At 47.6% G+C, this 115,343-nt stretch carries 107 protein-coding genes, 2 tRNA genes and 1 pseudogene (2 of these 110 cut by a window edge); 76 read left to right on the top strand and 34 right to left on the bottom strand.

Going from position 1 to position 115,343, the window contains the following annotated elements; translation table 11 throughout:
* Window positions 1-577, bottom strand: partial view of a hypothetical protein gene (locus F463_RS0110925; protein ID WP_018987129.1) — the 5' portion only. 296 nt of this gene lie to the left of the window's left edge; 577 of the gene's 873 nt are visible here — the first part of the coding sequence; it begins with the start codon at window positions 575-577; its stop codon lies beyond the left edge, outside the window.
* A gap of 56 nt (window positions 578-633) precedes the next feature.
* Window positions 634-1,674, bottom strand: a complete 1,041-nt coding sequence (gene queA, locus F463_RS0110920) for a tRNA preQ1(34) S-adenosylmethionine ribosyltransferase-isomerase QueA (protein WP_018987128.1) — start codon at window positions 1,672-1,674, stop codon at window positions 634-636.
* A 54-nt stretch (window positions 1,675-1,728) separates the two neighbouring features.
* Between queA and F463_RS0110915 the strand changes: the two genes are divergently transcribed.
* Window positions 1,729-1,813: transfer RNA gene (locus F463_RS0110915), tRNA-Leu, on the top strand.
* A gap of 762 nt (window positions 1,814-2,575) precedes the next feature.
* Here F463_RS0110915 and F463_RS0110905 read toward each other — a convergent pair.
* A complete protein-coding gene (locus F463_RS0110905; RefSeq protein ID WP_245545214.1) occupies window positions 2,576-3,394 on the bottom strand; it encodes a DUF2189 domain-containing protein in 819 nt (272 codons plus the stop codon).
* A 531-nt stretch (window positions 3,395-3,925) separates the two neighbouring features.
* On the opposite strand from F463_RS0110905, the gene F463_RS0110895 reads away from it, so the two are divergent.
* The 5 genes from F463_RS0110895 to F463_RS0110875 all read left to right on the top strand — a co-directional run bounded on the left by F463_RS0110895 (window position 3,926) and on the right by F463_RS0110875 (window position 8,889).
* Window positions 3,926-4,387: a DUF2244 domain-containing protein gene (locus F463_RS0110895; RefSeq protein ID WP_018987124.1), complete on the top strand. Its 462-nt coding sequence runs from the start codon at window positions 3,926-3,928 to the stop codon at window positions 4,385-4,387.
* Window positions 4,388-4,407: 20 nt separating this feature from the next.
* On the top strand, window positions 4,408-5,574 hold the full coding sequence (gene coxB / locus F463_RS0110890) for a cytochrome c oxidase subunit II (RefSeq protein WP_018987123.1): 1,167 nt from the start codon (window positions 4,408-4,410) through the stop codon (window positions 5,572-5,574).
* A 27-nt stretch (window positions 5,575-5,601) separates the two neighbouring features.
* Window positions 5,602-7,194, top strand: coding sequence for a cytochrome c oxidase subunit I (gene ctaD, locus F463_RS0110885; RefSeq protein WP_018987122.1), 1,593 nt, complete (start codon window positions 5,602-5,604; stop codon window positions 7,192-7,194).
* A gap of 183 nt (window positions 7,195-7,377) precedes the next feature.
* Entirely contained in the window at window positions 7,378-7,917 is a 540-nt protein-coding gene (locus tag F463_RS0110880) for a cytochrome c oxidase assembly protein (protein ID WP_018987121.1), read from the top strand.
* 39 nt (window positions 7,918-7,956) lie between these two features.
* Window positions 7,957-8,889 carry a cytochrome c oxidase subunit 3 gene (locus F463_RS0110875; RefSeq protein WP_018987120.1) on the top strand — a complete coding sequence of 311 codons (933 nt, stop codon included), beginning with the start codon at window positions 7,957-7,959 and terminating at the stop codon, window positions 8,887-8,889.
* Between the two features lie 43 nt (window positions 8,890-8,932).
* Here the strand turns inward: F463_RS0110875 and F463_RS0110870 are convergent, their stop codons facing one another.
* Window positions 8,933-9,133 carry a twin transmembrane helix small protein gene (locus F463_RS0110870; protein WP_018987119.1) on the bottom strand — a complete coding sequence of 67 codons (201 nt, stop codon included), beginning with the start codon at window positions 9,131-9,133 and terminating at the stop codon, window positions 8,933-8,935.
* Window positions 9,134-9,181: 48 nt separating this feature from the next.
* Between F463_RS0110870 and F463_RS0110865 the strand changes: the two genes are divergently transcribed.
* From F463_RS0110865 to cyoE, 4 genes are read left to right on the top strand one after another with little or no spacing between them, the layout of a single operon-like run.
* On the top strand, window positions 9,182-9,907 hold the full coding sequence (locus F463_RS0110865) for an SURF1 family protein (protein WP_026295525.1): 726 nt from the start codon (window positions 9,182-9,184) through the stop codon (window positions 9,905-9,907).
* Window positions 9,907-10,530, top strand: coding sequence for a hypothetical protein (locus tag F463_RS0110860; RefSeq protein WP_018987117.1), 624 nt, complete (start codon window positions 9,907-9,909; stop codon window positions 10,528-10,530). Before F463_RS0110865 ends, F463_RS0110860 begins: the two co-directional genes overlap by 1 nt.
* Before the next feature lie 3 nt (window positions 10,531-10,533).
* Window positions 10,534-11,508, top strand: coding sequence for a COX15/CtaA family protein (locus tag F463_RS0110855; protein WP_018987116.1), 975 nt, complete (start codon window positions 10,534-10,536; stop codon window positions 11,506-11,508).
* Between the two features lie 18 nt (window positions 11,509-11,526).
* The gene (gene cyoE / locus F463_RS0110850; RefSeq protein WP_018987115.1) at window positions 11,527-12,423 is read left to right on the top strand and encodes a heme o synthase; all 897 of its coding nucleotides are present in this window, start codon (window positions 11,527-11,529) and stop codon (window positions 12,421-12,423) included.
* Window positions 12,424-12,453: 30 nt separating this feature from the next.
* On the opposite strand, the gene F463_RS0110845 is transcribed toward cyoE, so the two are convergent.
* From F463_RS0110845 to F463_RS0110835, 3 genes are all read right to left on the bottom strand, one after another.
* On the bottom strand, window positions 12,454-14,031 hold the full coding sequence (locus F463_RS0110845) for a putative bifunctional diguanylate cyclase/phosphodiesterase (RefSeq protein WP_018987114.1): 1,578 nt from the start codon (window positions 14,029-14,031) through the stop codon (window positions 12,454-12,456).
* Window positions 14,032-14,230: 199 nt separating this feature from the next.
* On the bottom strand, window positions 14,231-14,518 hold the full coding sequence (locus F463_RS0110840) for a PsiF family protein (RefSeq protein ID WP_018987113.1): 288 nt from the start codon (window positions 14,516-14,518) through the stop codon (window positions 14,231-14,233).
* A 137-nt stretch (window positions 14,519-14,655) separates the two neighbouring features.
* Window positions 14,656-16,590, bottom strand: a complete 1,935-nt coding sequence (locus F463_RS0110835; protein WP_018987112.1) for an SMP-30/gluconolactonase/LRE family protein — start codon at window positions 16,588-16,590, stop codon at window positions 14,656-14,658.
* A 185-nt stretch (window positions 16,591-16,775) separates the two neighbouring features.
* On the opposite strand from F463_RS0110835, the gene F463_RS0110830 reads away from it, so the two are divergent.
* From F463_RS0110830 to F463_RS0110805, 6 genes are all read left to right on the top strand, one after another.
* Window positions 16,776-17,729 (top strand): AraC family transcriptional regulator, encoded by a 954-nt coding sequence (locus F463_RS0110830; protein WP_018987111.1) that lies wholly within the window; start codon window positions 16,776-16,778, stop codon window positions 17,727-17,729.
* A gap of 145 nt (window positions 17,730-17,874) precedes the next feature.
* Entirely contained in the window at window positions 17,875-18,924 is a 1,050-nt protein-coding gene (locus tag F463_RS0110825; protein ID WP_018987110.1) for an NAD(P)-dependent alcohol dehydrogenase, read from the top strand.
* A gap of 136 nt (window positions 18,925-19,060) precedes the next feature.
* Window positions 19,061-19,222, top strand: coding sequence for a hypothetical protein (locus F463_RS14815; protein ID WP_018987109.1), 162 nt, complete (start codon window positions 19,061-19,063; stop codon window positions 19,220-19,222).
* A gap of 110 nt (window positions 19,223-19,332) precedes the next feature.
* On the top strand, window positions 19,333-20,292 hold the full coding sequence (locus F463_RS0110815) for a DedA family protein/thiosulfate sulfurtransferase GlpE (protein ID WP_018987108.1): 960 nt from the start codon (window positions 19,333-19,335) through the stop codon (window positions 20,290-20,292).
* Window positions 20,285-23,455 carry an efflux RND transporter permease subunit gene (locus F463_RS0110810; RefSeq protein WP_018987107.1) on the top strand — a complete coding sequence of 1,057 codons (3,171 nt, stop codon included), beginning with the start codon at window positions 20,285-20,287 and terminating at the stop codon, window positions 23,453-23,455. Before F463_RS0110815 ends, F463_RS0110810 begins: the two co-directional genes overlap by 8 nt.
* A complete protein-coding gene (locus tag F463_RS0110805) occupies window positions 23,448-24,611 on the top strand; it encodes an efflux RND transporter periplasmic adaptor subunit (RefSeq protein WP_018987106.1) in 1,164 nt (387 codons plus the stop codon). Before F463_RS0110810 ends, F463_RS0110805 begins: the two co-directional genes overlap by 8 nt.
* Before the next feature lie 45 nt (window positions 24,612-24,656).
* Here F463_RS0110805 and F463_RS0110800 read toward each other — a convergent pair whose 3' ends face one another.
* From F463_RS0110800 to F463_RS14810, 3 genes are all read right to left on the bottom strand, one after another.
* Window positions 24,657-25,028, bottom strand: coding sequence for a YidH family protein (locus F463_RS0110800; protein WP_018987105.1), 372 nt, complete (start codon window positions 25,026-25,028; stop codon window positions 24,657-24,659).
* A 34-nt stretch (window positions 25,029-25,062) separates the two neighbouring features.
* Entirely contained in the window at window positions 25,063-27,297 is a 2,235-nt protein-coding gene (locus F463_RS0110795) for a RelA/SpoT family protein (protein WP_018987104.1), read from the bottom strand.
* Window positions 27,298-27,555: 258 nt separating this feature from the next.
* Entirely contained in the window at window positions 27,556-27,729 is a 174-nt protein-coding gene (locus F463_RS14810; protein ID WP_018987103.1) for a DUF1328 domain-containing protein, read from the bottom strand.
* A 319-nt stretch (window positions 27,730-28,048) separates the two neighbouring features.
* Here F463_RS14810 and F463_RS0110785 point away from each other — a divergent pair, with 319 nt between their 5' ends.
* Window positions 28,049-28,540 carry a hypothetical protein gene (locus F463_RS0110785; RefSeq protein WP_018987102.1) on the top strand — a complete coding sequence of 164 codons (492 nt, stop codon included), beginning with the start codon at window positions 28,049-28,051 and terminating at the stop codon, window positions 28,538-28,540.
* Between the two features lie 362 nt (window positions 28,541-28,902).
* The gene (locus tag F463_RS14510; RefSeq protein WP_018987101.1) at window positions 28,903-29,346 is read left to right on the top strand and encodes a DUF6232 family protein; all 444 of its coding nucleotides are present in this window, start codon (window positions 28,903-28,905) and stop codon (window positions 29,344-29,346) included.
* Window positions 29,347-29,414: 68 nt separating this feature from the next.
* Here F463_RS14510 and F463_RS0110775 read toward each other — a convergent pair whose 3' ends face one another.
* Window positions 29,415-29,804, bottom strand: a complete 390-nt coding sequence (locus tag F463_RS0110775; protein WP_018987100.1) for a hypothetical protein — start codon at window positions 29,802-29,804, stop codon at window positions 29,415-29,417.
* 370 nt (window positions 29,805-30,174) lie between these two features.
* On the opposite strand from F463_RS0110775, the gene F463_RS14350 reads away from it, so the two are divergent.
* The 3 genes from F463_RS14350 (at window position 30,175) to F463_RS0110750 (ending at window position 33,460) form a co-directional block, all read left to right on the top strand.
* The gene (locus F463_RS14350; RefSeq protein WP_018987098.1) at window positions 30,175-30,618 is read left to right on the top strand and encodes a DUF6232 family protein; all 444 of its coding nucleotides are present in this window, start codon (window positions 30,175-30,177) and stop codon (window positions 30,616-30,618) included.
* 282 nt (window positions 30,619-30,900) lie between these two features.
* Window positions 30,901-32,721 carry an alpha-amylase family glycosyl hydrolase gene (locus F463_RS0110755; protein WP_018987096.1) on the top strand — a complete coding sequence of 607 codons (1,821 nt, stop codon included), beginning with the start codon at window positions 30,901-30,903 and terminating at the stop codon, window positions 32,719-32,721.
* Between the two features lie 115 nt (window positions 32,722-32,836).
* Window positions 32,837-33,460, top strand: a complete 624-nt coding sequence (locus F463_RS0110750) for a hypothetical protein (protein WP_018987095.1) — start codon at window positions 32,837-32,839, stop codon at window positions 33,458-33,460.
* 110 nt (window positions 33,461-33,570) lie between these two features.
* Here the strand turns inward: F463_RS0110750 and F463_RS0110745 are convergent, their stop codons facing one another.
* Window positions 33,571-34,206: a pyridoxamine 5'-phosphate oxidase family protein gene (locus F463_RS0110745; protein WP_018987094.1), complete on the bottom strand. Its 636-nt coding sequence runs from the start codon at window positions 34,204-34,206 to the stop codon at window positions 33,571-33,573.
* A gap of 121 nt (window positions 34,207-34,327) precedes the next feature.
* Here F463_RS0110745 and F463_RS0110740 point away from each other — a divergent pair, with 121 nt between their 5' ends.
* The 3 genes from F463_RS0110740 to F463_RS0110730 all read left to right on the top strand — a co-directional run bounded on the left by F463_RS0110740 (window position 34,328) and on the right by F463_RS0110730 (window position 36,220).
* A complete protein-coding gene (locus F463_RS0110740) occupies window positions 34,328-35,215 on the top strand; it encodes a LysR family transcriptional regulator (RefSeq protein WP_018987093.1) in 888 nt (295 codons plus the stop codon).
* A 198-nt stretch (window positions 35,216-35,413) separates the two neighbouring features.
* Window positions 35,414-35,773 (top strand): hypothetical protein, encoded by a 360-nt coding sequence (locus tag F463_RS0110735; protein WP_018987092.1) that lies wholly within the window; start codon window positions 35,414-35,416, stop codon window positions 35,771-35,773.
* Between the two features lie 168 nt (window positions 35,774-35,941).
* Window positions 35,942-36,220 (top strand): hypothetical protein, encoded by a 279-nt coding sequence (locus F463_RS0110730; RefSeq protein WP_018987091.1) that lies wholly within the window; start codon window positions 35,942-35,944, stop codon window positions 36,218-36,220.
* 134 nt (window positions 36,221-36,354) lie between these two features.
* On the opposite strand, the gene rnk is transcribed toward F463_RS0110730, so the two are convergent.
* Window positions 36,355-36,705, bottom strand: a complete 351-nt coding sequence (gene rnk / locus F463_RS0110725) for a nucleoside diphosphate kinase regulator (RefSeq protein WP_018987090.1) — start codon at window positions 36,703-36,705, stop codon at window positions 36,355-36,357.
* A gap of 131 nt (window positions 36,706-36,836) precedes the next feature.
* Window positions 36,837-37,742, bottom strand: coding sequence for a LysR family transcriptional regulator (locus F463_RS0110720; RefSeq protein ID WP_018987089.1), 906 nt, complete (start codon window positions 37,740-37,742; stop codon window positions 36,837-36,839).
* A 120-nt stretch (window positions 37,743-37,862) separates the two neighbouring features.
* On the opposite strand from F463_RS0110720, the gene F463_RS0110715 reads away from it, so the two are divergent.
* A complete protein-coding gene (locus F463_RS0110715) occupies window positions 37,863-38,201 on the top strand; it encodes a hypothetical protein (RefSeq protein ID WP_018987088.1) in 339 nt (112 codons plus the stop codon).
* Window positions 38,202-38,439: 238 nt separating this feature from the next.
* Here the strand turns inward: F463_RS0110715 and F463_RS0110710 are convergent, their stop codons facing one another.
* From F463_RS0110710 to crcB, 4 genes are all read right to left on the bottom strand, one after another.
* Window positions 38,440-39,003, bottom strand: a complete 564-nt coding sequence (locus F463_RS0110710; RefSeq protein WP_018987087.1) for an MOSC domain-containing protein — start codon at window positions 39,001-39,003, stop codon at window positions 38,440-38,442.
* A gap of 37 nt (window positions 39,004-39,040) precedes the next feature.
* Complete coding sequence (locus F463_RS0110705; protein ID WP_018987086.1) at window positions 39,041-40,264, bottom strand: chromate transporter; 1,224 nt, start codon at window positions 40,262-40,264, stop codon at window positions 39,041-39,043.
* A 165-nt stretch (window positions 40,265-40,429) separates the two neighbouring features.
* The gene (locus F463_RS14505; RefSeq protein WP_018987085.1) at window positions 40,430-40,669 is read right to left on the bottom strand and encodes a DUF190 domain-containing protein; all 240 of its coding nucleotides are present in this window, start codon (window positions 40,667-40,669) and stop codon (window positions 40,430-40,432) included.
* Window positions 40,670-40,774: 105 nt separating this feature from the next.
* Entirely contained in the window at window positions 40,775-41,155 is a 381-nt protein-coding gene (gene crcB, locus F463_RS0110695) for a fluoride efflux transporter CrcB (RefSeq protein WP_018987084.1), read from the bottom strand.
* A gap of 163 nt (window positions 41,156-41,318) precedes the next feature.
* On the opposite strand from crcB, the gene F463_RS0110690 reads away from it, so the two are divergent.
* From F463_RS0110690 to F463_RS0110585, 21 genes are all read left to right on the top strand, one after another.
* Complete coding sequence (locus F463_RS0110690) at window positions 41,319-43,445, top strand: molybdopterin-containing oxidoreductase family protein (RefSeq protein WP_018987083.1); 2,127 nt, start codon at window positions 41,319-41,321, stop codon at window positions 43,443-43,445.
* Window positions 43,446-43,525: 80 nt separating this feature from the next.
* Complete coding sequence (locus tag F463_RS14340) at window positions 43,526-44,539, top strand: diacylglycerol/lipid kinase family protein (RefSeq protein ID WP_018987082.1); 1,014 nt, start codon at window positions 43,526-43,528, stop codon at window positions 44,537-44,539.
* Window positions 44,536-45,342, top strand: a complete 807-nt coding sequence (locus tag F463_RS0110680) for a metallophosphoesterase family protein (protein ID WP_018987081.1) — start codon at window positions 44,536-44,538, stop codon at window positions 45,340-45,342. The genes F463_RS14340 and F463_RS0110680 overlap by 4 nt, the downstream gene beginning before the upstream one ends.
* A gap of 19 nt (window positions 45,343-45,361) precedes the next feature.
* Window positions 45,362-46,171, top strand: a complete 810-nt coding sequence (locus F463_RS14335) for a phosphatase PAP2 family protein (RefSeq protein ID WP_018987080.1) — start codon at window positions 45,362-45,364, stop codon at window positions 46,169-46,171.
* Between the two features lie 244 nt (window positions 46,172-46,415).
* A complete protein-coding gene (locus tag F463_RS0110670; protein WP_018987079.1) occupies window positions 46,416-47,111 on the top strand; it encodes a CerR family C-terminal domain-containing protein in 696 nt (231 codons plus the stop codon).
* Window positions 47,112-47,349: 238 nt separating this feature from the next.
* Window positions 47,350-47,625, top strand: a complete 276-nt coding sequence (locus F463_RS0110665; protein WP_018987078.1) for a hypothetical protein — start codon at window positions 47,350-47,352, stop codon at window positions 47,623-47,625.
* A 257-nt stretch (window positions 47,626-47,882) separates the two neighbouring features.
* Window positions 47,883-50,360, top strand: a complete 2,478-nt coding sequence (locus F463_RS14330; RefSeq protein ID WP_018987077.1) for an EAL domain-containing protein — start codon at window positions 47,883-47,885, stop codon at window positions 50,358-50,360.
* A gap of 83 nt (window positions 50,361-50,443) precedes the next feature.
* Window positions 50,444-52,879, top strand: a complete 2,436-nt coding sequence (locus F463_RS14325) for a sensor domain-containing protein (protein ID WP_018987076.1) — start codon at window positions 50,444-50,446, stop codon at window positions 52,877-52,879.
* A 1,306-nt stretch (window positions 52,880-54,185) separates the two neighbouring features.
* A complete protein-coding gene (gene tatA / locus F463_RS0110645; RefSeq protein ID WP_018987074.1) occupies window positions 54,186-54,359 on the top strand; it encodes a Sec-independent protein translocase subunit TatA in 174 nt (57 codons plus the stop codon).
* Window positions 54,352-54,699: a Sec-independent protein translocase protein TatB gene (gene tatB / locus F463_RS0110640; protein WP_018987073.1), complete on the top strand. Its 348-nt coding sequence runs from the start codon at window positions 54,352-54,354 to the stop codon at window positions 54,697-54,699. Before tatA ends, tatB begins: the two co-directional genes overlap by 8 nt.
* 4 nt (window positions 54,700-54,703) lie before the next feature.
* Complete coding sequence (gene tatC, locus F463_RS0110635; protein ID WP_018987072.1) at window positions 54,704-55,450, top strand: twin-arginine translocase subunit TatC; 747 nt, start codon at window positions 54,704-54,706, stop codon at window positions 55,448-55,450.
* 483 nt (window positions 55,451-55,933) lie between these two features.
* Window positions 55,934-56,791, top strand: coding sequence for a methylamine utilization protein MauF (locus F463_RS0110630; protein WP_018987071.1), 858 nt, complete (start codon window positions 55,934-55,936; stop codon window positions 56,789-56,791).
* Between the two features lie 54 nt (window positions 56,792-56,845).
* Complete coding sequence (gene mauB, locus F463_RS0110625; protein ID WP_026295520.1) at window positions 56,846-58,063, top strand: methylamine dehydrogenase (amicyanin) large subunit; 1,218 nt, start codon at window positions 56,846-56,848, stop codon at window positions 58,061-58,063.
* A 7-nt stretch (window positions 58,064-58,070) separates the two neighbouring features.
* The gene (locus F463_RS0110620; RefSeq protein WP_026295519.1) at window positions 58,071-58,643 is read left to right on the top strand and encodes a MauE/DoxX family redox-associated membrane protein; all 573 of its coding nucleotides are present in this window, start codon (window positions 58,071-58,073) and stop codon (window positions 58,641-58,643) included.
* On the top strand, window positions 58,636-59,271 hold the full coding sequence (mauD, locus tag F463_RS0110615; protein ID WP_018987068.1) for a methylamine dehydrogenase accessory protein MauD: 636 nt from the start codon (window positions 58,636-58,638) through the stop codon (window positions 59,269-59,271). The genes F463_RS0110620 and mauD overlap by 8 nt, the downstream gene beginning before the upstream one ends.
* A 38-nt stretch (window positions 59,272-59,309) precedes the next feature.
* Complete coding sequence (gene mauA / locus F463_RS0110610; protein WP_018987067.1) at window positions 59,310-59,873, top strand: methylamine dehydrogenase (amicyanin) small subunit; 564 nt, start codon at window positions 59,310-59,312, stop codon at window positions 59,871-59,873.
* Window positions 59,874-59,932: 59 nt separating this feature from the next.
* Window positions 59,933-60,916, top strand: coding sequence for a tryptophan tryptophylquinone biosynthesis enzyme MauG (gene mauG, locus F463_RS0110605; protein ID WP_018987066.1), 984 nt, complete (start codon window positions 59,933-59,935; stop codon window positions 60,914-60,916).
* A gap of 15 nt (window positions 60,917-60,931) precedes the next feature.
* Window positions 60,932-61,471 carry a methylamine utilization protein gene (locus F463_RS14805; RefSeq protein WP_081620822.1) on the top strand — a complete coding sequence of 180 codons (540 nt, stop codon included), beginning with the start codon at window positions 60,932-60,934 and terminating at the stop codon, window positions 61,469-61,471.
* A complete protein-coding gene (gene napG / locus F463_RS0110595) occupies window positions 61,428-62,108 on the top strand; it encodes a ferredoxin-type protein NapG (RefSeq protein WP_018987064.1) in 681 nt (226 codons plus the stop codon). Before F463_RS14805 ends, napG begins: the two co-directional genes overlap by 44 nt.
* Before the next feature lie 4 nt (window positions 62,109-62,112).
* Window positions 62,113-62,961: a quinol dehydrogenase ferredoxin subunit NapH gene (napH, locus tag F463_RS0110590; protein WP_018987063.1), complete on the top strand. Its 849-nt coding sequence runs from the start codon at window positions 62,113-62,115 to the stop codon at window positions 62,959-62,961.
* Window positions 62,962-63,070: 109 nt separating this feature from the next.
* On the top strand, window positions 63,071-63,415 hold the full coding sequence (locus F463_RS0110585; protein WP_018987062.1) for a c-type cytochrome: 345 nt from the start codon (window positions 63,071-63,073) through the stop codon (window positions 63,413-63,415).
* A gap of 144 nt (window positions 63,416-63,559) precedes the next feature.
* Here the strand turns inward: F463_RS0110585 and F463_RS0110580 are convergent, their stop codons facing one another.
* On the bottom strand, window positions 63,560-64,570 hold the full coding sequence (locus F463_RS0110580) for a helix-turn-helix domain-containing protein (RefSeq protein ID WP_018987061.1): 1,011 nt from the start codon (window positions 64,568-64,570) through the stop codon (window positions 63,560-63,562).
* 723 nt (window positions 64,571-65,293) lie between these two features.
* Here F463_RS0110580 and F463_RS14500 point away from each other — a divergent pair.
* The 14 genes from F463_RS14500 to F463_RS0110505 all read left to right on the top strand — a co-directional run bounded on the left by F463_RS14500 (window position 65,294) and on the right by F463_RS0110505 (window position 81,833).
* Window positions 65,294-65,920: a TorF family putative porin gene (locus tag F463_RS14500; protein WP_245545218.1), complete on the top strand. Its 627-nt coding sequence runs from the start codon at window positions 65,294-65,296 to the stop codon at window positions 65,918-65,920.
* 308 nt (window positions 65,921-66,228) lie between these two features.
* Window positions 66,229-66,579: a cupin domain-containing protein gene (locus tag F463_RS0110570; RefSeq protein ID WP_018987058.1), complete on the top strand. Its 351-nt coding sequence runs from the start codon at window positions 66,229-66,231 to the stop codon at window positions 66,577-66,579.
* Between the two features lie 322 nt (window positions 66,580-66,901).
* Window positions 66,902-67,699, top strand: a complete 798-nt coding sequence (folE2, locus tag F463_RS0110565; RefSeq protein ID WP_018987057.1) for a GTP cyclohydrolase FolE2 — start codon at window positions 66,902-66,904, stop codon at window positions 67,697-67,699.
* A 10-nt stretch (window positions 67,700-67,709) separates the two neighbouring features.
* Window positions 67,710-68,879, top strand: a complete 1,170-nt coding sequence (ribBA, locus tag F463_RS0110560) for a bifunctional 3,4-dihydroxy-2-butanone-4-phosphate synthase/GTP cyclohydrolase II (RefSeq protein WP_018987056.1) — start codon at window positions 67,710-67,712, stop codon at window positions 68,877-68,879.
* A gap of 110 nt (window positions 68,880-68,989) precedes the next feature.
* Window positions 68,990-70,681: an APC family permease gene (locus tag F463_RS0110555; protein ID WP_026295517.1), complete on the top strand. Its 1,692-nt coding sequence runs from the start codon at window positions 68,990-68,992 to the stop codon at window positions 70,679-70,681.
* Between the two features lie 172 nt (window positions 70,682-70,853).
* On the top strand, window positions 70,854-73,046 hold the full coding sequence (locus tag F463_RS0110550; protein ID WP_018987054.1) for an oxidoreductase: 2,193 nt from the start codon (window positions 70,854-70,856) through the stop codon (window positions 73,044-73,046).
* A gap of 127 nt (window positions 73,047-73,173) precedes the next feature.
* The gene (locus tag F463_RS0110545; protein ID WP_018987053.1) at window positions 73,174-75,318 is read left to right on the top strand and encodes a heterodisulfide reductase-related iron-sulfur binding cluster; all 2,145 of its coding nucleotides are present in this window, start codon (window positions 73,174-73,176) and stop codon (window positions 75,316-75,318) included.
* Between the two features lie 3 nt (window positions 75,319-75,321).
* Entirely contained in the window at window positions 75,322-76,734 is a 1,413-nt protein-coding gene (locus F463_RS0110540; RefSeq protein ID WP_018987052.1) for a HEAT repeat domain-containing protein, read from the top strand.
* A gap of 16 nt (window positions 76,735-76,750) precedes the next feature.
* Entirely contained in the window at window positions 76,751-77,545 is a 795-nt protein-coding gene (locus F463_RS0110535; protein ID WP_018987051.1) for an electron transfer flavoprotein subunit beta/FixA family protein, read from the top strand.
* A 2-nt stretch (window positions 77,546-77,547) separates the two neighbouring features.
* Window positions 77,548-78,513: an electron transfer flavoprotein subunit alpha/FixB family protein gene (locus F463_RS0110530; protein ID WP_018987050.1), complete on the top strand. Its 966-nt coding sequence runs from the start codon at window positions 77,548-77,550 to the stop codon at window positions 78,511-78,513.
* Between the two features lie 383 nt (window positions 78,514-78,896).
* Window positions 78,897-79,499, top strand: a complete 603-nt coding sequence (locus tag F463_RS0110520) for a dimethylamine monooxygenase subunit DmmA family protein (protein ID WP_018987049.1) — start codon at window positions 78,897-78,899, stop codon at window positions 79,497-79,499.
* On the top strand, window positions 79,496-80,449 hold the full coding sequence (locus tag F463_RS0110515; RefSeq protein ID WP_018987048.1) for a PDR/VanB family oxidoreductase: 954 nt from the start codon (window positions 79,496-79,498) through the stop codon (window positions 80,447-80,449). The genes F463_RS0110520 and F463_RS0110515 overlap by 4 nt, the downstream gene beginning before the upstream one ends.
* A 47-nt stretch (window positions 80,450-80,496) precedes the next feature.
* Window positions 80,497-81,537, top strand: a complete 1,041-nt coding sequence (locus F463_RS0110510; protein WP_018987047.1) for a heme-dependent oxidative N-demethylase family protein — start codon at window positions 80,497-80,499, stop codon at window positions 81,535-81,537.
* 35 nt (window positions 81,538-81,572) lie between these two features.
* A complete protein-coding gene (locus F463_RS0110505; protein WP_154650050.1) occupies window positions 81,573-81,833 on the top strand; it encodes a hypothetical protein in 261 nt (86 codons plus the stop codon).
* A gap of 548 nt (window positions 81,834-82,381) precedes the next feature.
* On the opposite strand, the gene F463_RS0110500 is transcribed toward F463_RS0110505, so the two are convergent.
* Window positions 82,382-83,740, bottom strand: coding sequence for a PAS domain-containing protein (locus tag F463_RS0110500; RefSeq protein WP_018987045.1), 1,359 nt, complete (start codon window positions 83,738-83,740; stop codon window positions 82,382-82,384).
* A gap of 53 nt (window positions 83,741-83,793) precedes the next feature.
* Here F463_RS0110500 and F463_RS0110495 point away from each other — a divergent pair, with 53 nt between their 5' ends.
* Window positions 83,794-85,641 carry a histidine kinase gene (locus tag F463_RS0110495; protein ID WP_018987044.1) on the top strand — a complete coding sequence of 616 codons (1,848 nt, stop codon included), beginning with the start codon at window positions 83,794-83,796 and terminating at the stop codon, window positions 85,639-85,641.
* A 15-nt stretch (window positions 85,642-85,656) separates the two neighbouring features.
* Window positions 85,657-86,295, top strand: a complete 639-nt coding sequence (gene narL, locus F463_RS0110490) for a two-component system response regulator NarL (protein WP_018987043.1) — start codon at window positions 85,657-85,659, stop codon at window positions 86,293-86,295.
* Window positions 86,296-86,388: 93 nt separating this feature from the next.
* Here the strand turns inward: narL and F463_RS0110485 are convergent, their stop codons facing one another.
* Together F463_RS0110485 and ribH are read right to left on the bottom strand one after the other, a co-directional pair.
* Window positions 86,389-86,718, bottom strand: a complete 330-nt coding sequence (locus F463_RS0110485) for a DMT family transporter (RefSeq protein WP_026295514.1) — start codon at window positions 86,716-86,718, stop codon at window positions 86,389-86,391.
* 60 nt (window positions 86,719-86,778) lie between these two features.
* The gene (gene ribH, locus F463_RS0110480) at window positions 86,779-87,243 is read right to left on the bottom strand and encodes a 6,7-dimethyl-8-ribityllumazine synthase (RefSeq protein ID WP_018987041.1); all 465 of its coding nucleotides are present in this window, start codon (window positions 87,241-87,243) and stop codon (window positions 86,779-86,781) included.
* 321 nt (window positions 87,244-87,564) lie between these two features.
* Between ribH and F463_RS0110475 the strand changes: the two genes are divergently transcribed.
* Entirely contained in the window at window positions 87,565-89,262 is a 1,698-nt protein-coding gene (locus F463_RS0110475) for an APC family permease (RefSeq protein WP_018987040.1), read from the top strand.
* A 229-nt stretch (window positions 89,263-89,491) separates the two neighbouring features.
* On the top strand, window positions 89,492-90,637 hold the full coding sequence (locus F463_RS0110470; protein WP_018987039.1) for a methyl-accepting chemotaxis protein: 1,146 nt from the start codon (window positions 89,492-89,494) through the stop codon (window positions 90,635-90,637).
* Between the two features lie 302 nt (window positions 90,638-90,939).
* On the opposite strand, the gene F463_RS0110465 is transcribed toward F463_RS0110470, so the two are convergent.
* On the bottom strand, window positions 90,940-91,368 hold the full coding sequence (locus F463_RS0110465) for a ProQ/FinO family protein (protein WP_018987038.1): 429 nt from the start codon (window positions 91,366-91,368) through the stop codon (window positions 90,940-90,942).
* Window positions 91,369-91,952: 584 nt separating this feature from the next.
* Between F463_RS0110465 and yjjJ the strand changes: the two genes are divergently transcribed.
* Together yjjJ and F463_RS0110455 are read left to right on the top strand one after the other, a co-directional pair.
* The gene (gene yjjJ / locus F463_RS0110460) at window positions 91,953-93,317 is read left to right on the top strand and encodes a type II toxin-antitoxin system HipA family toxin YjjJ (RefSeq protein WP_018987037.1); all 1,365 of its coding nucleotides are present in this window, start codon (window positions 91,953-91,955) and stop codon (window positions 93,315-93,317) included.
* Window positions 93,318-93,461: 144 nt separating this feature from the next.
* Window positions 93,462-94,578 (top strand): annotated as a pseudogene (locus F463_RS0110455) (IS3 family transposase).
* A gap of 272 nt (window positions 94,579-94,850) precedes the next feature.
* Here F463_RS0110455 and F463_RS0110450 read toward each other — a convergent pair.
* Window positions 94,851-94,927 (bottom strand) — tRNA-Arg (locus F463_RS0110450).
* Between the two features lie 157 nt (window positions 94,928-95,084).
* Here F463_RS0110450 and F463_RS0110445 point away from each other — a divergent pair.
* The 5 genes from F463_RS0110445 to F463_RS0110425 all read left to right on the top strand — a co-directional run bounded on the left by F463_RS0110445 (window position 95,085) and on the right by F463_RS0110425 (window position 100,197).
* A complete protein-coding gene (locus tag F463_RS0110445; protein ID WP_018987035.1) occupies window positions 95,085-96,224 on the top strand; it encodes a nucleotidyltransferase family protein in 1,140 nt (379 codons plus the stop codon).
* A 147-nt stretch (window positions 96,225-96,371) separates the two neighbouring features.
* Entirely contained in the window at window positions 96,372-97,856 is a 1,485-nt protein-coding gene (locus F463_RS0110440; protein ID WP_026295511.1) for a choice-of-anchor I family protein, read from the top strand.
* 147 nt (window positions 97,857-98,003) lie between these two features.
* Entirely contained in the window at window positions 98,004-98,507 is a 504-nt protein-coding gene (locus F463_RS0110435) for a c-type cytochrome (protein ID WP_026295510.1), read from the top strand.
* Window positions 98,508-98,583: 76 nt separating this feature from the next.
* On the top strand, window positions 98,584-99,423 hold the full coding sequence (locus F463_RS0110430) for a symmetrical bis(5'-nucleosyl)-tetraphosphatase (RefSeq protein ID WP_018987032.1): 840 nt from the start codon (window positions 98,584-98,586) through the stop codon (window positions 99,421-99,423).
* Between the two features lie 15 nt (window positions 99,424-99,438).
* On the top strand, window positions 99,439-100,197 hold the full coding sequence (locus F463_RS0110425; protein ID WP_018987031.1) for a sulfite exporter TauE/SafE family protein: 759 nt from the start codon (window positions 99,439-99,441) through the stop codon (window positions 100,195-100,197).
* Window positions 100,198-100,229: 32 nt separating this feature from the next.
* Here the strand turns inward: F463_RS0110425 and F463_RS14315 are convergent, their stop codons facing one another.
* The 5 genes from F463_RS14315 to F463_RS0110400 form a co-directional block, all read right to left on the bottom strand.
* Window positions 100,230-101,030: a lysophospholipid acyltransferase family protein gene (locus tag F463_RS14315; RefSeq protein WP_033413410.1), complete on the bottom strand. Its 801-nt coding sequence runs from the start codon at window positions 101,028-101,030 to the stop codon at window positions 100,230-100,232.
* A gap of 1 nt (window position 101,031) precedes the next feature.
* The gene (locus F463_RS0110415) at window positions 101,032-101,817 is read right to left on the bottom strand and encodes a GNAT family N-acetyltransferase (RefSeq protein ID WP_018987029.1); all 786 of its coding nucleotides are present in this window, start codon (window positions 101,815-101,817) and stop codon (window positions 101,032-101,034) included.
* A gap of 147 nt (window positions 101,818-101,964) precedes the next feature.
* On the bottom strand, window positions 101,965-102,423 hold the full coding sequence (locus F463_RS0110410) for an outer membrane lipoprotein (RefSeq protein WP_018987028.1): 459 nt from the start codon (window positions 102,421-102,423) through the stop codon (window positions 101,965-101,967).
* Window positions 102,424-102,439: 16 nt separating this feature from the next.
* Window positions 102,440-103,408, bottom strand: a complete 969-nt coding sequence (locus F463_RS0110405) for a carbohydrate kinase family protein (protein ID WP_026295509.1) — start codon at window positions 103,406-103,408, stop codon at window positions 102,440-102,442.
* 84 nt (window positions 103,409-103,492) lie between these two features.
* Window positions 103,493-104,059 carry a TetR/AcrR family transcriptional regulator gene (locus tag F463_RS0110400; RefSeq protein WP_018987026.1) on the bottom strand — a complete coding sequence of 189 codons (567 nt, stop codon included), beginning with the start codon at window positions 104,057-104,059 and terminating at the stop codon, window positions 103,493-103,495.
* A 153-nt stretch (window positions 104,060-104,212) separates the two neighbouring features.
* Here F463_RS0110400 and F463_RS0110395 point away from each other — a divergent pair, with 153 nt between their 5' ends.
* A complete protein-coding gene (locus tag F463_RS0110395; RefSeq protein WP_018987025.1) occupies window positions 104,213-104,710 on the top strand; it encodes an SRPBCC family protein in 498 nt (165 codons plus the stop codon).
* A 43-nt stretch (window positions 104,711-104,753) separates the two neighbouring features.
* Here F463_RS0110395 and F463_RS0110390 read toward each other — a convergent pair whose 3' ends face one another.
* The 3 genes from F463_RS0110390 to F463_RS0110380 are packed head-to-tail and all read right to left on the bottom strand — an operon-like array spanning window position 104,754 to window position 106,430.
* Window positions 104,754-105,509, bottom strand: a complete 756-nt coding sequence (locus F463_RS0110390; RefSeq protein WP_018987024.1) for a hypothetical protein — start codon at window positions 105,507-105,509, stop codon at window positions 104,754-104,756.
* Between the two features lie 4 nt (window positions 105,510-105,513).
* On the bottom strand, window positions 105,514-105,924 hold the full coding sequence (locus tag F463_RS0110385; RefSeq protein WP_018987023.1) for a CopD family protein: 411 nt from the start codon (window positions 105,922-105,924) through the stop codon (window positions 105,514-105,516).
* The gene (locus F463_RS0110380; protein WP_018987022.1) at window positions 105,924-106,430 is read right to left on the bottom strand and encodes a TlpA disulfide reductase family protein; all 507 of its coding nucleotides are present in this window, start codon (window positions 106,428-106,430) and stop codon (window positions 105,924-105,926) included. The genes F463_RS0110385 and F463_RS0110380 overlap by 1 nt, the downstream gene beginning before the upstream one ends.
* 95 nt (window positions 106,431-106,525) lie before the next feature.
* Between F463_RS0110380 and F463_RS0110375 the strand changes: the two genes are divergently transcribed.
* On the top strand, window positions 106,526-110,395 hold the full coding sequence (locus F463_RS0110375) for a DUF3683 domain-containing protein (protein WP_026295508.1): 3,870 nt from the start codon (window positions 106,526-106,528) through the stop codon (window positions 110,393-110,395).
* Between the two features lie 49 nt (window positions 110,396-110,444).
* On the opposite strand, the gene F463_RS14800 is transcribed toward F463_RS0110375, so the two are convergent.
* On the bottom strand, window positions 110,445-110,570 hold the full coding sequence (locus tag F463_RS14800) for a DUF3149 domain-containing protein (RefSeq protein ID WP_018987020.1): 126 nt from the start codon (window positions 110,568-110,570) through the stop codon (window positions 110,445-110,447).
* Between the two features lie 154 nt (window positions 110,571-110,724).
* Between F463_RS14800 and F463_RS0110365 the strand changes: the two genes are divergently transcribed.
* From F463_RS0110365 to F463_RS14310, 3 genes are read left to right on the top strand one after another with little or no spacing between them, the layout of a single operon-like run.
* Window positions 110,725-111,741 (top strand): quinone-dependent dihydroorotate dehydrogenase, encoded by a 1,017-nt coding sequence (locus F463_RS0110365; RefSeq protein WP_018987019.1) that lies wholly within the window; start codon window positions 110,725-110,727, stop codon window positions 111,739-111,741.
* Window positions 111,741-112,367, top strand: a complete 627-nt coding sequence (locus F463_RS0110360; protein WP_018987018.1) for a glutathione S-transferase — start codon at window positions 111,741-111,743, stop codon at window positions 112,365-112,367. The genes F463_RS0110365 and F463_RS0110360 overlap by 1 nt, the downstream gene beginning before the upstream one ends.
* A gap of 57 nt (window positions 112,368-112,424) precedes the next feature.
* Window positions 112,425-114,788 carry a bifunctional diguanylate cyclase/phosphodiesterase gene (locus F463_RS14310; protein WP_018987017.1) on the top strand — a complete coding sequence of 788 codons (2,364 nt, stop codon included), beginning with the start codon at window positions 112,425-112,427 and terminating at the stop codon, window positions 114,786-114,788.
* Window positions 114,789-114,825: 37 nt separating this feature from the next.
* Here the strand turns inward: F463_RS14310 and F463_RS0110350 are convergent, their stop codons facing one another.
* Window positions 114,826-115,343, bottom strand: the 3' portion of a protein-coding gene (locus F463_RS0110350) for a PhoH family protein (protein WP_018987016.1). It continues 433 nt past the right edge of the window; the window shows 518 of its 951 coding nt (coding positions 434-951); its start codon lies beyond the right edge, outside the window; it ends in the stop codon at window positions 114,826-114,828.

Here is a 115,343-nt window from a genome sequence, read left to right as displayed (position 1 = left end):
CCTGCAGTTTTTCGCGCTGTTTGGCATCGACGACAAAGACGATATTGCCCCTGTCCTGCTTGGCATAGTAATGCTTGCTCACTGGATCATAACTGGGCATGGTGCCAGCATCGCCAAAGGCCGGGTTGAACTGCGCGACATCGCCCGAAGTCGTGAGCACCTCACCCTTGTCTCCTACGTCCAGGCTGTAAATGCCAGTGTTGGGTGAGAAACCCACCGCGCTGGAGATGTTATAGGTAATCGTTTCCAGCTTGTTTGTGTTGGGATTAAAATAAATAGAACGGTTATCAAAGCCTGGTTTTGCTGAGTTGACATATTGACCATCGCTAGTGAAAGCGTGTACTTCCGATTTGGAAATCGGCGCTTCAAACTCACTACCCATGGGGGCCAGGCCGCCATCAGCAATATAGTAATGCTGGTTGCTGGGCAAATAAGCAACCCCCATCGGGCGTGTGGTTGGCTTTTTGGCCAGCGGGATTTTGATGCCAATTTCTGCCTCAGGCAGAATCTCTGCCTGGGTGGTGAGCGTCAGGCATAGCAGTGCCAGGCCGCTCAAAGTGTTTGGGATGAATTGCATATCTCCGTATCCTAGTTTTTATCAGTGTTCAGTAGACTCTATTTTAGTCTGCAAGTTTAACGTTTGGCGGATTGATTGCGCGTAATCAGCATGGCATCACCATAGCTAAAAAAGCGGTAAGACTGGGCAATCGCGTGGGCATAGGCTTCTCGCATCAAGTCATAGCCGCCAAATGCCGATACCAGCATCATCAGGGTGCTTTTAGGCAGGTGAAAATTAGTGATCAGCCTATCCACCAGCTTGAACTCAAATCCTGGCGTGATAAAAATATCCGTGTCACCATGATGCGCAAACAACTTGCCCGCATGCGCTGCACTTTCCAATGTCCGCAATGACGTGGTGCCGACGGCAGTCACGCGCTTGCCCTCGGCCTGTGCTGCTAAAATCGTAGAGATGGTCTCTTCCGGCAAATGGTAAACCTCGCTATGCATATGGTGCTCGGCGATATTATCCACCTTCACCGGTTGAAACGTCCCTGCGCCTACATGCAACGTCACATAACGCACATTCACACCTTTATCTACCAGTGATTGCAGCAACGCCTCGTCAAAATGCAAACCTGCGGTGGGTGCAGCCACGGCGCCCGCATGTTTGGCAAACACCGTCTGGTAGCGGCTATCATCGGTCTCGTCCGCGGTATGCTCAATATACGGCGGCAAAGGTAATTGACCATATTGCTCCAAAAAGTCATACCAGGACTGCTCGCCCAGCAAGCGGATATGAAACATATCTGCCACCCGGCCCAGCACCTCAGCCTGCATATCGCCCGCCAAATGCAGCAAGCCGCCCGTTTTAGGTGAGCGCGACGATTTGATCTGCGCATAGGCTTCTTGCGTTGAAAGCACACGGTCTATCATCACCTCAATCTGGCCACCCGTGGCCTTTTGGCCGAAGAGCCTGGCCTTAATGACTTTGGTGTCATTGAGGACCAATACATCCCCTGCTTCAAAGTGGTCGGCAATCTGGCGGAAATAATTATCCTGAATGGTGTTGGTTGCTGCGTTGACTTCCAGCAAGCGGCTTTCTGAACGGTTGGGTAATGGATGTTGTGCAATCAGGTGTTGCGGCAGATAAAAATCGAAATCTAGAGTTCTCATAAATCAAAATTATGGTTATAATAACGGTCTTTGATGTCCTACATTATATCCCATGCTGGGATGGCGGAACTGGTAGACGCACTGGACTCAAAATCCAGCGCCGCAAGGCGTGCCGGTTCGATTCCGGCTCCCGGCACCATGAAGTACTTTCAAGCAGTACCAAAAAGACTCAAAACAGTATGAATTTCAAAGGCTTAGGTGAAAATATAGGCCTTTTTTCATATTATTCCGTTGCTTGACATGCCCTTATTTAAAAAGAGTAACTTATCTCTATCTCTATCTCTATCTCTATCTCTAGATAGTCATTAAAGTCCAAAATGAACTCTAATTGCCCCAGAAATAAAATCGAAAAATAATGAAACAAGTAGCAATCACCGAGTTGGACACGAAGAACACCATACAAATACCTCCTCCATTTCTGAAATGGGCAGGGGGGAATAAAAGGTGGCGTGCAAGGCGTATTGTCGAACTAAGTTCACCTTTATCAGGGAAATACATAGAACCAATTTTTGGAAATGGGGCCGTGTTTTTGCGTCGCGTCCGAATGTAGCTTTGCTTTCTGATCTTAACCCGATAATTAAAATACTTATCTGGCGATCAAAAACGACCAGAACAAGATCACCGATTTACTAAAAGATCACAAAAAAATACTCCAAGGAGTATTGCTACCAGATCAGAATGAATGACGATGATTTTAATACTGATAATTTCAACCTGGAACCAGTGGAGAAAGCACTCTATTTGGAACATTTATAGGTTATATGGGTATAGATGGGCAAAGAACGCTTATTAAGTTTTTTAAGCCTTAACTTTAGATACCCAGATAAAATCTGACCAAATTCTTTTACAAAGTTAAGACTCTCTCGTAGCAGTTAAAGGCTTGGATGCACTGAGCTTTTTGTCAATTTCTTACTTCAACCAAATCCCGATATACATGCCAGCTAGCATGACCCACCACTGGCATGGTCAGTATCAGTCCAAGAAAGTTGGTCGCCAGGCCAAAGCCCACCAGCACCACAATGCAAAACGCCCACAATGCCATGGTGACAGGATTTCGGGCGCATGTGCGCAGGCTGGTGATGGCGGCAGTCCATGCGCTTGCGTTACGGTCTAGCATTAGCGGCATGGCAATGACGCTGATGCTGAAGATGAATGCCGCAAAAATGGCACCAGCAGAAAAGTAGACGAATAGAAATGTGGGTTGTTTAAATGTAAATACATTGATGACTACATCGGCAAAAGTGGGCAGTGCGCCATTGAAGTAATGGGCAAAGATCGTCATCGAAAGCCTGGTCCAGGCAAAAAATACAAGAATCAACAACATGGTGAACAAGGTAATGTTGATAAGGTTGGGTAACCATGCATAGAGCGTTGGAGCGAGGACTGGTGCTTCGCCTGCTTCCATGCGGCGGCTCAAGTCATAAAGTCCCATCGCCAAAAATGGCCCCAGCAGGAAAAAACCAGTCGTTGTGCCCGCCAATAACCAGTAATTTTCAGCAAAAATGCTGTGAATAATGACACCCACTGCCGCAAAAATAATGCCATAGAACAAGCTGGCGCGGCCGCCAAGGTGGATGTCAGTCACCCCTGCGTGTAACCAGTCTGGAATAACCTGGGGTGTGACTTGGCGGATGAAAATGTCGTCGTCAGCGTTTATTTTGTTGGCTGAAATATGTTGTATGCCCATGTGTTTGGCCCCCGATAAAATGATGGATATCATTCATTGCTGTTTGCAGTTGGGCCGCTTTGACACTAAAAATACGCTTTTGTGGATGGCGGTCACACTGCTGCATTTCTAATCAATCAACACAAAAAACCGCTGCTTTTACACCGGAGCGGAATGGTATTCGCATTTTCGCCGCGGGGAATTATGGGTTTTTCTACTCGATTAGCTTAATCATGAAACGCTCATTAGGCAACCACAAAAATGTGACAACATGGAACATTAAATTTACATAATTAGGATATTTCTGTTCATTTTTGAATGGCTTATTCCTCATTTTTCCCACTAGGCAATTAACCACTAACTCCAGGTTTTTCAAGTATTGGCGGGTTTATTTCCAATTAAAAAAGGCTAAGCATTTGAGGTGTTTTTATTAACTTTTACCAGTCATAAATTTACATTTATGACAGTTTTAACCTGATTTTTTTGTCTTGTCACTCTGGGCGTCTTGTGCTAATTTACAACGTGTAACAAATTTGTAACTAAACGTAATTTGGTTGCTACAAGCTAAATTCTGGGTTGGCAAACATGTTATCTATTTGCGAAACACAATGTATCACCAAACCGAATGCATCAGCTTCCACAGAAAGTGTGCTCAAGCTGTTGCTAAGTCTGGTGGTCCTTTCAGGGCTGATAGCGATAGGGTTTTTTCATATCGGTGCCTGGATGGTGTTGCCATTTGCTGGCTTGGAATTGGTGTTGGTGGTTCTGGCGTTTGTCGTTGTTCTGCGTCACAGGGGTGATTACGAAAAAATCACTTTCGTCGAGAACCATGTTGAAATCGAGCAAAGTGTGTTGGGGGAAATAAAGCTTGCTCGCTTTCAATGCTATTGGACCCGGGTAACGCTCAGGGAAGGTGAGGGCGGTAAAACGTCACTGTGGATTGGGTCCCATAATGAAGAAGTTGAGTTTGGTCGAGATACCATGGACAACGTGCAGCGTGAGCAAGTGGCATCTCATCTCAAGCGAATGCTTTTAAAAACTAAATAACTGGATTTTGGAGTGATTAGATGCAAGGGATGAAGAAACTCGGGGTTGGTGCGTTCGCATTGTTCTTGTCTTTAAGCGCACGTGCTGACTTCACCTGGAATTTTCCAGAGCCTGTGACACCTATGGCTTTGGATACCCTCCACGTACACAACAAGTTTATGCTGATTACTGCCGTGATTTTTGTGGTGGTTTTGGCAATCATGATTTACTCAATTGTGACCCACCGTCACAGCAAAGGTTACAAGCCAGTCGCCGATAAAGCGCCTTCAACGGCCATTGAAATTTTCTGGACCTTGATCCCCTTTGCCATTCTGTTGCTGATCGACTTTGTCATCATGGGCATTCCTGCTTACCACAGCGTGGTCATGATGGAAGACACGCGCGACCAGTCGACCATGGTCATCAAGATCACCGGCTCACAATGGCGCTGGCAGTATGAATATCTTGATGGCGATGCCAAAGGTATTAAATTTGTCAGCAATCTGGCTACTACCGATGGCCAAATGCATAATGCCGAAGACAAGGGCGAGAATTACCTGCTTGAAGTCGATAATCCGCTGGTGCTGCCAGTGGGTGAGAAGGTGCGTATTTTGATGACTGCTTCGGATGTGCTGCATAACTGGTGGGTGCCTCAGTTTGGCTCTTCCCGTGTGGCGGTGCCTGGTTTTATTCGCGAAACCTGGGTGCAAGTGGAGAAGCCCGGCGTTTATCGCGGCCAGTGTAAAGAGCTTTGTGGCAAGGGTCACGGATATATGCCTGTGGTTGTAAATGCGGTTTCCAAAGAAGAGTTTGCACAGTGGGCGAATAAAAAACAGGATGAGCAAAAAGCGGCCAGCGATGTCAAGGAAATGACTAAGGATGAATTGATCGCCCAGGGTAAAACCGTTTACGAGAAAAACTGTGCTGTTTGCCACCAGGTGAGCGGTGCAGGGTTGCCTCCGGCATTCCCTGCCCTGACAGGTAGCAAGGTTGCTACCGGCCCGATTTTTGGCGCAGATGGTAAATACCAGAAAGACAGTCACATGGATCGTGTGCTGAATGGTAAAGGCGTGATGCCAGCCTGGAAAGCGACACTAAACGACACGGAAATTGCCGCAGTGATTACCTACGAGCGTAATGCGCTTGGTAATACCGCCACAGTGGATGCAGTGGTGCAGCCCGCACAAGTCAAAGCTGCACGCGAATAAATATTTAAGCGATTTTAGGAGAGCACTATGAGTACTACAACCGTAGCACATCATGATGAGCATCACGATCACCCAACCGGGATTATGCGTTGGTTAACCACCACCAACCATAAAGATATCGGGACCATGTATCTGACATTCTCACTGATCATGTTTTTGGTCGGTGGCTCCATGATTCTGGGCATTCGTGCCGAATTATTCAAACCGGGTTTGCAATTAATGAACCCGGAATTTTTTAACCAGCTGATTGGTGTGCATGCGCTGATCATGATTTTTGCGGCACTGATGCCAGCAGCTACCGGGTTTGCTAACTGGATGCTGCCATTGCAGATTGGTGCGCCTGACATGGCGTTGCCACGGTTGAATAACTGGGGGTTCTGGATTTTGCCACCTTCCGCTATTCTGCTGACGTTGCCATTCACCCTGGCTTTGTTTGGAGTGGGTGATGGTGCACTGGCAACCGGCTGGACATTCTATCCACCACTGTCGGTGCAAGGCGGCATTGGCGTCGATTTCGCTATTTTTGCGGTGCACTTGCTGGGGATTTCGTCTGTACTGGGTTCGATTAACATCATTGTGACCATTTACAACATGCGCGCGCCAGGCATGACTTTGATGAAAATGCCGATGTTTGCCTGGGGTTGGCTGATCACGGCTTTCCTGCTGATTGCCACGATTCCGGTGTTGGCAGGGGCTGTGACCATGTTGCTGACAGACCGTCACTTTGGTACACACTTCTTTGACGCTGCCGGTGGTGGCGACCCTATCATGTTCCAGCATCTGTTCTGGTTCTTCGGTCACCCGGAAGTGTATATCCTGCTGTTGCCGGTCTGGGGCTTTATCCCACAAATCCTGCAAACATTCAGCCGCAAACCCATGTATGGCTACAAGGCACAAGTGTATTCCTTGTGGGCGATTGGCGCGCTGGCTGTCGTAGTATGGGCGCACCACTTCTTTACTGCCGGTATGCCAGTGCCTGCCTTGCTCTACTTTATGTATAGTACCATGGCTATTTCACTGCCCTTGGCTGTGTTGTTTTACTGCTGGATCCGCACTATGTGGAAAGGCTCCATGAGCTTTGAAACACCCATGCTGTTTACGGTTGGCTGGATTATCCTGTTCGGTGTTGGTGGCCTGACTGGTTTGGTACTGGCTGATGTGGCTGCGGATGCGCAATACCACAATAGCTACTTTGTGGTAGCGCACTTCCACTATACCCTGTTTGCTGGTGGGATCATGGGTATTATGGCGGGAGTCTATTACTGGCTGCCAAAAATGACAGGTCACATGTACAACGAGAAGCTGGGTAAATTGCACTTCTGGTTAACAGCCATTTCATTCAATGTGACTTTTATCCCACAGTTCTTTGTCGGGTTGGCTGGTATGCCTCGCCGTATTCCAGACTATGCATTGCAGTTCGCAGAATTCAATATGATTTCTTCTATAGGTGCATTCGTACTTGGCCTGTCACAACTGCTGTTCGTTTACATTATCATCAGCTGTGTGAAAGGTGGCCAGAAAGCCACAGACAAGGTTTGGGAAGGCGCCGAGGGGTTGGAGTGGACATTGCCTTCTCCACCGCCTTACCATAGCTTTACCGAACAGCCGGTGGTTAAGTAAATATTAAAAAAGCCAGTCAATCCAGTATCTGTGGTTGATTGGCTTTGTTTTGAGGTGGAAGTATCTTGAGTAATAAGCAGTCCAACAACAGGAAAATTGCATGGCTGTTAGCAGCGGTGGCAATTCTCTGGTACCTGATTTCCATGTTTACCATTTGGAAGTAAACCGGTTGCTAACAGTGCTATGGCATTAAAACAGGATCAGGTAGCCGCCAATAAAAAATTGGCGTTGAAGTTGGTGTGGATTATCGTCGGCGCGTTGTTATTTGCCTTTGCCCTGGTGCCATTGTATGACGTGATTTGTTCAGTGACCGGGCTGAATGGCAAAACAAAAAACAGTGCCGAGAGTGCTGCGAAAGCTGTTGTGGATTTGAAACGTGAAGTCACGGTGCAGTTTGTGTCTTCAGTGATGCCTGGTCTTGGATGGAATTTCTACCCCAAACAAAGCAGTGTGGTAGTGCATCCAGGCCAGGTCACGACAGTGATGTTTGAGGCCAAGAATATTACGAATGTGGAATTGGCGGGGCAGGCGATTCCAAGTGTGACACCCGGCAAGGCATCAGCACATTTGAAAAAAATTGAGTGTTTCTGCTTTGTCAGGCAGTCACTTAAACCTGGGGAAGTGAAGGCGTTGCCACTGCGATTCTTTGTCAGTGCCGAATTGCCTGAAGATGTACAAGAAATGACATTGTCGTATTCGTTTTTTCCGGCAAGTCAGCAATAAATTAATGAGCAACACAATTAAAGGATAGGGAGTTAATGCATGGCTAGTCATTCAGGAAATCACTATTTTGTCCCACATGGCAGCATTTACCCGGCGCTGATTTCCGTCGGTTTGCTGTCTATGGCCAGTGGTTTTGTTTTCAATGTCACGGGGGCTGATACACGCATGGATGGTTCTATCAAGAACCCGGCGCTGTCTTACCTGGCCACACCAGGCAAATACATGATGTATATAGGCTTGGCGATCATATTGGTCATGATGTTCAAGTGGTTGAGCGCTGTGGTCACTGAGAGTGTCACTGGCCAGTACAAAAAATGGGAAGACAAGTCTTTCCGTATTGGCATGATTGTATTCATCTGTTCAGAGGTGGCTTTTTTTGCAGCTTTCTTTGGCGCCTTATTTTATATGCGTGTGTTGTCAGTCCCTGATCTGGCTTCTTACGCACCGGATATCACGCCTTACAAAGACTTCCTGAGTACCTGGCCATCACAAGGCCCTGGAGGGACGGTGCTTGGTGAGTCCTATAAGCCCAACCCGTCATTTCATCCAATGACCTGGAGTGGTTTGCCACTGATCAACACTTTGCTGTTGCTGAGTTCGGGTGCGACGATTACCTGGGCGCACTGGGGGCTGATCAAAAACAATCGCAAGCAGTTGGTGATTGGGCTTTTCCTGACGATTGCGTTGGGTATCACGTTTCTGTGCTGTCAAGCTGCTGAGTACCATCATGCCTACACAGAAATGGGCTTGACGCTGAAGTCTGGTGCGTATGGCGCCACATTCTTCATGCTGACAGGTTTCCACGGCTTTCACGTCACCATTGGGACTTTGATGCTGATTGTGATTTGGTTGCGTAGTATCAAGGGTCACTTTACACCCGAGCATCATTTTGGCTTCGAAGGAGTGGCTTGGTACTGGCACTTTGTCGATGTGGTTTGGTTAGGCCTGTATATTTTTGTCTACATGCTCTAATTAAAAAGGGCGCAATCAGCGCCCTTTTTAATAAATCTGACAGCTAGAGCGTATGGCCAATATAGCCAAAATGGGCTGCGATGATCAATGCGATAAACAGGAAAATGGATAAACCGATACGCATGGTCAGTGCCTTGACGGTGCGATCTGAACCACGTTTATCTTTTAGCAGAAAAAGCAGGGCGGAGAACAAGCTGCCAATGATGACAATTAGTATCAAAATGGTGGCAATTTTAATGAACATGGTGTGATCTCCTGTAAGTTGATGACATTATGGGCTGTAAGCAGGAAAATGCAAATACCCTTAGGAAATTATGTTGTTCGTGTGCGCTGGATGGTGGTGTGTGTAATGGTACTGGCTATTTGGAGTTGTGTAAGGCTAGGTTTATGGCAATGGCATAAAGCCGAGCAGAAGCAGGAGATCACACACGCGTTGACCCGTCATGCGGGTGCGATTGCGGTACAGGCACAAGATCTGAGAGATGTGGCAAAGCTGGAAGCCTTGCATTTGCAGACAGCCGAGTTCAAGGGGCACTATCTGCCTCAATTCAGTTTTTTTCTGGATAACCAAGTGGAGCAAGGGCAGGCAGGTTTTCATGTCATCACGCCTTTATTGCTCAATGATAAACAGCATGTCGTGTGGGTAGACCGTGGCTGGATCGCAGGTTATGACGATCACCAGAAAGTCCCCTCTATTAGCACAACCCAAAGCGAACAAACCGTTAAGGGTCTCTTCTGGCAGCAAACTAAAAAAGGCTTTCGCCTTGATAAGCCCGGCAAGGCATGGCAGGCGGTCCAGCCGGTGATTGACTTTGCTTATCTGCGCGAACATGTGCCATACCATTTCCCTGATGTGATTCTCAAGTTGGATCCCGCGATGCCTGAGGGCTACCAGCGGCATTGGGATGTCCCTAGCGGTCAGGTCGAGAAGCACCTTGGTTACGCTTACCAGTGGTTTGGTTTTGCTGTGGCGAGTTTGCTGATCGGCGTGTATCAAATGATAGAAAAGCGGGCTTGATGATGACTAACGACGAAGCACAGACACACCAAACCCTTGATCCGGTTCAGCAGCGTAAAGGGCGCATGATATTTCTGTTGTTGGCGATCTTTTTTACTGTGCCGCTGCTGGTAGTAGTGGCTATGATCAAGTTTGAATGGCGGCCAAGCGGCAAGAGTTACGGTCAGCTGATTCAACCTCCAGTTTCCATTGCACATGCCAGGAACTGGGTAAACGACAATCAACAATCTTTGCCTATGTTCTGGCAGGATAAGTGGAATATGGTCCTGATTGCACGCGAGTGTGATGCTGGCTGCATGCAGCGCCTATATGATCTCCGGCAGATTTATGTCTCCATGTACAAGGATATGGTGCGTGTACAGCGGGTGCTGATTACACAGCAAGCTGACACATCACCGATCCGGGCTCGCTATCCTGATTTGCTGATCATCAATGGGCAATCAGAGCAGGTCGCAGAGTTAGGGAGAATGTTGAGCGGTGGCGGGCAAAATACACTGGATGCCCATCGTGTGTATTTCATTGATCCACTTGGCAACATCATGATGCAGTATGGACCTGACATGGAAGCCAAGTGGATACGCAAGGACTTGCTGAAATTATTAAAGGCTTCTTGGGCAGGCTAGCGCATGTTTAGAACGTTAAGTGCAGTGGCCGCAGTGGTGGCGTTTTGTGTGGTAGTACTGGGTTCGTATGTGCGGTTATCAGACGCCGGTCTTGGTTGCCCTGATTGGCCTGGCTGTTATGGTACGCTGACAGTGCCGCAGAGTGAGGCAGCCATCCAGTCTGCGCAGCAGGCTTACCCGGATAAGCCGGTTGAACATGCCAAAGCCTGGAAGGAAATGGCTCACCGCTATCTGGCAGGCAGTTTGGGGTTGTTGGTGGTGGCATTGGCGGTGCTGGCTTTCCGTCAACGGCAGGTGATCAGGACGTCCTGGCAGCTTTCGTCCGCCTTGGTGGTATTGATTGTGTTACAGGCGTTGCTGGGGATGTGGACGGTCACTTTATTGCTGAAGCCTGTCATTGTCACCCTGCACTTGCTGGGAGGAATGACCACACTGGCCGTGCTTAGCTGGATCGCTTTCCGCCATGTCATCACGCCGGATATTGCCTTGCCTAAGGGCTCACAATATTGGTTACGTTTGGCCTTGCTAGTATGGATACTGCAAGTGTTGCTGGGCGGATGGACGAGCAGTAATTATGCAGCCCTGGCCTGCACCGATTTTCCAACCTGTCACGGGATGTGGTGGCCGCATATGGATATTCGCGACGCCTTCCATCTCACGCGTGCATTGGGCGAAAGCCGTGATGGGGGGCAGTTGCATCTGGATGCGTTAACGGCAATCCAGTGGGTGCACAGGCTGGGTGCACTGGTAGTGCTGATCTGGATGAGTGTGGCAGCCAGGATGCTGATGCAACGTGAAAACGCAAAAATGTTGGGCTGGACTTTAATGGCAATTGTCTTTTGCCAAATCGCTGTGGGGATAGGCAATCTGCTATTGCAACTGCCATTGGTATTAGCCGTATTACATAATGCAGGGGCCGCTTTGTTGGGCGTTTGTCTGGTGGCGATCAATGCCAGACTGATGAATACATCATATTAAAAAAGTAAGGGGAAGAAGATGCAGACAACCTGGATGACACAATTGTCGATGGCCAAAATGAGCCTGCGACACTTTTGTGCCTTATGCAAACCACGTGTAACGGCGTTGATTGTCTTTACGGCCATTATCGGCATGCTGATGGCCACACCGGGCATGGTGCCAGTCTCGATATTGCTGGCTGCAACGGTGGGCATTGCTTTTGCTTCAGGCGCGGCTGCAGCGTTTAACTGCCTGATCGAGCATAAGATTGATGCCATGATGGCGCGCACACGGGCACGTCCTTTACCTACCGGGCAATTGTCACAGATGGAAACTTTGCTGTTCGCCAGTGTGCTGGGTGGTGTCGGTTTAAGTATCCTGTATTACTGGGTGAATCCACTGACCATGTGGCTCACTCTAGGTACATTTGTCGGTTATGCAGTGATTTACACTGTGTTCCTCAAACCGGCCACACCGATGAATATTGTAATTGGCGGTGCTTCTGGTGCCATGCCACCTATCCTCGGTTGGGCAGCGGTCAATAATACGGTGTCGCCTGAGTCCCTGGTGATGTTCCTGATTATTTTTGCCTGGACGCCCCCCCATTTCTGGGCACTGGCCTTATACCGCCGTGAAGAGTATGCCAAAGTCGGCATGCCCATGCTGCCAGTGACCCATGGCGAAAGATTCACGCTGTTACATATCCTGTTGTATACCATTATCCTCGTCGTGGTATCCCTGATGCCTTATGGACTGGGCATGAGTGGCTGGCTCTATCTCGCTTCTGCAGCCGTTCTGAACATGATCTTTATGTATTATGTGGTGTGCCTATATCGTAGCTATTCAGATATCTTGGCCAAAACAACATTCAAGTATTCGATTATTTACCTGAGCCTGATATTTGCGGCCTTGTTGCTGGATCATTACCTGGTTTAATTAGGCTGTGCATCTGTGTTACTTGATGTTTTAATGTCTGGTCTCACTATTGACTAACTGATGAATGCGGTTGTGTTTACCTTGCTGATAGACTTGATCTAGCAACGAGCTAAACATGACCGGTTTACCATGTAAGAATCCCTGGATAAAATCACAGTTCATTCCCTTGAGGATGTTCTCCTGACTTACATTCTCTACGCCCTCTGCAATGAGCTTGATATTCAGTTCGTGCGCCATTTGGATGATGGAGCGGCAGAGAACAAAGTCATAATTATCCACTTCCAGATTTTTGATAAATGACTTGTCAATTTTGACAAAATCAATCTGGTATTTTTTGAGATAACCCAGCGCAGAATAACCGGTACCAAAATCGTCGATTGAGAGTTTGATGCCTGCTTGCCTTACTGTTTTCAAGGTATCCTGTATTGCTTTGGAAGGTTCAAGTAACAAGCCTTCAGTAATTTCGAAGCAGAAGCGTTCACAGGGGATGTTGGTACGTTGCAGTCGCTTGATAAATGCCAGCAGGTGTTGTGGATGTGAAAACTGCAAAGGGGAAATATTCAGGCTGATTTGTGTCCCGCGCAGGCGTAGCAGATCAATCGCTGAAAAATCACGTAATACTTCGTCGAAAATCCATTTGCCGATCTCAATAATGAGCCCGGATTCTTCAGCCAGAGGAATGAACACATCAGGCGGAATATTGCCCCGTGTCGGGTGTTGCCAGCGAATCAGTGCCTCTGCTTTAATCAACCATAAGTCTTGCAGGCGGAAGATGGGCTGATAGACTAAGTGTAACTCACCATTTGCGACCGCTGAACGCAGGTCATGCGTTAACAAAATACGTTCGCGGATTTCGCGCTGCATCAGCTGCGTAAAAAATTGATACTGGTTTTTGCCTGCACGTTTTGCTGCATACAAGGCTTGGTCAGCAAACATCATCAGCTCTTCGCCAGAATTACTATGGTCTGGAAAGGTGGCAATACCAATACTTGCGGTGACAAAATACTGGTTATCTTCGATATGAAATGGCGAACGTATAGTATCTAAGATTTTTGACCCTATTTGATGCAGCTCCTTGAGGTTGCGTAATTTTGGAACAACCACCACAAACTCGTCTCCCCCCAACTTGGCAGTCGTGTCGCCATTGCGTGCGCAAGACTGAATACGCAATGCGGCATTTTGTAATAAACGATCACCAATCGCATGGCCGGCAACATCGTTCACATCTTTGAAACCATCGAGGTCGATCAGCAATAATCCCAATTGCTGACCGGATTGGGAGCACTCCAGAATGGCTTCTTCCAGGCAACTCTGTAGCAGGTAACGGTTGGGGAGTTGTGTCAGGTAGTCATAATTCGCCTGACGCCAGATCTGCTGACGGATTTCAGCTTCACGACTTTTTGCTCGTTGATAAAAACGCCAGAACTGGTAGAGCAGCAATATGCAAAGCAGTGAAATGACCGTGATGCCGGTTTCAATTACAACAGGGTTAACGCCGAAACCACTGCGAACTGGCACCTGATTGGGGATAGCAGAAGCGCTCTGGTGCCCCAGCGCTATTAGGGCCAGGACAAGTTTGCCTGCAACTATTTTAATGTGAGTATTCATACTATTCTGTCTTAATGTGAGACATATGGTTTTCAGCGATAGCACCCATTATCAATGGGATAAAAAAAGGTGGTTGCAGAAATAGATAACTGGATTAACGGCAGAATAAAAAAGAACTTTAGGTGAAAGTTGAAAAAAAATAATAAAAAAGCCTGTTGCAGGGCAACAGGCTTTTAAGGTCTGAGTTTTATCGAGAAACTTATTTGCCAGACAGGCAGGTTTTCATAAAGGCTTTGCGTTCATCACCGGCCAAGGCTTTGGTTTTAGCATCTGCATTACAGGTTTTCATTCTTTCCTGCTGCGCGGTCAGGCCAGATTTCGCACCGTCGGCAGACAAACATTGTTTCATAAAGGCTTTGCGTTCATCACCGGCCAAAGCTTTGGCTTTCGCGTCTGCGTTACAGGTTTTCATTTTTTCCTGTTGTGTCCCGGCATAAGCAGATACACAGGCACAGGACAGCAACAATGACATCAGCAATTTAGTCATGAAAGTCTCCAAACAAAAAAGTAAATATTATTCGAGTTTAAGGCCGCCTGCAGGCAGGCCTGTGCTGTCATTGTGACATAGAGCCGCCTGCTTTTGGGAATAAAAAAGCCCGGTTAATCCCAGGCTTGTTGAACAGACTATTTAATTGGAAAACGATGCAGTGTGCCGGCTTTCATATCAGGAATCAGCAGTGATTTTCCATCTGCTGAAAGGCTGATATCCGCCGCCGACTGATAGCCCTGGATGATGCGTTGTGGCGTCGCTTTAGGTTCTACCAGTTGCCAGACATTGCCACCAGCCCAGTCGCTTACGTAGAGCAAACCATTTGCGTCGCGGATCAGGCCATCGGCGCCACTAAAGCCCTGATTAAGCAAGGTGACCGTGGTTTTTTTGCTGCCAACCTGAATGCTGAACAGTTTGCCTGTACCAAAATCGGCGACCAGCAAACGGTCAGGGCCATCCATGAGTAAGCCGTTCGGGCGCTGGATGCCTGCTTTGGCTTTCAGTACCTGTGTCACTTTGCCTGTTGAGGAAATTTTGAAGATGCCTGCGCCATTGCCATGGTCATCACCACTGTCAGAGACATAGACGTTGCCCAGGCCGTCGATTTCAATGTCATTGAGGAACACCGGTTTTTGCGGAAAAGCACTGGTTGCCGCGAACACGGTTTGCGTCCCGCTTTGGGTATCAATGCGGACTACGCGATCTATATCCGCCACATAGAGCTGGCCATCAAACACATCCAGGCCTTTAGGGTCATTCAGGCCATCAGCCAACGGTGAGCGTGTCCCATCAGCGGCAATGCGTGTGATTTTACCATCGCCCAGCTTGCCAAACTCACCGATTTCAGAGACATAGGTCACTCCATCAGGCGTTTCAAATACGGATTCCGGCATTACCAAACCGCTTAAGGTATTGGCTTCGGTGGGGCTTGTCTTTGCGTTCTGGGCTTTGCCATCATAGCTGACACGGTAAATGACGCCATTGTAATCGTCAGACACCAGCAGAGAGCCATCCGGCAATTGCAGAACATCGTTTGGGCGACCCCAGACTTCACCTTCTGCACTCAGCCAGCCATCAATAAATGGCTTGGTTTCCTTGACCTGGTGTTGGGCGTCAAACGTCACGCGCACTAACTGGTAGCCTACCGGGACTTTGCGGTTCCAGGAGCCATGTTGCGCAATCACGGCGCTGCCCAGGTATTCGGCCGGAAACTGCTTGCCGGTATAAAACTTAAAACCCAGGTTAGCACTGTGCGCCTGGAATTCAGCCACCGGTTTGGTCACTGCGGGCGGCGTTTTGTCTTTCCATTTCGGGTCACGTGCATCACCACCGGCAAAGTAAGGGAACCCAAAGTGCAATCCGGCTTTCGGGGCGGCATTCAGCTCATCATGCGGCACGTCGGCACCCAAAAGGTCCACACCATTATCGGTAAAAAACAGGGTATTGGTGCCAGGCTGGAAGTCCATGCCAACAGAGTTGCGCACGCCCTTGGCAAAGGTTTCCACCTGAGTGCCATCGGTGTTCATGCGGATAATCGATGCTTCTATACCTGCCGGATCACAAATGTTGCAAGGTGCACCTACGGTGACGTAAAGCTTGTTATCAGGACCGGCGGCCAGGTAACGCCAGCCATGGTGGGCTTTGTCGGGCAGCTTGTCATAAACAACTTCACGCATGGTCTTGAATGGCAGGGTCAAATCAAAATCGGGGGCGGCGTAACGTGTGATACGGTGCTGTTCTGCCACATAGAGGTGTCCGTCCACCATGGCGACACCATTACCTACGTTCAGGTCGTCCAGAATCGCGACCACCTGGTCTGCCTTGTGGTCCTTGTTTTTATCCACGACTGCATAAACCTTGTTGCCGCGTGTGCCGACGTAAACATTGCCATTGGTGCCCAAAGCCATTTGGCGAGCACCGGGGACTTCTGCATAGACGTCTACATAAAAGCCGTCCGGTACATTCAGCTTGCCCAGGTTAGCGCGCACATCGTTGATATCTGCCCAGGCCGACGCAGCCAGGGTTGCGAACACGGAGCCGATCAGGCCTGTTATTAATTGATTTTTCATCACATATATCCTTTTCTCCAACAATATTGAAACCAATACAAAGTGGGTATCTCTAGTGTACGGAGTCTGGGCAGCGGCTGTAAGTTTAAAAAATATTAAATGATTGCCTAATCCTATTGCTTTATCAATGGATAGGGATGATTGCATGTATTATTTATGCCTAATTATTTTAGGTGTGTGATGATATGAGCAATCAGGAATGCTGGTATGCGCATGACAGAGACAAAACCATTGCCTTGTTATCTGCCATGACGCCAACAGAGGGATTTACCCTGACGGCGCTCGATGGGGTCAAGCTGATGCGCTGGAACAGGGCGATTCCACGGAGCCCGGTTTTTTATGAACCTAGTATCGTGTTTGTGTGTCAGGGTAGAAAGATCGGTTATCTGGGTGGCGAGGTTTATCAATATAACCCGCAGCAGTTCCTGATCTTGTCGGTGCCTTTGCCATTCGAGAGCGAAACCATTGCCTCAGCCGAAGAGCCGCTGCTGGCGATTTCAATCCGTATCAACCTGTCCATGATCTCGGAATTGCTGCTCAGCATAGAGCAGGCCTCCCCAGTGCAGATCAATGGCAGGAGCGGAATTACTTCCACGGTGCTGGATGCCAGGTTGTCCAATGCCGTAGTCAGGCTGCTGGAATGCCTGCAGTCAAAGACAGATGCGACCGTGCTTGGCCACGCCATTATTCGCGAGATTCATTACCGTATTCTGCAGACGTCACAAGCGGCAGCGATTTTGGCCGCGCACAGTACGCACAATAATATGGGCAAGATCAGCAAGGCATTGCGGCTGATACATGCGGAATATGACAAGGCACTGAATGTGGACAAGCTGGCTGCTGAATCCACCATGAGTGTGCCTTCATTTCACGCAGCGTTTAGGGATGTGACCGCAACATCGCCTATCCAGTACCTCAAGATGACGCGCTTGCACAAGGCGCGTTTGCTGATGGTGCAGGATGGTTTGAATGCCACCTTGGCGGCGAGCAAGGTGGGCTATGAAAGTGCCTCGCAATTTAGCCGCGAGTTTAAGCGCATGTTTGGCAAAAGCCCGATGGAAGAAGTGAATGCCGTGCGTAGCGCCCTGATCACCCACCCGAGTGACGCTGCCGCCAAATATGTGACAGTGCAACAGTGATGCGTGTTGTTTGACGGTCATGCAAAAACATAGCTTTAGGCAATCTTTAAAGAAAAGCAGGCAATGCTTTTCATGCCTGTTATTTTAGACTTTGAAGGTTAAACTGGAGAGCTTGCTCTTTTAATTTGAGTTGATGGAGATGACGATGAAAACAGCCGCTTATGGTGTGCAAAATGCCACCACCCCAGTTGCACCGATGACGATAGATCGCCGCGAGCCTGGGCCCCACGACGTATTGATTGATATTGAATATTGCGGGATTTGCCACTCGGATATCCACCAGGCAAGAAACGAGTGGGGTGGCGGGTCATTGTATCCGATGGTACCCGGGCATGAGATTGTGGGGCGCGTTAATAAAATCGGCAGTCATGTCACCAAGTTCAAGCTGGGTCAATTGGTTGGGGTCGGCTGTATGGTCGACTCCTGCCGCCACTGCGAGGAGTGTCATGCGGGTGAAGAGCAATACTGCGATAACTCTGTTTTTACCTATAACGCCAAAGATCCCAAATATGGTGGGCTGACCTATGGCGGATATGCCGAACGCATCACGGTAGATGAAAACTTTGTGGTCAGTGTGCCAGAAAACCTGGACACCAAAGCAGTCGCCCCATTGCTGTGTGCCGGTATTACCCTGTACTCCCCGTTGCGGCACTGGAATGTGCAGCCAGGCCAGAAAGTCGGCATCATTGGCCTGGGCGGCCTCGGGCACATGGGCGTCAAGCTGGCCGCTGCCATGGGGGCACATGTCGTCATGATTACCACCTCCGCGAGCAAAGCGGCTGATGCCACACGGTTGGGGGCACATGAAGTACTGATCTCCAAAAATGCCGACGACATGGCCAAACATGCGGCCAGCTTTGACCTGATTATTGATACGGTGCCGGTCGCGCATGACCTGAATCCATACATCGGTTTACTCAAGCGTGATAAAACCATCGTACTGGTGGGACCGCTGGATCCCGTCGAGGTGCATGGCGCCAACCTCATTACCAAACGCCGTCATGTGGCTGGCTCATTGATTGGTGGCATCGCCGAAACGCAGGAGATGCTTGATTTCTGTGGCAAGCATAATATTGTCAGTGATGTGGAAATGATAGATGCCAACTACATTAATGATGCTTACGAACGCATGCTCAATAGTGATGTGAAGTATCGCTTTGTGATTGATATTGCTTCGCTGAAAACCGCAGAATGATTACCTCTCGTGGATACAAGGCGTAGAGAGGTTCTAAAGGAGGCAGGGACTGAAGTTTCCCCCAGTCTCTGTTAAGATGATGATCCATTGATCACAAAGTAAGTGCATGCTTGCAGAAAAACCACCCTAGAGCCTGTTGTCCCGGCTGATCTCTGTCTTTGCTTACCTGGTATTGGCACAAGCCGATAAATTCATGCAGATCGGCCCGTCGGAATCGTTGGTGATTTCTATCCTCTTTGTCTTACCAATTGCATTGATTGAACAGGCGATTGAGTGTTACCACGATCAACTTGCATGACATTGAAACCAATGCGATTGAAGACATAACAACATTTTGTGTTTATGACGTTTGCCATGCTGTTTACGTTGGGCATGTAGTTTTTGATTGAGTGAATGAATTAGCCTTGTATGCATACCGTTCTTGAGTTGATACAGCAATATGGCTTGCTGATTGTCTTTGCCAGCGTGTTTCTGGAACAAATGGGTTTGCCCTTACCGGCTTATCCCACCTTATTGCTGGCGGGCGTGCTTATCGGTAATGATCAATACTCCTGGGAGACCATGTTGCTGGTAGCCATGATTGCTGCGCTGGTTGCAGATTCCGTTTGGTATAGAGCCGGGCGCAAATATGGCAAACGTGTCATGGGCAAGCTATGCAAAATTTCTTTATCACCTGATACCTGCGTACGGCAAACCGAGGCGTTGTACCTGAAATTTGGCCCACCCGCTTTATTAGTCTGTAAGTTTATTCCAGGCTTCGCATCGATTTCCAGTGCTTTGGCAGGTTCTTCCGGCACACGTTACTGGCTGTTTGCCTTGATGGATGGTCTGGGTGCCTTGCTATGGGCAGGATCGGCACTATGGCTAGGTAACTTGTTCAGTTCAGCCATTGATGAGCTGATGCTCACGCTGGTTGAAATGGGTAAATGGGGCACGCTGCTGGTGCTGGTATTACTGGCGGCATTTATTGCGTCCAAATGGTGGGACCGGCAGCGTTTTATCAAAAGCCTGCGCATGGCACGTATCAGTGTCGATGAATTAAACACCATGCTCAATAGCGGCGCGGCACCGGTGATCTTGGATACACGCGCCAAGCACCTGGTGGACGATGGCTGGATTCCAGGCGCCCAGTTTGTGACGCTGGAAGACATAGACCAGCTGGTGCTGGAGATTGATGAAGATGCGCCGGTCGTGCTGTATTGTTCATGCCCGAATGAAGTGACGGCTGCCAAGGTGGCCAAAAACCTCATTGGCCGAGGCTATCGCAATATCCGTCCCTTGACGGGCGGGATTGATGCCTGGCGCGACGCCGGATTTGAAGTGACGACGCTGGAAAAAGAACGTATGGCGAGAGAAATACATGTTTAATGTCGTTGGCATCGCGCTCAAGCGCCCGTACACCTTTGTGGTCATGGCGCTGCTGATTCTAATTGTCGGCTCCTTGTCTGCGTTCCGTAGCCCCGTCGATATTTTTCCTGAAATCCGGATCCCGATTGTGGCAGTGGCTTGGCAATATACCGGCCTGCCGCCAGACGATATGGCAGGGCGTATCACGACCCTATACCAGCGCAGCCTGACCACAACCGTGAATGATATTGAGCATATCGAAGCCAACTCCTATATCGGTTTTGCCATCGTTAAAATCTTCTTCCATCCAGGCGTCAATATTGCGACAGCCAATGCCCAGGTGTCAGCGATTTCGCAAACGGTGACCAGGCAAATGCCGCCCGGCACCACACCACCGTTGATCCTGAATTACAACGCGTCTACGGTGCCCATTTTGCAGATTGCATTGTCAGGCAAAGGCCTGACCGAGCAAAACCTGGCCGATCTTGGCCTCAATGCCGTGCGTTTGCGGCTGGTCACCGTGCCCGGCGCGGGCGTACCTTTCCCCTATGGCGGCAAAAGCCGGCAAATCCAGATCGACCTGAATCCGGGGGCACTACAGGCGCGTGGTTTGTCTGCGCAGGACATTTCCAATGCGCTGGCGGCACATAATATGATTGTGCCGGTAGGCACGCAGAAAATCGGCAGTATTGAATACACGCTTAACCTCAATAACGCGGCAACTGCGATTGATGATCTGGCCAGTATCCCGATCAAGGTGGTCAACGGCGCCACGGTGTATATGCGGGATATCGCCCAGGTGCACGATGGCAGTGCGCCGCAGACGAATGTGGTCCATGTGGATGGCAACCGTTCTGTCCTCATGACCATCTTGAAGAATGGGGCCATTTCTACCCTGGCGATTGTAGAGGGCATCAAGAATAAGCTCGAAGAAATCAAGCCCAGCCTGCCAGATGCATTGGTGGCGACCCCGATCAATGATCAGTCGCTGTTTGTGCGTGCAGCCATTGAAGGGGTGGTGTTTGAGGGTGTACTGGCGGCTATATTGACCAGTTTGATGATCTTGCTGTTTTTGGGCAGCTGGCGCTCGTCATTGATTATTGCCACATCTATTCCGCTCTCGGTGCTGGGCGCCATCATGGGCCTTTCAATGATTGGTGAGACCCTCAATATCATGACCTTGGGCGGCCTGGCACTCGCCGTAGGTTTGCTGGTGGATGAAGCTACTGTGACCATAGAAAACATCAACTGGCACCTGGAGCAGGGCAAACCGGTAGAGCAGGCCATTCTTGATGGCGCCGCACAGATTGTGACACCGGCGTTTGTCTCCTTGCTGTGTATCTGTATCGTGTTTGTGCCCATGTTCTTCCTGGAAGGCGTGTCACGCTTCCTGTTTGTGCCCATGGCGGAAGCGGTGATGTTCGCCATGATCAGCTCGTTTATTTTATCGCGTACGCTGGTGCCTACCATGGCTAATTACTTCCTCAAGCCGCATGTTGAGGATGAGCATACCGTGAGCCGCAATCCGCTGGTGCGCTTCCAGCAGGGGTTTGAGGCCCGGTTTGAACGTTTCCGCGCTAGTTACAAAAACATACTGACGATGGCCGTTAATCACAGCCGCCTATTCATGGCTGGTTTTATGGGAGTAGTGCTGTTGTCGTTCTTGCTGGTGCCTCTGCTGGGGCAAAACTTTTTCCCAGCGGTGGATAGCGGGCAAATCCTCATGCATGCGCGTGTGCCAGTGGGAACACGTATCGAAGAGACGGCCAGCCGTTTTGCCAATATCCAGGCAGCCATCAAAAAGGTGATTCCTGCTGACGAAATCCTGACCATTGTTGATAACATCGGCATGCCAATCAGTAGTATTAACTTGACCTATAACAACACCGGGGTCATGGGCTCGCAGGATGGTGATATCCAGATTGCGCTCAAGCCGCATCATGCCCCGACCGCAGAATATGTGCGTACTTTGCGCGAACTCTTGCCCAAACAATTCCCGGATACCACCTTCTCATTTCCTCCGGCAGACATCGTCAGCCAGATCCTGAACTTTGGCTCACCGGCGCCGATTGATATCCAGATTCGCGGTGGCAAGCTGGCAGACAACTTTGAATATGCCAACCGTTTGCTGTCAAAAGTGCGCAGCGTGCCTGGCGTGGTCGATGCCCGTATCCAGCAGTCGCGCAGCCGGCCAGCGTTTGATATCAATGTGGATAAAACCCGGGCGCAGGAAATCGGCATCAGTACGCGTGATGTGACCAACAGCATGGTGATCAACATGGCAGGCAGTTCACAGGTGTCACCGACTTATTGGCTAAACCCGACGAATGGGGTGACCTATTCCATCGTCCTACAAACGCCGCAATATCATCTGAATAGCTTGAATGCGCTGGCTAATTTGCCCATTAGCGGCAGTAACGGCCTGGTACAGACCCTGGGTGGCTTGGCAACTTTTCAGCGTAATGTCGGTAATGCAGTAGTCAGCCAGTATGATATCCAGCCCATGGTGCAAATCCATGCCAGTACGCAAGATAGGGACTTGGGTGCCGTCGCTAAAGACATCCGCAAAATTCTCGAAGAAACCAAGGATCAAGTACCTAAGGCGACCAGTGTCGTCATGCTGGGGCAGGCCTATACCATGGACCGTGCTTTCACTGGCCTGTTCTTTGGCCTGCTGGGAGCTATTGTGCTGGTGTATTTGCTGATTGTGGTCAACCTGCAATCGTGGACCGATCCTTTTGTCATTATTACGGCGTTACCTGCCGCGTTGGCCGGTATTGTCTGGATGCTGTTTGCAACCTATACGCCCTTATCCGTGCCTGCATTGACCGGTGCCATCATGTGTATGGGCGTGGCGACGGCGAACAGTGTTCTGGTGATCAGCTTTGCGCGTGAGCGTTTGGTTGAGTTGCAGGATGCGACGGCTGCGGCTATCGATGCCGGTTTTGTTCGCTTTCGTCCGGTGCTGATGACGGCGCTGGCGATGGTGATCGGCATGACCCCCATGGCCCTGGGATTAGGCGAGGGCGGAGAGCAGAATGCCCCTCTGGGCCGGGCCGTGATCGGCGGGCTGTTGTTTGCCACCGTGGCGACCTTATTGTTTGTACCTGTGGTCTTCAGTGCCATCCACCGTAAAACCTACCCTGGCCCTGAGAGTACTTCTAGCGGAGAATTAAATGCGTAATGACAAAGCGGGCATGTCCCGCGGACTCAAGTTGAGCGGCTTGCTACTTGCGCTGGTAGCGATGGGTATCGTGATTGTGGGCGTTAGCAGCCGCGCCAGTCATCAAGACAAACTCAAGGCCTGGACAGAGAAACAGGCGGTGGCGACAGTCAGAGTCGATCTGCCTGAACATGGTGCAGCAGCAGGTAGTTTGGTTCTCCCCGGCAGGTTTGAGGCTTATGCCCGTGCCCCTATTTATGCCCGCGTCAATGGCTATTTGAAAAGTTGGAAAGTGGATATTGGCGGCAGCGTAAAAAGCGGTCAATTGCTGGCAGAGATTGAAACGCCTGACCTGGACCAGGAGTTGTTGCAGGCCAGGGCTGACCTGGCCAGTGCCCAGGCGAATGTTGCCCTGGCTGAGACCACCGCCAAGCGCTGGCAGGATATGTTGAAAACCCAATCGATTGCTAGGCAGGAAGTCGATGAGAAAGTCGGGGATTACCAAAGCAAACAGGCGATAGTCAAAGCGGCTGAGGCCAATGTGAACCGGCTACTTGCGCTCAAAAGCTTTGCCCATATCCTGGCGCCATTTGATGGCTCAGTGACCGCGCGGAATACCGACACAGGTGCCCTGATCAATGCCGGTAGCAGCAGTGCGACGGTATTGCCGCTGTTTGAAGTCTCCAACACGCGCAAATTGCGCTTATACATCAACGTGCCACAAAATTATGTTGGCCAGATCAAGCCGGGTGGCAAGGCCAAGTTTACCGTGCCGGAAGCACCGGGTACCGAGTTCGAGGCCACGATACAGTCTACTTCAGGTGCGATCAATGCGTCTTCTGGTACAACCCTCGTACAGTTACTGGTGGATAATGCGTCGGGCCGTTTTTTGCCTGGGGGCTTTGCCAATGTCAATCTGCTATTCAATGATGCCGTCGAGCGCCTGAGCATTCCTGCCAGCGCACTTATTTTTGACCAGAATGGCCTCAAGGTGGCTACCGTTGGCAAGGATCATAAGGTGATCTTGAAAACGATCACCATTGCGCGTGATCTGGGAAAAACACTGGAAGTACAATCCGGTTTGACCGGCACTGACCTGGTGATCGAGAATCCGCCAGATGGCGTCAGCGATGGCGATCAGGTCAATATTGCAAGTAGTGCAGCATCGGCAAAATAAAGCTCGCTCAAGCCTGCAAATGCAGTCTATCCCTGCTTGGCAAAGCTAGCGAGTAAGCACTAACCAGCAGCTTAATGCTGCAGCGGATACGGCCAGGAAAAAGTTGACCGCCGGTGGCAGCCAGTAAACGTGGCCGCGTGGTTTTTCCTGTGTGCTGAGTGATTGATAAAACACCATAAACTGTATGGCAGAAAAGACTGCCGTACAGGCACCAATCAGGATAAACCCTACCCCGATATATAGCGACAAGGTGGTTTGTGATTGCGACACTGGGTGACCCTGTGCCATGAGCTGTATAAACAAGCCAAAACGCTCAATCACAAACCCCAGCCCCATCAGGGCAATGGCTGAACGTTGCCAGGCCAGTAAAGTGCGTTCGGCTGCAAAGTAAACGCGAGGATCATCAAGGTAAGACATAATGTGCGCGCGCTCCTGAAATTGTTCCAGCTGCTTAAGTCTGCCGCTGGGCTGTGATCACCCCGGGCACTTGCTTTAGCCTTCCTAGCAAATGTTCTAGCTGGTCCAGGTCAACCAGCTCGACCGTAAAGTGCATGAGGGCAACATGGTTGCGGCTAAGGGTGTTCGCTTTTGTGGTATTGATTTTTTCACGCGCAAACAGCTCGCTGATATCACGCAACAATCCCTGACGGTCATTCGCTTCCAGAACGATATCGACTTCATATACCCCAGATTGTTTGTTACCCCATTGCGCATTGAGCAGGCGATTGTGGCGTGCACTGTCCAGGCGCGTAATAAACGAGCAGGCCTGGCGGTGGATGGTCACGCTGTGGTGACGCGTCAGGTAGGCGACAATCGGTTCTGGTGACACCGGCTTGCAGCATTTGGCCATCGTGGTTTGCACATTGCCTATGCCTTCAATCATGATGCCCGCATGGTTCACCTGGGAGGCGCTTGGGCGCTTGATCATCGCTGGCGCATTGTCTGGTGTCACTGGAGCCAACTCCCCCTGAATGGTGATGGCAATCTGGTGCTCGCTGATATCGCCGCGGCCGATGGCCGCCAGGCAATCCTCCAGTTTGTGGAACTGCAGCTTTTGCGCGACTTTTTCGAGGGGCAGGCTGCTGGCACCGGCACGGTGTAACTCTTTATCCAGCTTGGCCCGGCCTTGGGCGACGTTTTCTTCAAAATGCTGGTATTTAAACCAGTGCCGCACCTTGGCACGTGCGCTGGCACTTTGCAAAAAGCCGAGGGACGGGTTCAGCCAGTCACGGCTGGGCGCGCCATGTTTGGCGGTCAGGATTTCCACCCGCTGGCCATTCTCCAGCTTGGTATGCAAGGGGACGATATGTCCGTCGATTTTCGCGCCGCGGGTACGATGCCCCAGGTCTGTATGTAAAGCATAGGCAAAGTCTATGGGCGTGGCGCCTGCGGGCAAATCAATGACTTTGCCTTGAGGTGTCAGCACATACACTTTGTCCTGGAATAACTCATTGTTGAATTGTTCCAGCAAGTCACCCTGATCAGCGACTTCATCCTTCCAGGAAAGTATCTGGCGCAACCAGGCAATTTTTTCGTCAAATTTTGCATCAGACTTGCCGCCTTCCTTATAACGCCAATGCGCTGCCACGCCCAGCTCAGAATGCTGGTGCATTTCAAAGGTGCGGATCTGTACCTCCAGCGCGAGGCCACGAGGCCCGCTGACCGCCGTGTGCAGTGAACGGTAGTTGTTACTTTTAGGACGGGCAATATAGTCATCAAACTCACCCGGAATCGGTTGCCACAAGTGATGCACCAGGCCCAGCGCGGTATAGCAATCCTTGACATCTTGTACCATGATGCGTACCGCACGCACATCATACAACTGGTTGAATTGCAGATGCTTGCTCTTCATCTTTTTGACGATGCTGTAAATATGCTTGGGCCGCCCGCTCACTTCCCCCTGGATGCCAGCCTGAGTCAGTTCATGTTGTAACTGGCTCACTACCTCTGCAATATACTGTTCCCGGTCAACTCGCCGTTCGTCCAGCATTTTCGCGACTTCTTTATACAGCTGCGGTTCGAGGTAGCGTAAGGATAAATCTTCGAGCTCCCATTTCAACTGCCATACACCGAGACGGTTGGCCAGCGGGGCAAAAATATTCTGGTTTTCGCGCGCAATCTGCACTTGTTGCGCTGGGCTGGCGCCAGACAAATGCCGTAGCAACTGAGTGCGCTCTGCCAGCTTGATCAACACGACCCGGATATCCTGCACCATGGCTAATAGCATTTTGCGCAGCGCTTCCAACTGTTGCGCACGGTCACTGTGTTTGTGGTCAGCCTTGGAATCCGCATGATGCAAGCAATCCATTTCACTCAAGGCCTGGATATGTGACATGCGCGAAATGCCATCTATGAGGCTGACAACGGACTGATTGAAGCGGGTGGATAAGTGGACGGACCAGTCATCCAGAAGGTCTGGCACAGCATACAAAATACAGGCAGTCAGGCTGTCTGCATCCATGTTCATGTCAGATAGGATAGAGGCTGTCCCGAGTGCATGTTGTAACAGAGGCTGCCTGTTAATGGCATGGTGTTGGGCATAGAGGGGTGCGGCTAGCTCTCCCGCCTCACGAATCTGCGCCAGCTCGCTGGGAGTAAACCGTTGAGGCAAAGATTCAACCCACAAACACAATGCTTGCGGATCAGTAGCAGTTGGAGCTTGTGCAGAGCGGTGACCAGAAACCATGCCATATTATCGCCGCGATTCCGAGTCAGCGTAAAGGGCACCTCTAAAAATACAAATTCCGTTGCGATACTGCGTTGCTCATATAGTGGGTTAAGCAGTCAATGCGTGAAACGCATGCTGGCAAATTTTTTACTCGTGCCTTGTGTGGCTTGCAATTTGAATTTTTAGAGGAGCCCTAAGATAAAACGCATCCTGACTCAGGTATCAGGATGCGTGACAAAATGAATCAAACTAAGATTCGGATACTGCAGCGTCAGTTTAGACAAACAGGCTAATACCCAACACGGCTGCCAAGGCGATGCCTATCGCTAACAGCAGGAAAATAAAGAAAAACACTTTTGAAATCGTGGCGGCGCCAGACTCAATACCTCTAAATCCCAGCAAACCGGCGATAAAAGAAATGACAAGAAACAGCAGCGCATAATAAAGCATCAGTGAGTCCTTTCGTTGAATACGATGATGTTGGCATCATAAAAGGCCGGTGCGGTTTGCCATATCGGATATTGACTAGATGAGAGGTCAGAATGTACCTACGCGATGTCTATTGTTGCCATGATTCAATCGATACTCAGGAGATCAAAAACAAAGCCCCCTTACGCCCAACGCGGAAATGCGGGTATATTAATAATGTTTTTTAATAGCGTGGCTAACATGACTCAGAGTGAGTATGTGAGTGTGCACTCACTGTTGGGTGGGGATATAGCTGCGGTTATTCATTTTGACGTTGAAGTATTATGAAAGGAGGAGGCTTATGTGGTTGGATCATCGGTTGCATATATTCGGGCGCCCATTATCAATATTAGCGCTCAGTCTATGGATGCCGTTGTCAGTCTTTGCTTCCAGCGATAGTGCTAAAGTGATCAGCACGCCGGTGCAAAAAAACATCAACAAAGCCGAGACCAGGCAAAAAGTGGTCGCGCTACTCAATATGGATGAAGTCCTGCCGGACTGCCAGCAACAAGTGGCGATGGCAAAGGTGAAAACAGTGCTTTACAGTGAAAGCGGTTTGACCCCAGAAAAATTCGAGGTCGACTGGCGCGGAAGCAAATTTCATATTGCTACCAATGTCGGTGAAAATCCTGTGTTGTCAATGGAAGAAATCCAGGCCGCCCATCAATTTATTAAAGTTGGCAAGCGTTACCTGATTCATTTTCAACTATGCGGCGATGGCAGCCAGCACAGTTTGATTAATATGTATGCTGAACAGGAGCCCGTGCGTCCCGCCCGTAAAATCAAGACCTAGAGCCTTCATTCCCATTTCACAAACGCTGACCAACTCGTCCTGCAGGGATTGGTCAGTTGGCCGGATGTGTTTGTGATGAAAGTGGTTTACATATGCAAATAATGCACACCACGTGGATATGAGCGTATAGTGTTTTTATTCATTTATACAGCCTCATTGAGTTGAATGATCGTATGAGGCTGTTTCACATCTCTTTGTAATTGCTTCAAAACTTTCTCGTGCTTCCTGAGTAGTTCTTTACTTCCGCGGCATGCGTTTGTAGACGTTTGGTTTTAAAACGTAATACGCAACAAGCAAGGGCGTCCTGGAGGCTACTATTTCATCCTTTTTCGCCCGCTTCAACCCATTCAAAGGAGCAGGTCATGGATAAAAAAGTGTTTTTCAGTGACAGGGGAGTCATCATCAGCGACAGCCGGTTTATAGCCAGTGGCTACATATACAACATTGCAGACCTTAGCTCGGTCAGGTTAGGCGTGATCAAACCGCCGCGCTGGTTAGCCATGTATAGCATTGGAGTAGGTGTGGTACTCTTGCTCACAGAGGGGGCATTCTTTGTAGTTGGTGGTTTCCTGATTGTGCTTGGTATCATGGCCGGGCTGTTTGCGAAGACCCGGTACGCTGTCATTCTCAGGGCTAAAACAGGTGAACATAAGGTATTGCAGGACAAAAATGCGGACTACATCGCACAGGTAGTGTATGCGCTGGATGCTGCGATGATCAATCGGGGTACGCCATCAAGAATAGAGCCAGTCAGGCATATGCAGGATCGTTTTGGTACACTTGCCACCGGTATCACCTCTCATTGAATGAGAGCAGTGGAGGTAGGCTCTATATTGCGCTGACTGGTTGCCAGTGCGTTTGAGTGTCTATCATTTTACTCATCTTCACTGAAGGCATCATGAAAGTCAATCAGCTCAATCACGCCTTTTCTGCGCATATTGCCGATAAAAGCGATGCCGTCACGCGTCATTGGGTTTTCCCCGGACTGCCTGCCTTCGCGAACGTTCCCGTTAGCCCGTAGTGGTCTATGGAACACCTCTTTGTGATAGCGCAGTGCCGCTTCACCTATGCCAATTCTTTTGCATTTTTCAAGATCCAATACGCTGACCAGGAAGCTTTCCGCGCCTTTTGCCTCCTGAAGGCGCTTTAAATCTATCACCCCAAGCGGTTCTTTTTCTCTAAAAACCAGGATTTCCTCTCCCGTGTCATCTATCCGGATCAAATAGGCTTGACCATCTTTTGCGATAAATGTTTTTTGATGCATGGGCGTCCTTTCTACAGATTGATTCAACTTCCTTAAAGCGCAGTATAACGCGTTAACCAGACGTCTCCTGTGACTCAGTCGTGTGTGCAGATCTTAACATTTGAAAATTCAGTTCCATATCATGTAATTACGCGTATAGTGGGTTTTATCATTCTTTAATAAAGACCCCTCCTGCAGTCTTCGGGCCTTAAGCTTTTCCGGTAGTTGTTTAATACCCCCCCCCGTGCTACTGAGTGCGTACACTTCCACTTTCGTCGCATATTTTTGCATCATAGTTTTAAAGCCTAACACGCAATGCGTGGGCGCTATAGTGGTTGTGAGTTATTCATCCATTCTTCGCTTCGCTTTGGTTACCAAGGATTTACCAAGAATGGATAAAAAGGTTTTCTTTAATCAGTATGGCGTGACGGTGTCTAAAACGCGCTTTATCGTCAGGGGACAACTTTACGAGATCAATAAGATTTCCTTCCTGACTTATCAACGATTGAAACCTAATCGCTGGTTTGCAATGGCATGCATGGCGATTGGTGTGTTGCTGGTGCTGGATGAAGGCGATTTATTCGCCTTTGGCGGTTGTTTGATTTTATTGGGCATTGTGGCATGGGTAGCCGCCAAACCTAAATATGCCGTGATGCTGACCATGCCTGAAGGTGAAGTCCAGGCGTTAGTCAGCACAGATTTGCCGCATGTGGAAAGAGTGATCCAGGCCTTGAATACTTCCAGGGGGATGCATGACACGCAAGGTGCTGAGCCAGTGAGGCCAGCAGATAAAGGCAATCATTTCAATCCTCTGACGCCACCTGCTATGGAATAGTGTATGCATTGAACCTTTGAAGGATCTCCAAAGGTACCTTGCCCCTCTTGCGAAAGCGAGAGGGTTTTTTTACGAGTTTCTCGCGTGGACTTTTCGCTCTTTGAGTGTCTTTACATGCTGGTTTTACATGATCTTTCATACGACCCGCTTTGACAGAAAATACTGACAAAAATATCAGAATAAAACACCTTTTTTCGCGATTGCGCTTTATATACATTCTTGGCATTTGCACGATTTTCATGATGCCACGCTATCAATCATCTCTCCAGGAGGTAAGCCTTTATGCCCACTGCCAGCGCACAACCACTCCACCATTCTGTGACCGACCCTCTGCCTGGCATGGGGGCTATCCCGCATGCCGATGGGGTCGCTTTCCGCGTGTGGGCTCCCAATGCACAAAAAGTATCTGTGATTGGCTCATTTAATGATTGGCAAGCCGGGGTCGATGAGTGTATCAGCGAAGCAAACGGCTATTGGTATATCAATATCAATAATGCCGAACCGGGCGATGAATACAAGTTTCACCTGGTCAATGGCGAGCAGCAATTACAACGCATAGATCCTTACGCCAGAATCGTCACCAATTCGGTTGGGAATGGCGTGATCCCTGCGCTGGATTTTTTTGATTCACCCCTTACCCCATTTGAAATGCCCGCCTGGAATGAGTTGGTGATTTACGAGTTGCATATTGGGACCTTTAACGCCAAAGACGGCCATGTTGGGACATTTGACACAGCGATTGAGCGGTTGCCACATTTGAAAGCGTTAGGCGTTAATGCTGTTGAGGTCATGCCAATCGCTGAATTTGCTGGTGATTACTCCTGGGGTTATAACCCGGCACATCCTTATGCAGTGGAGAGCGCTTACGGTGGGCCTGAGGCATTTAAGCGCTTTGTCGCCACGGCACATGAGATGGGCATCGCGGTGATTGTAGACGTGGTTTACAACCACTTTGGCCCTTCGGATATCAGCCTGTGGCAGTTTGATGGCTGGCACGAAAATAATAAAGGTGGCATTTATTTTTATAACGACTGGCGTTCGTCCACCCCGTGGGGAGATACCCGCCCGGATTATGGCCGCGGTGAAGTGCGCAAATATATTTTTGATAATGCCATGATGTGGCTGGACGATTACCACGCCGATGGGCTGCGTTATGACATGACGCTCTATATCCGGAGCGTAGAAGCCAGCGCACAAAACCTGATTGCCGAAGGCTGGAGCCTGCTGCAATGGATTAACAGTGAAGTCGAAGCACGTCATCCCGGCAAAATTACCATTGCAGAAGACCTGCAAAATAGCGCAGAACTCACCTTGAAACGTGAAGATGGTGGTGCACACTTCGGCACGCAGTGGGATGCCGGTTTTGTGCATCCTGTCCGAGCAGCCCTGATCGAAATGGATGACGCCAACCGCTCCATGGCGGCTGTGCGCGATGCCATACTTAACCAATATAACCATGATGCTTTTCAGCGCGTGATCTATACCGAATCGCATGACGAAGTCGCCAACGGTAAGCAACGACTAGTCTCGGAAATTGACCCCAGCGAACAGCCCGGACGCTATGCCATCAAGCGCTCTTGCCTGGGCGCTGCCCTGGTCATGACGGCTCCAGGCATTCCCATGCTATTCCAGGGCCAGGAGTTTTTGCGTGACCAGTGGTTCCGCGATGACAGACCCATAGATTGGCATAGGGCAGAAGAATATGCCAGCATCACCACCATGTACCGTGACCTGATTAACTTGCGCCTGAATAAAACAGGATGCTCAGCGGGGCTCACTGGACAGCATACCGCGGTTTACCATGTGAATGACAATGATAAATTAATCGCCATGCATCGCTGGAGAGAAGGTGGTGTCGGTGACGATGTCATCGTCATATTCAATTTTGCCGAAGGCCGTAAAGAGAATTATGTGATTGGTCTGCCTCATGGCGGAGAATGGAAGTTACGTTTCAATAACGATGCCGGGCTATATAACGAACAGCTGGACGAGACTCCTTCCGGCGATATCACAGCCAATGAAGAAGGGCGCGACGGTTATGACTTCTCTGCAACTATCACCATCGGTGCCTATGCTTGCCTGATTTATTCGCAGGATCAATGACAGCGCTTTAACTCTGTAATTAGCCGGCATTCATGTGGCTAATTCAAATAATAAAATCATGGCGTTCGCTTTATATTGATGGCAAATATCAAGCCCAATTGAGATAGGAGGCGTCATGGCGGTAAACGGTGTGAGTGCATACAGTGCCAATCAGGTTCAAACGGCAACCAGCTGGCAGCAAGCCAAACAGAATATCGTTTCTCTCGATAGCGCATTGAAATCAGGCGACCTGAAGGTGGCTAAAGATGCGTTCTCAAAGCTAAGCCAGTTAAAAACTATCGATAGTAATAGTCCTCTTTTCAAGATTGGCCAGGCGTTGCAAAAAGACGATATTCAGTCTGCCTGGCAGGTGGTGAATCCAGCGCAAACCGGGTCAAGTGATCTGACCACGCCTCTAGCCTGGCAACAGCTGACCAAGCTGGCCTCTGGGGCTGATACCAATAGCGCCGTGTCAGTAAACAACAAGCTATCCAGCCTGCTTAATTATTTGTCTGCGGGCGATACTGGTGCCACTAACAATAGCACCAGCTATACATCGGGGATTATTAACCAGGTGTTATCACAAATTAATAACAGCAGTGCCAGTTCTAAAGTTTCACTAGGGAATTCTGCTTCGGCAGAAAATGTAGAGTTATATACGCAGTTAGCACAACAGGTTAAGAATAATCCGCAATTGGCCTCGTTGCTGGTTGAGCGCCTCAAAGCGCAATCGTCTAATGGCGTATTCAGCTATCTGTAAAGCTGCCTTTCATGCATAGCTGCGCATGAATATGTCCAGACCGTCACGATCATCAAAATGGCTGCCACGTAGGGCAGCCATTTAATCTTCAGGGGTTTAGCGCCCAACCCTTAACTCATCAGTTTTTCTTCCAGCTCTTTCAACCGGCTTTCCAGCGCTGCAATCTTCTGATCACGCTCCCTGATCGCGGGGATGACATCCTCTGCCTTAAGCAGTTGAGGAATATGCTTGTGGCAATTTGCATCCCAGGCTTTGAGGGTAAACACAATCACGCGCTCGACTTTTGCTGCATAGTCTGGCGAGGATACGCGGGCGGTTAACGCAGGGTCGTCCGTCACCACTTTTGCTTCTCCCCAGATTTTGACGCGTTGTGCATTGGCGTAATCCATTAAAAATAACTGGGCTTTGGGATTTTCATCCAGGTTGCCAGCGGTGATGTATTGCTTGTTGCCGGCATAGTCGGCAAAGGCAAGTGTATGCTCATCCAGCACGTGCAAAAAACCAGGCGGGCCGCCGCGATGCTGCATATAAGGCTGCCCTTGGGCATTGGCGGTGGCCATGTAAAAGCTGGTTTGCGCGGCAATAAATTCTGCCAGTATCGGTGTCACACGCGACTCCCAGCCGCGTGAGGCTTCAAAGTTTGCATAACCTGCCCTGGAGCCATTTTCCTCTTGCCTGGCTTTGACTGACGGTGTGAATACCACATCACTCGGTGACACTAAAGTTGAAACCAGTCTGGCAGTCATGATTTTCTCCTTGGTTTGTTTACGCATGACCAAATTTTAGTCAATAATGGTGGCGAGAAAATCGTGGCTAGCCGCAATACATTATTTCATCAGGAGAAATACTATCGATCAGTTTCACTTAATGCGGGTGTTTGCCAGCGTCGCTGAAGAAGGCGGGTTTGCGGCGGCTTCACGCAAGCTGGATCTTTCACCAGCCGCAGTGACGCGGGCCGTGGTGGCGCTCGAAGAGCAATTGGGCGCCAGGCTGTTGCAGAGAACCACGCGCAATGTGCGTTTTACGGATGCAGGCCGTCAATACTACGAAAATGTGCGGGCCATCCTGACAAGCATTGCAGAAGCCAATGAGGCCGTGGCAGAAAGCAATGCGACGCCGCGCGGTACGCTCTCGATCACGGCGCCTGTGATGTTTGGGCGCATGTTTGTCATGCCCAGTGTGATTGACTACATGCAACGTTATCCGCAGGTGAAGTTGATTGCGCATTTAGTCGATCGCGTCACTAACCTGGTGGATGAAGGTATGGATGTGGCGATCCGTATTGGTCACCTGCCTGATTCCGGCTTGCGCGCCATTAAAGTGGGTCACGTGCGGCGGGTTTTGTGCGCATCGCCAGGCTATCTAGATAAGTTTGGGTCACCTGAGCACCCAGCTGAGCTGGCTCAGCATTCGATTATCTCCTCTAGCCATGTTTCGCCACAAACCGAGTGGCGATTCAATGCTGAAAAAGAAGCTTTATTGGTCAGGCTGGATCCACGATTGACGGTCACCAGCAATGATGCGGCACTCTCGGCCGCCGTGAGTGGATTAGGCATCGCGCGCTTACTTTCCTATCAAGTATGGAGCGAGGTTGAGAAGGGTTCTTTGCGATTAATACTGGAAGCGTACGAAGAAGAGCCATGGCCAGTGCATGTCGTTCACCGGGAAGACAAGTTAGGTTCTTCCAAGGTCCGGAGCTTCATAGACAATATTGTCGATAGCCTGCGTAGTCATACAAAATTAAATCCCAAGTAAGATTTGCTTAGCAAAACAACCCAACTCATCCGTACATGGTGTTTGCTGGTATAAGCATGCGGAAAGCAGGCTTTATGCTTGGCGACTAACTCTATTCACCTACACAAGAATCAGCCCTTTCACACTTACCCCTTACTGGTGTTGACCTTAAGGTTGAGTCTCATATCCCTCATTTGAAAGTACATTTGGAGATTCACTATGGAACTGAAATCTGATTTAGAAAATACCAGTCACTCTTTGAAAAGCAGCTTAGACCCGTCCTCCACCCATGCATTGGAAACACCTGAACCACAACCTGAACCCTATTCGGATGATTTCGAGGCTGATCCAACGGTGCCTGACCCTATTGATCCGGAGCTTATTAACACCCCAGGGTTAAACCCCGAAGATGAAGATGAAACGCCAGGAGGCACAGATCCTGGATTAGACCCGGAGGAGCTTCCTGACTCAATCAAACCGGATGCTGGTCACCCTGCTCCCGATGATCTGATCAAGGAGGAAATAGATTCGGGTGTGCGTGACCGCAATCGTATCAGTAATCCGGATGCCGGGATTTAGAATGGTCATTTAGGTTGATAGTAATAAAGCCTTACATCCCGCTCAGTGGCCTCCGACAGGCAAATGAGATTGCTACGGATAGTGAAAAAAATTGATGTGATATCTAATGCAGGGGCAGTTCAACAAATGATATCCAGTCGTTTTTTTTTAACTTTTAGGAACACTGACATGAACAAACTATTGATTACCTTATTATTCTCTGCCTTTGCAATGACCACTTACGCTGCGGATACAGACAAACAAACTGACGGTGCTGAATTAGGCACCAATGAAACGCCGCAAGCGCAGGATCAAAGCAAGAGTAGTCCTAAAAAATCGTCAGATAGACAGATGAAAAAGCATCACTCGAACAAACGAATGAAAAATAATCAGCAAAATACAGGTGCTTCAGAGAATAATCCATTGCAACCCACTGAAGCGGAGCCAGCGCCAGGCGCATCTCATTAATCAATAAAAAACGCTTAAAGCACTCTTTTTTTGATTGAGTCTTTAAGCGTTTGCTTTGTGATATCAATCCTGCTGTTGTCTGTGGTGATAGATCATATTGATTTAAGCGTGATACAAGCTGGATTCATGAAAGCTTAAATCACATCAACCACTTTCAATTGCCTGGACTCCCCATTAGGGAAAGGCCAGTCGATTTCTTGCCCTACTTTCAATCCAATTAAAGCTGAGCCGACTGGGGAGATGACGGAAATCTTGCCCGATTTGAGGTCGGCTTCTTCAGGGAAACATAATTCTATTTCTCTCTGCAAGCCGGTGCTTTTATCCAAATAGATTACCCTGGAGTGCATTCTGACTACGTCATTAGGCACTTTGTCTGCTGAAACGACAATCGCCCTGTCCAATTCATCTCTCAACAATTCATCATGTATAAGAGAAGATAAGCGGGCATAGTCCTTATCAGACAATATTAGGTTTTCAGCTTCCATATGCATTGCAACGAGTTCAGTACGTAAAGCTGAAAGAGTAATCTGTTTAAAGTGGAAAGATTAGCCTGTTGAAGTGAATATGACTGTTTCCAAAATGGCTACAATTCTTGCAGGGTCATTAATCTAACCTTTTATTCTTTATCCCAGTACGGTTCTGCGCCAAAGCGCTCAGACAAGTAGTCAATAAATACCCTGGTTTTCAGTGGCAGGTTCCGTTTGGGCAGATACAAGGCGTAGACGTGTTGTTCGATGGGAATATATTCAGATAAGACAGATTTCAGCCGTTTGGCCTGTAAATCCTTACCAATAATAAAGGTAGGTAAAAGCGCTAAGCCAAAACCACCCAGAACCACTTGTGACAAGGCTTCATCGTCATTAATGCGCAGCCTGCCAGCCACATTCACCGTGACCTCCCCCTGAGGTCCATTGAAGCGCCACAGTCCTTTGTCTCCTGAGTGAATATAGTCCAGGCAGTTATGATGAATTAAGTCCTGTGGAATATTGGGTATGCCATTGCGTTCGAAATATTTCGGGGTTGCGCACAGATTTCGCCTAATAGGCGCTAACTTTTTAGCGATTAAGCTGGGTGGTAAGTCCCCGGTAACCTTAATCACAACGTCGTAGCCTTCCTCGGTCAAATCCACTAACCGGTCGGTGATAGTCATATCGATTTCCAATTGCGGATACCTATCCATAAATTCACCGATGGCAGGGGCGATGTGCAAAGTACCAAATGCGACAGACGTTGCTACTTTAAGCACTCCCTTGGGTTGCGCATTCAGACTTTCAATCATTTGATGCGCTTCTTCAGCTTCGTAACTGATGCGGGTGCAATAGTCATAAAAGCTTGCGCCGATCTCGGTCAAGCTGAGGTGTCTGGTGCTGCGATTAAGTAGGCTGGCCCCTAAGGATTGTTCCAGTTTGGCCACGGCTTTGCTCACGGAGGATTTGGTCATCCCCAATTTCCGAGATGCAGCTGAAAAGCTTTGCTCATTCACAACATGCGCAAAAATGATCATCAGGTTTAAATCATACATCGCCTGATTGTATCTTAAATGGAAACAGTTAAATGCGATTTAAAGGGCTAATTTTATATATTGGAATCTATAACATAGGGCTTGGGTTAAATTGAGAAATGCAGAACTTAAGGAGGAGCCATGTATCACGCAATTTCTAATACAAAAATATTCGTGTTTGTTTATCTCATCCTTTTAGTACCAACGTATTTGGGCTTGGCTGATTCAGGTGTTATCGGCACCGGTGCCATTATCTATATTCTGTCCATGACCGGAATATTCGCAATCTGTCGCATACGAGGGGAGATGATAGCCAAAAAATGGCTAGTGCTTATCCCTCTTGTTGGGTTCGTATTAGATTTGATGCCTGCCTTCTCTACCATTTCTTTTACAACTTATTTATATCATCTGCTCGCCCTGATCTTAGGGGTGGCTTGTCCAATCACGGCAACTTTAAATAGTCGTTATGAGGTGACGTAAATTTGTCACGAAGTTTACAGCTGACTCTTCACGCGCTGGCAAGACACCCTTACGTTTCCACAATATCTGTGGATAAGACGGTGGATTGCATCTTAGTAAAGCAGCTAACTATATGACGCGCATGCACTTTGATCGATTGAGTAATATTTGTGCCCAGATGATTGTTTGAATACAACGCCTGCCTATGAGTGTCGTCGCTGGTGAGTGTGTTAGTAGCCTATTTTGCGTGTTCCTGCTGTTAAAGCGGGAGTGAAGATTGCAGCGGGTGATCAGGCGTAGTCCCTGTCACCACCTGTACAGTGTCTCCAGCACGCAACATACCACCCCTCACAATCCGTGCCGTGACGCCGCCATGTCCCCGCATGGCGTTATAGCCACCTGCACCCAGCACCTGCTCCATGCGTGAGCAGGGCTCACATGGCCCGGTCACTTCCATGACGACATCGCCTATCACCAAGTGCATGGGCTGGTCTTTAAATAATGCTTTGGCCGCCAGCAGGTTGAGGCCGGAGACAATCAGGTTGCGCCTGAGTAATGCCGGATCAATCGCTGCGTGACCAGTCAGCGCTGCAATCACGGGTAAATGCTCTGCTTGCAATAAGGTCACTTGCCGTTTGCTGCCATTCGGCTGCGATGACGCGCGCAAACTGGCGCGATCCCCTTGCAGGCCAAGGTTGGCAAGGGCCAGGACTTGATTTGCTGACAAACAAGGCTGACCACGCTCTGGGCGCAGGTAAATGACATCCAGTTGTCCGGCTTGACTAAAGTGTTGCATCAATTGACGCAGGTTGGCGGTTTGCATGGGCTGAACGGTATCGTAAAAATGAGCGTCGATTCACTTATAAAGCTGAGGCTAATAACGTAGCGGCGATGGCGCCAATGATGACAACCAGCCAGGGCGGAAGCTTCCAGAACATCAACATTAAAAAGGCTAGCAATGCCAGACCGAAATCTTGTGAGCTGAGAATTGCACTTGTCCAGACCGGGTTGTAGAAGGCAGCGATCAACAACCCGACCACCGCTGCATTAATTCCCAGCATCGCACGTTGGATCGCGGGATATTGACGAATGGATTCCCAAAGCGGCAGCGCACCCAAGACAAGCAAAAATGCTGGCAAGAATATAGCAGCCAACGCAACCGCACCCCCTAGCAAGCCATTGGGTTCCGAATTTGACACCGCTCCTAGGTATCCAGCGAAAGTGAATAAAGGGCCCGGCACCGCCTGTGCAGCACCATAGCCTGCCAGAAATAAGTCATTGGATACCCATCCTTGTGACACCGTTTCTGCCTGTAAAAGTGGCAAGACGACATGGCCGCCACCAAATACCAGTGAACCGGCCCTGAAATAGCTGTCAAACATTGCGATCAGATGGCTGTCATAGCCATCATTCATGACCGGAATCAATAACAGTAATGATATAAAAACCGAAAGTATGATGATTCCGTTTGTCTTGCTGATGGGCACTTGCATAGGTTGATGAGGCAAGCGATGGTGATGTTTTAGCCACAAGCAGCCGACGATTCCTGACAGGATGATTACACCTAATTGCGAGTACAAGCCTGGGGCACAAGCCACAATCATTGCTGAAATAACAGCCAGCGCTGCTCTCCTGGCGTCTGGGCAAAGCGTCTTGCTCATTCCCCAGATGGCTTGCGCAACCACGGCCACTGCCACCACTTTTAAGCCATGCAGCCATGGTCCTTCGGAGAGACCGCTGACATGGGTGAGCAATCCGGCAAACATCACCAACGCGATAAACGATGGCAACGTAAAGCCCAGCCACGATGCAAAAGCGCCAGCGACGCCGCCGCGAGATAATCCGATGGCAATGCCCACCTGGCTGGAGGCTGGCCCGGGCAGAAACTGGCAAAGAGCAACCAGGTCGGCATAAGCATGCTCAGTGAGCCATAGACGCTTAGTCACAAACTCCTCCCGAAAGTAAGCCAGGTGCGCGATGGGGCCACCAAAACTTGTCAGGCCAAGCTTGAGGAAGATGATAAAAATATGAACAAGAGAGCTTTGGGCATTCTCGCTATTTGATGACTGGTCTGACGTACTCATGTCATTTATTTTTTAGACAAAAATGCATTATAACGCATCAATATTTCATGCATTTTAATGGGTTGGAGCGGTCTGTATTGTCTCTAGATGACGCGTTTAACCTTGGCCGGCGTCTTCACTTTTTCGATGTCCATCACGGCAAAAGAGATGCTTTGTGGCAGAGGATTATTCGCCAGTGGTACCAAACTCAACCGGTGTCTTGATATAAGAAATATCGACTTTTTCTGCTTTCAACAGGCTAAATAGTTTTGCGGTCTGTTCTTCACTGGCCGTGACTACAATTTCTTGTGGCTGATCACCCAGTTCAAAAAAATGTCCGGCATGGATTTTCTTATCCCGTCCGAATCCTTCACTCGCCGCAAAAATGGTTGCACCACGGATGCCTAACTCTCTTGCCGACAGCATCAGTCATTCACTCAACATTTGATTGTCATGCTTTTGGTCCAGGCGAGTAAAAAAGGTGATTTGAAAACCTTGCATAACGGCTCCATTCGATACGTGACAACTGAATTAGTGACGTGACAACTGAAAAGAAACAAACCCCAAAAAGGTCAGTAATACAGAGCCGACGATGTGCACCAGCGTGGTTCTGAGTGCCCAGAGTATCTGGCTGTTTTGCAGTTGGGTAAATACTTCAGCAGAAAAGGTGGAAAAAGTAGTTAATCCGCCACAAAATCCAGTGATAATCAATAAACGTGCTTCTGGGGAAAGTTGAGGCACTTGGGAGAAGTAAGCAATGGCAAACCCGATAATATAAGCGCCGATTAAGTTGGCGGACAGGGTTCCGAGCGGTAGTGCAGGAACCAGGCTGTTCAGCTTGAGGCCTAATTGCCAACGAAGTAGAGCCCCGAGCGAGGCCCCCACGCTAATTGCAATCACAGATTTCCACATAGTTTGTTACCGTAGATGAAACAATGAATATAACAAAAATAAAGCCTATCCAGTAGCATTGTATTTCCGGGGGAAGGGGTATAGTATTCGAAACAGACAGACCTGTCTTGCATTGATTCTTTTTAAAATATGACGGCATTTAACAGTGCGCTTGGAGTGAAATATGAATGATGTTGCAGATGTAGTTCAAACCTTTCATGGCGGTTGTCCGCATGATTGTCCCGATACTTGCGCAATGCAGTTTCATGTCAAAAACGGCGAATTGGTCTCGGTATCAGGGAACCCTGATCATCCGATGACGCGAGGCGGGTTATGCGTCAAATTAAAAGATTACGAAAAGCGCCATTATCATCCCAACCGCCTGCTCTATCCCATGAAGCGAGTAGGGCCCAAAGGCACGAATCAGTTTGAGCGCATCACCTGGGATGAGGCCCTGGATACCATTGTGGATCGATGGCAGTCATTGATCAAAGATACCGGCCCCCGCGCCATATTACCCGTTAGTTATTTGGGCAATCAGGGGCTGGTGCATGGACTCAATGGTGGGGATGCCTTTTTCAACAGGCTGGGTGCCACCGTTTGTGAAAGAACCTTTTGCGGTGAAGGCTCCTGTACTGCCTGGTTGCTGACCGTTGGGCCGACCGCCGGCGTGGATCCCGAAAGCTTTATCCATGCCAATTTTATTGTGATCTGGGCCTGTAACTCTGTCTCCACCAATCTGCATCACTGGCATATTATTAAAGATGCGCAAAAACGAGGCGCGAAGATCGTCGTGGTGGATTCGTTCGCTTCCAAAACAGCAAAAGAAGCCGATTGGCATATTGCCCCCAGGCCAGGGACCGATGGCGCGCTGGCCATGGCGATGATGCACGTGATCATTGCAGAGAATTTGGTCGACCATGATTATGTTGAAAAGTATACCGTGGGCTATGCCGAGCTGGTGGAAAGAGCTAAACCCTGTACACCTGAATGGGCAGCAGACATCACAGGCATTCCCGCGGACCAGATTCGCCAGTTTGCCCGCGAATATGCGACGACGCCTCCGGCTGCCATCCGCATTGGCGTCGCGCTGGAACGCAATTATGGCGGTAGCCAGGCGATACGCGCAGTGACCTGTTTGCCAGCGCTTATCGGCGCCTGGCGTCACGTGGGCGGTGGTGTGCTGCAATTCCCGGTTTGGGAGCATCCATACAAATTTGATGTGATTTGCAGGCCGGATTTGATCCCTGAAGGCACGCCAGTCGTCAATATTCTGCAATTAGGCAGGGCCCTGCTAGGCGAAACGCCGTTAGAAGTGCCCATTAAGTCTGTCATGGTGTGGAATACCAACCCTGTGACCCAATCGCCCGAAACTGACAAAGTCATCGAAGGGTTGAAGCGCGAAGACCTGTTTACCATCGTGGCAGACCATTTCATTTCAGATACGGCGTCTTATGCGGATATTGTCTTGCCAGCAGCGATGGGTGCGGAACAGGAAGACATGATCTTATCCTGGGGACATCTATACCTCACCTACAACACCAAATGTATAGAGCCTCCCGGCGAAGCCTTACCCAATAATGAAATATTCCGCCGCTTGGCCCAGCGTTTGGGCTTCGAAGAAGACAATTTCAAATGGAGTGACAGCGAGTGCCTTGAACATTATGTAGACTGGAATTCGCCCGCCTGCAAAGGGATAGACCTCAACTACATGCGTGAGCATGGGTTTGCAAGACTGAATGTAGGCACAAAAGACGACCGCGCCCCGCATCGCGAGGGGAACTTCCCCACCCCGACCGGTAAATGCATGTTCATGGTCGAAGGCGCCAAAAATTTTGTCGCAGGCCCCTTCAGGCAGATGTATGACGGTTTTCAACCGGGTGAGGATTTAGACCCATTGCCAGCCTATGTGCCCAGTCGGGAGACTGCTGAGACTAATACAGCGCTGGCGGCCAGGTTTCCTTTAAACATCATCTCCCCAAAAAGCCATGGCTTTATCAATTCCTCATACGCGAATATGGAATCCAAACTCCGTGTGCAAGGCGAGCAATACCTCATGATCAACCCGGTGGATGCACTCGCGCGGGATGTTCAGGATGGCATGATGGTCAAGACCTATAACGATAGAGGCGCTTTTGAAGCGGTCGCCCGTGTCACCACAGACGTGAATCCCGGCATCGTGGTGGCCACGTTGGGCTATTGGCGTCAACTCAACAAGGGGACGGTGAACTGTATCAGCTCTGCCGAGTATGGAGACATGGGCCACTCCAATACGTTTAGCGATAATCTGGTTGAAGTCGAACTAGTTTGAACGTTTTCTTTTCATAGGCATGCTACACCTCATTATCAGGTTTCTATAGAACTCTAAGAAGAAATTTCTGTATTGATTATATGGACACACTGACACAATCGACGCATGCCTCGGAGCGCGAAACATCCCCGCCATTATTCATTGTCCTGAACGCGGGTTCAGGCGATAAAAATGCAGAGACAGTTGCAAATAAACTAGCTGAAATATTTTATGCGGACAAACAGCCTTATGAGCTGTTCCTATGCCGTCGGCCGGGAGATATCTCCGACATGACAAAGCAGGCTGTCGAACTGGCAAGCCATCGCCATGGCGTGGTGGTTGCTGCAGGAGGAGATGGAACGATTCGGTATATCGCGCAGGCAGTACTGGCTGCCGGCCTGCCATTCGGCATCGTGCCCTTGGGGACCTTCAATTATTTTGCGCGTGACCAGGGAGTGCCCCAAGAGGTTGAGCAAGCGGCGGATGCCTTGATGACAGGTATGCGTGAGGGCAATGAACGTCAGGTGCAGGTAGGGCAATTGAATGATGAGGTCTTTCTGGTGAATGCCAGCCTGGGTCTTTATCCGCAATTGCTGGCAGACCGCGAGGTATTTAAAAAGCAGCACGGACGTAGCCGCATGGTGGCGAAATGGGCGGCACTGGTCACCATATTAAAACGCGATATCAAAATGCGGTTACGCATTGAGCATACTGGCGGAGAGCAGAAGAGTGGAGAAAGTGTCATTCCTGCTTCCACCATATTTGTCGGTAACAACTCACTCCAGCTGCATGATGTCGGCCTGGCATCCGAATCGCAACATGTGAAAAATGGCCAGCTTGCCATTATTGCGCTACCGCCGATGACAATATTCAAACGCATCGCCTTTGCCTTTAGAGGCATGCTGGGGCTTTTGCGCAAAGCGCCTGAGTTGACACATTTTGCCTGTCGTCAGCTGGTGGTGGAACCGCTACGGCTGCGTAAGCCTTACGTAAAAGTAGCGATGGATGGCGAAGTTTCCCAGATGCGTCCACCTTTAACATTCCGCGTGGGTCCACAGTGTTTGCGCTTGATCGTGCCCAAGTCAGCCAGTGAACAGTCAGGGACCGAACAGTGAGCGTGATCCTGCATCTTTCCGACCCGCATTTTGGCACCGAACAGCCGCACGTGACGGCTGCGCTATTGCAGCTTGCCCAGGAGTTGCGCCCTGATATCGCTATCCTGTCAGGCGATATCACCCAGCGGGCAAAACGCGGACAATTCGCTGCCGCGCGCAGTTTTATGGAAGCATTGGCGGCCCCGGTGAAGCTGGTGATTCCCGGTAACCACGATATTCCGCTGTTTAATGTATTCGCGCGTGTTTTTAATCCTTATGGTAACTACCGTCGCGTATTCGGAAAACAGCTTGAGCCGCTATTTTCCAGTCAGCATGCATTGGTGATTGGCGTCAATGCTACCAGGCCATGGCGCCATGCAGATGGCGAAGTCTCGGCGAAACAGATTGAACGGGTGGCGCAACAGTTACGAGGTGCTTTGCCAGAGCAGTTACGTATCGTGGCTGTCCACCAGCCTGTTTACGTTGAACGCGAAAGCGATCTCGAGAATCTGCTACATGGTCACCAACAAGCAATCAAAGCCTGGGCAGCGGCGGGGGTGGACCTGATTTTAAGTGGGCATATCCATCTGGCTTATATCCGAAATCTTGCAGAAGAAACGGATGGCCTGACACGTTCGGTCTGGACTCTCTCCGCCGGTACGGCCATCTCCAGCCGTATACGCGAAGGCAAACCGAATTCAGTAAACTTGATCCGCTATGAGCCAGAGGCCTCGTCGCGTCACTGCCAGGTTGAGCGGCTGGATTTTGATGCCGCTACCGCGCGCTTCATCACAGCAAACACCCAGGTGCTGGCGCTTTCATAAAGATAGGATATCTCGTTAAATGGTAACAGCCCCCTGGCTCATTGCTAGCAGTATTTTCCTGGCAGTTGCGGGCATAAGCATTCTAATGCTGGTCTGGATGTGGCGAATGATCACCCTCTATCAACCAGTCATCTCCCATGCCCCTCTATTCACTTACAGTGAGGAGAGATATTCATCGCGTGATTACCAGCGGCTGCGAAGATTAGGTTTTATCTTACTGGCTAGTGCAGGTACGCTGTTTGCGTTGATTGCTGAAAATGTCGTTAACGCAGGCGCGTTGACGATCGTCGATCAGGATATTGCTCAATGGCTGCATGCGCATAGCACGACGTTGCTCACACAATGCCTGCTGGTCATCACCCATCTGCATGATCCCTGGGTCCTGAGTCCGGTGGCCGGGTTGATCACGGTATATTACATCTGGAAAAAACGCTGGTATGCAGCATTGTCCGTCTTCCTCGTAGTGCAAGGTGCAATGTTGCTGAATCTGCTGGCAAAGCACGCATTTCAGCGAGACCGACCTAACTTTGATGATCCGCTTGTCACAATTGCCACCTACAGTTTTCCAAGCGGGCATGTTGTTGCCAGTACGGTTTTTTATGGCACATTGGTAGCATTGCTGATTTCACAAAAGCCTGCCCTTCACCGGGCTATTTATATTTTGCCGATAGCGGTTGCGATGGTCATTCTGGTTGCGTTTAGTCGGATGTATCTGGGCGCTCATTATTTGAGCGATGTGCTGGCAGCATTTTTAGAAGCAGAGATTTGGGCAGTATATTGTGCGCTGAATTTTGTTCTTGGGTGGTCATATACTAAAACGGTCGTCTAATCATGTTTACGTATGTACCAGTTTGCGCTCTCCAAGCGCCTTGAGGTTCTGACATGAATCAGAACTTCAATATATAGCGCGTCATTATTGTAATTTGTGAGCGGGCGATCTATCTTCAACCACACTGTCAGGCATAAAATCTCTAAAACTATTGAAAGATAGGGTTTATTTTTAATGCTGAAAGTTTAATGTTATATTCGAAATGCCTATAGCTAATTGAGTTACATTCCATTTTGTTTGGATCATGAAAAAAAACATTAATAAACAATCTCGTACCAAAGAAATAGATGTTGATACAAAAACCAAATTACTTAATGTTGGTTTGGAGTTAATTGGACAGAATGGTATTGAGGGTACCTCTTTAAGAGAGATTTCGCTTAAATCAGGTCAAAATCTTGCGTCGATCAGTTATCACTATGGAGATAAGCTTGGATTATATTCGGCGATTATTCAGCATGTTTCAAATGAGTATAAAAGTATTTTAGATGCACTTTCAACAGAAATTGACGAAAGACTTAATCTTGCAGCATTCGAACCAGAGGAAGTAATCAATTACATAAAACGGCTATTACAAACCCTTGTTGAAACCAGTTTAAGTAAAGAAAGTGCTTTTTCCTCAGGTATTAATATCCTGCTAAGAGAGCAAATCCATCCAACAGATGTTTTTCCGATAGTTTATTTAAATACTTATCTTCCTATTCAACGTCTTATCGGAAAGTTGCTATCAGTTCTTTTCAAAAAAGATCCGAATCACCAAGAGGTTGTTTTGTTTAGTTATACGTTGTTGGCGTTGTCGATGTTTTATCGTACCAACAAATACAACATTCACAAGGCAATGGGCGACACTTCTTTAAGTAAATCAGACACCGAAAAAATTATCCTGATGGTATTGAGTCAAGCGGAAGTCATCCTCAGAGCTAAATTGAATACAGACCAATAATTACAAGCCTAAAAAAGGCGATCAAACACTACCCTTTATAAAATTATTAAGTGGTGTAAGTCCTAGTGGTATAAGGCTTATTTGTTCTCATCCCTTTCATAAGATATCGCGATAATTCTTATTTGGAAATTGATCTCCGTCAATTTATTTTATTGTGATTGTTGTGTAATGGTAAAAATCAAACGTTTGTTTGAATTGTCGTTTAATATTAAGCCAAGTAAAAATAAGGTTTTATAGCATGTCGTCCAATATTTATGATTTTAAAAAGATACAACAGATTTTGAAGGCAAAGAATCAAGGCAATATCGAGTCTCTTGATCCTGATACGAAATTTGAGAGTGATTTAAATATGGATTTATTATTACGAGCGCTTAGCCGACCAGATCACAGAGTTATTTTTGAGCAATATGTCAAACGGATGACTGATCTTTCTGAAGAGTTTGGTCTTTTAACCAAAGAGTTTAATGACGCCGTTGTAAAAATCATTGAAGATGAAAACAATTTGGAAAATTGATCTACTCTCCCTTGTCTTCCATTCACTTCTTCCACTACGTTCAATTAATTATTTTCATCGTTTTAAAATAAGAGTAAATTCACATTTTTAATCAAACGTTTGATTTTTATTTTATTGGTTATATTTTTCACAAGTTTTTGGGGGACCAATAGAAGCATCGATCTGCAAGTAATAGCCCCGTTGCCTGCCTATGATTCAATTTTATAAAGCCAATGATTTTTATTAATGATCCCTTAATAAAGAACTGAGACTTTTTTGTGAAGATAAACACTTTCTCGTCATTAGACACCTTACTTTTACAAGAGGTAATACAAAACGCTAGTGTGGGAATAGTTTTGTATGACGAGAACGATCATTGCATTTTTAAAAACAAGCTATTTGATTTATTGTTCTCCCTTCCTGCAAATTTCCAGAACCTCGGCTTCAAGTTCCAAGATTTTATTGCGCACTGTTTTGCGCGAGGAGATTATGGTGAGGAGCACACGCTGCAGCAGGTGTTGGATTTTTGTGAAATCCGGATGAAGTCAAAATCTCCAATGCGTATTGAACGAAGACAAGCTAGTGGAGAGTGGCTGGAAATTAAGTACTTACCGCTGAGTCTTGGCAGATATATGTTTACTTACCATGATGTCACTTCTGCCAGAGTGAATGAAGAAAAAGCCCGCCGCTTTGAAAGTATCATCCAAGCGTCTGAAGACGCTATCGTTATCAAAGATTTAACCGGGAAAATCATCAGCTGGAATCCTGGCGCTAAACGAATATTCGGTTATGAAGCTGAAGAAGTCATAGGCCAAAACATTTCTATCCTGTTTCCATCCGATCAAAAAATTGAATCCAGAGATATCCTTGAATTGGTCAGTCGTAATGAACGGGTCAAAACTGTGGATGCCGTCAGAATTAGAAAAGATGGCAGCACTATTCATGTTTCAGTAAGCATTACCCCCGTTTTTGATAAATTTGGAAAAGTCACCAGCGCATGCAGCATAGCCAGGGATATACAAGACCGAATTAAAGTACAAAACGATCTAGAGTTGGCACAGCAGGTATTTGTAAGCGCAAGCGAGGCAATCATGGTTTGCGATGAGAACAATAAGGTTGTTTCAGTGAATCCTGCGTTCTCAAAATTAACGGGATACGAAGCCTCGGAAATATTAGGTAAAACACCCAATTTGTTAAGTTCTGGCAGCCATGGCCATGATTTTTATGCCGCGATGTGGGAGGAAATATTAAAAACGGGCCATTGGGACGGGGAAATTGTTAATCGAAAGAAAAACGGTGAACTCTTCGTAGAATGGCTAAGAGTAAGTTCAGCTTTTAAGCAAGATGGATCTTTACATCGCAGAATTGCCATTTTTTCTGACATTACCGAGAAAAAGCAAACTGAGGAGAAGATTTGGATGTCTGCCAACTATGATCAATTAACCCAGTTGCCAAATAGAAATTTCTTTCAGACAAAACTAAATGAGCAAATTGCAATTGCAAAGCAGCATGGCTCAGGCTTTGCATTGTTGTTTCTTGACCTCGATAAGTTCAAGGAAGTAAACGATACATACGGGCATATATACGGCGATAATTTACTCAAACAAGTCGCCCAACGCATCACTGCATGCGTAAGGGTAGCCGATTTTGTAAGTAGGTTGGGTGGTGATGAATTTACCGTGATATTACCTGGATTGGTTAATACAGATAAAATTTCCGAGATCGCTCAAAAAATATTAAATTCTCTGCGAATGCCTTTTGATTTGGATTTGCACGATCATGAAGAAACATTTATTTCATGCAGTCTGGGGATTACATTGTTTCCCAGAGACGCAAACAATCATATTGATCTGATCAAGCATGCTGATCAAGCAATGTATCTTTCAAAAAGAAGTGGCCGTGATTGTTATAGCTATTACGCAATTGATCTAAACACTGAGGCACTGGAACGACACGAATTGTTGAATGATCTACGTTCTGCGATATTGCTGAATCAACTGGAGATGTATTACCAACCGATTGTTGATCTACAAACTTTCCAAATCAGAAAAGCAGAGGCGCTACTGCGGTGGAATCATCCTGAGCAAGGGATACTTCTTCCCGCGCAGTTTATGAAACTGGCCGAAGAAACAGGGTTGATTCATGACATCGGAGACTGGGTTCTCCGGCAAGTAATAAGACAGTCGCAACAAATCAATCATTGTCAAAAAACGATTGCGATTCAGTTAAGCATCAATGTTTCACCCATCCAACTACATGCCAAGAATAATCATCTGCAACAACTTGCCAATGAGGAGCTAGCCAATACCAATATTTTATTGGAAATTACAGAAAGCGCCTTGCTTAATATTGATGACTTGTTAACCAATACAATGTATTTGTTCAGGGACAGAGGCTTGGAGGTTGCAATTGATAATTTCGGCACGGGTTATTCTTCATTGGATTATCTAAGAAAGTTGGATATTGATTACCTAAAAATTGATCAAACGTTTGTTCGTGAATTGGGTGTGAGTAATGCAGACAACTCACTCTGCGAGGCTATTATTTCAATGGCTCACAAATTGAATATAAAAGTGATTGCTGAAGGTGTTGAAAGAAAAATACAACACGATTTATTGGTCGGTTTCGGATGCGATATGGCTCAAGGCTATTATTATTGTAAGCCATTGAGAATGCAGGAATTCTTAAAGGTTTCTGAACAGGGTGTGCTAACTGTAGAAAATGATAAAGCAGCATTAAAAGTAAAGCAGATCTAACGGCTATTTGGTTTGAAAAACCATATTGATGGTGACTTTTAAATGGGCTCCTAGAACTAAAAATAATAGAAGCGGATGAAAGTATGCAGTCCAAAGTAATTGAAGATGCAAAAGCTATACAAGCTTTGATTGACTTGTTACCTGAGGCAGTTTTTGTAAAAGATGCCAGCAGTTATATCGTACTTATGAATCGTGCATGTGAAGAAGTGCTCGGGATCAGTTTTAACGATGTGGGGAGTACTGAATGCAACACTTCATATCCACCTAATCAATTAACAAACTCTGCAGAGATTGATCGAGAGATTTTTCGTATCGGTCAGCAATATGAATCTGAGGGGCCCTTTTGGAATGCCTCAATGCAGCAAACTCGAGTCGGCCGTACGATTAAGAAGCCTTATTATGATTCACAAGGAAATCCGCTTTATCTTTTGTGCTCAACTGTAGATATCACTGATGTGACAGCCTCTAGCAAGGCACATGCTCAAAGCGAAGAGAAGTTTCGAACCATGTTTGATTCTTCCCCACTTGGGATGGCGCTGAATAGGATGGATGGAGGCTTTTTAGAAGTGAATCAGTCTTTTCTTGATATTGTGGGTTACCAACGTGAGGAGTTGCAGCAGTTAAGTTACTGGCATCTTACGCCCGATAAGTATGCCAAAAAAGAGATGGCACAATTAAAATCTCTTTCGGAAAAATCGCAGTATGGTCCCTATGAAAAGGAATATGTTACCGCCAGTGGTGCGGTGGTTCCTGTACGGCTTAATGGCGTCAGGATTAACATCGGGAATGAAAGTTTTATTTGGTCCATTATTGAAGACATCAGTGAGTACCGCCGTATTGAGTCCGCACTCCGTATAGTCGCCACTGCTTTTGAGGCGCAGGTGGGAATAATGATTACAGATGCAGATTCGATAATCTTGCGTGTCAATTCAACCTTTACGCAGCAATCGGGATACAGCACTGAAGAACTAGTGGGGCAAACACCGCGAATTTTAAAGTCGAACTTACATGACAAACTCTTTTACGAAGCAATGTGGCGCGAGATATGGGAGAAGGGTACCTGGGAAGGTGAAATCTGGGATAGACGCAAATCTGGTGAAATTTACCCGAAATGGATGACTATCAAACAGGTAAAAGATGCATCGGGTACGGTCACACATTATGTTGGCACGCAAAGTGATATCTCGGCTCGGAAACAAGATGAAGAGAAAATTCATCAGCTGATTTATTTTGACCCATTATCCGGGCTACCCAACAGATATATGTTGATTGAGAAACTGGAGCAGGTCATAAAAGCAAGTTCCAAGAGTCGACATCATGGGGCCTTAGTGTTACTGGATGTGGATAATTTCCAGCAACTCAATGATACCCAAGGTCATCATTCCGGTGACATGCTCATCCAGGAAATAGCACGGCGATTACAAGTTTTTGCAAACGATCATGTCACGATTGCTCGAGCTGGGGGAGACGAATTCGTCATCATGTTGCAAAACATCGGTGTCAATCAGGATATTGCTGCGACGCATGCACAGCGATTGAGTGAAAAAATAATTGAATCGGTTAGCCAAGTATTTGTGCTGGATGGTCTTGAATATTATGTCACTGTTAGCGTCGGTATCACAATTTTTCAAGGAAATGTACACCGTCACCAGCAATTGTTGACGCAGGCTGATGTCGCAATGTATGCCGCAAAACGTGCGGGTAAAAATACGCATAGGTTCTTTGATACGCATATGCAGGTGGCTCTGGAAGAGCGAGCCAGACTAGAGTCATCACTACGTCATGCCATGGCCAAGAAGCAGTTCATACTTTTTTATCAACCTCAAGTGAACGCAACCGGAACCGTAACCGGGGTAGAAGCACTCATTCGATGGAACCATCCTGAGTTGGGGCTAATCTTTCCAGCACAGTTCATCCCACTAGCCGAAGAAACCCACATGATATTGTCGATAGGAAACTGGGTTCTTGAAACGGCATGTAGTCAATTAAGTAGCTGGCAGAACAGTGCTTCAAATTGGCAGCTGAGTATAGCCGTTAATATTAGCCCTATTCAATTTAGGCAGTCAGATTTCGTTGAAAACCTGCTCGAAATCGTACGTGAAAAAAATGTCTCACCAACAAAGTTAAAATTGGAGTTGACTGAGAATGTGATTGTTGGGGATCTTGAAGAAGCTGTTTCAAAAATGACAGCACTCAAGGAATTAGGTTTTGTCCTGTCTATGGATGATTTTGGTACGGGCTACTCTTCCCTGAATTATCTCAGGCAATTGCCGTTTGACCAGCTGAAAATTGATCGTAGTTTTATCGTGAATGCACATGAGAATTTATTGGATGCATACATGATTGAGATGATTGCAAATATGGGAGCTAAATTTGGTGTGGACATTATCGCTGAAGGAATTGAAACTTTGGCGCAATATCAATATTTAGTCTCATTGGGTTGCACAGGTTTTCAAGGGTACTTTTTTGGCAAACCTATGCCGGCAGATGAGTTTACTGAAACGATATTAACTCATTAACCAAAGATTGAGACATAAAACATTAAAAACAACAAATAACTGGTGCACCCGGCGGGAGTTTATGTCGGCAATTGAAAAGCATGACTGAGGAGACGGAGTTATCCAAAGCGGCATGCCTAACACTAATGGCTATGATGATGAATCTGCCTAATGGTTATGTTAATGATATACCTATTCTAATATGCTACTGAGGAATGGGGGATTGCACTGTCAATTACCGAATAGGTCATTTATTTTGAACTTCCCATCATTGCTCCTGGTGCAGCTAATCTAGTTGGAGAGCATTTTGTTCCGGCCTCTCAAATTTTAGTTAAACCCCCTGCCATTGTTTTTAGCTAAGGCTTTACAGGAGCACCTGTGCAAAGCGCCAGAGACTATCAAAGTCTAGGGGACATTACTGGCAGTGATGTCAGCTTGCTCGGCTGCTTAAACAAGCAACGGGCGATCAGAAAATCTCTTTCCACTCTCTATCGGACACTGTCATCTCTAATGTGCTGATACAGGCTTTATCAGAGGACGATAGTGGGTTCAAAAATAATTTAAATCAATTTGCGACAGACTTTGGGCACAACTCCATAATCACCAGTTACGCCTCTTATATGCATCTACATCATGTGAGTATTCGAGCCTGCATGGATCGCGGTTTGAAAACAGTGGCTATCACTTCAGCAATAGTAGCTCGGTGGTCGAGGAAGAGGGCAGATGCCTTGCGTAAGCAAGTCAGTTTAAAGAGGGTAGATAGTAATCAATATTTTTGGAGAGAAATACTCAATTCGCATGTTAACCAAAGCGTCAGAAGATAAAGCAAAATGGAGAGGTTCAAGAACTTCTATTTCTTGAGTGTAATTCATTTAAACTTGAGCCAGAGCCTCGGCTAATTGGATTTAAGGTTCATTCATTAGCAAGGCATGAGGCGGTGATTTATGAGATTGAAGACCCTCATTCTGTCATGGCTAAAAGCGCAAAGATGCCGCTGATATTTGGAGCTGACAAGTTCAATGAGATTTTTAATCGACTAGCGGATTATATGAGCAGGGTGATATGCAATTGATCGTTAATGCAAAGGTTGAGATGTTGGATAGTAGGCCTGTCGAGTATCATTTCTACTCAATGTAATTATGTCAAATAAACCTGTATCGACTCATAGCCTCCTGAGTCTTTTTGTTTTTAAGCTCTAGTGCTGCCCCTTAGTTACATCTCAGATGTGTATTGAATTGGATAACAAATGTTATGCCAATTTTTACTAACCACATTAGGAATTATGACCGATGATATGTAGGGTATTTTTAGTATCCATGGAGTTTTTATGGGAAGTGTTAGCATTTGGCACTGGGTCATTGTGTTGGCTATAGTTACTTTGGTGTTTGGGACCAAACGACTGAGAAATTTTGGCAGCGATCTGGGAGGGGCTGTCAAAAACTTTAAAGAGGCGATGCACGAGCAGCCTGCTGAGATAGAAGACCTATCAAAACATGTTTGAGATCGGTTTTTCCGAAGTAATCGTTATCGTCGTGGTGGCGTTGATTGTGATTGGCCCGGAGAAGCTTCCTAAGCTGGCCAGAACCTATGGCCTGATGTATGGTCGTGTTCAGCGCTACATTTCCGGGGTCAAACAAGATATTGATCGCCAGGTGGCATTGGATACCATGAAAAAAGCCACAGCAGATGCTCAACAGAAATTGCTGGCTATGCAGTCAACCTTGATTGATGTGCATAGTGAGATTCAGGATATGGCTCTTCCAATTGAGGTTTCTAAGACAGGCTCGTCAGCCAAACCTTTTGTCGAGAATGTCTATGTAGAAATGACTGGTCAGAAATAGCAAAATGGAATATAACGATACCCTCAGTCATTTTTACGAACTGCGCACGCGGTGTATCCGTATCCTGGCGGGGTTGCTGCTGGCAGCGCTTGTCACCCTACCGTTTGCCAATCAACTGCATCAGTTTTTTGTTTCACCTCTGCTAAGTCAGCTACCCGCCAGTGGCAAAATGATCGCGACTTCGGTGACGTCACCTTTCTTTATCCCGCTTAAGATTGCCTTGTATATGGCTTTTGTTTTAAGCCTGCCCAATACTTTGTACCAGTTGTGGAAGTTTATACAGCCTGGCCTGTACCCAAAAGAAAAACTTGTTGGCGTTATCGGTGTGCTGGCGAGTTTGTCACTGTTTATACTGGGTGCCTCTTTTGCCTTTTATGTCGTAATCCCAGTAGTGTTCAAGTTTATAATCGGAAGTGCCCCAGTGGGCGTAGCTGTGATGACGGAAATAGGCAATTATCTCGATTTTCTTATTTCAATCACATTGGCATTTGGAGTGGCTTTTCAAACGCCCATCATTGTGGTGGCGATTTCTTGTATGGGGATGGTCGAATTGAAGACCTTGAAAGAAAGCCGCGGATATGTGATCGTAGGCGCGTTTGTGATTGGAGCCATTTTTACGCCGCCTGATATCATTTCACAGTTTATGCTGGCTATCCCTTTATGGTTCTTATATGAACTTGGTTTGCTGGTCGCGAGCGTATTTTTTCATAAGCGTAACCCCACAGAAACTGCCTCATTAACTGCGAGCTGAGCAGAGAGGCCTTGATATAAATTTGACACTTAAGTCGCTCAGTGACTTATAAAGCGGTTAAATATTTACTTCAGTTGGTCATTGAGCAGCCAAAAATTAATATTTCAAATATTTCACTCGGTCTAAATCGGTTTCAGCCACGTCTTCCCCACCGACAGCTTAAACGGTTCGAATTGTAGGGTCAGTGATACCAAATTGATGCCAGTGGCAGCTGCTTTACGAATAAACCTGAAAACCTTAAAGAAGTTATTTGGCCACTTAGTACTGAGTACATAACTGGTTTTTAGTCTCTTTCTTTTTTGATCTCTTACATATTCTTTAAGGCAAAGAAGAGTCTCCGATAGCAAAAAGTGGCATGACTATGCTTTCTTAAATCGTGCCCCGGAGGGGGTATGCCGATTTTTGCTAAAGCCCATGGATCAAGATCGCTATATTCATGTTTCATTCAAAACGTGGTAAGGCCCTAAGGCCTAAGGAGGAAATATGAGTATGAATATGGGGGCAACCGTGGCCAGCCGTTCGTCCCAAAGCTACAAAGCTGAGACCTGCGTCCCGGATGCCTATCATTTTTCAAAATCGCAATCCATGGAAACGCGATTTTTCATGATGCTCACTGGTGTGGTGACCGGTGTGATTGCCGGTCGCGTCTTTCATAGCGTCCTCCCAACGGAAGATGCGTTAATGGCGCTGTTTGTTCTGCTGGCGTTCGCTGGTGGTCTATTGTCTACCTGGTCGCCTTGTGGCTATTCCAGTCTGAGTCTGCTGAGACCAGCTGGTAGGTACTCTTTTGGTTCTGTCGTCCGTTGGACACCCACCTTCTTCACGCATGCTGTCGGTTACGCCATTGGTGCCGTGGTGTTGGGGAGCATGTTGGGTGGGCTGGGCTGGCTATTGTTTGGCAATGTGCCTTTGCAATACACCGTGATTGGTCTGGCGGTACTTGCGATTGGTTATGGCCTACATCAGTTCGGTTTCCTCAAGATGCCTTATCCTCAACGTAGAGCACAAGTGCCACATGATGCGCGTTTTCGCTTTCGTTCATCCGTGATCGGTCTGCTGTATGGCTTCTCATTAGGCATGAATTACCTCACTTACGTGCAAACCCCGATGCTTTATATCGTCACTGGGGTGGCCTTGCTGAGTGGCAGCATCCAAACCGCGATTGCCGTGATTGCCGTATTTAATGTTGGCCGATGCTTGCCAGTGGCAGTTAACTTCTTTCCTGTTAAGAATCAGACAGTACAAGCCTGGTTGGCCCGCTGGCAGGAAAGGGCTGTTGAGATTGATGGTTTCTTGTTATTGGCGATTGCGTCAGCCGCTTTAATGCTAGTGCTGTTGTAAGCCGGTAGCCGCACCAAAACTAGTTCTATCCATTTAAAAAATATAGGAGGATTTATGACAACATTCGATCATCCATCGATGATTCGTCGCAGCAAGCCGGCAGGGTTAGCAGGGGGGCTGGTATTGGCAGCTCTCATGCTATCCAGCAGTCTGGCTATGGCAGATGCAACGCCAAAACAATTGGGTTCTGAGATTACCGCAAAACTGCAGGACGAGACTTCTATCGCAGTTGCACCTCCCAGTGATGCGAAGCGTGTGTATGTATTGGATCCAGGTAACTTCCATATGACCTCTACCGTTTATACGGTAGATGGCAAATCGAGCAAATTACTAGGTATGACAGATGCGGGTAAATTGCCGAACGTCATGATAGCCTCTGATGGCAAGTTTGTGGCTATCGCGAGCACTATGTATTCCCGCGTAGCGCGGGGCAAGCGCGATGATTATCTGGAGTTGATAGATAGCAGAACGCATGAGCCGATTGCTGATATTGATATTCCTGAAGGTCGCTTCTTGACCGGGGTGTTTGAGCGCACTGCTGGTTTGAGTACCGATGATAAGCATTTCCTGTTCCAGCAATTCTCTCCATCACCAGGTGTCGGGTTGGTCGATCTGGAACAAAAGGCTTTTGTGAAAATGATGAATGTGCCTGATTGTTATCATATTTTCCCAACCGCAAATCAGAACTTTTTCATGCATTGTAGAGATGGTTCTTTGATGCAGTTCAGCTACGACAACAAGGGCAACACCAAGCAGAAGCCAACCAAGGTATTTCATACTGAAAAAGAGTATTTGCTAAATAATCCTTATTACTCCAACTCAAATAATCACCTGGCTTGGCCTACCTATGAAGGCAAGATTTTCCAGGCCAAACTATCCGAGTCTGGTGCAGAGTTCTTGAAGCCAATTGACGTGTTCACAGATAAGGAGAAAGCAGACAAATGGCGTCCAGGCGGCTGGCAAACTATTACTTTCCACAAAGCACGTAACGAACTCTACTTGCTGGCAGACCAACGCGAAAAATGGACACATAAATTGCCTAGTCGTTATGTGTTCGTCGTAGATGCGACTTCCGGCAAGCGCCTGCGTCGAATTGAGTTGAAGCATGAAATCAATTCGATTGCAGTCAGTCAGGACGAAAAACCCTATTTGTACGCCGTGTCTGAAGAGGCAAAAACGTTGTTCACTTTTGATGCTGTGACTGGGAAAGCATTGGGTTCATTGGATGAACTGGGTCGTGCTCCTTCCATGATTTTCATTGCGGATAAGTGAGTACATCATGGAATGGATAGTGAATGATCCTACGGTTGCGATATTTGCATCGCTGTTTGTGGCGCTCATTCTGGCCGCAGCGGCGATTCCAAAACTGAGAAATCAGGACGAATTTTTGGGCGTGGTAGCGAATTACAAGTTGCTGCCTGCTTTTCTGGTGTCGCCGTTTGCGAAGGTGTTGCCATGGCTTGAGCTGGGATGCGCAATTGCCTTGCTGGTGCCGACACTACATGTGATGGCGGCCAGTGTTGCAGCCGGACTGTTCATCCTATTCTCGTTTGCCATCGCGGTGAATGTTGGTCGCGGCCGTACCCACATCGATTGTGGTTGTGTGCGTCGCCCAACCAGCATGAGCCGAATCGGTATGTTCCATGTACTGAGAGCGTTAGCACTGGCCGGCCTGAGCTTGTATGTCGTTGTAGTGCCACTGGAGATTTCAGGCATTAACTTGGAATCCGTGCTTACTGCGCTTGCCTCGGCCATCATGCTGTCATTGATTTACATGGGGGCAGACATGATGGTCGGTTTCCCTGCTGCCAAAAACAAATTAGAGATTTATAAAGGAAATTCAAATGACTAGTGGAATTTTGATTGCATCAAATGTGCTTTTATGGGGCGCATTTTTGGCGTTAGCCGCATTAATGCTCGGCGTGATCCGTCAAATCGGGTTGTTACATGAGCGTTCTGCGCCACTCGGTGCCATGATGATTGATCATGGTCCAGAAATTGGTGAACGCTCACCGATTTTCAACGTGAATACTTTCGAAGGCGAACCTGTGCTGGTGGGGCGTTCAATTACACCAGGTCGTCCTAGCCTGATGATGTTTACCGGCCCATCCTGCCCGATCTGCCAGAAGCTATTGCCTATTATCCGCTCAGTGGCAGCGATTGAAGAGACGGACGTAATTCTGATCAGTGATGGGACGCAGGCGGAACACCGTCAATTTCTGAAAGATCATCCGTTAGACGGTGAGCTATATGTGGTATCCGCTGAAATCGGTATGCGTTATCAGGTTTCAAAAGTCCCTTACGGCGTACTGCTGGATCAAGATGGAAAAATCCTGGCGAAAGGCCTGTGCAATACACGCGAGCATGTAGAAAGCCTTTTCGAAACTATACGCCACGGACATTCTACCTTGCAGAATTATCTCAAGGATGATTCCACCGCGCCTAAATTTAAACAAGTAACCGCGAACAAAGTGCATTAATTGCTGATTCGTGTATTGATTACGGAGAGATTAACGAAATGAAAAAAGAATCTGGATTTGACTCAAAAATTGAGAAACTGGCACGTACTACCGCCAGCAAAACAGGCAGACGTAGCTTTATCGGTCGTTTGGGCGGGTTCCTAGTTGGTTCTGCGTTATTGCCATTGTTGCCGGTAGACCGTCGTTCACGTCTGGGGGGCGAAGTACAGGCTGCTACAACAGGTAACCTGACCCGCGCTGGTTTTAAACCTCAAGACAAGGATCCCAAGGCTTGTGACTACTGGCGCCATTGTACGATTGACGGCAATCTGTGTGATTGCTGTGGCGGTTCATTAACTTCTTGCCCTCCAGGCAGTAGCTTGTCTCCAAGCTCCTGGGTAGCGAGTTGCTTTAATCCGGGCGACCAGCAGACTTACCTGATTGCCTACCGTGACTGCTGTGGTAAACAGACTTGTGGCCGTTGTAACTGCGTTAATACACAAGGTGAGTTACCGGTTTACCGTCCAGAGTTCAACAACGATATCGTTTGGTGCTTCGGTGCCGACAATGATGCAATGACTTACCACTGCACCATTTCACCTATCGTCGGTAAAGCAAGCTAATTGCCCAAATGGCATAAGTTCTGTTAAGAATCAGTATGTTGTTTAGAAGATGGGTTCTAATGTTGAGCACACTGATGGTGGTGAATACTGCCTGGTCCGCCGATCTTCCTCCGAGGGAAAAATTTAAGCGGCCATCCAGTATTCCATCACCCCTGTCTAACCCCCTGACGCTTGAAAAGGCAACGCTGGGAAAAACCCTGTTTTTCGATCAGCGCCTTTCAAGGTCAGGCGGGATGGCTTGTGCCACCTGTCACTCACCAGACCAGCGCTGGAGTGATGGCCGTAGCTTGCCGTTACAGGCAGAAAGTGTGAACAATGCCCGTCGAACTCCGACGGTATTAAACAGTGCCTGGTTAAGCGCACTTATGTGGGATGGCCGTGCGGCTACCCTAGAAGCGCAAGCTGTGTTGCCGATTACCACAGCGCATGAAATGAATTTTGACCTCACCAGTCTGGTGGAGCGATTGCAGAAAATTCAAGGTTACCGAGCTTTGTTTACCCAGGCCTTTGGCGATCACAATATTAACCAGCAACGCATCACCCAGGCATTGGCCAGTTTCCAGCGCACGTTAGTGTCTAACCAGGCCCCGTTTGATCGTTGGGTAGAAGGCGATGAACAGGCCATCAGTGAACAGGCCAAACGAGGCTTTGCCGTATTTAACAATAAAGACAAAGCCAACTGTGTTGCGTGCCATAGTTCATGGCGGTTTACCGACGACAGCTTTCATGATATTGGCTTGCCGAGCAAGGATTTAGGACGGGGTGCCAAAGTGCCTGCACAGGTGACATTGATGCAGCATGCCTTTAAAACACCTTCTTTGCGCGACCTGCCAATGGAAGGACCTTATATGCATGATGGCTCCCTTCGTGGCCTGAAGGCCGTGATCAAGCATTACAAAAGTGGGGCGATCCAGCGCGATAGCCTTTCCAAGGATATGCAGAAATTCGAGCTTTCTGAACTGGAAGAAAGCGAGCTGATTGCGTTTATCCAGAGCCTGGATGGCGGTGCCTTGAATATTCAGCCACCGGCAATGCCTGAATAGTAATGATGGAATGTGATGAAGATGGCAAAGCAGATGAAAACATGTTTACCTGGATTGCTGAGCGCATCGCGAAAATTATCGACCTGGGCGGCGATGTATGTTTTATTGGTATTGCTGGCGATCTACCTCGCTAGCTGTAGCATGAAGCATCATGCGCCAATAAGCAGTGCGAACGTTCTCTCTAAAGACCATACCATGATCTTGTCTGATCATGAGTTCGTGCCTGTCGATTTTGTGCCTCAACCAGGGGACATCATTACCATCCACAATCGTTCCGATATTTCGCATAGTATTTATGTGACTTATCCGGACGGAACTATGGTGAATATGGGGGTGCAAACGCCGGACACCATTGTTCGCTGGCAGGTTCCAAGGGATGCCAAAGGCGAGTTTGTGCTGCAGTGCTGGATACATCCAATTATTCGCGCCAATTTGCTAATCAATTCCTCTAATACGTACTCTTCCGTTACCAGGACTGACTTGCCAAGATTTACCCGACAGGAGATTTTCGATGGCAGACAAAACATCTGCAGCAGCAGAAGTCGCCGAGCCTGAACGGCGTAAGGTTTTTCGCAAGATTTTCCGCCAGCTAGGGGTAGCGACCGTAGTTACCATGTTTGGTAAAGCAGTACTGGACTCGCGTCCGGCCCGCGCGGCTAGCGTATTAAGACCCCCAGGCGCCTTGCCAGAGCCTGAGTTCAATGCTGCCTGTATACGCTGTGGTTTATGCGTAGAAGCTTGTCCGTATGATATTTTGCATCTGGCACGCTGGAGCGATCCAGCGCCCACCGGCACACCTTATTTTGTTGCCCGTGAAGATCCTTGTCGCATGTGTACTGATATTCCCTGCGCGCGAGCCTGTCCGACAGGTGCATTAAGCCCTTTGGTGACCGATATAAAAAAAGCCGATATGGGAGTTGCGGTGTTGGTAGGACATGAAACCTGCCTCAACTACAAAGGCCTCACCTGCAGTATTTGTGTTCGCGTATGCCCGATTATTGGGGAGGCCATCTCATTAAAGCCAATCAAAAACGAACGCGGTGTGTTGCAAATCCCAACCGTAGATAGTAACAAATGTACCGGTTGCGGTACCTGCGAAAAGCACTGTGTACTCGCTGAGGCGGCCATTCGCGTACTGCCGCGTGAATTAGGTTTAGGTGTTGAAGGTGCGCAATCGGTAGGACGCTGGTAAGCACATGCGACAGTTACAAGCCATGTTCTTTCGCAATCGCTGGTTATTCAGCCGACGTATCATCCAGTTGCTCATTATTGCTGCCTTTACGGTTGAGTTGCCAGCTGGTGGCTATCTTGCACAAGGCAATCTGTCTTCCAGTGTCTGGTTCGGAATTGGTCTGACAGATCCTTATATCTGGCTGCAATCGCTATTGGCCGGAGCTCCTTTGGGCAAGGCTGCCCTGTTTGGCGTAGCTATCGTTGCCGTGTTTTATTTGCTGTTGGGCGGGCGCATTTACTGCAGCTGGGTATGCCCAATTAATCTGGTGACAGATCTATCTTATTGGGTGCGGCAAAAGTTAAATATTAAAAGCAATTTCACACTCTCAAAAAATATACGCGTGACGATATTAATGTTATCACTTCTGCTGTCGCTACTATCTGGCACTCTGGCATGGGAAGCGATTAACCCAATCACCTTGTTTCAACGCGAACTGATGTGGGGCTCAGTTGCAGGTGCAACGGTACTGGCGAGTATTTTCCTGTTTGATGTGTTAGTGACGCGTCGTGGCTGGTGCGGTCATGTTTGCCCGGTGGGTGCGTTTTATTCAGAACTGGGACGCGAGGGACGCTTGCGCGTTAAAGCGACTCAGGTAGGTGCATGTGGTGGATGCGCTAAATGTATCAAGGTCTGCCCGGAACCACACGTGCTGGCACCCGTGATAGCCAAGAAAGCAACTTTTGTGACATCGGGCGATTGTACTCGCTGCGGGGCATGCTTGGATCAGTGTTCGACAGGTGCTTTAGCCATGCGACTCAGCTTTAAAAAACAGGGCAAGTTTAAAGGCATTCCTGTTGTGGGCGGGCACTAGCAGTACTTATTTCAAGCAGATGACGCAGAGGCTAAGTGATGCCGATTTTTGCCATAAGCCACTCTTGTTGACCATTAGAATTCTTATATCAAATACACTGGATTTCAAGATGAACATTCAATCAAAACACGCATGGCTATCCATGTCCACCCTCACCAGTCTACTGTTTATTGCAGCGCTGGGCATGGCCTCACAAACAGCTTGGGCTGATGGTGCGGCGCTGGCAGATAAAGGCGGTTGCCTGGCTTGTCATAATGTCGAAAGTCGCAAAGTTGGACCGGCATTTAAAGATGTTTCTGCCAAATATAAAGGCCAGGATGTACAGGCGGCCTTGGTCGAAAAAATTAAAACAGGCGGACGTGGGAATTGGGGCGTATTACCTATGCCACCCAATGCTGGCAAATTGACCGATGAGGAATTCAACGAAGTTGTACAGTGGATTACTGCTTTGTAAAAAATGGCTGATCTCCATTTCCGGGGCCTTAGGCCCCATTTTTTGCTTTCAGGGACTTTATGATTATCTTGAAATTTATAAAAGATAAAATGAATACCTGACTCTCAAACTGAATTACAGCATACATTAAAATGATGATATTTATTATCTGACTCTCTCTCTGTGCAGTGTTTCATTTGGATACTCTCCGAATAGCTCTTTATAGTATTTCGAGAAAAGACTCATATGAACAAATCCCCATCGTGAAGCCGTTTCGCAAATGCTGGTTTTATCATTCTGGGGTGTGATTAAGTTCATACGTACTTTATGAAGTTTTAGATTCCTCATATATGTTAGTGGCGTAACGCCTAACGCGCGTGCAAATGCTGCATTCAATGTCCTTCGCTTGATACGTAAATGGTCGCATATCTCATCAATGCTTAATGGAAATCCGTCTCTTGATATGGTGAGGTGCCTGACCTGATTGACGATATATCTTGGAATTCTATGATCCACATAAAACGGGTGCGCATTTTTGCTAGCCTGCAGTAAGGCTTGTACTGACGAGGCAAGTAAATCTTCTTCATAACTTGCCCAGATTTCACTCAAAAGCGATTGATCGGAGTGTTCGTTGACCGATTGAAGTCCATACGCCAGCGTTCTCAATAAACTCTGCGATACATCATTTTGTATCATTTCTACAGGTTTAATTGTTCTGAGAGCGTCTTCAAATTCTGGCCATTCGATTTTATCTGTGAACGCCTGAATTTTGCTGATAGGAATGACAGCTGCAATTATTTCAGAGTTGGCAGAGGTTCTGAAATATAAATCGGCATTTTTCCCAAGTGTGATTAGCGAAAGAGGCTGTACAGGTAGCAGTCCCCAGGTCGAGTCACCCTCCACTCTGGTAGGCAACCCTATGACCAAGCAATCTTTAGGTGCGCTGGCAATTTGGTCGACGGCTCTGTTCATGCGCTCACTAAAAATCTGAATGCCATTGTGATGAATACTTTTTATGGATCCAGAGAACACACCTTTCCCAAGTTGAGTATAGTCTTGGGACCAGAGTGGCAGCGCTTCTGCCTGCTCCATGACGTCGGAGGTTTCACGTTTGATTAAGTGGAAGTCTGCCCTTGTCATGTTGTCGGTCCGTTCAAGAAAGTCACAATTTCCCATGCTATTGCTCCTAATTTGCAACATCCGTCATATTCGTGAATTTTTTAAGCCTCTGATTTAATTAATTTTATCAGTGGTCAGTTTTTTGATTTTTGTCTTGACGACGATGTGTATTGAGGTATGTAGGACGGTTAACTTATCTCTAAAAATATATCTGGACAATACTTCCAAGGTATTAAGACTTAGTGGGAATGGTAAAAACTGGCGACTGGTAGTAAAAAGTGGCATCACTATCACTGCGGCCGTCAAAAACTGAACTGCATGCCAGTTATTTCTATATTAAAAAAAATAACCTCGCTATTGTTGAACCGCGTCACTGCACTATTTATTTGCTGAGGATGAACAGAAGAAGCTGGGGTGTCACATAAAAGATGAAGTGAATACGCTTTGAAAAATAACAAGTATTCAACGATGTAAAAAGACCAATCTTGGCAACAAGCCTCACCTTTTAGGGTTCGTTCAGTAATAAGTAACTATTAAAAATATGATATGCGATTTGAAAGGGAGTAAATGGAAAAGAGTAAAGGAATCATCATCTGCGGCTTCTTTCTAGCTTTGGGAGGAAATTCGGTAGCACTGGCTGAAGAGACTATTCAGAGCGATAACGGATCACAAAGTGAGGCAAAGAGTTCGCCGCATCATTGGTCTATGACTGCGGGTGCTTATAGCGATTATCTATTCAGAGGCTTGTCATTCGCAAAGCACGGATAGTTTTATGCAAGCATTGATTATTCACATGACAGTGGATTTTATGCCGGATTTGGTTATGGCACTGTTCATAGAGATGCTGTTTACGGCAACACGTATGAAACGGATTATTATGTTGGGTATAGAAAAGCAATTACAGAAGATCTTGCAGTTACTGGAGAGATCTTCAATTTTACCTATCCCCAGGGGTATACGTTTTCGGGAGAAAACTCCGATGTGGTCGAGATGATTTTGAAAGTGGACTACAAGGGTTTGAATGTGAAGTATTACCAGGCATTGACCAACTGGTTCGGATACAACACCAATTCTCTCGGCACTACCACTTACCGGGGAAAGCTAGTCGGAAGTGGCAACTCAAAAGGAACAAACTACGTTGATATTAATTACACCGGCAAAATCCCCACGACTGACACCAATTACAATATTCATATCGGACATCAAGTGGTTGAAAATTATAGTGTTGCAAATTATACCGATATGTCGGTAGGGATTAGTCGAGCTTTCGAATTTGCGGGTTCAAAAGGGTGGAATGCTGGTATCAGCTACATTCACTCTATTACCAAAAAAGGTTGGTATGTAGATGCGACAGGTGACGATCTTGATAAAAGCAGATTCTATGGTTATATAAAGCATACTTTTTAATCCAAAACAATTTACGTTCATACGGCTTTTTCCCTGGCCTCCTGCGCTACCAATCTCATCAGCAGGAGGCCTTTTTTTGTGCTTGCCATAAAACCATATTGACTAACCACGCAGTCTTTGAGGCTCGTTTTATGTCAGTCTTCTCTGCCTTTCCTAAGGTATGAGGTGGCTATCTGTTAGTAAGGTAAGAATTCAGCCAGTGTGATGACTTATGCTTCTTTGAGAGTACCCCTTAGGTGTAATTGTCGGTTCATATTGAAAACGATTTAATACAAACACTTTTCAAGTAAACCCTAAGGAGAACTGTAATGAGTAAACCGTTTCAATATAAAAAACAAGCTATTAAAGACGAGCAGCCTTCAATGAATGTGCCGAATGTTCCAGCCTTCTTGGGCGATACATTCGTGTCTCAAGATAAAGATAAAACCATCTGTGCAGGTTTCTTCCATCTGCATGCTGGTAATGAATTAAAGTACTCATATGACTATGAGGAAATGAAAATTGTTGTGGCAGGTACTTTTATCATTTCTGATGATACAGGTCAAAAAGTCACTGCAACCGTAGGCGATGTATTGTATTTCCCAGCCGGCAGTAATGTTACTTTCAGCACACCAGACAAAGCGATTGGTTTCTTCACCGGTCAACGTGCGCCGCTGTAATAGTTTCTAGCGTTTCACCTCCTAATCCACATTCCACGTAATTGCATTACGTGGAATGTTTCGTTTTTGCGTTCGCATATTAATCAGCTTTCAAGTAATCCTAATGGAGTAATCCTTAATGGCAATTGTCATGGTTGACTGCAAGTTTGAAAATTCAATTACAAGTTCAGAAATGCATGATTTCCCCTCACTTCCGAGCTGAACTTGCGCTAGGGGGGCTAATAGGCATTGGCCCGCCCCATTTTTTTGATTTACAAGATGGGTAGTACAGTAAAACAGCCCTGGTCAAAGACAATTACGTTATTGAGAAAAGAGCATTATCTTGAATTCACCTGTCCCCTTCCCAATAGAAGATGTTCAAAATCTTGCCGATGTTCGTCAGCTTGCAATCAATAAAGTGGGCATCAAGGCGATTCGTCACCCGATTAAGATCAAAGACAAGGCCGGGATTATCCAGGGGACGATTGCGACGATGAGCATGTATGTGCAATTACCGCAGCACCTCAAAGGGACGCACATGTCCAGGTTCATTGAAATTCTCAATCATCAGGAGCACGTTGTTTCGCTGGAAAATTTTTACCTGCTTCTGCACGAAACAGCACTTAGACTTGAAGCGAAATCAGGGTACATTGAAATGGAGTTTCCCTATTTTGTAAACAAGGCCGCACCAGTATCAGGCGTAAAGAGTCTGCTCGATTATCAGGTCACCTTTATTGGAGAGATTTCAGAATCTGGGTGTGACGTAAAGGTGAAGATTCTCATTCCCGTCACAAGCCTGTGCCCCTGCTCAAAAAAAATATCTGCCTATGGTGCTCATAATCAAAGGTCTCACGTAACAGTTACTTTATCTTTCAATACGCTGATATGGCTCGAAGATATTATCCGCTTAGTCGAACTACAGGCCTCCTCTGAGTTATATGGGCTGCTCAAAAGACCTGATGAAAAATACGTGACCGAGCTGGCCTATGATAACCCTAAATTTGTTGAGGATATGGTGCGGGATATTGCGTCCGTCTTTTACAATGAAGCGCGTATCAAGGACTTTATAGTGGAATGCGAAAACTTTGAGTCTATTCACAATCATTCGGCGTATGCCTGTATCACTAGTCTGGATATATAAAGGGTAAATCATGAATATTCCGGTCGATAGCGCCTTGTTGCACCCAACCACTACAGTCAAGACCCCTGTCACTTATAAAAAAACAAAAACAATCATCAGCCCTATCACTGAAATTATCGAACAGATCAAGGCAGGTCGCATGGTTGTCTTGCTTGATGATGAAGATAGGGAAAATGAAGGAGATTTGGTGATGGCAGCGGAGCATGTGACCGCTGATGCGATTAACTTTATGTCTAAGCATGGGCGAGGCCTGATTTGCTTGACGGTATCACCTGAACGAGGCCGGCAACTCAACCTGAGTCCAATGGTGTCACGTAATGGGACCAAGATGGGTACCAACTTTACCGCCTCAATTGAGGCCGCTGCAGGTGTTTCTACTGGTATTTCAGCAGCAGATAGGGCGCATACCATTCAAACAGCGGTGCGTGCTGATGCAAGACCGATGGATATCGTCAGTCCTGGTCATGTGTTTCCATTAATTGCCGAGAGCGGTGGCGTGTTAGTCCGTGCAGGACATACCGAAGCCGGGTGTGATATTGCACGGCTGGCAAACCTGGAGCCTTCTGCCGTTATTTGTGAAATCCTCAAGGATAATGGCGAAATGGCCCGCTTGCCAGATCTTTTAGATTTCGCGGCGAAGTTTGACTTGAAGATTGGCACGATTGCAGACTTAATTAACTACAGAAGCCAAACAGAGTGCCTGGTGTCACGTGTAGCTGAACGCATCATAGAGACGCCGTATGGCTCTTTTCAGCTGATTGCTTATCAAGAGTCTTTGGCGAACGAATTGCATCTCGCCTTGGTAAAAGGCGAGCCCAGTCCGGAAAGAAGTGTCTTGGTAAGAGTGCATGAGCCATTGTCGGTCGTGGATCTATTGGATGCGAGTAGCAAGAAACATAGCTGGAGCTTACCTGATGCGATGCGTAAAATCAGCCAGGTGGGTGAAGGCGTGATTGTGATGCTAAGGCGCGAAGAGAAAAATGGAGATGTTATCAATGCAATTCAATCAGCAGGTCATCCATCAAAAAACCAGCATACGCTCAAAGATTATGGGATTGGTGCACAAATACTTAGAGATCTGGGAGTTTTGAATATGCGGTTGATGGCGGAGCCGCGCAAAATGCCCAGTATGTCCGGCTTTGGTTTAAACGTGACTGATTTTGTGACTAGGGATAGCTGAAGGAAAGCGGTATGATCTGCAGGTATTCTTATTAACTTAAAAAGACCGGATACGGTATTAAGAACGCTTTACACATCTGGATTTCGACATCATAGCAACTTGGCTCAATCGTGACTTTACCAACTTCTGATCATGCTGGCGATCTTCGGCATCAGGGATTCCTTGCGCAAACTGGTTTGCATAGAGGTATTGGGTGGAAAGGAGCCTTTTGGATTGCTAGCGGAGTGCCCGGGCTTGTGTTATTCACGATTGGTGCTGTTGCTGCAACCGTTGGTAAACCGGCTTGGTTAGTTTGGTTAATATCCATTAGCTTCGGCTTTATACAGGCTTTTACATATGCGGAAATTGCGGGCCTGTTTCCTCATAAATCGGGGGGGCTATCCATCCATAGTGCGGTTGCCTGGATACGCTACAGTAAGTTTATTGCCACCTTAAATGTATGGTGTAACTGGGCTGCATGGTCGCCAGTACTGGCTATTGGCTCTGGATTGGCGGCTGGCTATTCATTAAGTATCCTGTTTGATGCCAATTCCCTGATTAATACCTGGCAAATTACGCTGCTTGATTTAAGTGCCATCAAAGCTGGTCTCAGCCTCAGGATTAATGCGACCTTTATCCTGGGAGCGATATTTCTGTTGCTGGTGTTTGCTGTGCAACACGGCGGGATCTTGCGTTCTGTCAGTACCACCAAGGTTTTTGGATTAATTGCTCTTATTCCACTGCTTTTGATTGGTCTGGTACCCTTTGTCACGGGAGACCTGGCTAGCGAACACTTTTTTCCGCTGACACCACTTGCATACGATATGAATGGCAATGTGATTCAAGGAGACTGGAATCTGGAAGGATGGAAGCTCATGGCAGGTGGATTATTTGTGGCAGCATGGTCCACATACGGATTTGAAACCGCTTTGTGTTACACCCGAGAATTCAAGGATCCCAAGGCCGATACTTTCAAAGCGATTGTCTATTCTGGTTTGCTGTGCATCGCAGTCTTTACCTTGGTTCCGATAGCCTTTCAAAGCCATCTGGGACTTGGAGAGCTGGTAGTTCCTGCCGTAATCGGGGAGGCAGGAGAGGTCACCACGCCCGCCATGTACGACGGCATGCTTGCTGCCAACATCTACAAGGGAAATGGTGTCGCCAGTGCGTTGGCTTCAATTGTGGGGGGCGGTGCGATTATTGCCAACATCATGGTTGTGATGCTCATCATTACCTTGCTACTGGCGATCATGACCACCATGTCCGGTTCAGCAAGGACCCTTTACCAAGCCTCGGTGGACGGCCTGCTGCCCAAGTATTTATCTGTCGTGAATGAAAACGGTTCACCGACCAGGGCCATGTGGACGGATCTGTCTTATAACCTGATTCTGCTCATGATGTCTGATTATGTGTTTGTATTGGCAGCTTCAAACGTGGCTTATATCATCTATCATTTTTTGGCATTGAACGCCGGGTGGATTCACCGCATGGACAGGCCTCGCTGGGATCGGCCTTATAAAACACCTAATGTCTTGTTGGGAGCAGGAGTTCTGCTTGGATACATAAATCTGGCCATCATGGGGATGGGGACTGAAATCTGGGGTGAGGGAACATTAAGGACTGGACTCTTCTTCTCTTCTCTCATTCTGCCTTTATTCATTTACCGTCATTATTTTGAAGATAAAGGGGTATTCCCTACACAGTTGATTAGCGATATGCAGCTACAAATAAGTCGGCCAAAGTATACAAAATTTTTTGAATACCTGCCTTACCTCACCATCATGTTTGCCATTCTTGTGGTCTGGTATACAGACCAGCTTTAGTCCTGCTTTCTTGTAAACCAAGGGGTGCTCTCAGGCGCGCTTCACATCTGAAAGTCAAGCGCAACTTAATAACACCTAAGTAGTAAGCCATGAGTGTAATTGTCTCTCCAGGGTATCACTATGAAAATGACACATAGTTTGATCCCATAAATTTCAAGGAGACAGATATAAAATGGCACGCGATCCGAAACATGACATTTTGTTTGAGCCAATCCAGATTGGTCCCAAAACATTAAGAAATCGCTTCTATCAGGTACCACATTGTATTGGAGCGGGCTCTGACAAGCCTGGCTTTCAATCTGCCCATCGTTCAGTGAAAGCTGAAGGCGGTTGGGCTGCTTTGAACACTGAGTATTGCTCAATCAATCCTGAGTCTGACGATACACATCGCTTGTCTGCACGTATCTGGGATGAGGGCGATGTTCGTAACCTCAAGGCCATGACGGACGAAGTACACAAGTACGGTGCGTTGGCGGGTGTGGAGTTGTGGTACGGTGGCGCACATGCGCCTAACATGGAGTCACGCGCAACACCCCGTGGCCCAAGCCAGTATGCGTCAGAGTTTGAGACGCTTTCTTACTGTAAAGAAATGGATCTGAGCGATATCGCTCAAGTGCAGCAATACTACGTGGATGCCGCCAAGCGCTCGCGTGATGCCGGTTTCGATATTATTTATGTCTATGGCGCACACTCTTACCTGCCATTGCAATTCCTGAACCCTTACTACAACAAGCGTACCGATAAATACGGCGGCTCATTGGAGAATCGCGCACGTTTCTGGCTGGAAACATTGGAGAAAGTCAGGCACGCAGTCGGTTCTGAATGTGCCATTGCTACGCGCTTCGCAGTGGACACTGTATATGGTCCAGGTCAAATTGAGGTCGAAGTGGATGGTATGAAGTTCATCGAACTGGCTGATCCGCTGCTCGACTTGTGGGACGTAGATGTGGGTGACATTGCCGAGTGGGGTGAGGATGCAGGTCCATCAAGATTCTACCAGCAAGGCCACCAAATTCCTTGGACCAAGTTTGTAAAACAGGTCTCCAAAAAACCGGTACTGGGTGTAGGCCGCTTTGTTGATCCAGAGAAAATGACTGAGATCGTCACTAAAGGCTATGCCGATATTATTGGTTGTGCACGCCCGTCGATTGCTGACCCATTCTTGCCACAAAAAATCGAGCAAGGCCGTTATGACGATATTCGTGTGTGTATCGGTTGTAACGTGTGTATCTCTCGCTGGGAAATCGGTGGCCCTCCAATGATTTGTACACAAAACGCTACCGCTGGCGAAGAGTATCGTCGCGGCTGGCATCCTGAGAAATTCCGCCAGGCCAAGTCAAAAGACTCTATTTTGATCGTCGGTGCAGGTCCTTCTGGTTCCGAAGCGGCGCGCGTCCTAATGGAAAGCGGTTACACAGTTCACTTGACAGATACTGCTGAAAAAATCGGTGGTCATTTGAATCAAATTACTACATTGCCTGGCTTGGGTGAGTGGAGTTACCACCGCGATTATCGTGAAACCCAGATCAACAAGCTGCTGAAGAAAAACAAGGAAAGCCAGCTGGCATTGGGCCAAAAGCCAATGACTGCAGATGATGTGCTGCAGTATGGCGCTGACAAGGTCATTATTGCGACAGGTGCGCGCTGGAATACCGATGGTACTAACTGCCTAACACATGAACCCATCCCAGGGGCTGACACTTCCTTGCCAGATCAGCTCTCACCAGAGCAGGTCATGGAAGGCAAGAAGCCGATCGGTAAACGTGTGGTAATTCTGAACGCAGATACCTATTTCATGGCGCCAAGCCTGGCTGAGAAGCTGGCAACGGCTGGCCACGAAGTGACAATTGTGTCTGGGGTGCATCTTGCCAATTACATGCACTTTACGCTTGAGTACCCAAACATGATGCGTCGCTTGCATGAGCTGCATGTTGAAGAGCTGGGTGACCATTTCTGCTCACGTATCGAACCGGGCCGTATGGAAATCTACAACATCTGGGGCGATGGTTCTAAGCGTACTTATCGTGGTCCTGGCGTTGCTCCACGCGATGCTAACAAGACTCACCGGTGGTTAGAGTATGACTCACTGGTGCTAGTCACAGGCCGTCACTCTGAATGCACGCTTTGGAATGAGTTGAAGGCCCGCGAATCTGAGTGGGCAGAAAACGACATCAAAGGTATTTACCTGATTGGTGATGCAGAGGCGCCGCGCTTGATTGCAGACGCAACATTCACAGGTCACCGAGTGGCTCGTGAAATTGAAGAAGCAAATCCACAAATTGCTATCCCATATAAACGTGAAACCATCGCATGGGGCACGCCACATATGCCAGGTGGTAATTTCAAAATTGAATACAAAGTCTAACGCCTGATGAATGTATGGTCAGCGGCACAGTGTCGCTGACCATGCTTCAACACATTAACTCCGAAATACAAGTGACAAGTTGCCCTTGGGCTAATGGAACTCATTCATTCAAAAACAGGTGATCACAATGACAGATCCTACACAAATCACTCGAATACTCTTCCAGGACTTTGACCCGAAGGCAATCTATCTATTTTATGCATTTGGTTATCTTGCGATTGCGATTTTTATTCACGGCTGCTACGTACAAGTGCGTAAATATCGCCGCGGTAAACCAGATGAATCTTGGAATCAAATCTTCAAACGCTTTTGGGACATGGTTAAGACCATGGCCTCACATCGTACATTAGTGAGACGTGACAAAAAGGCAGGCCGTGCGCATGGCCTGATTTTCTTTGGTTTTGTTCTCCTTTTCATAGGCACCGCCACCATTACACTAGAGTACGACATTCTTGAGCCACTGTTTGGTGTGAGATTTTGGTACGGCAACTTTTATCTGCTGTTTTCACTAGTGCTAGATGTCGCCGGTTTTGGCGTGATCGCCGGCCTCCTTTACATGATGTACCGCCGTAAATGGATGAACTTACCTAAGCTTGATTACAAGCGTGTGGATAGACAAGTAGGTGATCCAGATTATGACCGCAGTCAGTATCGTCGTGAAGACTGGGCATTCTTGTGGTCGTTTATTCTGATTGGCATCACCGGTTTTATCCTAGAAGCGACCCGTCTAGTCTGGCTCAGTGAAACGCCCTCTGTGTGGGATCATCGTTTTTGGTCGCCAGTGGGTGCATTGCTTGCACACATGATGGAGGCCTTGGGCATGACAGCCGAGATCGCAGGCGCATTCCGCCCTTATCTGTGGTGGTTCCATGGTTTGCTGTCACTGACGTTTATTGCTTGCATTCCATATACCAAAATTAAGCATATTTTTACTGCAGCCGCTTCTCTTATGTTCAAGAGTCCGTTGGTGGGCAGAAGATTGCCGATTATTCCGGTAGAACAGGCAAATGCCGGATATAAAACCATTACTGATTTAACCTGGAAAAACCTGCTACATCTGGATGCCTGTACAAAATGCGGCCGTTGTCAGGAAGCGTGCCCTGCCAACGCAGTTGGGGCCCCGCTCTCACCACGTGATGTCATTCTGTCACTGCGTGAGTTTGCGAACAAGACGCTGAATGCCAAAGAGTTGCCGGCAGAGGCCGAGTTGGATATTCATGGTAAATCTCCAGGCCAGGTCATGCAGGAAACACTATGGTCTTGCCGTACCTGTCTGGCATGTGTAGAGATTTGTCCGGTGGCTGTGGAGCATGTCCCTATCATTGTTCAAATGCGCCGTAATCTGGTGGAAGCTGGCGAGATGGAGCCTATCCTCGAGAAGACACTTCAAACCATTCATAAAACAGGTAACTCCTTTGGTGAGTCGAAACGCAAGCGGGCGGCCTGGGCAAAAGGCCTGCCATTTGAAATCAAGGATGCCAGAACTGAGCCCGTCGACATTCTCTGGTTTGTAGGTGACTACGCGTCATTTGATCCGCGTAACCAAAAAGTGACTCGGTCATTTGCAAAACTCCTTAACAAGGCCGGCGTTAACTTTGGCTTACTGTTTGAAGCCGAAATGAATGCAGGGAATGATATACGCCGTGTTGGTGAGGAGGGGTTGTACGAGCACCTAGCGACTTCGAATATCGGCACGCTGCAGTCCTGTGACTTCAAGTCGATTGTCACCACTGACCCACACTCATTCAACACTATCCGTAATGAGTACCCCGATTTTGGTGGCGCGTTTGAAATCAATCACTACACGACGTTGGTGAAACAGTTGATCGAGTCAGGTCAGATCAAGCTGAAGAAAAAACTCGATTACCGAGTGACTTTCCATGACCCCTGCCATTTGGGCCGCTATAACAAAGGCTATGACGCTCCTCGTGACGTGATCAAGCTCCTAGGTTGTGAGCTGGTAGAGATGGGCCGTAACCGCGATAACTCTTTCTGTTGTGGGGCTGGTGGCGGCCGAATCTGGATTCCTGATCCAGTGGGTATTGAGAAACCATCTGCGAATCGTATGCGTGAGGCAGGACAGATTGAAGGCCTGGACGTGTTCATCGTGTCATGTCCTAAGGATCTGACAATGTTCGAGGATGCTCTTAAAACGTCAGGTTTCGAAGGCCAGTTTGTCGTACGGGAACTGATTGAGCTGATTGATGAGTGTATTGAATATGACGTTGTGGACATCACGAATGAGGCAGAGGTTATTACAACCTCAGATTGATGAATGATGTTTGGGAGTGCCGATACGCTGGTGCAATTAGCCATCAAAACGAGAGATCCCTACATTGCAGCGGCAGTGCATGAGCTGGCAACAGGAATTGCAAAACTCGAATTGGAAGCTCTGATTTGCGGGACAAGGCGGACAGCATTAGCGATCGCTCGCTGGGAGCATACGCCTGCCTCGGTACTCACGGCATTAGCTGGTATTCACGATGACGCCATTGAGTTGCGGCTAGATAAAAATCCAGGCACTTCTTCCGGCGTTTTATCCAACCTGTATGAGGATGCAAGCAAAAAGGGCAAGTCCGGATTAACCAAACTCATTGCTCAACATTTAAATAGTGGGACGGAGGTTTTAAAAAGGATTGCACTTCATTCTAACGATGTTGAATGTTTGTTGGCGCTGAGTAAAAACACGTCAGCCAATTCAAAAGTCCTCGCGGCGTTATCGGAGCGCGTCTCTGGTAGCGATATAGCAGTGGCAATTCATAAAAATATTGCCCAGAACATATCCGCTTCTGCTGAGTTGCTAGCAAGGATTTTTGATAAATCAGATGTTTATACACAAACAGCGATTCTTGGACATGAACATTGCCCTGCCTCTTTGATTGCTAAATCGGCGGCCAGTGAAGAAGTGTTGATGATGCGTGTACTCGCCCGGAATCGCCGTGTGAGCAAGGAAAGCCTTCAACGATACGCAGATTGTGATGATGCCGGAGTGCGTGCTGGAGTTGCTTCTAATGCCTTAACGCCGGTCGCCATTTTTCGTCATTTGTTGAGGGATAAAAGCGAATTGGTGAGGCGGGAAGTGGCCTCCCGAATTGATTTGTCGGAAGAACACATTGAAGCCTTGTCCAGCGACGCTGATCCATGGGTGAGGCAAAGAATTGCACGCAACCCGACGACGTCACTGGATGTGTTGTACAAGCTTGCGGTAGATGAGGTGGCTGATGTCAGAAGGGCGGTTGCCAGAAACACAATGAGCGCAGTTCATTTGCTCAACATGCTCGCAGAAGACAAACACGCCTGGGTGCGATCTGGGGTGGCTTACCAGGCCAATGCATCCCAAAGAATCCTGATCAAGCTGGCGGATGACAAAGATGTAGATGTATTAAGTGGTGTCGCAAACAATCCAAATACGCCACAAACGATTTTAAAAGGGTTGGTCCGTTCAACGGAAGCAGATGTGAGAAGAGGTGTGATTTTAAATAAGTCAGCGACGCGCAATACCTTGCTGCCTTTGCTAGAGGATCCCTACTACCTGCATCGCATGTTGCTCGTGCAGAACCCTCATTTGCAGGCACAGGACAAGTGGAGTCTACGAGATGATCCAGATTCCCAGGTCAGGTTTTCGGTATATCGGTGGGCAGCAAACATCTGCCTGAAAATGCCCGATACATTTCTAGTAACGAAGTAATGAAGGAGACGAAGGTATGAAGATATTAGTGGCAGTAAAACAGACCGCAGCACTAGAAGAAGATTTTGAAATTCGAGACGATGGTTTGGACGTAGATGAAGATTTCATGATGTATGACTTGAATGAATGGGATGATTTCTCGTTGGAAGAGGCCATGAAAATCAAGGAATCGAGTGATACAGACGTTGAGGTGGTGGTTGTATCTGTGGGTCCTGACCGTGTAGATGAAAGCCTGCGTAAGTGTCTGGCTAAAGGGGCAGACCGCGCAATTCGAGTTTGGGATGACGCTGCAGAAGGATCTGATGCAATTGTAATCGGCCGCATTCTGACAGAGGTGATCAAAAAAGAAGCCCCTGATATGGTCTTTGCCGGGGTGCAATCCTCTGACCAGGCTTATGCGTCAACCGGTATTTCTGTGGCCTCCTATTTGAATTGGCCGCATGCGGCAGTGGTCGCCGACCTGCAATATAAGCCAGGCGACAACAAAGCCGTCATTCGCCGTGAACTTGAAGGCGGCATGCTGCAAGAAGTTGAAATCAACTGTCCCGCAGTGTTGACCATCCAGCTCGGGATTAACAAGCCACGCTACGCCTCATTGCGAGGCATCAAGCAGGCAGCAACCAAACCTATTGAGGAAGTTTCTCTGGCAGAGATTGGCCTCTCTGCTAATGATGTGGGCGTAGGCAAATCAATGTCCAGAGTCCGTCGCATGTATATCCCAGAAAAAGGTCGCGCCACTATGATTGAAGGCACTATTTCTGAACAAGCTGCAAAAATCATTCAAATCATTAACGAATTCAAAGGAGCATAATCATGAGCAAAATTTTGGTGATTGCGGAACATCGCCGTAACGACCTACGTCCAGTATCATTAGAGTTGGTTGGCGCCGCAAATAGTCTGAAAAAAACTGCAGATGATAAAGTGGTTGTCGCGGTGATTGGCAGTCAGGCTGACTCTTTTGTTCCTGCATTATCCGTCAATGGTGTAGATGAACTTGTCGTTGTCAAAGGACCATGTGTCGATTTTGATCCGGATGTTTTTGAGGCCTCAGTATCTGCTTTGATTGCTGCTCATAATCCGTCAGTTGTATTGCTTCCACATTCTGTTGACTCACTTGGTTATGCATCATCGTTAGCAAGCAAAGCCAGTTATGGGTTTGCCACTGATGTTTATATTGTTGAGTATCAAGGAGATGACCTGGTTGCAACCCGTGGTGGCTATAACCAAAAGGTCAATGTTGAAGTGGATTTCCCTGGTAAAGCGACCGTTGTGCTTACGATCCGTCCTAGCGTATTCAAGCCATTGGAAGGTGCCGGCACTCCGATGGTGACCAATATGAATGCACCGTCAGTACAGTCTCGCAGTCAAAACAAAGACTATATAGAGGTGGGCGGTGGTAATGATATTGATATCACCACTGTCGATTTTATTATGTCTATTGGCCGTGGTATTGGTGAAGAAGCAAACGTTGAGCAATTCCGCGAGTTGGCAGATCAGGCGGGTGCAACCCTTTGCTGCTCACGTCCGATTGCTGATGCGGGATGGCTACCAAAATCCAGACAGGTAGGCCAGTCAGGCAAGGTCGTCGGTTCATGCAAGCTGTATGTTGCCATGGGGATTTCTGGTTCAATCCAGCACATGGCCGGTATGAAACATGTACCTACGATTGTCGCTGTGAATACGGATCCTGGAGCCTCTATTTTCACCATTGCAAAATACGGCATTGTTGCCGATATTTTCGAAATTGAAGAGGAACTTAAAGCGCAGCTTGCTGCTTAAACTTAGGTTTGATCCAAGCGTTGAAGCTTCTCTTTTTGGGCACCTTGGTGCCCATTTTTATCTTTTGGAAGTACCACTTCTGGGTGATTATAAAGCCCTTATAAAATGCGTATGATGGTTTGTGTTTGGATCTTGATTTGGATGTCATCTGGACAGGAACGTCCAATGATTCGCCATTGATTTAGCAAACTAACTCAATCTTCCTTCACATGGGCACTTTCTGTGCCCATCTTTTTTACATGTCTACCTCTTAGGAAGTACAACTTCAAGGTAATTTTCCTGAAGGGGCGATTACTTTAGTCTTCTATTTAATGCATTGGCCAGCGGTGATTGGGTTATTCGGCGCTGGCGATTCGATCAATTTTAATTAAAAAGAGATCAATATGGAACGTGGATATTGGATTAAAAGTAAGCCTATATATACCTCTTTAACGTGGCATGAAAAAGCAACTTCGCACCTCGTGCTTGCCACCGGGATTGGTGGTATGGCTGTTCTCAAGCTATTTCAACAAATGCATCCTACACAGCCGGTTACAGTACTTTACGGCAAGTACGGTCAAATTGAGCTGGATTACTCAGACACCCTCAAGTCGATTATCCAGGATGATCTGCATCTTTATAAGTTTGAGGAAGACTTGCTCAAGAAGCTTCAAGTGTTACTTAGGGATGCCACCATGGGACTGCGCATATATGTGGCGGGCTCTGAGGGGTTTATCTGGGACGTTGTGGCAGCGGCTAAACCTTTCGGTATTCAAGAATCAGAAATCATGAAAGAGCAAGTCGATACACTTGCTCGAACTGTTTACTGCGTTCATTGCAAAACGATTACAAAGTATGTCACCACAAATATTACTTGTTGTAACGGTTGCGAGCGCATGCTGTTTGTACGCGATCATTTCTCGAGGAATTTGGGTGCGTATATGGGATTAATGGTTGATGCAGAGTCTCCTGGGGAGTTGCCTGCGATTGAGGAGATTTATCCATGAGTACAATCAACGTAAAGGTAGCTGCCGTTGAAGAAGTTACCCCTTTAATCAAACACTTCCGGCTGGAAAGTGAGGATGGTGCAGATCTGCCCCCTTTTTCTGGTGGCAGCCATATTGTAGTGACGATGGATGCTGAGGGGAGAACATACAGAAATCCCTATTCTTTGATGGGATCTCCCTCAGATACCAGAGCCTATCATATTTCTGTCCGGCGCCAGGAAAGCTCGCGCGGCGGTTCTGTGTTCATGCACGAGCGTGTGCAGGTAGGTATGCGTTTGAAAATTACGCACCCGGTGAATCTTTTCTCACTTTCCAAACTGGCACATAAGCATATTCTGATTGCAGGGGGTATTGGAATTACCCCTTTCATGTCACAAATCGAGGACCTCAAAGCCGTCGATGCTGACTATGAGCTGCATTATGCCTTTCGTTCTTATGAGCAGGCGGCTTTCGTCAATGAATTGGAAGAAAAGTGTGAAGGCAAACTGTATTGTTATGCAGACAGCCAGAACGAGCGTATTGATCTGACTGAGTTGCTAAGACATCAGCCGTTGGGGACACACGTGTATGTGTGTGGGCCTTCTCCAATGGTTGTTGCCGTGTTGGAAACTGCAAGAAACCTGGGCTGGCCTGAAAACAATATTCATCACGAAGAGTTCTCTGCTCCTCCTGTCGGTGAGCCGTTCAAGGTTCAACTGGCCAGGTCTGGCATAGAGGTTGAAGTGCCAGCGGAAATGAGCATGCTGGAGGCAATTGAAGAAGCGGGTGTCGCCGCGGATTCGCTATGTCGCGGGGGAGTCTGTGGCCGATGTGAGCTGACTGTTCTCGAAACGGACGGCGGTATCCAGCACCATGATCACTATTTGTCTGACTCGGAAAAAGTATCATGTAGAAGCATTATGCCTTGTGTATCACGTACCAAAGGAAAGCGCTTGGTTGTGGATCTTTGAGCCCCTTTTGCGACATTTATTTTTAAGTAGAATTAAGGCGAAAAAACATGCAATTAAATTTCAACGATGAGTCATTCCGGGATGACTATAGTTATAAAAACTCACCTGAAGCCATCAAACGTTTCCCTTTCCCTTTCTCCGAAGATCATTACATGTATTCGGTCAATATCGAGCCACATGCTAAAGGGGCCAAGGGGTCCGTCTATGAGTATACATTTGATGTTGATGAGCATTATGTTTCAGAGTGCCTCGACAAGAGTGTCACTCTGGAACAAGACCCTGGCCGTTACGCTGCTCTGCCTCACATGATGACTGCACAGTGGGACTTTCTTGAACTAGCGATGACGGCCATGGCCAATGATTATCCTGAGTATTTCACGCTCACCAAGAACGGTAATGTATGGACTTGGAAGAATCGTCCATTAGAGATCATCGACACGTTCACCTTTGGTGATGCCACCACACTGCCGTATGAGCCATTTGAATATATGGGACGACAAATGCAGGGGGATTTTGTCTTGTTGGATCAGCGGGACGGAACTTTGTATGCCGACGCAGGCATCGTAACAAGCCAGGCAGACTGGTCATTGGCATTCAATACAGGAATGTCATGGCAGGAATGGCATGGCCCTGTACCCAAGGTCACTGAGCTTGGAGTATTGGACAGGGCCTTGAAATACCTGCTGAATTTACAGGTAGCAAATCCAGTACGTAGACTGAACTGGACGATGACTATCAATCCAAGACTGGATACCTCTCCAGAGAACTATCCGCTGTGGGCGATCGACCGTAAAAAGGTTAATGATGAAACTGTTGGCGATTTGGTAAACCTGCGTGTTGAATTGCAGACCCTGTTTAGGCTGCCTCGCAGCAATGCCATCGTATTCGGTATTAGATGTTACCTGGCCAGCCTTAAAGATATCGCGACTTATCCAAGATGGGCTAAGCGTCTGCACCGAGTGCAGAAAGATCTTCATCCGGATTTGATTGAATACAAAGGCATGACTACCTATCACCGTTATGTGATCGACTGGCTTGCTCAGTTCGACGATGGTGAGGTGTTGGAATATGGTGCCCATCCAGAATAAGTTTTCGTAACAAGAAACAACAATCTAGGAAGAAAATGATGAAAACACATTTTGTGATCGTGTCATCAATGATGGCTTTGGGTTATATGTCTCAGGCAATTGCGTCTGATCGCGTTTTTATAAAATATGCTATAGATTCCCCACAGATGCAAAATTTGAGCAAGCGGCCTTATCAACAACCTAGACCTGCAAGTGTTGGGACAGATGCAGCTCTTAAAGATGCGGCCCTCAGAGGCTATGAGCTTCAGTCTCAGAACGCCTCCAAACTGCACGCAATTTCCAAGCGTAGTTACTAAGGCTTCATTTTGTAAAGCTTTTGACCATAACGCGTTTTTTAAGGTCGTTAAGACGTTACACTTCAGTCAACGCTTGTATGGCTGTTGTCCGACCCTCTCTGTCGTGTCTTGTCTTAGTGACAGGTGTTCATTCAATTTTGATTGGTGGATGCCTGTCACTCTTTGACATATCGAGCGAAGTAAGCTTGTGACCATCCCTGACTCTACTTGCCTTTAATGTAGTCAATACTCTTAAAGGAGTAATCCCAAATAATAATTGTTTCATACCGCCTTAAGCATGAAAATGAAAGCACAAGTTCACTGTACTTTACCTCTCTCAAGTGACAGTACAAACGAGAATGGACTTGTAAGGGAGGCAATATTCATTGCCTCCCGAACCTCTCCGACAAGGCGAGTTATGGGGACATCGGCATGAATTAAGCTAAGGGCTACTTTTCTAGTTATTAGCTTAAATTAGGTTGACTGCAAACGGGTGTCGAGTATTGGAATACGACAAATGTGGTGCGCAGCGAAAGTCGATGAAGCAGCTGCTCAAGTCGGCTGCATGATCAGGATAGCGTTGAAACATAGTGTGGTTTGTCAGGTGCTGCTGTGATGAATCCTTCCAGCGCCAATAGCTCACCGGTACTTGAGAACACACCCCGTCCAATCTCTTGGACAAGTTTTGTTTCGCCCTTTCTGGTAATGATCCTGTAGATGATGTTGAAGGTTTCATTTTCGGCGATTTGCTGATTAATCGACTTCCATACTGCGGCTCTATCGGTTGGATGGATAATCAGATTGTAGGTCAGACTTGGGTCGTGCAGTAAATCCAGCGAATCGTAACCGGTAATATCAATACAGCCTTCGCTGACATACTCAAATGTCCATGATCTGTCATGTCTGCAACGATAAATCATTCCAGGAATATGACTGAGCAGGGCATTTGCAGCACGGCGGTTTGCTGAATGTTGCGCTTCAGCATCCTTGATATCCTGAATATTAGTGATGGTGCCAATAACACTGGTTCTCTCTCCGGAAATGTTGGAGGAGGACCTGGCCCTTAAACGGAACCAGTTAGATTCTCCTTGGAGGGAGATCAAACGCAAATCTATCGTGAAGCTTGGCTTTCTGCCGTAGGCAACGGATTCAAGTCTGGACTCAACCATTAGCTTGTCTTCTGGATGTGCAAAGTCAGAAATAGCTTTGTTCAGACTGTCTTTGATCGCGTACTCAAGAAAGCTTTCCCAAGCGGGATTGAGAAAGATAATTTTCCCTTCAAAGTTGAGCTGGAAAACAATCTGCTCAAGTTTGTCGATAATGAAGTGATAGTTAAACTGATGGTCAAATTCGCTGCTGAGTGTATGTTCAGCGGAAAGCGGTGTAAATTGAAATAGTGTCAGATTTGCGTCCCTGTCCTCGCGCATTTTAGTGAGGCTGACATTTGATGGAATAGCTGAGCCGTCAAGTGAAATTAGACGAATGTTGGTGGACTCATTGTTAGAGGTTCCCGTCGCGGCTTCAGCATTCAATTCAGCGAATATCTGGTGATCCGCTGGATGAATGATGTTTGTAAATGGCATACCCTTGATCTGGTCTTCAAGTCCGACTAAACCGAGTGTACGCAAGAAGGGAGTGTTGGCAAACTTAACAATTAGGCCATCCAGCAGTACGGCAGGGGAGGATAAGGCATTAGAAGTCTCTCTCAGCCAAGAAAGTTGTTGTGTAAACTCACTCTTTTTGTTGGAGTTTGATTTAGTAAACAGGGGTTGAATAATAAAAACAAGCGCCGCTGAGAAAATAGCGATGGTGATTGTCACCAGAATGGCGAAGTGTGCTAAAAAAGGGCCTTCAATACTGTGCCAAGAACCAAGGACGATTAAGTAAATAATACTGATAATCATCGTAGAAAATATAAAGATGCTCATATGCCGCTGCCTAGTTACATCAAAATATGAGTATAAGAAAATCTGCTTGCAATATGCGAAAAATTTTAGCGTTTTTTAAAAAATTAGAGATGTATATCAATGGCCACAAGCTATATGCCAGCATGCATGTTCTTGTTGCCTCTTTGATGGTAGTCATCGTCCTTATGCAAGCGACTTCTTTGTTTCTATTTGATTACATTCCTAACCATTTGACGGCAATTAACCAGGCCTATCGCGAACAAATTCTATGGAAGCAAGAGCTTTATCAATTGGAAAGCTATCTTGATGGTGAGAGACTCGAACCATACAAGTTATCCCTTAGTATTAGTAACTTTGATAAAGCTAGCTATGCATGGAGCAGGAAGCAGAGCGATACCCGTTTGGCTACAGCCTACGAAAACCTGAGCCAGTTACATCAAGAATTTGTTCAATGTTGCTTGTATGAGACACCAAGAGGGCAAACCCTGTTAAAGGGCAAACAGATCGTAGAGGCTTATGATGAGTTTGTTGAGGCTTCAAAAGAAGATGTTGAGGTTAAACAGGCGGTCGTTCAAATATTGCAGCTGGCATGTGTATTTCTGGCAATCTGCATTGGAGCATGCATCATGCTCACTTCTTGGCGCATCCTCGTTACCCGCCTTGGTCGGATTTATGAGTTGATTCCAAGTGATCTGACTCATGCAGATAAAGACACCTATTATGGTGATGAACTTGAGAAACTTGAGAAATTAACTGCTGAAATGTCAGCGCGTATTGAGGGCTATCAGGCAGAAACTAACTGGACAAATAAGATCAGCACTGATAAGGCGAGAAAGACGCTACTGTCTCAAGACTTCCTGCTAAAGTTGGCAAGACTGATTGCAAACTCGGACCTAAATGAAATCACTATCAAGAAGGTCCTCTACTCAATGGAAAAAACATTGGATGCAAAAAACGTCGCCTTGATGTTTAGTGATATCGGTTCACGTTTTTCGTCTCAACGCGCCCTTTTTTCCAGCTACATGCCGCTCTCTTTTGACAAAGGGATATTTGATCGCGAGCTTCAAATGTTTGAGGTCTCTCATGAGGTCAAACTCATACAAAGTGAATGCATCCAATACACTACCGTGCCATTACCATGTTCTAATGGCTGGTTAGGCATTCTGCTCATTGAAACAGATGCGAATCATTTTTTTGAGGATATGGAAATTCAGCTCATTGAAGTCACTTCCCAGATGGTGGCAATGGCAATGGGATTTCAGGCTCGGGAGCAGGAAGGTCGGCGTGTGGCTTTGCTTGAGGAGCGTGCGGTGATTGCCAGGGAGTTGCACGATTCACTCGCTCAATCTCTGTCTTATATGAAGTTCCAGCTTGCGCGGTTGCAGAGCATCTTCGACGAGGAGGGTGTGAGTTCGGATGCCTCAGAAATCGCAAATGATATTCGTGAAGGTTTGGATAATGCTTACAAAGAGTTGAGGGAGTTATTAACGACTTTCAGAGTGCAAATGGATGTGCGTGGGTTGGACCATGTATTGGAAGAGACGATTAGTGAGTTTGCCAGCCGTTCTAACCTCTCTATTGTGTTGGATAACCGATTACAGGACTGCCGGCTGACTGTGAATGAAGAGTTTCATTTGCTACACGTCATCCGCGAGGCATTGTCGAATATTGTGCGGCACTCCGGGGCAGAAAAAGTCAAAGTCTCATTAGTGCTGCAGTCTACGGGAGAAGTGATTGTCATGGTTGACGATGATGGTATTGGTCCCGCGTTTGATGAGGCTAAGCCACACCATTATGGGTTGGCGATTATGACCGAGCGTGCCCATTGTTTAGGTGGTGAAATTGAGGTGATCCCTCGCCGGTTAGGCGGAACACGGGTTCGATTAGTGTTTCGACCAAAAAATGAGGGCATAAAGCAATAAAAATGGGGTTTGAAAATGGCAACTACAGTAGTAATTATTGACGATCATGCATTGTTCCGTAAAGGCGTCATGCAGATGATTTCTTCTGATCCTGAGTTCGATGTGATAGGAGAGGCTGCATCGGGATTACAAGGGTTATCTTTGGTTGAACAATTAAAGCCAGGACTTGCATTAATTGACCTGAATATGAAGGTCATGAACGGGATAGAAACGCTGACGCGAATTAAAGAAGCCAAGCTTGATACCAAATGTATCGTTTTAACGGTTTCTGATGCAGAGGATGATTTGCTGGAAGCATTGCGCGCTGGCGCGGATGGTTATTTGTTGAAAGATATGGAGCCGGAAGATTTATGTGCGAGCCTGAAAAAGGCCATGTCTGGTATCACGGTGTTACATGAAAGCCTCACGGACATTCTGAAGAATGCGTTGGTGAACCCTACTTTGAATAAACAAGATGATGATGTCTCACTCACAGAGCGTGAAAGGGAAATTTTGGAGTGCTTGGCAAAAGGCCTGAATAATAAAACCATCGCAAGGCATTTGGGCATTAGTGACACCACCGTGAAAGTGCATATCAAGCACTTGTTAAGTAAGCTTAAATTAACAAGTCGCCTGGAAGCAGCCGTGTGGGCGCATACTAAGAAAGTGGTTTAACAGATATCGGATATTCGTCAGAGTTTGTTCATCTCTGACGAAGGACCGCTTGTAGATTATCCATGACGTGGATGTTTTCTGAGTCTGGTATGGCTAAGGCACGATGGATTCAGACATGGTATTCATGATGACAACACCACTAATGATCAGCCCCATTCCAAAGATTGCAGGCTTGTCCAAGACTTGTCCATAAACAAAGTAACCAATTATGGCAACCAGCACAATGCCCACTGCTGACCATATAGCATAAGCGATTCCGATAGGAATTTCTTTTAGAGATAACGATAGAAAGTAAAATGCGACAGCATATCCCAATATGGTCAGAAGGCTAGGGCCTAACTTAGTGAATCCGATCGTACTTTTAAGTGCCGAAGTCCCAAGTAGCTCAAAACATATCGCAAGCGCAAGATATAACCATTTCATAACAGTCCTTTTCAGATCAACCATGTTGCTTGACAGTGCATTTTAATATTGAGCATCGATTCACGTTTCAGGATTGTCTGTCACTTTGATGAGGTGATGCATTTCTAAGGCCACTTCCGCCGCTTCTGTACCTTTTATTTTTATTCTAGCCAAAGCCTGGTCATCATTTTCCGTGGTCAGGATCGCATTAGCCACTGGTATACCGGTGTTTCGTTGCACTTCGGATATGCCGCGTGCTGACTCATTTGAAACAACTTCAAAGTGGTAAGTCTCTCCGCGGATGATGACTCCCAGGGCAATCAGGGCGTCATATTGCTGACTGAGCGCCATGTGTTGCAAAGCCAATGGAATTTCCAAAGCACCCGGCACTGTCGCTATGGTGACAGCATCGCTACTGACACCCAGTGCCAGTAATTTCTCCGTGCAGGCCTCCAGTAGGCCTTCACCAATCGCACTATTAAATCTTGATAACACAATGCCAATTTTGAGCCCTGATCCGGATAAGTTTTTTGCTATGACTTTCATTCTAAAACCTCTTCAATTGATTGAAACCACATCTCTTTAGATTGTGGAATAGATCTGTTTCGAAACTCTGATCAGCAGTTTATCCGATGTTTATTCGCTTGCAGCTACCACTTATGAGGTAAGCCTAAGTGGTAATAGAAAGTCACTTTTCACGTGGTTATGATTCACGACGATGCGATAAAAGGAAATTGTTTATTTCCAGGCGTCAGTATCGTGAAACGATGTTTCTTAATTTTTAAATGATGGGTCGCCTATAAAAGCTTATGAGGTAATTGCGAGGGTTGAGTAGGGTTAGGCAGATTCAATTTAAGGGAGGTTTGTGTGCAAAAAACTGTAGAAGTGATAGATGCAATCACCGCAGATGTCAGCAACGATGTAGTGGCTGGAAATGCTTCACTACATCGAACAATTAGCTGGACTGGCGCGTTTTGGGTTGCCAGTGGGGTGCCTGCGTTAGTGCTGTTTTCCATGGGGGCCATTGCGGCCACTGTGGGTAAACCGGCTTGGCTGGTATGGATGATTTCGATTGGGTTTGGTTTTATTCAGGCATTTACTTATGCCGAAATAGCTGGATTGTTTCCACATAAAACTGGTGGTGCATCCGTTTACGGTGCCGTTGCTTGGATTCGATACAGTAAGTTCGTTGCACCGCTCTCAATTTGGTGTAACTGGGTCGCGTGGACTCCAGTACTGTCTATTGGATCAGGCTTGGCAGCAGGATACATTCTCACGGCAATGTTTGCTCCCGATGCTGCTATCAATACCTGGCAATTGAGTCTGCTGGATTTGGGGATGTTGAAAGACGGCTTAACATTGCGTATCAACGCCACATTTGTCATTGGTTCAGCCTTACTTTTACTCGTCTACTTCATCCAGAATGGTGGCATTCTGCGTTCAGCCAGAACTACTATGATTTTGGGTGTTGCGGCTTTGATCCCGCTGATTATGATTGGTCTTGTACCGTTGATCACTGGTGATATGCCTTCTGAGCATTTTTTCCCATTGTCCCCATTGGCTTACGATAGTGTAGGTAACGTGATTGATGGTTTATGGAATCTTGACGGCTGGGTGTTAATGGCGGGCGGTTTGTTTATCGCCGCCTGGTCAACCTATGGTTTTGAAACCGCCGTATGCTACACCCGTGAATTTAAAGATCCTAAAACTGATACCTTCAAGGCAATTTTCTATTCCGGACTGCTCTGCGTTGGCGTGTTTACATTAGTGCCGTTGGCATTTCAAGGCCATTTGGGCCTAGGCCAAATGATTACGCCAGCAGTGACTGACGCCGCAGGTAATGTCACGAGTGCCGCAGTTTATGACGGTATGCTGGCACCTGATATTTACAGCGGTATGGGCGTTGCGAAAGCGTTGTCAGGCATTCTTGGCAATACGGCATTTATCGCCAATCTGGTTGTTGTGATGCTGATTTTGGCATTGTTGTTGTCCATCATGACAACCATGTCTGGCGCTTCACGCACGTTGTATCAAGGTTCAGCAGATGGGTTGCTGCCCAAATTCCTTTCCAAAGTGAACGAACATGGTGCACCTACAAGCGCAATGTGGGCCAATATGATCTTTAACTTCATCTTGCTGATGATGTCTGATTACATGTTCTTGCTTGCTGCCGCCAATGTCAGTTACGTGATATTTAACTTCTTGAACCTGAATGCTGGCTGGATTCACCGTATGGATAGACCGAACTGGGACCGCCCTTACAAGGCACCGACCATTCTGATTGTATTAGGCACGTTTCTCGCTTTTGTAAACGTCACTTTGATGGGCCTCGGCGCTAATATCTGGGGTGCCGGTACTTTAATGAGCGGTTTGGTGATGGCTGGCCTGGTGTTCCCAATCTTTATCTGGAGACATTATATTGTCGATAAAGGCGTGTTGCCTAAGGAAATGCAAGAAGACATGCATCTCGACGGTCATCAATCATCAACAGCCGGAGTATTGCCATATCTCGCGCTCGTTGCTGCAGGCGTGATTGTGTACTTCACCAGCCACTTAGCCTCATAAGGGCTAAATAATAAGTTCTGATATCTAATACCATAGATAGGATGTAAGAACTGGAAGGGGGCGCATCAGTCCCCTTTTTTCCTGTTTATGGGTGGTCTTTGCGACTATCTAAATAGTCATTTAGTCGCTCAAAGCGAAAAGTTCACAGTGTGAAGTTCAGTAGTAAACAAGCTATAAAACAAGCAGCGTTTCTCCTACGAGTATGTTGGTTGCATGAAAGGTAAAGTAATTGAATATCAAGCTAAACGATGCGAGCACAGGCCAGACAATTGAGCTCGTCAAAAATCTCGTAAAAGGTCTAGAGATCAGTTCAAATGAAATAGGTAAGGTCGCTGATATTATCAAGCAGGTCGCTAAGCAAACAACATTAATTGCAATGAATGCAGCTATCGAGTCAGCAAGAGCAGGCGATGCCGGACGTGGTTTTGCAGTCGTTGCAGATGAGGTTCGAGTGATGGCTGAACAGTCATCAAAAGCAGCCACTGAAATTAGTCGAATTGTTTCCTCTATTAAAAATGATTCAGTGAAAGCAACTCTTGAAGTGTTGCGTGCAGAAAAAGATTCACTTTTAAAAAGTGCTTCATTTATTGTAGCTGCACAGGCCATGCAAATTGAAATGCGTTTTATGCAACTGGAAACTAGCCTGTGCGGTATAAAAAATCTGATTGAAGGGATGCTAGCTTCTCGTATTAGGCCGAAGCGCGATGTGCTTAATGCGCTCTTGATGGCGAATCTAAAAGCCGATGCAGATGTGCTAGGCTATGCCTGTTGTTTCGAGCCGAATGCTTTCGATGGGTTGGATAACGAATATATCAACACAGCAGGGCATGATGAGACCGGCCGCTTTATTCCCTATTGGAACCGCGCCAGTGGCAAAATCGTAGGTGACAAATTGGAGGCCTATGAGACCCCCGGGATGAATGTTTGGTATGACCAGCCAAGACGCCTAGGGAAGAATTTAATGATAGAGCCCTTCGAGTATGTTTTAAGTAGCGGCAAGGCAGTTCAGTTAGCCACTATGGTGGTGGTGATTATGTCAGCAGGAAAGTTTATTGGCGTATCTGCGATTGACTTTGCGCTTGATAAGTTTCAGGAAGATTTAAGTAAGCATAAACCGTACGGAATTGGCTCGTACTCCCTGATTTCAAATGCGGGCGTTTACATTACGCACCCTGACATTGAAAACGTTGGAAAGTCTGCCATGGATCTTACGCCTGAAGCCAAGCAAGCAATTCGGGAAGGAAGGCCATTTGTGGAAGCGGGTCATAAATCCGATATTCTGTTTTTTCATCCAATTAAAACAGGCGGTAAAACATTACCTTGGTCATTAATGCTTAGATTTGATTTTGAAGCCATCGTGGCGAAATTAAATTAGGTCCTGCATTATGGAACACAGTTGATATTAATTTTTGAAAAGCGATTTCAAAACATATATCTTAGACTAGCCACGGCTTGGTAAGCACTTAGCTTTTACATTTGAAATCAGTATTTGCATACTAAAATCCCTAGTAGTGTCCAGATACTCGTAGAAAAATTTTCAAAGAGGGACTGCAAGTATTTCTGACATTCTTTCAACCTTAGATTTAGACTTTAGATGGAAAAATGCATTTGTAGGTGCTTGTGTCCCTGAAATTGGGGGAGGCCCTGAGATGGGTTTACGAAGCACTAAAGCATAAGTTACTCATGATGGTTTTGTTTAGCTTTTGTCTGTTTTCTTACCATTCCTTTAGCGTGGGCCGCACCAGTCGCTTCGACTACTCCAGCTGGATTGCCATCTAAATCTAAACGATCAGCCCCTTCTTTACATGCTTGCCAGTAACGAGAGCTTTTGCACCACGTTTTAATTGCCAACTGTAAATCTTCGTTGGAAATGCCAATCTCTTCAGATCGCAGTTGGAGGTCTTCAAGAATACCAATTTTCAAAGGCACTTTGGGAGAGGGATTCTTTGGAAAAGCCTTAGGGTAAAGCCTCTGAAGCTTGCCTATGATTAAGACCACTGGATCGACAGGATTTGTGCTCTTGGTTTTTGCTTTATTTGCTGGTTGCTTAGATTTCTTTTCTTCAGCAAGCTGTTTCTTCAGTTCGGCGAGTTGTTCGAGGCCCATGGCAATAAATTCAGCAGGTTGTTTTTATAGAGGTGAATTTTCTTATAGATTGTTACGTCAACGCAATCTATTTGAGGTGATTTATTTAGTACATTTATCTGACGGTTACAGATTTTAGGGTGTCCTGAATTTTGTGTAAACGGCGGTTGATTACTGCCGAGGCATTCTGTCCTCGAACTGTATGGTAATCCTGTTTAGCTGAACTAAACGAAATGCTCCTGCTGTAAGAGGCACGAACGCTAATATCAATAATCCAGAAATTATCAAATATCCTCTTTGTCAATTGTTCTAAATTCAGCCGCGTTAAACATCGGCGATTATCATAAGCCTCTGCAGATAACTGATAACAGGATTAATTGAGTGGACACATCACCTGATTCGTCCGGCGTATACAGGAGTCTACTGATTACAACCTACCGACTAGTGATCCTAGGTAGGTCTGTTAAATCTATTAATTATTCTAATCATAAGTTTAGCAAATTAATTAAATAAGTTATTGACTAATAATTGATATTTTTATTAATATTCTAATCATAACTTGTTAAATAACTCCCATGAGACCAACCAACAAAAGTGCTAGATCGTTGCTAGATATCGAGTTGCGAGTGCGAAGACTGGCAGATGCTGCCACCTTAGCCAAGGCTTTGGGTGTTAGCCATCCTACGATTTTGCGCATTATTCAAGAGCGTGGCAATGAAGTTATTCGTATTGGAACAACAAAAAATGCACGGTATGCGCTTCGGCGATCCCTGCGAGGAAACCCTGAGCCTATCCCGGTATACAAGGTTGATGAAAAAGGTAAAGGGTCTTTATTAGCTTACATGCATCTCGCTGACCCAGAGGGCGCTGTTTTAGATGTCAAAGGAATGGGCTGGCCCGCTCCGATTGATGGGTCACCTTGGTGGGATGGGTTGCCATATCCTTTGACTGATATGAGGCCGCAAGGGTTTTTGGGGCGTAGTTTAGCTAGGCAAATAGCGAAAACTTTTGGTGTCTCAGAAAATCCTGAAGAGTGGTCCGATGACGATGTGATTCATGTATTAACTATTAAAGGAAACGATAATCAGGGCAATCTAATTATCGGAGATACCGCGTACCAAGATTTTTTACATACCGTAATTCACCCTGTAACCAGCATAACCGAAGATGAGTTAAGCCAGCAATATATCGAGTTGGCGCAAACGGCCACCCGATTTGGAGGAGGGGGCTCAAGTGCTGGCGGGGAGTTCCCTAAATTTACAGCTAAACGTATGCTCAATGAGGCGTCTAATCCTTATGTGATCGTAAAGTTTTCTGGGGCAGATGATTCACCAGCCGTCAGGAGATGGTCTGATTTGCTTGTTTGTGAGCACTTGGCTTTGGATGTGATTAGGCAGTCGGGTAGCTTGTGTGCGCCTTTGAGTAGGATAATCCAGGCTGGTGGACGTACCTTTTTGGAGGTGGAGCGATTCGATCGTGTCGGTGAGTTCGGGCGAATTGGCACAGCTTCTCTCGCAAGTTTAGATAATGCTTATGTCGGAATGGGGAGCGGTTCATGGATAGATGCTGCTCAAAAGCTTGTCACTGAAAGGGTAATCCCTTCAGGTTTGGTTGAGGATATATCTTTAATGTGGTGGTTTGGAAAGCTGATAGCCAACACGGACATGCACTTTGGGAATCTTACCTTTATGATTGAGCCCTCTTTAAAGCTTTCGCCAGCATATGACATGCTTCCTATGCTCTATGCGCCGCTTGCCGGTGGAGAGGTCCCTTTAAGGGAGTTCGAACTCTCTTTGCCTAAGCCTCAAGAAGAGCCAACCTGGAGCTTGGCGTTTAATCTGGCTATTAAGTTTTGGGAGGCGGCCTCTAAGGATGTTCGAATCACTAACTCTTTTAGAGCTCTTTGTGAGATGAACTTGAGATTGCTGCAAAGGGTGGATGAAAAGTTAGGTATGTCTAACTCTGGCTAAGTCAGATAAAAGACAAATTACCATTTCGCACTACTCGAATTTTTAGAATTGAGGCTAGTAGATGGAAACAGATACTGAATCGCCACTAATTTACTAGACACCTTTAAGCCGTAATAATGGCAATAAAAGAAAGGTGCAGTATGAGTGGTAAACGTTATCCAGGAAGGCGGATACGCGGTCTCTGAAGTGGCACGCAGATTGGAGTCACTGTCGATAGTCTGTATGTCTGGGGCAGGAAGTACGGCCCAGATGCAGCAGAGCATCAAGCAAAAACAGCTGAGCAGGCAGAGCTGCAACGTCTGCGTAAAGAACTCAAACGCGTCACTGAAGAGCGAGATATCTTAAAAAAAGCCGCGGCATACTTCGCGAAGCAGTCAGATTGAGGTATGCCTTTATACAAGAGCATCAGGACTGCTGGCCGATACGGTGGCTATGCAAGGTGTTGAATGTTCATCCGAGTGGGTTTTATGCTTGGGTGAAGAAACCTTATTCCAAGGCTTACCAAACAAACCAACGACAATCTGGCCTTATCAAGCAAAGCTGGCTAGAGTCTGGTGGTGTGTATGGTTATCGCAAAGTGCATAGCGATTTGCGCGCTTGGGTTGAGCACATTGGGATCAACCGCGTTTATAAGCTGATGCATCTGCATGGGATCAAGGCATTGGTTGGCTATCGCAAGCCCCGCCATTATAGTGGCAAGCCCCATGTGGCAGCGCCTAACCGGCTAAACCGTGAATTCAATCCAGTGATGCCGAATCAATCATGGGTGACTGACATTACCTATATCCGCACGCATGAGGGTTGGTTATATCTAGCTGCTGTGATGGACTTATTCTCCCGCCGCATTGTGGGTTGGTCTATGCAGTCGCGTATTACCAAAGAGCTGGTATTGGATGCATTGCTAATGGCTGTGTGGCGTAGAAAGCCTAAACAAAAGGTATTGATTCATTCGGATCAGGGTAGCCAATATACCAGTGAAGACTGGATGCTGTTTCTAAAAGCACACAATCTTGAATCTAGCATGAGCCGCAGAGGTAACTGCCATGACAATGCCGTGGCTGAAAGTTTCTTTCAACTACTGAAGCCGGAGAGGATTAAACGCAAAATATACAACGACCGGGATGAAGCTAAACGGGATATCTTCGATTACATCGAGTTCTTTTACAACTCAAAACGAAGACACAATTCCAATAACTTGCTATCTCCGATAGACTTTGAAAAGCAGTTCAATCAATCGGCTGAACAGTGTCTACAAAATTAGTGGCGATTCATGGTTTGATTTATTAACACAAACTTCACAAAGAGCAAGATAGCACAATATAACTTGCGAATTCAAAAATGCTTAAAACATCCAACCTTGATTTCAGAGATTTATATGAGACTAATAACAATTGAGTTTTAAACCAATGGTCATTTTCTGCTAATGAAATTATTACAGCAAAAAGATGGGCCAGAATGGGGCCGTAGTGGGGCCATGGTTGGGCCATAAAAAAGCCAAGTTAGTAATTACTATCTTGGCTTTGCTTTTATTACTGGTGCGCCCGGCGGGAGTCGAACCCACGACCCTTGGCTTCGGAAACCAATACTCTATCCAGCTGAGCTACGGGCGCAATCCTGCCATTATAGCAAATAAGTCCGTGCTGGCTTGACGCAAGCGCTGTCAATTTTCTCTTAAGCTTATCCTGCACTGCTCTGGTGAAATAATCTTGTCATCATGGCTGACTATGCTTACCCGCTAAACGTTAAGTTATTTAAGGGTGTTGCATTATGAAAGCAATGATTCTTGCTGCAGGCAAAGGCACACGCGTTCGGCCACTGACTTATGAATTGCCTAAGCCTATGATCCCTGTGTTAGGTAAACCTGTGATGGCGTACCTGATTGAGCATCTGGCCATGCATGGCGTGGCCGATATCATGATTAATGTGAGTTATCTGCACAAAAAAATCCAGGATTACTTTGAAGATGGTCACCGCTTTGGCGTGAATATTGGTTATTCGTTTGAAGGCGATATTGTGGATGGGCAGGTGGTGCCTCACGCTGTAGGTTCTGCAGGTGGCATGCGCAAGATCCAGGACTTTAGCGGTTTTTTTGAAGAGACGACCATTGTCTTGTGCGGCGATGCGATTATCGACCTGGACATCACCCGGGCAGTGAAAGAGCACAAAGAGAAAGGTGCGCTGGCGAGCCTGGTGACGATGCAGGTGCCTATGGATAAGGTGTCTGGTTACGGGATCGTGGTGACCAATAAAGAAGGACGGATTATTTCTTTTCAGGAGAAACCCAGCCAGCAGGAGGCTCGCTCCAATTGGGCGAGCACCGGTATTTATATTTTTGAGCCCGAGGTTCTGGACCTGATTCCTTCAGGCAGTGAGTTTGATATCGGCTCAGACTTGTTTCCTTTATTGGTACAAAAAGGCTTGCCGTTTTATGCGATTCAGCATCCTTTTAACTGGATTGATATTGGCGTGGTGACTGATTATTGGCTGGTCATGCAGCAAATGATGCAAGGCTTTTTCCCTTCCATGCCGATTCCCGGCAAGCAAATCAAACCGGGGGTATGGGTGGGGTTGAATGTACATATTGATTGGGAAAACACGCAGATTGAGGGGCCGGTGTATATCGGCTCGGGGTCGCGTATTGATAAAAATGCCCGGATTATTGGCCCAACTTGGATCAGCTCTGGCTGTCATATTCAACGTGACAGTACGGTGATCCGCTCTATCCTGTTTGATTACACCCGGATTGCGCAAGGCTATGAAATTGAAGAGCGCATTGTGTGTGGAGATTATTGCGTGGACCGCAAGGGGCGTATGGTGCATATCGATGATGACAATTGCGACATTATCTGGACCGATGCACGCGAAAAAGTGGTTTATCCACAGAATTATGCCTATGCAAGGTTATAGCAGAAGTGTGTACTTACATGATTGATTCATTGAAGTCGCTTTGATTATCAATTTAGTAGTCCGTTGAAACATAGCAGACATGCCAGTTTCAAGGATGTGTCATATTCGTTAAGTATCCTCTAAGCACTTTTGAGAGAGGATACTAAAATGAAAAAACTAACTATTATGTTGGCATTGGCGCTGGGCACAATAAGCTCAGCCCAAGCCGCAACCACTTACAACATCAGCAAAGAGTGGACATTTACGCACAGCGGTAGCGGCTATTTGGCTGAGATTCCGGCGTTTGACGCGGTGACCAATACTTTATGGGTGGCTGGCGTGAAAGGGGTGGATGTGCTGGATGCGACGACAGGCAGTTTTCTGCAGCATATTGATACCAGTGCTTACGGCAGTATCAACAGCGTGAGCATCAGCAATGGTATGGCAGCGTTTGCCATTGAAAACACAACGCGTACCAATGCGGGCATTGTCCAGTTATATAATACTTCCAGCCGCAGCCTGGCCTCAGGGACCAATACTTTTACCGTTGGTGCATTGCCAGATATGCTGACCTTTACCCCGGACGGCACTAAAATTCTGGTGGCTAACGAAGGCACGCCAGATGCATACGGCAAACGGATTGGTACTAGCGTGCCACGGGTGTATGGCTCCGCCGCGAATGACCCAGTCGGTAGCGTAACGATTATTGATGTGGCAAACCGTACGGTAGCGGCGACAGCCACGCTGGCTGGTGTGCCTACGTCTGGGACTCATATCCGTACCAATACCGGTATGGATTTTGAACCAGAATATATTGCAGTAAGCGCGGATGGCAGCAAGGCTTATGTCACGCTGCAAGAAGCGAATGCCATCGGTATTCTGGACCTGCAAACAAATACCTTTACCAATGTTGTTGGCCTGGGGGCGAAAGACTTTAGTATGCCGGGCAATACGATTGATCCGCTCAACAATGGTAATGTCAATTTCATCAATGCCAATGTAAAAGGTTTGTATATGCCTGATGGCATTGCCACTTATGATGTGGCTGGCAAGACTTATCTGGTGACGGCAAATGAAGGTGATTTCCGTGAGGATGACGGCGACCGTTCCGCTGCGAGCTCTCTGGGTGCGACCGGTGATCTGGCAAATATTCGTATCTCCAATACAGATTCCTCCGCAGGAGATTTATACGCTGCCGGTGCTCGTTCTTTCAGTATCCGTGATGCGGATGGTAATCTTGTTTATGACAGCGGCGACATCCTTGATAAAGAGGCGTTTGCACGTGGGATTTACGATGATGGCCGCAGCCGTGATAAAGGCGTAGAGCCGGAAGGTGTTGATCTGTTCACCCTGGGTGGCCGCACCATTGCTGCGGTGGGTCTGGAAAGAACCTTGAAGGGTGCTATTGCCCTGTTTGATATCACAGACCCAACCAAGGTGAGTTTTATCGACATGGTTGTGTCTGACGGTGACTTGGCGCCAGAAGGCTTGGTGGCGTTTGAAATAGGTGGTAAATCTTACCTGGCGTTTGCCAACGAAGGCTCTAATACCACGTCGCTGTTCAGCATCAGCGCAGTGCCTGAGCCGGGTTCTGCCGCAATGCTGGGCTTAGGCCTGGTAGCTATCGTTGCGATGCGTCGTCGCCAACAGTAACACTTATTTTTGCAAGCGTAGCCGGGCATGCCATATGCCTGGCTGTTTGTTTTTTACCGCGGCACAAAAGCCGTGCGCGCGTTTCCTGTCCTGGCGTTCTGCGCTATAATCGCGTGGATATTTTTTCTAACGCAACGGGATACGGATATGTCGGGTTACAATCAGAGTTCAAGCATTAAAGAATTAATTATTGCGATTCCAGGGGCCATTATTGGTTTCACTTTGCTGGTTTCCATACTGGCTTATCTTTTTGGCGTGGTGGGTGGCGAAAAGGCGGAGCCTTCTAAAGAAGCCACTGAGGCAGCAGAACAAAAAGTGGTCGCCAATATCCAGCCAGTGGCAACGGTTGAAGTGGCTGAGGCTGCTGGTGAGCACGTTGAGAAAAGCGGTGAAGAAATCGTCAAAGGCGTGTGTATTGCATGCCATGGCGTTGGTGCTCTGGGTGCGCCTAAAGTTGGCGATGCTGGCGATTGGGGTCCCCGTATCGCCCAAGGTTATGAAACTCTGGTCAAGCATGCGATTGAAGGCATTCGTAGCATGCCTGCCCGTGGTGGTAATGCCGAGTTGACCGACCACGAAGTGGCAGATGCCGTGGCTTATATGGCTAACCAGGCGGGGGCAAAATTTGACGCTGCCAGTTTGAAGAAATAATGAAGTAACACGCGAAAAGCCGCTTGAATCAAGCGGCTTTTTTATTGGTAAATCTGTTACGGAACACATTGAAACCATGGCGAGATACGCAATTGGTGATATCCAGGGTTGTTATCATTCCCTGATGCATTTACTTGAGCAGCTGGATTTTCAGCCAGGCCGTGACACCTTGTGGCTGGTGGGTGACCTGATCAATCGCGGTACGGGTTCGCTAGCAGTGCTGCGCTGGGTGTTTGAGCATCAATCCCACGTCAGGGTCGTACTGGGTAATCACGATTTGCATGCCATCGCGGTTGCGCATCATATCAAGCCGCCGCATCGTTTTGATACCTTGTCTGAACTATTAACTGCCACTGATGGCCCTGCGCTGCTGCAGTGGTTGCGACAGCAACCGCTGATGGTGCTTGAAGAGGATTTTGCCATGCTGCATGCCGGGCTGTATCCACAATGGACATTAGCTGAGGCCAGGACATTGGCAGCTGAGGTCGAAGCTGTTTTACAGTCTCCGGGATATCTTGGCTTTTTACAGCAGATGTACGGTAATCAGCCAGCTGCCTGGCATGATGATTTGGCAGGGATAGATCGCTTGCGCGCGATTACTAATGCCTTTACACGCATGCGCCTGCTGGATGCTGAAGGTGTCATGGAGTTTTCCTTTAAAGGCGAGTTGCCCGATACCCCTGCTGGTTATATGCCGTGGTTTCTCGCCCCTGACCGTCAATCTGCCAACGCAACGCAGAAAATTCTGTTTGGTCATTGGTCTGCCTTAGGTTTGTACCAAGGGCATGGTGTGATTGGCCTGGATACCGGTTGCCTGTGGGGGCGTCAGTTGACGGCGTATGCGCTGGAGACCGGACATATCAGCCAGGTGCCGTTAGATTTGCGTGACCGCCCGGCAGATTTAGCAGGCGATTAGCAGAAGGTAAACGATATGGAGTTATGGCTGGTCATCTCGGCGGCTTTCTTGGCCGGCATCGTGGATGCCATGGTCGGTGGCGGTGGCCTGGTCACAGTCCCCGCGTTGCTGACAACTTATGCGAATACTGCGCCAGCGTTGTTGCTTGGGACTAACAAGTGTTCCAGCGTATTTGGAACTGCAGTGGCGGCATGGCGTTATGACCGCCATGTCCGGTTAGACTGGGCGTGGCTGGCGCCCGCTGCATTGGCGGCTCTCATCGGATCCGGCCTGGGGGCATGGACGCTGACCTGGACGGATCCTGAATTCCTGCGCAAATTATTGCCCTGGATATTGCTGCTGGTGCTGTTCTATACCCTCAGGTATCCGCAATTCGGTTTATCACGCATCACGACTTCGCATAGCGTGCGGCAACGTTTCCTGATCGCTGTTGCGATTGGTGCCTCGATTGGATGGTATGACGGCTTTTTTGGGCCGGGCACCGGTAGTTTTTTTATTTTCTTGCTGGTGCGCTGGCTGGGGCAGGATTTTCTCCATGCTTCGGCGTCAGCAAAAGTATTGAATGCGACGACTAACCTGGCCGCCTTGGTGATGCTGGCAGCAACAGGGCATGTGTGGTGGCAGGTGGGCCTGATGATGGCGGCGGCCAATGTGGCCGGCAGTTTGTTGGGGACTGCGCTGGCGCTCAAGCATGGTGCCCAGCTAGTGAGGCGTGTATTTATGCTGGTGGTTGCTGTACTGATTATCAGGACGGCCTGGCAGGCCTACTTGTAGAGGCACCTTTAGCAGCAATCTCGTCAATCGCTTTACGCTTGTTGTCTTTGTAGTGATGGCTGGCTGATGACCTCAGAGGCTGTCAACCATGGCAAGTGTGCAATGATTTCATTTCTTGCCTGGCTGGCTAGCGTTTGCCGGTCCAACAGGCGCGCTTCTATCGGCGTACAAAAATGTAAATGCACACGTGGGGACTGCATGTTTAAAAAAGACAGCATGGACTCTATCATGGTTGTTTCCCCTGCATAAGCAGCCGCCAGATTGAGGCTGCCGTCAGGTAAAGGGTAGTGGATTGCAATCGGGATCACAGTCGCCTCAGCATCAATAGACGCCTGGATCAGGCTGCTTTTAAACGGTAGCACCTGCTGTCCATCGGTCGTCGTACCTTCGGGAAACACGCACAGATTGTCCCCCAGTTTCATCGCTTGTGTGACAACTTTAAGCACGCGTGCCGCATCGCGTTGACGTGTCCGGTTAATAAAGATCGTCCCTGATTTTTTCACCAGGTATCCAAACACTGGCCAATCCTTGATTTCAAGTTTTGCGACAAAACGCACGGGGATCAGGCTATTCAGGGCATGGATATCTGACCAGGAAATGTGGTTGGCAACAAACAGGGTATGCTGTGTCTGAGGTGCAGGGCGTTGACCACTCACCGATAACTGTAAGTTAAAGCAGCGCAGGAGTTTTGCACACCACCAGCGGATGATTTGCTCGCGGCCACGGCGGCCACACACAGGCAATACGAGTGTTGCCAATGTGAGTCCGGTCAGGGTGTGGAGAAAAATGCGGGCGATGCGCCAATAGCGAGTAAGAAAGTTTGTTTTTGGCAAGTTATTTCAAGAAATGCGCAGCATATCTGGGATTGATTCTGGATAAAGGTAACAATACCAGCATATCTGCGGTATTAAAAGCCGGGTCCCAGGCGGGTTCGCCGCAAATGTAGGCACCCAGGCGCAGATAGCCCTTGACCAGCGGCGGGCAGGTCACCGGCAATGATTGGTCCAGCGCTTCGATGGGTAAAGGATGGTGTGGGAACACACGGTATTCTGCAGGGGATAAATAATCCTCACGCAAATTGTTGAACAGCGAAGCGGCAGTATGGCCGCCATCATGCATGGAGATGCTGGCGCAACCAATCATGTATTCGTACTGGCGCGCCATCATGTATTTGGCCAGGCCTGCCCATAGCATGGTGATAGTGCCGCCGGTCCGGTAGTCGGCATGCACACAAGCGCGGCCAACTTCTACTGTACGGTCAGCCAATGGCGCCAGGCGGCTGAGGTCAAACTCCCCGGCGGAGTAGTACCCACCGGCCAGCATCGCCTGCATCGGGTTTAAAATGCGGTAGGTGCCTACGACTTGCTGTGTGGCATCGTCACGTACCAGCAAATGATCACAAAAGGCATCAAAGCCATCCACATCCAGGCCATTCTGGCTCTTGATTTGTGCGCCCATTTCTTCAGCAAACACCTGGTAGCGCAATCGCTGCGCTTCCATGATTTCTTCTGCGCTGGTGGCCAGCGCGACACTTAGGGTAGAAGACTGGCGGGCAGTATTGATGGGTGATTGAATCTCTGGCTGGTATAAGCCATGTTCTTGCAGATTGCGTTCTAACATCACGCGGCTCCTTGATTAAGGTTTAGCGTGATATTAGGAGTGTCACATGAACGATTGGTGACGCTGACGTGACAGTTGTGTGACAGTGTCGGTAGAGATAAATGAAAAGAGCGACCATTGGTCGCTCTTTTATATATAGTCTGCGGCTTAGTGTGAAACGCGGGAAGTGCCGCCATTCTCAACAATACGCACACGGTCACCGGCGTTGAATTGCTCGTCAGCCTCTTGCACGATGGCTACCAAGCCGCCGCCATCCAGTTTGACGGTGATTTCCAGTGCGTTCTTGCGGGTGACAGCCTCTTCGGCTGCGGAGCCTGCCAGGCCACCTGCGACCGCGCCGATCACAGCAGCGATGGCGCTGCCTCTACCCCCGCCAATGGAGCTGCCTGCAATACCGCCGACCGCACCGCCAGCAATGGTACCGACTGGAGATTTCGTCCCTTCCAGTTTGACTGCGCGTACGCTTTCGACAACGCCAGTTTTGACAGTTTGGGCTTTGCGCGCTTCATCGCGTGAGTAAACGCTGCCGGAATTTGAGCTGGCGCATGCGCCTAGTATCCCGGTGATCAATGCCACTGCAATCCATTGCAATACACGTGTTTTCATTGTTCTCTCCTGTTAATCAGCTGGCAGTCTGGCGCAGGGTAGGATCTTCTTTCAGTGCATCCTGGACCAGCGCATGACTGTAAATGTTTTCAATCTCTGTTCTGCTTGGTTTGTGGTTCTGCCCACCCCGGCTGGCAATCTTGATCGCCCCCATGGTGGATGCCAGTCGGCCACAGGCTTTCCAGTCCCAGCCGCGAACAATGCCGTACAGCAAGCCGGCACGATATGCATCACCACATCCTGTCGGATCAACCACTTGCTCTGCTTTAACGCATGGAATGTCATGGCGTTGACCATCCGCGTAAATATGTGAACCCTCACTGCCCAGGGTCACAATCAAGGCTTTTACTTTAGCGGCTAATTGTTCAAGTGTCAGGCCTGTCTTGTCTTGGATGACTTGTGACTCGTAATCGTTCACTGCCAGGTAATCGGCCATCTCAATAAAATACATGAGTTCTTCGCCGTTGAACATGGGTAAGCCCTGGCCAGGGTCAAACATAAACGGGATGCCAGCATCATGGCATTCCTTGGCGTGCTGGAACATGGCATCACGGCCATCCGGTGCAATGATCGCCAGCGCAATGTCACGCGCATCATTCACGCTATTTGCGTGCGCATATTGCATGGCGCCAGGGTGAAAGGCGGTAATCTGGTTATCGTCCATATCGGTGGTGATAAATGCCTGTGCCGTGTAAGTCCCGGCAATTGCCTTGATATGCTGGGGGTCAATGTTGTTTTGCTCCAGCCATGATTGGTAAGGAGAAAAGTCATCACCTACCGTTGCCATGATCTGTGGCTGGCCTTCCAGCAATTGCAGGTTGTAGGCAATATTGCCGGCGGTCCCGCCAAATTCGCGGCGCATTTCCGGCACCAGAAATGCCACGCTTAGCTTATGAATTTTGTCTGCCAGAATATGGTTTTTAAATTGGTCAGGAAACACCATGATGGTGTCGTAGGCCAGTGAGCCACAGATAAGAATTTTCATGAATGAAGTCAGGTTTTTAAGTAAAGTAGGGCTATTATTGCTGTCAGCCAGCATGCTGGCAAGAGGCGCATGTCCCGAAGATGGTCAGGATTGCTTAATGGCAAGGTCAATCAGCGCCTTGGCCGCTTTTTTGGCCGATTTGATCGCCCCTGAACCGCGCTTGATTTGTTCGGCCTGAACGGCACCTTCAAACAGGATGGAAAGTTGCAGGGCCAGACCCTCTGCATCCTTGATATTGGCGTCTTGTGCCAGTTTGGAAATGAATTGGCGGAATTCACGCGATTGCTGGAAAGACAGCTGGTGGATGCGGTTTTCTTCATTGGGGAATTCTGCAGAAGCCTTGATAAAGGCAATGCCGGTAAAAGAAGGGGAGGTCACCCATTCCTCAATAAAATCAAACAGTTTCTGGATTTTCTCATTTGGGCTACCGCCAAGGCCGCCCATTTTCTCGTTCATCCAGTTCTGGAAATCCTGATGACTTTGCTGCAATACGGCCAGTATCAGCTCTTCCTTGGTTTCAAAATATTTGTAAAGCGTCATTTTGGTGGTGCCGGCGACAGCCACGATGGTATCCACGCCGGTGGAGTTGATGCCGCGCGTTTGAAACAGGTCTGTGGATACCTGCAGAATCTTCTGCTTTAGCGTATTCATGCCTCAATTATAGCACTCTATACCATCTTGTATACCAAGAAGTCTTTTTAAAAGGATTAACTCCTATTGATTGATGTTTTATGTTGTGGTAAATATACTATACTGTATAGTATATATTTGATAGTGCATCAAAAATTACATAAGGAGAAAACTATGCGTCAAGTATCATCATTAGTGTTGGCAACATTATTGGCAGTAGCAGGCAGTGCTTTTGCTGCGGAGCCACTGTTTGTAGTGAAGTCTGTAGAGCTCAATCAGTCAGCGGATGTCGTATGGAAGAAGGTTTCTGATTTTGGCGATTTGGGCGCTTGGCATCCTGCCGTGGCAAAAACAGAGATTGTGTCCGGGAAAAACAACAGCGCAGGAGCGAAGCGAGTGTTAACCCTCAAAGACGGCGGCAAGATCAATGAAACATTGACAGCTTACAACCCGAAGTCTAAAAGCTATTCGTATAAAATCACAGAGGGGGTGTTGCCAGTCAATGAGTATGCCTCAACCGTGAGTGTGCACAGCAATGGTGAGGGTAAGTCAGTGGTGGTTTGGGAAAGCCACTTTTTGCCTAAAGCACCCGCGGATGAAAAGGCCGCTTCAGACACGATCAAAGGTGTTTATGATGGTGGCTTGAACCAATTGAAAACATTGTTCCAGTAGATCTGTGCAGCAATCAAAAGCCGTCGTTACCGCGACGGCTTTTTTATTTTGAGTTCGCCATCAGTTTGGGCGTGTAATTGCATTGCACCTGGTCTAACAGCTGATTCACAAGTATTTGTTCGTCGCGGTTGGTGGTGACGTGGCCGTTAATGATATTTTCGATGTAGACGCTCTTGACGCGGTCGGGCAATTGAAGTGCTTCCAGCAGCCGGCAATCACCATGTTTCATGGTTTCCAGGCGGCTGTAAATGGCGGCAGTTTCCGAGGGGCTGGCTTCAAGCGAGAGCGGGTGTGGCGATGGCTGTGGTGTTTCTGCTGTTTGTATGGAGGGGTGAATGGCCAATTGCATGTGCCAATAATAACCGCCCATGACGCCGCTGAATAATGCCATGATGACAATGCTGTAGTTGCGGATCGCCAGCCAATTGATTTCGCGTTTTGTTTGTTCATCAATCAGCGCCTGAGCTGCGTGCCTGGCATGTTGCAGTGCACTGGATTGCTTGTTGCGCAATTTTTCCTGGCAGGCGCTCAATGCCATAAAGTACAACTGGTTGGCCAGCATGTCAGGTAGCCTGGCACCAGCCAGTTGCGCCTGGGTAGTAAGATAGTTTTGCAGCCTTTCCGGGGTGTCGGATTCAGGGATTGACTCAAACGTTTGCGGTGCATTTGCGCTATATAGCGGGCTGGACAACAGGTCGTCCAGAATATTAAACAGGCCCAGGAGCTTTTGGGAGGCTTGCTTGCCGGATTTGTCCAGCATGCGTATCAGCCATTCGGATTGCAGCAGGGCGGTTGGCATGTGATCAGAATGGTTTGATCACAACCAGGATCACAACGGCAAACAAAATCAGCACCGGTATCTCGTTAAACCAGCGGAACCAGACATGGCTATGGCGGTTTTGCTGGGCTTTGAATTGTTTAAGCAGCCTGCCGCAGTAATGGTGGTAACCGATCAATAGCACAACCAGTGTCAGCTTGGCGTGTAGCCAGCCGCCTGTGAAACCGTAGCCAAGCCATAACCAAATGCCAAATGCCAGTGCCAGCAACATCAGTGGCTGCATAAAGCGGTACAATTTGTTGGCCATCAGGATCAGCCGGGCATGGGCTTGTGGGTCTTGTTCCATTGCCAGGTTGACGTAAATACGTGGCAGGTAAAACAAGCCTGCAAACCAGCTTGTCACAAAGATAATGTGAAGCGCCTTAACCCAAAGCATCAGCTGGCTTTCTGGTTAAGTAGTTTGCGCAATTCAGCGAAGTTAAGTTCGCCTATCACTTTTTGCAGGCGCTGGCCTTGCGCGTCAAAAATAAAGCTGGTGGGGGTCAGGTTCACGTCACCAAACGCCTTGACCATTTCGCCATAGCCATCGTGCATGACGGCAAATGGCAGGTTTTTTTCCCTGGTGTAGTTGGCAACCTGTGCCGGAGGGTCATAGGGCATGGCTACCGCAATCACGACGAAATTTTTGTCTTTGTATTGCTGGTAGGTGTCTATCAGCTCAGGCATTTCTTTGATGCAGCCCGGGCAGTCAGTGGCCCAGAAATTCACCAGTACCGTTTTTCCGCGCAGGGCCTGCATACTGATTTTTTGACCATCCAAAGTGGTAAAAGTCACTTCGGGCGCCTGCGGTTTTTGCATCACGGCCACTGCGAGGCCGACAAACAATAACAGCGCAATCAGTGGTACCAGCCATTTTTTGAACTTAGTATTTAATATCGACATCCGAAAACCTGCTTACTCAAAAACCCTAGACCGTTTAACGTGTTTGTGCCGTAGGCGGCGTGTTATAATTGGCTTTTGTTTTTGATAAATTATCAATGAACGCACCTGTCAACGCAGATTTGTTAAAGCACGATTCTACTCCTCTCACGCGTTTACGTGAAATCCCGTACAACTATACCTCTTTCTCAGACCGTGAAATCGTCATTCGGTTTCTGGGTGAGGAAATCTGGGAAATACTGAATGTCCTGCGCGCAGAGCGCAAAACAGGCCGTAGTGCACGCATGCTGTTTGAGGTATTGGGCGATCTGTGGGTGGTGTCACGTAATCCTTATCTGCAAGATGACTTGCTGGAAAATCCCAAACGTCGCAAAGCATTGATCGAGGCGTTGTATCACCGTATTTCTGCTATTAACGAACGCAGCGGTGGTAACGACAAAGTCCAGAAGCTGGTGTCAGCCGCAACCAAAGCCATAGAAAAGTTTGCTGATGACTTCAAGCAAACGGCTGAGCTGCGTAAAAAAGCCCTGGCCAAGCTGACCAAATATACCCGCAAGGACAATGTGCAGTTTGATGGCCTGGCACGTGTGTCACACGTGACCGATGCCACTGACTGGCGCGTTGAATATCCATTCGTCGTAATCAACCCGGATACCGAGGCTGAGATTTCCTATCTGGTGCGTGCGTGTATCGAATTAGGGTTAACCATTATCCCGCGGGGCGGTGGTACGGGGTATACCGGTGGCGCCGTACCCTTGACGCCTTTGTCTGCCGTCATTAACACCGAAAAACTGGACCAACATACCGGCGTGCAAATGCGTACCTTGCCAGGCGTTTCACGCCAGGTGGCCACCATTGAGTGCGGCGCCGGTGTGGTGACACGCCGTGCCATGGATGCTGCCACTGCGGCCGGGCTGGAGTTTGCCTGTGACCCAACTTCTGCCGATGCGTGTTGCATTGGTGGTAACGTCGCCATGAACGCCGGTGGTAAAAAAGCAGTCTTGTGGGGCACGGCGCTGGATAACCTGGCCTCCTGGCGTATGGTGACGCCAGACGCGACCTGGCTGGAAGTGGAGCGTCTGGACCATAACCTGGGCAAGATTCATGATATCGACGTGGCGCGCTTTAAAATCAGCCGTTACGACATTGATTACAAAAATCTGTTGTCCGAGCCAGAAATCCTGGAAATTCCTGGCCCTAGCTTCCGTAAGGTGGGTCTCGGCAAGGACGTGACCGATAAGTTCTTGTCTGGCTTGCCTGGCGTGCAAAAAGAAGGTTGCGATGGCCTGATTACCTCTGCGACGTTTATTTTGCACCGCATGCCCAAGCATGTACGCACCATTGCGCTGGAGTTTTTTGGTAACGTTTCACACGCTGTGCCAGCGATTGTGGAAATCAAGGATTACCTGGATGCGACCGCCAAACAGGATCCTGCAGTCATCATGGCCGGCCTGGAACACATGGATGAGCGCTATGTGAAGGCCGTGGGTTACGCCACCAAGGCCGCCCGCCAGCAACGCCCGAAAATGGTGTTGTTGTGCGATATTGCCTCTGATGACGAAAACGCCGTCGGCGAAGTCGCCTCTGCCGTGGTGCGGATGTGTAACGCCCGCAATGGTGAAGGCTTTATTGCTGTCTCGGCTGAGGCGCGTAAAAAATTCTGGCTGGACCGTTCACGCACTGCAGCGATTGCCCGCCATACCAACGCCTTCAAGATTAACGAAGACGTGGTGATTCCATTGCCGCGCCTGGGTGAGTACTCAGATGGTATTGAGCGCATCAACATCGAGCTCTCCATCAATAACAAACTGCGGCTGGTCGACGAGCTGGAGGCCTTTGTCTCTGGCGATTTGCCTTTGCAGCCAGATGAGGATGGCAATGCCGATCCTGAAGGCGTGAAATCCAAACAGAATATCGCACTGCAATTATTGCGCGATGTGAGAGCCAGATGGCGTCTGATCCTCAACACATTGGATGAACCTGTCTCTGTACTGGGCGAAATGGGTAAATCATTTGCACAGTATGACAATGTGTTCCGTGCGGTGCAGTCTTATGATCTGCGTATCTCCTGGAAGCGTGAGCTCAAGCGCCCGATGGCGGATATTTTTGCTGGCCGCGAATATCAGAAGATTCTAGACAAGCTCGACGAGATTCAGAAAACCGTCTTGAAGAGCCGCGTATTTATCGCGTTACACATGCACGCCGGTGACGGTAATGTGCATACCAATATCCCGGTCAACTCAGATGACTACGGCATGATGCAGGACGCTCACGCAGCGGTGGCACGCGTGATGGACCTGGCGCGCGGCCTCAATGGTGTGATCTCGGGCGAGCATGGCATTGGCATTACCAAAATGGAGTTCCTGGACCAGGCGACCATTGATACCTTTGCCAAATACAAAGCCAAGGTAGACCCTGAAGGCCGCTTTAACAAAGGCAAACTGATGGCGGGCTCAGGCCTGGAAAACGCCTATACGCCTAGCTTTGGCCTGCTGGAGCAAGAATCCATCATTATGGAACAGTCTGCCATTGGCGAGATCGCTGATGATATTTCTGACTGCTTGCGTTGCGGCAAGTGCAAGCCCGTGTGTACCACCCATGTGCCACGAGCCAACCTGCTGTATTCTCCACGGAACAAAATTCTGGGGACATCGCTGCTGATCGAAGCCTTCTTGTACGAAGAGCAGACACGCCGCGGTATTTCGCTCAAGCATTTTGACGAATTCAACGACGTCGCTGACCATTGTACGGTCTGCCACCGTTGCGAGAAGCCGTGCCCGGTGAATATCGACTTCGGTGATGTGTCTGTGAAGATGCGCAATTTCCTGCGCGAACAGGGTAAAAAGAAATTCAACCCTGGCACCGCAGCTGGCATGATGTTCCTGAACGTCAAAGACCCGGCAACGATCAAATTGCTGCGCGGCACCATGATACAAATGGGCTATAAAGCCATTAATATCGCCAACAGCCTGGCCAAGAAATTTGGTTTGCTAAAAGACAAGAAAGCACCACCAGCGACCGTGGGCAGGGCAGAAATCAAGGCGCAGGTGATTCACTTCATTAACAGGCCAATGCCCAAGAAAATGCAGTCCAAGACGTCACGTGCGATGATGGGGCTGGAAGATGACACCATGATTCCGGTCATCCGCAATCCGCAAAAAGTGACTGAGGATTCGGAAGCCGTGTTCTACTTCCCGGGTTGTGGCTCCGAGCGCCTGTTCTCCAACGTGGGCCTAGCGACGCAAGCCATGCTGTATGAAGTGGGGGCGATCACCGTATTGCCACCAGGCTACCTGTGCTGCGGCTACCCGCAAACGGCTGCGGGTAATCATGATAAAGGTCAGGAAATCACGGCGGATAACCGTGTGTTGTTCCACCGTGTGGCCAATACATTGAATTATCTGGATATCAAGACCGTGATCGTGTCTTGCGGGACGTGTATGGATCAGTTGCAGAAATACGAGTTTGAGAAGATTTTCCCAGGCTGCCGTCTGCTCGATATCCACGAATACCTCATGGAAAAAGACATGCGCCTGCAAGGTGTCACCGGTACGCGCTACATGTACCATGACCCATGCCACACGCCGATGAAGACTTACAAACCACTGGAAGTCACCAACAAGCTGATGGGCACCGAAGTTGCATTGAATGACCGTTGCTGCGGCGAGTCCGGTACGTTTGCGGCAGCACGTCCCGACATTGCCACCCAAGTGAAATTCCGCAAGCAGGAAGAGCTGGAAAAAGGCATGGCCAAGATGGGCCTGACCGTGGGTGCGCCTGAGCAACCCGTCAAAATCTTGACTTCTTGCCCAAGCTGCCTGCAAGGCCTGTCACGTTACGGTGATGATACCGGTATTGAGGCTGACTACATTGTGGTGGAAATGGCCAAGCACGTGCTCGGTGAAAACTGGATGGAAAACTACATCCAGAAAGCCAATAACGGCGGTATCGAGAAAGTATTGCTTTAAATAAACAACCCCGCGGAAGCGGGGTTTGTTCTACTGACTGGTGGATGAGTTATTGCTTGCGAGCACGAATGTAGACATAAATACCCGCCCAAGTCATCGCGATAAGAATCGCCGTGATCACAATAAAGCTCATCAAACCATAGTCAGTCGATAATAAATCAATCAAAATTTTCATGTTGGGTTCCTCCTGTCAGATAATCTTGCAAGCCATCTGACGATTATTTTGAACCCTATTAACAATATGGTTTTTGATGTAACGCAAAAGTGATGTAAGCAGCAAACGTTGGCATAGGCTGCAATGTTGCAAACCCTGTTCAGGAAATTGAAGTATGAATGTCTACCCCCTGCTTAAACCTCTGCTGTTTCAACTCGATGCAGAGCAAGCACACGATATCACCTTGCAATCGCTCAAGCGTGCAGAAAAAATGGGCCTGCTGAAATTGGTTGCTCCGCGTTTGCCAGATCAACCTACCCAGGTAATGGGACTGACATTCCCTAACCCTGTGGGCCTTGCTGCAGGGCTGGATAAAAATGCGGCGGTGATTGATGGCATGGCCGCGCTGGGTTTTGGCTTTATTGAAGTAGGGACGGTCACGCCACGCGCACAACCGGGCAATCCCAAACCACGTTTGTTCCGTTTGCCACAAGCCGAAGCCATTATTAACCGTTTTGGCTTTAATAACCTCGGTGTCGATCAACTGATCCAGAATGTCAAAGCTGCAAAATTCAAAGGTATTCTTGGCATCAATATTGGCAAGAATTTTGACACCCCTAACGACCGCGCCGCTGAAGACTACCTGACTTGCATGCGCAAAGTATATAACTATGCCAGTTATATCACGGTGAATATCTCATCACCCAACACCAAAAACCTGCGTGCACTACAAGAAAAAGAAGCGCTGGGACAACTCCTGGCGACACTCAAAGCCGAGCAAAAAATTCTCTCGCAATTGCATGGCAAATATGTGCCTATTGTGCTCAAAATTGCCCCAGATTTAACCACCGAACAAGTGCAAGAAATCGCTGAACTGCTGATGCAGCATCGCATGGACGGCGTGATTGCTACTAACACAACCTTGTCACGCGATGCCGTGGCTGGATTGCCGAATGCAGAAGAAGCGGGTGGATTGTCTGGTGCACCGGTAAAAGCGGGCTCCACACGCGTCATCCAGACCTTAGCAGCATCGTTGCAAGGCAGCCTGCCGATTATTGGTGTTGGCGGTATTATGAATGGCGACGATGCCAAAGAAAAAATCGCCGCAGGTGCCAGTTTGGTTCAGTTATACAGCGGACTCATCTACAAAGGTCCGCAATTGATTAAAGATTGTCGACGCGCACTACTCTAATGGCACTGCCAATCTTGTACTCTTACCGTCGCTGCCCTTACGCCATGCGCGCCCGCATGGCAATCTGGGCGGCGAATATCCAGGTGGAAGTACGTGAGATTTCTTTGCGCGAAAAACCTGTACATTTATTGCAGATTTCCCCCAAAGGCACCGTGCCGGTATTACAACTGCCAGACGGCACTGTGCTGGAGCAAAGCCTGGATATCATGCAGTGGGCACTGGCCCAGAACGATCCGCAAGGCTGGCTTAATGCAGACCCTGAGGCAATGAGTCAACTGATTGCACTCAATGACGGTGATTTTAAAAAAGCGTTAGACCGCTACAAGTATCCCGACCATTATCCAGAACATACACAAGCCTTTTACCGTGAACAGGGAGAGCTGTTTTTGCATAGGCTGGAAACTGCACTAGTTCAGCATCGCTATTTACTTGGTGAAAAACCCAGCATGGCGGATGTCGCCATTTTCCCGTTTATTAGGCAGTTTGCAGCAGTGGACGCAGCGTGGTTTGCAACCAGCATATATCCCCAACTCAGAGCGTGGTTGGCTGGGTGGTTAGAAGGCCCATTATTTGCAGAAATCATGCAAAAGATGCCAGTTTTCTCTATGACCGCCAGCGAGGGATAGTCCTGATCTTCTTTCGCGGACTATTTAATGCAGTATTTAGATAAACCAGGGAATAGGATGGAGTCTTTAGCTAATAAAGCAAAAGCGCTTTTTAAGCATGGCAACTTTGAGCAAGGAGTGCTTAAAGTGGTTTTTGTCTATGCAGTCGTATCGGCTTTATATATCTGGCTGTCAGACTCCTTTGTCAGCTTGTTGTTCAAAGAGCCGGAAAAAATTACTCAGGTCAGTATCTTAAAAGGTTGGCTGTTTGTAGGCCTGACCACCCTTTTGTTGTACGTGCTGGTCAAGAGGCTATTGCACAGAGTGCTGGTGTTACAGGCAGCAGAGCACAAAGCTCTAGAAGAACTGTCTACAAGTGAAGCGATCTATCGCTCCCTGACTGAGCAGGTTCCGGCGATTATCTATCGTGCCAATATCAACGATGCAAGTTCAAATGTATATGTCAGTCCTAAAGTACTTGAGCTTGGATATACTGTAGAAGAATGGCTGAGTTCGACTGAGGCCTGGATGGAGAAGATCCACCCAGAAGACAGGCTTGTGGCCATCAAGGCCTTGGAGGATGCCCATCAGAAGAAAACGGGTTTCTCATGCGAGTACAGGCTCAGAGCAAAAAATGGTGAGTGGCGAATCTTTCATGATGAAGCTGTTTATATAGAAGATGAGCATAATCATATTAGCTACCTGCAGGGGATTATGTGGGATATTACAGAGCGAAAAGCGCTTGAGTCCCGCATGCGTCAATTGTCACAGGCCATAGAACAGTCGCCCGTGAATACAATTATCACCAACCTAGACGGTCACATTGAGTACGTAAATAAAGCTTTTGAAATTAATAGCGGTTATACCGCAGCCGAGGTGTTAGGAAAAAAACCGGGGTTCAGGGCTTCGCATAAGACTCCAAAATCCTCTATAGAGGCATTGTGGGACAGCTTGCTGCAAGGCAAGGTCTGGCACGGTAGCTTTGTCAACCTTCGTAAAGATGGTACTGAATATGTAGAGCAGGCCGTGGTCGCACCGGTGCGGGACGACAAAGGCAACATCACGAATTACCTGTCTGTGCAGCAGGACATCACTCTGCAAAGAAAAGCGGAAGAAGAGGCTTACCGATTAGCGAATTACGACACACTCACAGGCTTGGCGAACCGCAACTTGCTGATCAGTCATTTAACCCAGCATTTATTATCTTCTGAGCGTCACATGCAAAATGACATTCTGATGCTGATCAATATTGATAATTTCAAGCATTTGAATGATGCGCGTGGCCATCGCTTTGGTGACGATTTGCTGAAAAATGTTGCGCAGAGCTTGATAGATTTGAAGTTTGATCACGCCATGATCGCCCGTTATGGTGGGGATGAGTTTGCCATTCATATTCATCATCCTTTGTCGTACGAAGGAAGCATGATGCATCATGCAGCCACGATTGTTGGCAACGTTTCCAAAGTGATCATGCAACCGTTTAATATTCAAGGTACACCGCTACATATTACAGCTAGTATCGGCGTGAGCCTTTTTCCAGAGGCCAATAATGATACCGCGCTGACGGTATTAAAGAATGCAGATACAGCACTGCATATTGCCAAACAGCGAGGCGGTAATCAAACCGTATTTTTTGAGTCTCCCATGGCGCAGGCGGTTGAAAAGTATTACCAGATAGAGCGTGACTTGCACGATGCCTTGCATAATCAACAGCTGCAGTTGTATTTTCAGTCTCAGGTCAATGCCTCGGCCGAGATCGTTGGAGCAGAAGCGTTACTGAGGTGGAAACATCCGGAGCAAGGATTTATCCCGCCCAATATTTTCATTCCTGTGGCTGAAGACTCTATCCTGATTACGCATATTGATCATTTTGTCCTGCACGAGGTATGCAAGCTACTGGTCTCTCCCCGCTTGCAAACATTCCAATACAGGATATCGGTCAATATCAGTCCACGAACATTCAGGCAGCACACGTTTACCGATTCAATAAAGCAGATGCTCTCAATCTATGGTTTGAGTGGAGACAGGATTACGCTGGAAGTAACTGAAGGCATGGTGTTAAATAACGTTGAAGAGGTTATCCAGAAGATGAAGATGCTCAGTAGTCTGGGTATCCATTTTTCGATAGATGATTTTGGGACCGGATTTTCATCTTTAGCTTACCTTAAAAAACTACCCGTGCATGAGCTTAAAATAGATAAGACCTTTGTCCAGGACGCGCCAACCAATCAGAGTGATGAAGTGTTAATTGACGCCATCCTTGCCGTCGCCCAAAAGTTAGATTTGAGGGTTGTCGCCGAAGGCGTGGAGACAGAGGCACAATCTATCCTGTTAAACGCAAAGGCTGAAGTCGTGCAACAGGGATATTTGTTTTCCAGACCACAACCGATCGATAGCTGGCTGTTGGAAATTAACCGTGTAAAGACCAATACACCTCTATAAATGGTGATTATGGCCACCACCATACACTGCTGGTAAATTAGCTCTTTTCTGCGTGCTGCTCAAACTTCTCATACGCATTAATAATTTTCTGCACCAACGGATGCCGTACCACGTCTTGAGACATAAACTGGGTAAAGGCGATACCTTTCACTTCTTTGAGAATCTTTTGCGCTTCGACCAAGCCACTTTTCTGGTGACGTTGCAGGTCAATCTGTGTCACGTCGCCGGTAATCACGGCTTTGGTGCCAAAGCCGATGCGGGTTAAGAACATTTTCATTTGCTCTGGCGTAGTGTTTTGCGCTTCATCCAGAATAATAAAACTCTGGTTGAGCGTGCGGCCGCGCATATAAGCGAGCGGGGCGACTTCAATCGCGCCGCGTTCAAACATTTTGTTCACGGTGTCATAACCAGCCAAGTCATACAAGGCGTCATACAGCGGACGTAGGTAGGGGTCGACTTTCTGATTTAAATCGCCGGGCAAGAAGCCCAGGCGTTCGCCTGCTTCTACGGCCGGGCGCACTAATACGATTCTTTTCACGCGGTCACGGGTCATGG

Source organism: Methylophilus methylotrophus DSM 46235 = ATCC 53528, assembly GCF_000378225.1.
GTDB lineage: Bacteria > Pseudomonadota > Gammaproteobacteria > Burkholderiales > Methylophilaceae > Methylophilus > Methylophilus methylotrophus.
Note: the sequence above shows the minus strand (reverse complement) of the source record. Positions and strands in the feature narration are given on the sequence as shown.

What these genes read in the sequence shown, in the direction of transcription:
- F463_RS0110665 (WP_018987078.1), top strand. Translation starts at nt 47,350, where the DNA reads ATGTCGTCCAATATTTATGATTTTAAAAAGATACAACAGATTTTGAAG.
- F463_RS0110440 (WP_026295511.1), top strand. Translation starts at nt 96,372, where the DNA reads ATGAAAAAACTAACTATTATGTTGGCATTGGCGCTGGGCACAATAAGC.
- F463_RS0110785 (WP_018987102.1), top strand. Translation starts at nt 28,049, where the DNA reads ATGTGGTTGGATCATCGGTTGCATATATTCGGGCGCCCATTATCAATA.
- napH (WP_018987063.1), top strand. Translation starts at nt 62,113, where the DNA reads ATGCGACAGTTACAAGCCATGTTCTTTCGCAATCGCTGGTTATTCAGC.
- F463_RS0110365 (WP_018987019.1), top strand. Translation starts at nt 110,725, where the DNA reads ATGAATGTCTACCCCCTGCTTAAACCTCTGCTGTTTCAACTCGATGCA.
- tatC (WP_018987072.1), top strand. Translation starts at nt 54,704, where the DNA reads ATGGAATATAACGATACCCTCAGTCATTTTTACGAACTGCGCACGCGG.
- F463_RS0110540 (WP_018987052.1), top strand. Translation starts at nt 75,322, where the DNA reads ATGATGTTTGGGAGTGCCGATACGCTGGTGCAATTAGCCATCAAAACG.
- F463_RS0110550 (WP_018987054.1), top strand. Translation starts at nt 70,854, where the DNA reads ATGGCACGCGATCCGAAACATGACATTTTGTTTGAGCCAATCCAGATT.
- F463_RS0110775 (WP_018987100.1), bottom strand. Translation starts at nt 29,804, where the DNA reads ATGCATCAAAAAACATTTATCGCAAAAGATGGTCAAGCCTATTTGATC.
- F463_RS0110870 (WP_018987119.1), bottom strand. Translation starts at nt 9,133, where the DNA reads ATGTTCATTAAAATTGCCACCATTTTGATACTAATTGTCATCATTGGC.
- F463_RS0110795 (WP_018987104.1), bottom strand. Translation starts at nt 27,297, where the DNA reads ATGGTTTCTGGTCACCGCTCTGCACAAGCTCCAACTGCTACTGATCCG.
- F463_RS0110810 (WP_018987107.1), top strand. Translation starts at nt 20,285, where the DNA reads ATGTTTAATGTCGTTGGCATCGCGCTCAAGCGCCCGTACACCTTTGTG.
- F463_RS0110520 (WP_018987049.1), top strand. Translation starts at nt 78,897, where the DNA reads ATGGAACGTGGATATTGGATTAAAAGTAAGCCTATATATACCTCTTTA.
- F463_RS0110435 (WP_026295510.1), top strand. Translation starts at nt 98,004, where the DNA reads ATGTCGGGTTACAATCAGAGTTCAAGCATTAAAGAATTAATTATTGCG.
- F463_RS0110465 (WP_018987038.1), bottom strand. Translation starts at nt 91,368, where the DNA reads ATGGGCCTCGAACAACTCGCCGAACTGAAGAAACAGCTTGCTGAAGAA.
- F463_RS0110755 (WP_018987096.1), top strand. Translation starts at nt 30,901, where the DNA reads ATGCCCACTGCCAGCGCACAACCACTCCACCATTCTGTGACCGACCCT.
- F463_RS14810 (WP_018987103.1), bottom strand. Translation starts at nt 27,729, where the DNA reads ATGCTTTATTATGCGCTGCTGTTTCTTGTCATTTCTTTTATCGCCGGT.
- F463_RS0110800 (WP_018987105.1), bottom strand. Translation starts at nt 25,028, where the DNA reads ATGTCTTACCTTGATGATCCTCGCGTTTACTTTGCAGCCGAACGCACT.
- F463_RS0110545 (WP_018987053.1), top strand. Translation starts at nt 73,174, where the DNA reads ATGACAGATCCTACACAAATCACTCGAATACTCTTCCAGGACTTTGAC.
- F463_RS14800 (WP_018987020.1), bottom strand. Translation starts at nt 110,570, where the DNA reads ATGAAAATTTTGATTGATTTATTATCGACTGACTATGGTTTGATGAGC.
- F463_RS0110535 (WP_018987051.1), top strand. Translation starts at nt 76,751, where the DNA reads ATGAAGATATTAGTGGCAGTAAAACAGACCGCAGCACTAGAAGAAGAT.
- F463_RS14325 (WP_018987076.1), top strand. Translation starts at nt 50,444, where the DNA reads ATGCAGTCCAAAGTAATTGAAGATGCAAAAGCTATACAAGCTTTGATT.
- F463_RS0110380 (WP_018987022.1), bottom strand. Translation starts at nt 106,430, where the DNA reads ATGTCGATATTAAATACTAAGTTCAAAAAATGGCTGGTACCACTGATT.
- ribBA (WP_018987056.1), top strand. Translation starts at nt 67,710, where the DNA reads ATGAATATTCCGGTCGATAGCGCCTTGTTGCACCCAACCACTACAGTC.
- mauB (WP_026295520.1), top strand. Translation starts at nt 56,846, where the DNA reads ATGACAACATTCGATCATCCATCGATGATTCGTCGCAGCAAGCCGGCA.
- F463_RS0110670 (WP_018987079.1), top strand. Translation starts at nt 46,416, where the DNA reads ATGAAAAAAAACATTAATAAACAATCTCGTACCAAAGAAATAGATGTT.
- F463_RS0110375 (WP_026295508.1), top strand. Translation starts at nt 106,526, where the DNA reads ATGAACGCACCTGTCAACGCAGATTTGTTAAAGCACGATTCTACTCCT.
- cyoE (WP_018987115.1), top strand. Translation starts at nt 11,527, where the DNA reads ATGCAGACAACCTGGATGACACAATTGTCGATGGCCAAAATGAGCCTG.
- ctaD (WP_018987122.1), top strand. Translation starts at nt 5,602, where the DNA reads ATGAGTACTACAACCGTAGCACATCATGATGAGCATCACGATCACCCA.
- F463_RS0110895 (WP_018987124.1), top strand. Translation starts at nt 3,926, where the DNA reads ATGTTATCTATTTGCGAAACACAATGTATCACCAAACCGAATGCATCA.
- rnk (WP_018987090.1), bottom strand. Translation starts at nt 36,705, where the DNA reads ATGGAAGCTGAAAACCTAATATTGTCTGATAAGGACTATGCCCGCTTA.
- F463_RS0110860 (WP_018987117.1), top strand. Translation starts at nt 9,907, where the DNA reads ATGATGACTAACGACGAAGCACAGACACACCAAACCCTTGATCCGGTT.
- F463_RS0110485 (WP_026295514.1), bottom strand. Translation starts at nt 86,718, where the DNA reads ATGAAATGGTTATATCTTGCGCTTGCGATATGTTTTGAGCTACTTGGG.
- F463_RS0110410 (WP_018987028.1), bottom strand. Translation starts at nt 102,423, where the DNA reads ATGAAAACACGTGTATTGCAATGGATTGCAGTGGCATTGATCACCGGG.
- F463_RS0110620 (WP_026295519.1), top strand. Translation starts at nt 58,071, where the DNA reads ATGGAATGGATAGTGAATGATCCTACGGTTGCGATATTTGCATCGCTG.
- F463_RS0110445 (WP_018987035.1), top strand. Translation starts at nt 95,085, where the DNA reads ATGAAAGCAATGATTCTTGCTGCAGGCAAAGGCACACGCGTTCGGCCA.
- F463_RS0110735 (WP_018987092.1), top strand. Translation starts at nt 35,414, where the DNA reads ATGGAACTGAAATCTGATTTAGAAAATACCAGTCACTCTTTGAAAAGC.
- F463_RS0110875 (WP_018987120.1), top strand. Translation starts at nt 7,957, where the DNA reads ATGGCTAGTCATTCAGGAAATCACTATTTTGTCCCACATGGCAGCATT.
- mauA (WP_018987067.1), top strand. Translation starts at nt 59,310, where the DNA reads ATGAAAAAAGAATCTGGATTTGACTCAAAAATTGAGAAACTGGCACGT.
- F463_RS0110580 (WP_018987061.1), bottom strand. Translation starts at nt 64,570, where the DNA reads ATGGGAAATTGTGACTTTCTTGAACGGACCGACAACATGACAAGGGCA.
- tatA (WP_018987074.1), top strand. Translation starts at nt 54,186, where the DNA reads ATGGGAAGTGTTAGCATTTGGCACTGGGTCATTGTGTTGGCTATAGTT.
- F463_RS0110515 (WP_018987048.1), top strand. Translation starts at nt 79,496, where the DNA reads ATGAGTACAATCAACGTAAAGGTAGCTGCCGTTGAAGAAGTTACCCCT.
- F463_RS0110505 (WP_154650050.1), top strand. Translation starts at nt 81,573, where the DNA reads ATGATGAAAACACATTTTGTGATCGTGTCATCAATGATGGCTTTGGGT.
- F463_RS0110500 (WP_018987045.1), bottom strand. Translation starts at nt 83,740, where the DNA reads ATGAGCATCTTTATATTTTCTACGATGATTATCAGTATTATTTACTTA.
- F463_RS0110865 (WP_026295525.1), top strand. Translation starts at nt 9,182, where the DNA reads ATGCAAATACCCTTAGGAAATTATGTTGTTCGTGTGCGCTGGATGGTG.
- F463_RS0110740 (WP_018987093.1), top strand. Translation starts at nt 34,328, where the DNA reads ATGCGGGTGTTTGCCAGCGTCGCTGAAGAAGGCGGGTTTGCGGCGGCT.
- F463_RS0110570 (WP_018987058.1), top strand. Translation starts at nt 66,229, where the DNA reads ATGAGTAAACCGTTTCAATATAAAAAACAAGCTATTAAAGACGAGCAG.
- F463_RS0110715 (WP_018987088.1), top strand. Translation starts at nt 37,863, where the DNA reads ATGTATCACGCAATTTCTAATACAAAAATATTCGTGTTTGTTTATCTC.
- mauG (WP_018987066.1), top strand. Translation starts at nt 59,933, where the DNA reads ATGTTGAGCACACTGATGGTGGTGAATACTGCCTGGTCCGCCGATCTT.
- F463_RS14310 (WP_018987017.1), top strand. Translation starts at nt 112,425, where the DNA reads ATGGAGTCTTTAGCTAATAAAGCAAAAGCGCTTTTTAAGCATGGCAAC.
- queA (WP_018987128.1), bottom strand. Translation starts at nt 1,674, where the DNA reads ATGAGAACTCTAGATTTCGATTTTTATCTGCCGCAACACCTGATTGCA.
- F463_RS0110405 (WP_026295509.1), bottom strand. Translation starts at nt 103,408, where the DNA reads ATGAAAATTCTTATCTGTGGCTCACTGGCCTACGACACCATCATGGTG.
- F463_RS0110905 (WP_245545214.1), bottom strand. Translation starts at nt 3,394, where the DNA reads ATGATATCCATCATTTTATCGGGGGCCAAACACATGGGCATACAACAT.
- tatB (WP_018987073.1), top strand. Translation starts at nt 54,352, where the DNA reads ATGTTTGAGATCGGTTTTTCCGAAGTAATCGTTATCGTCGTGGTGGCG.
- F463_RS14510 (WP_018987101.1), top strand. Translation starts at nt 28,903, where the DNA reads ATGGATAAAAAAGTGTTTTTCAGTGACAGGGGAGTCATCATCAGCGAC.
- F463_RS0110585 (WP_018987062.1), top strand. Translation starts at nt 63,071, where the DNA reads ATGAACATTCAATCAAAACACGCATGGCTATCCATGTCCACCCTCACC.
- F463_RS0110530 (WP_018987050.1), top strand. Translation starts at nt 77,548, where the DNA reads ATGAGCAAAATTTTGGTGATTGCGGAACATCGCCGTAACGACCTACGT.
- narL (WP_018987043.1), top strand. Translation starts at nt 85,657, where the DNA reads ATGGCAACTACAGTAGTAATTATTGACGATCATGCATTGTTCCGTAAA.
- F463_RS0110630 (WP_018987071.1), top strand. Translation starts at nt 55,934, where the DNA reads ATGAGTATGAATATGGGGGCAACCGTGGCCAGCCGTTCGTCCCAAAGC.
- F463_RS14335 (WP_018987080.1), top strand. Translation starts at nt 45,362, where the DNA reads ATGGTAACAGCCCCCTGGCTCATTGCTAGCAGTATTTTCCTGGCAGTT.
- mauD (WP_018987068.1), top strand. Translation starts at nt 58,636, where the DNA reads ATGACTAGTGGAATTTTGATTGCATCAAATGTGCTTTTATGGGGCGCA.
- F463_RS0110720 (WP_018987089.1), bottom strand. Translation starts at nt 37,742, where the DNA reads ATGTATGATTTAAACCTGATGATCATTTTTGCGCATGTTGTGAATGAG.
- F463_RS0110845 (WP_018987114.1), bottom strand. Translation starts at nt 14,031, where the DNA reads ATGAATACTCACATTAAAATAGTTGCAGGCAAACTTGTCCTGGCCCTA.
- F463_RS0110495 (WP_018987044.1), top strand. Translation starts at nt 83,794, where the DNA reads ATGCGAAAAATTTTAGCGTTTTTTAAAAAATTAGAGATGTATATCAAT.
- crcB (WP_018987084.1), bottom strand. Translation starts at nt 41,155, where the DNA reads ATGTGGAAATCTGTGATTGCAATTAGCGTGGGGGCCTCGCTCGGGGCT.
- F463_RS0110825 (WP_018987110.1), top strand. Translation starts at nt 17,875, where the DNA reads ATGAAAACAGCCGCTTATGGTGTGCAAAATGCCACCACCCCAGTTGCA.
- F463_RS14350 (WP_018987098.1), top strand. Translation starts at nt 30,175, where the DNA reads ATGGATAAAAAGGTTTTCTTTAATCAGTATGGCGTGACGGTGTCTAAA.
- F463_RS14805 (WP_081620822.1), top strand. Translation starts at nt 60,932, where the DNA reads ATGAAGATGGCAAAGCAGATGAAAACATGTTTACCTGGATTGCTGAGC.
- F463_RS0110880 (WP_018987121.1), top strand. Translation starts at nt 7,378, where the DNA reads ATGGCATTAAAACAGGATCAGGTAGCCGCCAATAAAAAATTGGCGTTG.
- F463_RS0110395 (WP_018987025.1), top strand. Translation starts at nt 104,213, where the DNA reads ATGCGTCAAGTATCATCATTAGTGTTGGCAACATTATTGGCAGTAGCA.
- F463_RS0110415 (WP_018987029.1), bottom strand. Translation starts at nt 101,817, where the DNA reads ATGTTAGAACGCAATCTGCAAGAACATGGCTTATACCAGCCAGAGATT.
- F463_RS0110750 (WP_018987095.1), top strand. Translation starts at nt 32,837, where the DNA reads ATGGCGGTAAACGGTGTGAGTGCATACAGTGCCAATCAGGTTCAAACG.
- F463_RS0110730 (WP_018987091.1), top strand. Translation starts at nt 35,942, where the DNA reads ATGAACAAACTATTGATTACCTTATTATTCTCTGCCTTTGCAATGACC.
- F463_RS0110745 (WP_018987094.1), bottom strand. Translation starts at nt 34,206, where the DNA reads ATGACTGCCAGACTGGTTTCAACTTTAGTGTCACCGAGTGATGTGGTA.
- F463_RS0110510 (WP_018987047.1), top strand. Translation starts at nt 80,497, where the DNA reads ATGCAATTAAATTTCAACGATGAGTCATTCCGGGATGACTATAGTTAT.
- coxB (WP_018987123.1), top strand. Translation starts at nt 4,408, where the DNA reads ATGCAAGGGATGAAGAAACTCGGGGTTGGTGCGTTCGCATTGTTCTTG.
- F463_RS0110425 (WP_018987031.1), top strand. Translation starts at nt 99,439, where the DNA reads ATGGAGTTATGGCTGGTCATCTCGGCGGCTTTCTTGGCCGGCATCGTG.
- F463_RS0110855 (WP_018987116.1), top strand. Translation starts at nt 10,534, where the DNA reads ATGTTTAGAACGTTAAGTGCAGTGGCCGCAGTGGTGGCGTTTTGTGTG.
- F463_RS0110710 (WP_018987087.1), bottom strand. Translation starts at nt 39,003, where the DNA reads ATGCAAACCGCCAACCTGCGTCAATTGATGCAACACTTTAGTCAAGCC.
- F463_RS0110360 (WP_018987018.1), top strand. Translation starts at nt 111,741, where the DNA reads ATGGCACTGCCAATCTTGTACTCTTACCGTCGCTGCCCTTACGCCATG.
- F463_RS0110390 (WP_018987024.1), bottom strand. Translation starts at nt 105,509, where the DNA reads ATGCCAACCGCCCTGCTGCAATCCGAATGGCTGATACGCATGCTGGAC.
- F463_RS0110835 (WP_018987112.1), bottom strand. Translation starts at nt 16,590, where the DNA reads ATGAAAAATCAATTAATAACAGGCCTGATCGGCTCCGTGTTCGCAACC.
- F463_RS0110805 (WP_018987106.1), top strand. Translation starts at nt 23,448, where the DNA reads ATGCGTAATGACAAAGCGGGCATGTCCCGCGGACTCAAGTTGAGCGGC.
- F463_RS14340 (WP_018987082.1), top strand. Translation starts at nt 43,526, where the DNA reads ATGGACACACTGACACAATCGACGCATGCCTCGGAGCGCGAAACATCC.
- ribH (WP_018987041.1), bottom strand. Translation starts at nt 87,243, where the DNA reads ATGAAAGTCATAGCAAAAAACTTATCCGGATCAGGGCTCAAAATTGGC.
- F463_RS0110430 (WP_018987032.1), top strand. Translation starts at nt 98,584, where the DNA reads ATGGCGAGATACGCAATTGGTGATATCCAGGGTTGTTATCATTCCCTG.
- F463_RS0110385 (WP_018987023.1), bottom strand. Translation starts at nt 105,924, where the DNA reads ATGCTTTGGGTTAAGGCGCTTCACATTATCTTTGTGACAAGCTGGTTT.
- F463_RS0110840 (WP_018987113.1), bottom strand. Translation starts at nt 14,518, where the DNA reads ATGACTAAATTGCTGATGTCATTGTTGCTGTCCTGTGCCTGTGTATCT.
- napG (WP_018987064.1), top strand. Translation starts at nt 61,428, where the DNA reads ATGGCAGACAAAACATCTGCAGCAGCAGAAGTCGCCGAGCCTGAACGG.
- F463_RS0110815 (WP_018987108.1), top strand. Translation starts at nt 19,333, where the DNA reads ATGCATACCGTTCTTGAGTTGATACAGCAATATGGCTTGCTGATTGTC.
- F463_RS0110705 (WP_018987086.1), bottom strand. Translation starts at nt 40,264, where the DNA reads ATGAGTACGTCAGACCAGTCATCAAATAGCGAGAATGCCCAAAGCTCT.
- F463_RS14505 (WP_018987085.1), bottom strand. Translation starts at nt 40,669, where the DNA reads ATGCTGTCGGCAAGAGAGTTAGGCATCCGTGGTGCAACCATTTTTGCG.
- F463_RS0110830 (WP_018987111.1), top strand. Translation starts at nt 16,776, where the DNA reads ATGAGCAATCAGGAATGCTGGTATGCGCATGACAGAGACAAAACCATT.
- F463_RS0110400 (WP_018987026.1), bottom strand. Translation starts at nt 104,059, where the DNA reads ATGAATACGCTAAAGCAGAAGATTCTGCAGGTATCCACAGACCTGTTT.
- F463_RS0110690 (WP_018987083.1), top strand. Translation starts at nt 41,319, where the DNA reads ATGAATGATGTTGCAGATGTAGTTCAAACCTTTCATGGCGGTTGTCCG.